Genomic DNA, 86,625 nt, shown 5'->3' with positions numbered 1-86,625 from the left:
CGTGGCCAGTTTTGGTGCCAATGCACCAGCTACCGCACCGGTCATGTCGCCGGTGATTAAGCCATTGATGATATTAATCGCCATGTCGATGCCTTGACGGGTATTACTTCCCATCGCTGACATGCCTTCATTCATCGCTTTGTCGTAGGCTTCTTTATATATTTCTTGTTGTTCTTTGTCGGTTAACGGTTTATCGGATTTTTGTCTTTTGTCTTCTACCGCTTTTTTCGCCTCTTCTGTCGCTTTAATGCGGTCTATGGTGTTGAGCATGGTGAGTGTTTCACCACTAATTTCACTCACTAACCGGGTTTGGTCTATTTTGCTTTGTTCTTTTTCTTTATCAAAGATATGCTTAAGTTCATTACTGGCATGCTCAGTATCCCGACTTAACTCATTGATATCCTGCTTTTGTTCATTCTCATTGCGGATGATGATGGTGCCTTGGGACACCGCTGAATGCGTTATCGATTGTTCATTGTCTTTTTTATTATAACCGGCTGGCATTGATGGCATGCCAATGGTGCTGACGCCAACACTGCTGCTACTGACTTTATAATCCGCTTTATTTTCGATATCAGTAAAGCTAATTGTGCCCGTATCAAGTTTGTTTTTACCGGTATCTTCGGCTTCCGATGCAATCACCGCCCCTTTTAAGTCAGTATTATTACCAACTTTAATATCATACCCACCTTTACCTGCAAATATGCCTGACTGGTCTGTAACACTTTTCCAGTTGCTGTCCATTTTGGAGGTAGAATTAGCCGCATTAATACTGCTTGTACCGCCAAGTGAAAAACTGCCACCTACTGAGCTTGAGCTGTTTTTCATATGATATTCATCACTATCTTGTTGTGAGGTAATATTCAGGTCATGACCAATATCAGCAACAACGCTGTCGCCTTTTATCTGGCCAGCATTAATATTGGCATCATTGCCTGTTATCATCGTTAGCTTATTGCCGGCTTCTATAACACTTTCTGTCCAGTCTGTTCCATTCCCTTTTTCTCGAGATTTACTTTGACTGCCGCTGGCTGATATATTAAATCCATTCTTTTGACCACCAAAGTTATACCCGACACTTACCGAACCACTGCTACTTTTTTCTTTAGTATCGGTTTTAAACGTGTTTTCTTGGCCGATAATATTAATATCATGATTAGCGTTAATGGTTGCATTACGACCTGCTTGTACTTGACTGCCAATGACATTTATATCACCACTATTGCTTTCACCATTGCCTGTTGCAATGATAGAGACATCACGCCCCGCTGCAACCGATGAGCTAACCACGGTATGTTGTTCTTGATTAACCGTACGTTTGGTTTTTTCACTGCCAAGGCTAATATTAATGCCCACCGAAGCCTCAGGCACACCATCTTGTAAATTTGCTCCTGTTTCTAACGCCGCATTACCCGCTTGTAAGCCCGCTTTAATTTCCATTAATGCTTTGGTTTTATCATTGGTTTGCTCTTTGGCTTGTTGTAGTGTTTGAGTTGCGTTGTATATGTTACTGGCTGTACCCGAAACAGCAACGGTCACCCCTGTTTTTTGATATTTATACTCTTCTTTATGGGTAGTTTTAGCATCTAACGCTTCAATATTGACATTTTCACCTTGCATTTTAATATTTTGCTTAGCAATAATATCACTGCCTTCAACGTTAATATTTTTGCCCGCATGAATATTAACACTGCCGTCGGTACTGCCAACGACACTACCGACATAAGCTTGTTCGGTATCGGTTTGTTTTAGTGACTCTTTCTCTTTACCAATGGTAACACCAATACCACCACTGCTCATTAACCCTGATTTTTTCTTTTTTGTTTCTTCTTTTCGGTAATATGACTCTTCTGCGGCATTAACCGTAATATCTTTATCGGCATAGAGATTGACATCATGGGTACCAACTACCTGACTACCGGTTACGGTTAAATTATTGCCAGCACTAATAGTCACACTATCACCACTGAGCATACTCCCTTTTTGAGTCGTGTTATCAATTACGGTGTGTGATGTACTTGTGGTTTTGTTTAAAAAACCTTTTGATTTAGTTTTATGAAATTCATCTAAAAAGGCGGTTTCGGTTGAAGAGCCTATTTCAATATCATTGTCTGCAATTAAATTTAATCGATTCCCCGCTTCAATATCGACTGTTTTGGCATTGATGTTATTACCTGCAATAATATTTACATTATTGGCCGCACTTATTCCGGTGCCAACCACGCTTTTTTCATCTGTAATGCGATAATCTTTTTTTCTTCGGTAATCAAATTTTTCTTCAATGTCAGCTGTGGTAAATTGGACATCATGGCCCGCTTGTAACCAGGTTGTGCCTTGTTCGCCACTGTTAATTATCCAGCCAGCCTGGGATTTAATGTCATGTCCTGCATCGATTATTATATTGCCGTCATTTACCTGAATAATGCTGGTTTTATCAATATTGGTCAGTGAATTTCTTGCTTTTGTTTGGGTTCTTGTGCTGGATAATAAATTAATATCATTATCTGCTGATAAGTAAACTAATTTATCCCCCACCAACTTACCATAATTGGTAATATCATTTTCAGCCGTTACCCCAACTTTATTACCGTAAATAGATCCGGTATTGTTGACATTGTATCCATTTAATAAAACATTTTCTTTTGCCTGTATTAAACCTTTATTGTCAAGCTGTTCACCTTTTATAAATACATTTTCGCCTGAAATAAGTGCACCATCTGTACCTAGCTGTGTTCGATTAACAATATAGACTTGTGGAACCAACACATCGATGTTTTCACCATCAACGGTAATGGTTTTTTTCATTAACAAGATCATATCGGTGGTTATGGCTCTCATCTGCTCTGCCGATAGTTCAACACCCGGTACAATTCCATATTGATTTGCAAAACTTATCCCTGCATCCATTAATGCCTGATATTGTTCAAGATCTGAACGATAACCCTGAAGATAGCGATTACCTGTTAAGCCAATAATCTGCTCACGAATAAGTTGCTGTTCGTAATAACCATCACCTAATCGTTTTTGGATTGAGTTTGGATCCACTTTTAAGCGATTAAGCATATAGTCAGAACTCAGCCACTTTTTACGTTGTGTAAAACGTGGATCGGTTTCAACGATATAACTTGGATTATATTTATTGACAATCCATAAACTATTATCAGGCAGGGTAATAGTTGGATCATATGTACTAATAGTTTTGATTGGAGCCATTATGCTATCAGCTTGAGCGGATTCTGGCTCTTTGATTGGTGTTTTATCCGCTGTATTGTTGTTTATATGATCAGTAATAATATCTTGTAAATTATTATCAGGTTTTTGACTGATAGCCGTTACATTATCAAATTTATTTGTAGGTACTGCAATATTCGATATTTTGTCAACTTTCTTATCATTCGGGGTTAGTTTAATATCAGTATTGTGTATTGGTTGTACAGGCTTTGTAGCGACCTCTTTAATGTCATTGTTCACTGTAATTGGCGTCGGGGTATTTTCTACCTTAACTGTTTCACGCGGTACCTCTTTTAATTCAGTTTGTTCAAAGATTTTATGATCTAAAATATTAGAATTTAAACTATCATCATTGAATATTTCATCAGGTTTATCATAAGGGGTAGAGGTGGCTCTATAATCTTTTGTGTCATTTTTCCAATGCTCTATTTTATTGCCCGAATACACATATTTTGAAATAGTTTCTTGTGAATAGTTATTTAATTGTTGCACATTAATATTAACGGTTTTACCGGCTACAATTTTACTATCCTGATTATTTAATATTTGTCCCTTAATGACTATATTATTTGCAGCAGTGATTTTACCGGGATCTGTTTCTAGTACTACAGTGCGATATTTTGTTTTAATGATTTTGTAATGCCAAGAATTTGTACTTGTATAACCATCTTTTTTAATTTGGATTCGTGATAAAGCACCAGTCGGTCTTAAGTACTCGGGAATGTCTTTCCATAAATACCAACAGCCCTTATCGTGCTTCTCACAACCGTATGATTGAGGCCTTTTTCCTCTGAAGTATTTACTTCTGATACGATATAAAATCTCATCAGGTGAATATTTTTCAAGTCTACCACCAGCGATAAAATACTCCTCCATTTCTGGAGCTTCATCACTTTTGCGCATTTCGGTTATGATATGATCATTAATGTTATTAATTGCATTAGCATTAATATATAAATCGCCATGAGACTCAATATTTGCCGAGTGATTGTTGATGACATCTGCATTACCTGTCACATTTAAATTCTCATCAAGATCACCACCAATAATAAAATTGCCTAAGCTGAGTAACTGAGCGTGAGTATAATTATTTAAAGTGTTAACGCCTAAATGAAAATTTTGCCGAGCAGCAATCACCGGTGCCACACCATTTTGTGCACGATTATTAAGTATTGAAGCTTTTATTGCTAAATTATCAGCATATATTCGCCCACTTTCTAAGTTATCTAATACATTGGTGCGAATGACTGTTGTGTCACCATTAATTAAACCATAATTATTAATGGTTTGATGATTGAGTGCTAAATAGCCAGCGCTAATTTCTGATTGTTTTTCGTTAATTAATTGCTTACTTTCTAATGAAATTTGTCGGCCAGCAGTCATTTTATTTTTATTAATAATGTCTTTTTGCGTACGAATAGACAGATGACCATTGGTGGTTATTTCATTTTCATTAATAAAACTTTCATCTAAATCGAGCGATAACTCATTTTGACTTTTAATTACACCATCACCATGAAATGATTGTGTTTTTAAATAAATACTATCAGCAAGTAAATTTGCTTTACTATTGTCAAAATCTTTTGCGTTAATAATAAGGTAATGACTAGCATTTAATTTTGCGAATTGATTATTTAAATGGTCACTTTCAAGCATAATATTTTCTGCTAAATAATCTGATTGCTGATTATCCATACTTTGTGCTTTTATGCTTATGAGCCCATTAGTTTTTAATGTAGCTGCTTGATTATATAAATTTACGGCTTCTAATAAAATACCATTATTAGATAACAAGTTAGCATAGCTGTTATTGATATTATTTGATGCTTTAAGATTAATCAAGCCATTAGCTGTCATGCTGGCAGCGCTATTATCGATATTATTGGCAGCATTTAAAATAATATCTTGTTCTGAATCCATTTTAGCTTGCTGATTATTGATTGTTGTCGCATCAATATTAACCGAAGCTTTTGCTTGTAATTCACTATTTTGGTTATTGAATTGATTGGCTTTAATAGTAAGTGATTTTTCACTAACTAATTTAGCATATTGATTCATCAAGTCTTGTGCATTAATCGCTAAATCGCCTTTTGTAAATAATTTCGCCTGTTGATTATTCAGCGTACCTGCATCAATTGTTATTCCTTTTAGCCCCGATAATAGTAATGCCGATTGATTATCAAATTGGTTGGCTTTTAAGGTTATTTGCGCTTGTGATTGTATTGTCGCATTATTATTCTTAAGATTATCACTGATTACTGTAATTGCTTTTTCGGCAACTAAAATGGCATCACTATTGTCAAATTCTGGACTATTAATCGTAATTGAATCATCAGATTTTAGTACCGCTTCTTTATTGGTAAGGTAATGACTATTTATGTTGATAGATTGATTGCTAAATAATTTTGAGGCAGTATTATCAACGTTTTCACTCGTGATGTTGATATTTCCTTTACTACTTAACATCGCTTTTCGATTATCTAATTGCTTTGTATTGATAGTCAGTGATTGCCCACTCCCCATTTGGCTGCCGGCATTATCAATTTGTTCACTATTAATAATCATATCTTGATTAGCAACCCATTTCGCATTGCTATTTTTAAGAGTATGTGCATTAACGTTAATTTTACCTTGAGCACCGAGTTCTGTTGATTCAGTATTAAGCTTATCAGCATAAATATTGATATCATTATCACTCATTAACGTTGCATTATTATCAATCAATTCTGTTGTTGAAATGTCAAGGTTGCCAACACTATTTATTGATGATTCAGAACTCGTAATTGTGCCAGATTTCACACCTAAATATTGCAACGACGTTAGTACTGCTTTTTTGATATTTAATGCCTGTTGATTATCAATATTTAGATTACCTTTGCTTGTCATTTTAGCTTGATTAAGCGATGCAATTTGGCTTTTTAGCGTAAAATTACCTTCTGTAACATATTCTGCAGTGTCACTTATTAACTGCTTAGTATCAATATTGATATCACCTTTACTGGAAAGTTTAGCTTGGTTAAGTGACAAGTTTTGGCTGTTTAAATCTAAATTGCCTCCACTTACATACTGAGCATTATCACTTGCTAGCTCATTAGTTTTAATATTAATAGCTTGCTTAGCTTTAATTTCACTGTTTTGATTATTGACACTAGTAGCCGTTAGTTCAATCTTATCATTAGATAAAATAACGCTATGTTCATTATTAACATCGGTGGCATGAATATTAATAAATTGGTCTGCCCAAAATTTTGCATTAGTGTTAATAAAATTGTCTGTTGTAACATCAATAGCACCATCAGTAATCAATGTCGCATTAGCATTTTTTAGTGCATTATCTGCATTAATTTTAATGCCAGATTTAGTTTGTATTTGCGCCGAAGTATTGTCTATATCTTTAGCATTAATAACTAAACCACCACCAGATAATATTATTGCATCGCTATTATCAAGTTGCTCTGTTTCGATATTTAATTGCCCGGATTGTAGCGTTGTTTTTTTATTATTAATTTGCTGCGCGGTTAAACTAATTGTTCCCTCGCTGCTCCATTTGGCGTTTTGATTATTCAGTTGAGTAGTCTGCACTTTCATGCCACTTTTCGCATACATGGCCGAATTAGCGCTTTCAATTTGTTCTGCGTCAATCGTTAATTTTTGATTAGTAACTAGCTGAGCGGCGTTAAACGCTGCAAATTGTTTTGCATCAATCGTTAACTCTTTTTCTGCTTTTATCGTTGCATTATTGGCTTGGAGAGTTGTTGCATTAAATTGAATTTGGCCAGTTGATAATATTTCAGCATTATTATAAGTTTGTTGTTTTCCTATAATTGCTATGTCACCTTTAGCACCAACATTTGCTTTAGTTAAGTCAATATTCTGACTGTTAATTTGCATGTACTTTTGAGAATATAGATTTGCAGCGTTCGCAACAAGTTGTTCAGTTGCCGTCAAAGTGATTGCTTGATCTGACTGTATAACACTATTGTTACTTAATAATTTAGTCGTACGAAGGGTTAAATTTCCACCAGCAAAAAGTTCTGCCTCATCATTAACCATCTCTTGTGTATCAATATTTAATTGATCTTGCGATAACATTATGCTCGTTTTGTTATCAAACAATTTTGTTGCAAGAATATTAATATTGCTACCACTTTGCCATTTTGCATTCTGGTTATATAAGCTATTGCCTGAAAATGTTAAAGATTGACCAATTAATGTTGAGTTATTGTTATTTAATTGATTAAATTGATAATTTATTGTTCCAGTTGCTTTTTGTTGACTTGATTGATTATTAATAGAGTCAGATTTAACTGTAATATTTTTACCTGCTAACCATAGTGAACTACCACTTTGTAATTCGTGACTATCAACATTAAAATCACCCAACACATTTAGCTGGGAATTATTTAGCTGTAAATAATGACTGTTTAAAGATAAAGATTGTTCAGTGATTAATTGAAGGAAATCGGCGAAATAATTATTGGATTTAATATTAATCGCTTTTTTTGCCTGTATATTGGCTTGATTAGTGAATAAATTTTGAGCGCCAATATTGAGCTCTTGCTCAGTAATAAGCTGAAGTTTATTAGCATTGATTTGATCTGCAGATAAAGAAATAGCACCTTTAGCACTTAAATTCGCATTTTGCATTGCAATATCTGCTGCGTGCATAGTAATTTTTTGATTTGTTGCGAGTTTAGAATCGTTACCTTTAATATCATTAGCAGTAAAAGTTATGTCGCTTTCTGATATTAATTGGCTATTTTCATTAATAATTGAACCACTGGAGAATGTGATTCCTTTTTTAGTGATAATCGTTGAATTAGATGTATCTATGCTGTTTGAATTAATTACATCAAGTTGCTGTTCTGTTTGCAGCTGTGCAGCTTTAAGTGAAAGGCTGTTGCCAAACAATTCAATATGATTAGCATATGTTTGGCTATTATCGAGATTTAAAGCTTCTTTTGCGTTTAATAAAAGTTTTTCACTTGCGCTATTTTTACCATTAAAATTAATATTATTGGCTGATGCAAGAATAGTTCCCGGATTAGTTAGTTTTCCTTGATCGTTGACACCAGACACAACACGACTATTTTTACTACTATTTATTTTGTTTGCGTCAAGTGTAATATTATTTTGAGCAATTAAAGAGCCATCATTAACAATAGTTTGTTCACTTTTTAATTTAATATTTTGTTTGCTGTAAATTTGATTCTGGTTATTAATATCTTGCACACTATTGATATTAATACTTTGTTGAGCCTGAATTGCGCCTTGATTGGTGATTTTACCATCGGCACTGATAACGATACTGCCGGCACTGGCACCCAGTTCACCAGCATTATGCACACCCACCCCTTTTTCGGTACCAATCATACGAATACTATTAGCATACATTCCACCAAGCTGTGAAACATCAATCGAAACTTCCGGTTTATTGTCAGTAGCGTTATCTAGTGGGGTGATAGTTTGTGTATCGTAACTGACCTGATTACGACCGGTGATTACATTCGCTTCATTGGCCCATATTGCCGAGTTAATCGATACCGTACGTGCTATCAAATCAGTATAGTTTTGCCCGGAACTGTCAAGCCCTTTACCGGTTACGGTAATGTGTCCTTGTTCAACCTGGTAACCATTTATTTCACCATTATTGATAATCGGTTTACCGGTAGTGAGTGTCCCTCGACTGGCATTAATAAAACCACAACCATTACAGGTGATGCCGGAAGGGTTAGCAATAATAACCTCCGCTTTTTGACCGGCAACTTCAATCACCCCGTTTAATTGGCTGGGATTACGTGAATTGACTTCGTTTAATATGATTTTTGCCGGCCCGGTTTTATTTAATAGTTCATTACCTTGTACATAACCCGCAATTTGTGTTTGGCTGATTTTACTGCTGTTATTTAATATCGCACCTTGCTGTGATACATCAAATTGTTTGTATTTGTTATGCGATACCCCTTTATTGTTCGGGGTTTGAATGTTGACTTGTGTCACGCCATTCGCCGTTGATATCACTATCGGTTGTTGGTTGCGGCCAGCTTGGTTATCCGCCACTATTTGACTGCCATAAACCGGCGAAGTCAGCGTGACAAAACCCAGCGAAATAGATACGAATAAGCTTATCGGTTTGAGCGTTGCAAAAATAGATTCAATCGCTGTTTGTTGCGTATCTGTGGTGGTTTTTGCCTGACCATTTGCTGTTTTCGAAATGTCAGCAACCACCATTTGCATATTACGTTTTTTGTTAAAAATTACTCGGTATAAGCGCTTATTCATAATCTATTCCTATCCCTTATCTTTAGCTTTAGCTTTATTTTTATTTTTTATGTTTTTTATTTATTCGCTGTTAGTTATACACATAACACAACATACATCTTGTTATTCAACCTAATAATTCCACATCACACTAAAACCTAATGCCAGCGGATTGGTTTGAAAGCCTTTCGGTTTGCGAATTGGCATGCCAGCAAACAGGTCATAGTAAAAACCATAATTGTTTCCCCGTACTCCTAATACACCGCCGGTTAAATGTCGCCCTAGCAGATACTCACTTTTACCACCCGATACTTCACCGGTATCAAGACCTAAATAGGTTTCATGATTAAAGGGAGCTTGCCAGGCCAATTCATTACGAAGATACCAGCCGCGGTCTGCTCTTAATGTGAGCTCACCATCAAAGCCCCGAACACTCCAGCGCCCACCAATAGAAAACTGGTCCGGTGAAGTTAAGTGTGAGCCACGCGTATATTGTCCCTGATAATCTAAACGATAACGAAAGTGCTGTTCACCTAAGGTGAAAGGGACATTGGTAGAAAAGTTAACTAAGAAAATATCTGACAAGGCGCTGCCATTGTCTTCCGGGTTGTACTCCTCTGGTGCTTTTTTTGCATTAAACCAACGAACCCCTTTTTGGTAAGTGACGCCGGCATCAATAGTAATATTGTCAATGTAATGCCGGTGAGCAATGCCCAATTGCCAGCTTGTGGTTTTTCGTTGTTGGATTTCAATCTCGGTATTATCAACATAGTTATGTGACTGACGTAACATTAGGCCATAACTTAATGTGGTTTTTTGTGACTCATTTCGATGCAGCACATAACTCAGTTGTATATTGGCATTGCGGCTGCGACCACTGTACTGGTAATCCTGATTTTGACCTGCCACATTTTGATGATATTTATTGCCTGACAAAGATGCACTTAACGACCAGTAACCAAACGGGACTGAATAAGACAGTAAATAGTTGCGTGAGCCATATTTACCTTTTCCATTAATATCATGCCCACCTGAGGCATAAAAGGAATCACTTAGCGATAAGGGATTATCTAAGTAAAATGTCACCCCGCCTTGGTCTCGTCCTGTTGTCTTGGTCCCTGAATCATCAACTGACAACCCCAGTCGCCACATCTTGCTTTGTTTGCGGCTAATAACAATATCGCTTTCGCCCGGTTTATCACCCGGCACTAACTTCATTTGAGCACTCACTGTCGGTAATCGTTGTAAATTTTCAAGTCCTTGCTCTATATCCCGTAAATTCAGAAGATGATTTTCGCGTGCTGGCATGGCTGTATAAAGCTGGGCATAGTTATCACTATCATCACTGTAATAAATATGCCGGGTTTTACCTTCAACCAATAATAGTTGCAACTTACCACTTGCCAAATCTTGTTCTGGCGCCACCACTCGCGTGGTGATATAACCATAGCTAATCAGTCTGTCTTGTATTGCTTTCATCAATAAATTAACACCTTGCGAGCCTAAGCAGTGGTGCTCAGCTTGTTTAGCCAATTTATTTAAGGGAATAAACCAGGGTAATTTATCCCGCTCAAGTAACTGCACTTGATTGATAACAAAACATAATGATTCAGTAGGAAAATTAAGTTCACCTGTGTGGGTTGAGGGCGGTAATAAACGGATATCGGGAGTGGCGGGCGTCAATGTTTCTTGTAAAGCTTTGTCGCGCTCTTGTTGATGAATAAGCTGCTCATCACTAATAACTTTTATCGGTGGCGGCTCGGCGAATAATAAACAAGACGGCGAAATAGTAATGACAGCCGTTAATACAAAATTTTTTACGGAGAAAGACATAATCACAACGCTACAAAATAGACACATAAAACCATGTCGGCCATACTAATGAGTAATAACCGATATGTATACACAGGTTGTAAATTCGGTGTAAATGTTTGTGATTTTACTGTAAGTTTTATGTAAATATTAATAAGTTGATTGAGATATAACGTCCTGAATTTAAATCAAACCAATAAATAAAAAGTTAAATACTGCGTTTGTTATTGGCGTTGAAAATGGGATTGTTAATCGAAATAAAAATGCTTTTCGTTGTTAACTTTTGGATTTTATATCACATCCCTCCTCACATTTTCTGCTAGCATTAAAATTTGTGATTTTTAATATTTTATTTATCAAACCTAACATATTCTGGCAATAAAGCGGCAAAACCTTTATACTATGCCGTCATTATGGGTATCACTCTATAGAGTTTTACTAAAATACTCCGTTCTTTAACATCATCAATTGGAAAAAAATTTATGCATCCGATGCTTAATATTGCTATTCGTGCTGCTCGTAAAGCAGGTAATGTTGCCATTAAGGCTTATGAAAACCCAAGTTCAATCGAAATTGATACTAAAGGTGCTAACGATTTTGCCACTAATGCAGATCGTGCTGCTGAATCACTTATTATTGAAACAATCAAAAAAGCGTATCCTGATCATACCATTATCGCTGAAGAAAGTGGTTTAGCTAAAGGTAGTGATGCCGATACGCAGTGGATAATTGACCCAATTGATGGTACGACCAATTTTATTAAAAATATCCCACATTTTGCGGTTTCTATTGCAGCTCGAGTTAAAGGCAAAACAGAAATTGCCGTTGTATACAATCCTATGAGTAACGAGCTGTTTACCGCAGCGCGAGGTAAAGGTGCACAGCTTAATGGTTATCGTATTCGTGTTAGCAATGCTAAAGACCTTGAGAGTAGTGTGCTCGCAACGGCATTCCCATTTAAAGTTAAACAATACAGCGATAGTTATTTTGCGGTATTGCAAAAATTATTTGTAAGATGTGGTGATTTTCGTCGTAGTGGGTCTGCCGCGTTAGATTTAGCTTATGTAGCAGCGGGTCGTTTGGATGGCTTTTTTGAAATTGGTTTAAAACCTTGGGATATCGCCGCAGGCGAGTTAATTTTACGTGAAGCAGGTGGCGTTATCACCGATTTTGCTGGTGGCAATAATTATATGGTATCGGGCAATATTGTGGCGGGTAATCCTCGTGTGGTCAAAGATTTGTTAGTTTCGACTCAAAACGATTGGCCAGAAAATTTGCGTAATTAATTATACTTTCTTTATTTGAAATGCAGGGTTGTATCCTTGCATTTTTTTTATATTAGTCATCAACTACAAAAAGTCATTTTCGTTATTTTGCGTCATCTAATGACGTCATTGAGCAATTAACGTGTAAACCTTGATTGTTTAAATAGTCACTACCCCATATATACATTGATTCAAGTACTGGTTTAATGCTTTTGCCGAAGTTTGTTAAAGAATATTCAACTTTAGGTGGTACCACTGGAAAAACTTGTCGATGAATTAAGCCATTAGATTCAAGTTCGCGTAGTTGTTGGGTTAGCATTTTAGCTGTAGCTGTAGGGATTTCTTTACGTAACTCAGAAAATCTTAAGGTAGTTTTAGCCATAAGTTTCCATAATATGAGCGATTTATATTTACCACCAATCATATTGATGGTGGCATCAACAGGGCAATAGGTTATTGTTTGTTGTTTGTTTCCACAGCAGCTTTTATTGATGGATTTATTTTTCACTTAATTATCTTGATAGTATCTTTTTAGGTAGTATATATCAAAAAAGTGCATTCTTGTTAAAAGGATAATTAATACTACAATATGTACCACACCAAAAATTAAGGGATGTGTTAAATGAAAACTGTCGAATACCATTTTTTTGTTGAGGATATGAGCTGTGCATCATGCGTTAGTCGAGTTGAAAAGGCACTGAGAAAGATTGATGGTGTCATTGATGTTAGTGTTAATCTTGCGACTGAAAAAGCAACTGTTAATGCAAATTCGAATGTTAAATTAGACACGTTGATGTCAGCTGTGGACAATGCCGGTTATCATGCGGTAAAAATTACTGATCAACAAATGCACCATAAAGATGTTGATAAGCAAGCTTCACTTTGGCCTATTGTTTTGTCTATTATCTTGTCTGTACCTTTTGTTATCCCTATGTTACTTGAACCGTTTGACATTAATTTGATGCTACCTGCTTGGTTGCAATTTATTCTTGCTTCGATTGTGCAATTTGGACTAGGTGGTAAGTTTTATCGCAGTGGGTTTAATGCGTTAAAAGCATTGACTGGTAATATGGATTTATTAGTCGCGATTGGTACCAGTGCCGCTTATGGCTTGTCGTTATATCAGCTTATTAATGGTCATTATGATCACCTATATTTTGAATCATCAGTGGTGATTATTACCTTAATTTTGATTGGTAAGTGGTTAGAGCAGAGAGCTAAGCATCAAACAACCCAAGCAATTGAAGCACTTTCAGCTTTACGACCAGAGATGGCATTAGTCAGGCAAGGTAATCAAGAAGTGAATGTACCGATCGACCAGGTAAAAGTAAATGATATTGTGGTGATTAAACCCGGTGAACGTATTGCTGTTGATGGTATTGTCATTGAAGGTTCATCAAGTAGTGATGAGTCGATGTTAACAGGGGAAAGCTTTCCTGTAACTAAATCCGTTAATGATGTTGTTACTGGGGGGACAATTAATGGTGAAGGGTTGCTGATAGTGAAAACCACCGCAATCCAAGCTGACTCAATGCTTTCAAAAATTATAAATATGGTTGAATCAGCCCAAGCTAAAAAAGCACCAATTCAGCGAATTGTAGATCGTATCAGTGCGATTTTTGTACCGGTGATTTTGGTTATTGCATTGGTGACCTTGCTGTTTTGGGGAATAGTTTATCATGATTGGCAACAAGCCTTGCTTCACGCTGTTGCAGTATTGGTTATTGCGTGTCCATGTGCTTTAGGATTGGCAACACCTACTGCGATTATGGTGGGAACGGGAACGGCGGCTCGTCAGGGGATTTTAATTAAAGATGCCGAAGCGTTAGAAACGCTGCACAATATTAATACGATCGCATTTGATAAAACCGGTACGTTAACAGTAGGTAAACCTGAATTAGTGGAAATTGATGTTGTCGGTACTGAAACACCTGAGCAAATTTTATCAATTGCGGCATCAATGCAAGCCGGAAGCGAGCATCCTTTAGCTAAAGCGATGTTATCTAAAGCTAAACACGATAATTATGCACAAAATATTACCTCAGTAGCCGGTTCAGGGATTATGGCAACGATTGACAATACCGAATACTATTTAGGTAGTTTACGCTGGATGAAATCATTAAATGCCTATTTTGTGAATATGGATGATAAAATCAATGAACTTACCGGTAAAGGTTACACTATTTCATTTTTGGCTAAACAACAATCAGAAAATCAGGTCGTGATTTTGGCTTTATTTGGTTTTTCTGATGTCATTAAACCTGAAGCCAAAAATGCAATTGAAGCATTACATCAATTGCATGTTACCAGTGTTATGTTAACTGGCGATAATCAGCAGGCGGCTAATTATGTCGGGCAGCAATTAAGTTTAGATAAAGTGATTGCTGAAGTTTTACCGCAAGATAAAGCAAACTATATTTATCAATTACAGAAAGAGAGCCATAGTGAGCATAATAATTTAGTTGCCATGGTCGGCGATGGTATTAATGATGCCCCTGCATTGGCAGCCGCAGATATTGGTATTGCTATGGGAACCGGTACCGATGTTGCTATGCATACGGCGAGTATTACATTAATGCGTGGTAATTTATATCTTATTGCTGATGCCATTGATATTTCGCGTCGAACATATAATAAGATTAAACAAAATCTTTTTTGGGCGTTTTTCTATAATTTAATTGGCATTCCCTTAGCTGCTTTAGGATTTTTAAATCCTATGATTGCAGGTGCTGCCATGGCTTTGAGTAGCGTTAGTGTGGTAACAAATGCATTATTGCTTAAACGTTGGAAAGCGAGAGCCGATAACCAATAACGGTCGTTGAATTAAGGCGGCCGTTTATGCCGCCTTATTGGGTCTTATTGCAATAGGTTTATTCGTTAAGGAATTATCATTTAGGTCAAACTAAAATGGATTTGCGATCCTTTTCCTTGTTCAGTAATAAATACGCCGACAGCGCAAATTATTTGTTCATTATAATAAACTAAAGGAATGCGGGTACGCATCCAAGGTGGGATATGGTGCTCTTGCCATAATTTCTTGATTGCCCTTGAACCCTGACGATTGACAATTTTTAGCTGTCCTTGTGCATGAAAGCGTACAGTTACATCTTCGTCGGCACGAGGTAAGCGGCAATTTAAGTTGTGCTTATTATTAACGTGTAATTCACCAATATGATCAGGTAAGACTAACGATGACGATAAATCCCATTTAAGCACGTGTTGTTCAATATTTTGATATAGTGGCAATAGGTAGAGTTGATTTTGGTAACGGCGGATTTGTTTATTATGCAAAATAAATTGTGGATTGGCATCGTCTTTCGCTTGCGCAACAGTTTGCCAAATTAATGTGAGCTGTTTTTGGCTTGGCATGATGACTTGTTGGTGCCGAAGCCACATTCGTAAAATAGCATTGCGTTTATATTCGCTATAATCAAACAGGGGTTTTAAGCGTAGCTGACCTTGAACGGTGATCACTTGTTGATAATCGGACAGTAATAGCTCGTTAATTAAGGCTTCTTGTTGTTGACATAATTCGGCACTTCGAGCGACCATTTGCGGAAAATGTGGCCAACGTTGATTGATGATTGGTAAAACATTTAAACGTAAAAAATTGCGATCGTAATGGTCATCTTGATTACTTTCATCTTCTATCCAAGTTAGCTGATTTTGATTCGCATAAGTTTCTATCTGTTTACGTGATATCGATAATAATGGACGAAGATGTTGTCCATTTTCGATGGGCATAGCAGAGAGTCCAGCAGGACCACTACCTCGCTTTAAGGCCAATAAAAAAGTTTCGCACTGATCATCAAGATGTTGGGCAGTGCAGAGTTTTTCATTAGTTTTTAAATTCTGATAAATTGCTTGATAGCGGGCCTCTCTAGCTTGTTCTTCGATATTACTGTTCATATCATCAAGCTTAACTTTTTCAATAATTATAGGTACTTGCCATATTTGGCATTGTTGTGCGCAGTGGTTTGCCCAGTTATCGGCATTATGACTTAAACCATGATGAATATAAATAGCCCTAATTTGTAAGTTGGGTAAAAGCTGTTTTTTCAACATTACCAATACATGCAGTAACACCGTCGAATCGACGCCACCACTGAAAGCCACGAGTAGTGCATTACTGCCTTTTAAATGATGTAAAACGGTTTGTTTTATTACGTCATCAAGCATTGGGTTGTGTGCATTATTCATATTACAGTTAATTATATTAAGCTTGTTAGCGCAGTAGTTTTGATTTTATCAAGTTTTATTCTATCTAAACCGGCAGCTAAATCGGCAATTAAATCATCAGGATCTTCAAGACCAATATGCAGACGAATTAATGTTCCAGTAAAGTCGACACCTGATACCGGTCTAATTTTTGCTAATTCTTCAGGTTGGTTTGCTAAAATTAATGATTCAAATCCTCCCCATGAATACGCCATGGTAAAATGGTTTAAATTATCCAAAAAATCAGCTAATTGTATGTCGGTTAAGTGGTCTTTAAGAACAAACGAAAATAAACCACTTGCACCACTAAAATCACGTTTAAAAAATTCATGTCCTTTACAACTTTCAAGTGCAGGGTGATTAACAGTTGCCACTTTTGGGTGACCAGCAAGCCATTTAGCAACTTTTAAGCCGTTTTCATGATGTTGTTTGAGTCTAACTGCTAAGGTACGTAATCCACGCGCCGCCATATAGGCCGTATCGGCATCGCACATTTGTCCCATTAAATAAGAACGTTCTCGTAATCTATCCCAACATCTATCATTGGCAACAGCAGTTCCTAACATACCATCTGAGTGTCCAATAAGATATTTGGTACCTGATTGAATTGAGATATCGATACCATGTTCTAATGCTTTAAATAATATCCCAGCACCCCATGTATTATCTATCATAATGATGATTTCAGGATTAACACTTCGAATGGCCTTAACAATTGCCGGTATGTCTTGAACTTCCATAGTGATTGAACTTGGTGACTCTAAAAATACCACTTTGGTATTAGGTTTGATATGGTTGGTAATATAACGGCCAATTAAAGGTGAAAAGTAATCAGTTTCAACCCCCATATCTTTTAAAATATGTTCACAAAATTCTTGGGTTGGCTCATAACTTGCTTCGGATACTAAGATATGATCCCCAGTTTTGACAAAAGCTAGAATCGAATTAGCAATGGCAGCAGCGCCGCAAGGGTAAAGATAGCAACCAGCTCCACCTTCAATTTCAATCATAGCATCTTGCAGAGCAAAGTGGGTTAATGTGCCACGTCGTCCATAAAATAGTGCACCATTTGTACGATTTTCTGCTGCTTCTTTTTTGGCTGCAAGAGTATCAAAAACTAATGAAGAGGCTCGTTGAATAACGGAATTCACTGCACCTTGGGTATAGCGTTGTTTTCGTCCTGCATGAACTAATTTTGTTGGTAATGACATAATCAATCCTAGGTTAGGGATAAATTTTAATAACAGTTAGCATAGCATGCTGTTAAAATAGTAAAAAATAATTTTTATGAATAGTTGTTTTCTGATAATGCTAATAACTCAACTGGCTAACCTAAATCATGCAATAATCGATTTTTCGTTATTACCTGAGCAAATTGTTGATTACGCAAATAAATTGCATGGTCAACGCAAAAGGCAATTTTTAGTTTGTCGTTCAATCTTAGCGCAGTTACTCAAACAACATTATAGTGTTGATATTTTACCCGAAATGGTCATTGGTGATAATAGTCGGCCCCGTTTTTTAGATTGCTCGTTTCCTGATTTTAATATTAGTCATAGTGGGGACTGGGTTGCTGTAGCGGTTGCATTATCAGGAAAGGTGGGTGTTGATATTGAGGTAGACAGGCCGCGAAAAAATTACCTCAATGTCGCTAAACATTTTTTTACTGATGATGAGTACCAATGGATGATTAACCAAAAGGATACATTATTGGCCTTTTGGCAGCTTTGGACGTTGAAAGAATCGGCATTAAAACTTTATGCTAAAGGCGTTTGGCAAATAAAATCAGTCAATGTTAATGTAGAAAATCACTCTATTTGTGCCCCTTTTGGACAGCATTTCTATTTTCATTATCAACAGCTGTCAGGTATTCATCTTGCGGTTAATTGTGATAATCCTATTACCAATATTGTTGTAAAATCCTAATTATCATAATCTGTTACCCTTTTAGGGTAACAGTTATTACAAATATTTTATTATTCGTTTGTGGTGAGTAATCCTGACTCACTTAAGGTTTTATTAAAGTCTTTATCCATAAAGAATAAGTCACGTTTATTTTCGCCTACTAATTCAAGTTTATCAACAATGGTTTTAAATAGCTTTTCTTCTTCATGCTGTTCTGATACATACCATTGTAAAAAATTGAAAGTTGAAAAATCTTTTTGAGTAAGGGCATAATCGACCAGTGAGTTGATTGCTTTGGTAATGGTTAATTCATGCTGATAGGCTGCTTTAAATACATCGAGTAACGATTTATATTTTGCTTCTGGTGCATCAATTTTTCCAATTAATGCAAGTGAACCACAATCTAAAACATAATCAAACAAACGTTCCATATGTTTGCGCTCTTCACCGGCATGATCTCGTAAAAATTTTCCAAAAGAGGGAAAATTTTGGTCATCACACCAAGCACTCATTTGTAAATAAAGATTTGAAGAATAAAATTCTAGATTCAGTTGGTCATTAAGTTTTTTGACCATTTGTGTTGTTAACATCTGACTTTCCTCTCATTGCTATTTTATTATTCCACGTTTTTTAAACGTGGTTATTATATAAACATTAGCGAATTAGCTAGTTGGTTTAAATTGATTAAACTAAATAAATTTGTTGTAGGTTTTTTTTGTTCTTTTCGTCTAATTGGTACTCTTTGGCTAACCAATTGTCGATGGTTTGATAACGCTGTTTAATTTCATTTATCGCGGCAGTTAAGAACTCTTTTTTGGCAGAAAATATGATTTTGTACTTGTCTAATTCTTCCTGCGTAAATTTATTTTTATATTGATTAAGTGTTTCTTCACGAAAAGTTTGTAAGCATTGTTCCGTAAATAGATAGTCTTGCATGACATCTTCTTCACTCACGCCTAACGCAAAAAGTGTTAGCGCGACACCAATGCCGGTTCTATCTTTACCAACTGCACAGTGCTGAACTAATGGTTTACCATTAGCGTTAAGTAAAAGTGAGATTAATTGTTGATAAGCCTGATTATTAAACGGAAGTAACTGATAAAGTTTTATCATAAAATCAAATGGTGAATATTTTTTTAAAATAAAGATATCATCATAATCACTAGTTAAACTTGCAGTAATTTCGTTACTTAATGGATTAGCTGGGACATTAATATATTGAGTATTAGCCCATAAATTATCGGGACAGCGATCGATTTCATGCTGATCACGATAATCTAAAATATGATGAAGCTTTAATTGGTTAGATAAAATGTCTTTTTCATCTTCAGTTAAGCGAGAAAAGTCACCAGCACGGTATAACAACCCCGATCGAATTTGACGTCCGTCGATTGTCTTGATTCCACCTAAATCACGAAAATTGATACTGTTTTTGATAGGGATAACTGATGTCATTGCCGCTCCTTATTTATTCTTAACTTCGCTTGCTATATTAACATGTTTCTGATTAGAATTAAGTCAATGTTTTGTCGTTTGATAATCAATGAGGTTTTTAATATGTCGATGTTATCTATTTTTCTTTCAAATGAACCTGCTAAAGCGCAGTGGGGCAAAGATGCCTTACTCAGTTTTTCTGATGATGCTATAACAATACACTATAAGTCGGAACATCGCTTAGGCGCAATTCAGCGAGCCGGTCGCAAATTGGATAACCAAGGCATTAAAGCGGTGAAATTGAGTGGTGAAGGTTGGGATTTAGAAGCGTCTTGGCATTTTTGGTTAGGTTACCGTAATGCCAAAAAAAACAATAAAGTGACGTGGGCAAAACTCAATAGCAAAGAAAAAGCAGAACTTAAATATCGTTTGGATATTATTGATTGGTGCCGTGATATTGTTAATCAACAAGCCGAAACCTTAAGCCCTTTTGAATTAGCAACACAAAGTGCAAAATTAATTAGTGCATATTCATCTGATGTGACTTATAAAATTATTTCAGGCGAAGCCTTAAAAGAACAAGATTATATGGGAATTTATACTGTTGGCAAAGGTTCAGATAGACCAGCCGCATTGCTTGAACTTGATTATAATCCGAGCAAAGATCCTAAAGCACCGATTATTGCTTGTTTAGTAGGTAAAGGTATTACCTTTGATTCTGGTGGTTATAGTTTAAAACCAAGCAGTTTTATGGAGTCAATGCGTGCTGATATGGGCGGAGCTGCACTGGTGAGTGGCGCGTTAGCATTAGCGATAGCTCGTGGGGTGCAACACCGTATTAAGCTTTATTTATGTTGTGCAGATAATTTAGTCAGTGGTAATGCGTTTAAATTAGGCGATATTATTCATTATCGTAATGGCAAAACAGTTGAGGTTGATAACACAGATGCGGAAGGACGCTTAGTGTTAGCTGATGGATTAATTTGCGCAGATAATGATAAACCACACTATATTATTGATTGTGCCACGCTAACAGGCGCTGCAAAAATTGCGGTAGGTAATGATTATCAGTCATTGTTATCATTCGATGATTCATTTGCTAATCGGCTAATTGACAGTGCGACTACTGAGCACGAAGCATTTTGGCGATTACCGTTAGCTGAGTTTCATCGTTCACAATTTCCATCATCCTTTGCGGATATGGCTAACTCTGGCTTACCTAATACCGCAGGTGCTAGCACTGCAGCGGCATTTTTATCGCATTTTATAAAAAATTATAAACAAAATTGGTTACATATTGACTGCTCAGCCACATTTCGTAAAAGTGCAACATCCTTATGGGCAACAGGGGCAACCGGAGTCGGTGTTCGCGCTATAGCGCATTTATTAAGTCAACTTAACTAGGATTGAAAAAAACCACTGTAGAAGTGGTTTTTTATATTTTAGATATCTAACGTGGATAAATTACTTGTCTTCAATCACAATTGCTTTTTTAATATAAATGGGTTCAACAGGAACATTTTGGTGAGGTCCCATACGTTTAGTTGGTACCGCGGCAATTTTATCAACCACATCCATTCCTTTAATTACTTTACCAAATACTGCATAACCATATTTTTCTGGTGATTGATAATTAAGAAAATCATTATTTACTAGGTTAATAAAAAATTGGCTGGTTGCACTGTTGATTTCACTGGTTCTTGCCATTGCAATAGTGCCACGATCATTTTTTAGACCATTATTTGCTTCATTTTGAATTGGAGTAGTATTATCTTTGAATTTTAATTGATCATCTGCGCCCCCACCTTGGATCATAAATCCAGGGATAACACGGTGGAAAGTTAGATTTTCATAAAATCCGCTTTTGACATAATCAATAAAATTTTTGCTAGAAATAGGCGCATGTTCGCTGTCTAATTCAATTTCGATATCACCCATACTGGTTTGTAATAGTACTTTTGTATCAGCATAAGCAAAAGTAGAGGCTATTGTTAACAATAATGAAACAAATAACATTTTGATTTTATTCATATATTAAATTCCTTATCCAATTTAGTTGGCAGATTATACCGAATATTAAACTATTTTAAATGACAAATATGTAAAATAAGATAAAAATTTGAGTTTTAGCTCACAATGATACTTTTCTATATCTCATATCTTATTTGAAGTTGTTATCTTTAATGAACTATTAGCATTACCCAAATAAAAGTAATTAAATAGAAACATTTAAATGCCACATTTATTTTGTTGAATTTTATTTCGAAATAGAATGAGAACTTATGCGTTGTATTTTATGTGATATGCCATTAGCTTTAAGCCATCATGGCATTTGTTGTCAATGTGTGAACAATTTACCTAAGTTAAATAAAGTGTGTCAGCAATGCTGCTTACCACACTCTTTATTTACTGAGATCTGTTACCGTTGTCGAGACAATAAACCTCAGTATGATAAACTTATAGCAGTGAGTGATTATATTAATCCATTAAAAAAACTCATTCACCAGTTAAAGTTTTATCATAGAACTGAATTTGCTTTAGCATTAGCTAGATTGATGTTTTTAGCATGGTATCAACAACGAGAAGCACAGGGGTTAATGAAACCCGATTTAATAACATGTGTTCCATTACATCATTTACGATATTGGTCTCGTGGTTATAATCAAGCCGAATTATTGGCCAACCCCATTGCTAAGTGGTTAGGTCGTGATTTTTATCCGCATTTATTATGTCGTAAACAGCGAGCTTTAGATCAAAAAACACTTTCATTGCAACAACGAATTGATAATGTTGATACCCTCTATTTTTGTCGCGAAGATCTCACTAATCAATCTGTTATGCTGATAGATGATATAGTCACTACCGCCAATACTATTAATGTTATTAGTCAACAATTAAAAAACTGCGGTGCAATAAGTGTTCAAGTCATTTGTTTGTGTCGCACAGTATTGTAAAATCATAAACAATCCCTATAATAACCAACAGAGTTAGTCAACTATTATAATCAGTGATGCTCATAATTATTCATTGAATAACCGGCATCAAAGTGAGGGGTTTATGTCTATTATTACCATTTCTGAAGCAGCTCAACAGCATTTTAAAAAATTGCTTGCTAATCAAGCGGATGGAACACAAATTCGGGTGTTTGTTATCAATCCTGGTACCGCAACAGCGGAATGTGGCGTGTCATATTGTCCCGCTGATACTGTTGAAGAGAGTGACATTGAAGAAAAGCAAGATGGTTTTTCAGTTTATATTGATGAGATCAGTGCTCCATTTTTGGAAGAGACAGTGATTGATTATGTAACCGACGAACTTGGCTCACAATTAACATTAAAAGCACCAAACTCAAAAATGAAAAAAGTGGCAGATGATGCACCGTTAATCGAGCGTGTTAATTATCTGATTCAAGCTCAAGTTAATCCGCAACTTGCTAGCCATGGTGGTCATGTGAGCTTGGTTGAGTTGACAGAAGATAATTATGCCATATTACAATTTGGTGGAGGTTGTAATGGTTGTTCGATGGTAGATTATACCTTAAAAGAAGGAATCGAGAAGCAGCTACTTGCCGAATTCCCAGAATTAGCGGGGGTGAAAGATATTACTGAACATCAAGCCGGAAGCCACTCTTATTGTTAAAATAATTTCTAATTTAATCTTGCTTATTGCTAAGATTAAGTCATAATCAAATGCTATTTGCCAGTTCACTTTATGATGGGGTTTTATGAATCAAGTTAGTATTATTTCAGATCTTATCGTTTGGATTGAGAAAAATCTGGAGCAGCCATTATCTATTGATAATGTATCGCAAAAATCAGGTTATTCTAAGTGGCATTTACAACGAATGTTTAAAGAAGTAACTGGTCAAGTGCTTGGTACTTATATTCGTCATCGAAGGTTAACTTATGCTGCACTTTCTTTACGAATGACCAGTAAACCGATATTAGATATTGCAATGCAATATCGGTTTGATTCCCAACAAACCTTTACCCGTTCATTTAAGAAACAATTTAATGAAACTCCGGCAAGTTATAGGCGTAGTGAGTATTGGGATCCAACAGGATTAACGCCAGCTATTGAACTCAATAAGACGCGATTGTCACTGCCTGAACCAACATTTGTCACTATGCCTAAACAGACTTTTTGGGGAATTACTTATAAAAATAACTGTAATTTAAGTAAATTATTAGATGAAGAGATTAAATTAAGAGTGCAATTTTTTCATAATTATTTAACGCGTTATGCTAATAAAAATGAAGCGTTGCCAGAAAGAATTTATGCATTTAATCGAATACTAAAAAGTAAAGATAATGCCAATGAGCAAGAACTTTTTTATACTATTGCATTAGAACACAATAATAACCTTGAACATATTGAACAATTTGTAAGTGAAGGTGGATTGTATCTTTGTTTTAAATATTTCGGACCGCCAGAAAATTTTAAAGATTTTATTTCGCAAGTCCACTTGGCTGCTATGCCAGCATTAAAAGTTCGTTTACGTTCAGGGTGTTTAATTGAAATTCATCATAATTTGCATGATGATTCGGTTAAATCAGTCAAAAATCTTCAACGTATTGAATGTGATTATTGTGTGCCTGTCATTACAGAAAATGAAATTCGCCAAAAAAATGGTGGATAAAATTGTTTCATTCCCTTTTTTACTAGTCATTTAATAAGTTTTGTTCTAACCAATATTTAAATTCAGGTGAAGCTTCTTTTAGACTATTTGAACCACGAGTGACAGTGGCAATACCAATGCCAAGCTGTTCTTTTAATTGACGCTGATTAATTGAACCATCTAACAAAGCATGGACAATTTTTACTCGGGTAATTAACGCATCTCGTTCATCGGCGGTTAATAGGAGTTTTAATATATCAAGCGAATAGCCATCATTAAATGCTTGATGTAATATTTCAACGGTTTGTTGCCATTCTTTATTTTTCATCTTGTTCGTCATTAATATTGTTGGTTAAATTCAATTGTAGTTAAAATCCCTACGTTTTCTTGCTTTAAAATGGTTTTGTAAATGTAATCATAAGTTAATACATTTTTCACGTAATTACGGGTTTCGGTAAAAGGGATACTATCAATAAATGAGACAGCATCAAGTTTACCGCCACTTTTATTAAGCCATTTTTTTACACGATTAGGACCGGCATTATAAGCACTAGAGGATAAAATACGATTATTATTATTTTGTAGATATACGCTATTTAGATAGTAAGTTCCAAGTTGTATATTGATTTCGGGATCAAATAATTGAGCAGGGGAGTTATAGGTTACATAACCCATTTTTTTAGCTGTATCTTTAGCTGTAGCCGGCATAAGTTGCATTAAACCACTTGCACCGACGGGAGATTGTATTGTGGTATCAAGTGCGCTTTCTTGGCGCGAGATAGCTAATGCGTAAGAAAGCGGTATAACTTTGTCTTTTAATGCATTGTTATATAAGTTTTGATACATAATTGGGAGCCTTTCTGTCCAATTATCCCATAGTTTTCCTGAGATTGTTGCTTGGATACTGAGATCGCCCCATCCTTTTTGGTAAGCGTATCTGGCTAACTGTAAATAATCATTATTAGGTTGATTCCTTAATACATATCGCCATTCACGATTTGATTCTGATATCATGCCTAAAAAACGCAATTCATTAATTCTTTTAATAAATGCTTGAGTGTCATATTGAGTATTTAATTTGCTACGTTCAGCTGCTGAAAGGTCTTGCGATAAATTGACAAGTATATAAGGTTGATTAAGTGTTTGTGCACTAATCATACCGTAAAAGCCTCGATTATTGCTTAATGTTTGTAAAATGGTATGGGCTTGTTCACGTTGATTATTGTTAAGTAGCACGCGTGCTTGCCAATATTGCCAATCGTCTTTCAATTGATCTTTTGGATCAAGCTGTGTTAACCAATAAGCAATATCTTTAAAATCGTTGTTATCAATCGCGACACGGATACGTTTTTCAACTAATGGCGTGTCATGTGTTTTGGCAATAAAATTATCACGCCACTCAATTTGTTGCTGTGTTGCTGAATCATTAAAGAAACGATCAGCCAAGCTTTTTTGTAGAACAATTTGCTCTTCTTCAGTTAATGCTTGTTGCTCAATAAGTTTTGGTAAAATTGCTTCGGCCAAATTCATATCAGCTTTCGCTAAACGTGCAAAGGAAGCAAGAACAATTTTTTTAGTAAATTTACTCGCTGTGATATTTTTTGAAAATTCACTTAATTTTTGTGGATTATCAAATAGAGCAAGTAAATGACTTTTTGTGGTTTGATAACTATTATCCAGTGTGTTCGCTAAATATCGTGCCAGTTTTATGTTGTTGGACTCAAGGGCGAGTTCAATGCGTAATAATATCATATTTCCGGTCTGTTTACCGGTTTGTGACCATGCATTAATTAGCGAGTCACAGGCTGAAGGCAGTTCTTTGCCTGTCATCCATAATGATTCAACTTCATTGTAAATCGACTCATTATTACTATTTTGTTGTAATTGGGCATAGAGATTTCGGCAATTTGCTGCAGGAGACCCATCTTGTGGAAAATTGACAATCGTGTCCCAATCTTGGCGATTCGTCAATTCTGTCAGGTAAGCTTGTATCAATGAAGAAGTTAACGGAAAATCATTATATTGCGTGATGAAATTTCTGACTAATTCTGGTGAAACAACTTTAATATTACTTTGCAAAAATTGTACAGCAGCATAAGGATAAAGGGGATAAGTTTTTAACTCGTTTAGCAAAGCTTGTTGTTCTTCAAAACTTAATGATTGATAAGAATTGGTCCATTTTTGATAGCTAGCGCGCAAGTTAGTCTGAGCATTGCTTGCAAAAGTGCTATTGGCTATTAGTAAAGTTATCAATAAAAAAGAACGCAATACTAAACTCATCCTTTAACTCCGGTAGCAAATTAGCTTATTAGATTAGCATATTTTAGCGTTATTCGTCGATAAGCAACGTATATTTAATTCCTAGTAAAATAGTCAACTAAATACTTGACTAAACTAAAAGGATATATACAATACATCCAAAATATAAAGAGGAGATGATCAATGAAATTGACTTCAAAGGGGCGATATGCGGTAACAGCAATGTTGGATGTAGCACTACATTCAAGCTCTGGTCCGGTTTCACTTGCTGATATTTCAGAACGTCAGGAAATCTCATTATCTTATCTTGAACAATTGTTTGCGCGTTTACGTAAAAATGGCTTAGTACTAAGTGTTAGAGGACCAGGTGGTGGTTACGTGCTAAGTCGAAGTATGGATCAAATTGCAATTAGTTCGATTGTTAAAGCTGTAGATGAAACAGTTCACGCCACAAAATGCCACGGCCAAAATGGCTGTCAAGGTGGTGTTAGATGTTTAACTCATAGTTTATGGAATGATTTAAGTGAACGCATTGATGACTTTTTAACAAGCATTACACTAAGTGAATTAGTGAATAATAAGGAAGTTAAAGCGGTAGCAGACCGTCAAAGTCACATACAGCAAGTTAGGATTAACTAATAAATATATAATACAGAATTTGTAATTGGGAGTAATAAATGAAACTACCTATTTATATGGATTATGCAGCGACAACGCCGGTTGATCCTAGAGTAGCTGAAAAAATGATGCAATATCTAACACTCGACGGTATATTTGGTAATCCGGCATCTCGATCTCATAAATTTGGATGGCAGGCCGAAGAAGCGGTAGATATTGCTAGAAACCAAATTGCTGATCTAATTGGTGCAGATTCACGAGAAATTGTGTTTACCTCTGGCGCTACAGAAGCCGATAATTTAGCTATTAAAGGGGCTGCCCATTTTAATCAAGCCAAAGGTAAACATATCATTACCTGTAAAACTGAACATAAAGCCGTACTTGATACCTGCCGTCAACTTGAACGAGAAGGCTATGAAGTGACTTATTTGGCCCCTGAATCTAATGGAATATTGGATTTAGATAAGCTTGCAGCTGCAATGCGTAGTGATACAACTGTTGTATCAATTATGCACGTTAATAATGAAACAGGCGTGGTTCAAGATATCGAAAAAATCGGTGAAATGTGCCGTGAAAGAGGCATTGTATTTCATGTTGATGCAACGCAAAGTGTCGGTAAATTACCGATTGATTTAACAAAGTTAAAAGTGGATCTTATGTCATTTTCTGGACATAAAATTTATGGTCCTAAAGGCATTGGTGGGCTTTATGTAAGACGTAAACCTCGTGTTCGTATCGAAGCACAAATGCATGGTGGTGGTCATGAACGTGGTATGCGCTCAGGCACGTTACCTGTGCATCAAATTGTTGGGATGGGCGAAGCCTATCGCATAGCCAAAGAAGAAATGGCTACTGAAATGCCGCGACTATTAGCACTTAAAAACCGCCTATGGAATGGTTTAAAAGATATTGAAGAGGTTTACTTAAATGGTTCGTTAGAGCACAGTGCACCCAATATCTTAAATGTTAGCTTTGCTTATATTGAAGGCGAATCATTGATGATGGCTTTAAAAGATTTAGCTGTTTCATCTGGCTCTGCTTGTACTTCAGCTAGTTTAGAACCTTCATATGTTTTGCGTGCATTAGGATTAAATGATGAACTGGCTCATAGTTCAATCCGTTTTTCATTAGGCCGTTTTAGCACTGAAGAAGAAGTGGATTATGTAATTAAACTAATCAAAAATTCTATTGGCAAATTGAGAGATTTATCGCCACTTTGGGAAATGTTTAAAGATGGCGTTGATCTAACAAAAATTAAGTGGTCAGCCCATTAAAATTAGGAGCAAATTATGGCATATAGTGAAAAAGTCGTTGATCATTATGAAAACCCACGCAATGTTGGCTCTTTCGATCAAAATGATCCTAATGTTGGTAGTGGTATGGTTGGTGCGCCAGCGTGTGGCGATGTAATGCGATTACAAATCAAAGTGAATGATGCTGGTATTATTGAAGATGCTAAATTCAAAACTTATGGTTGTGGTAGTGCAATAGCATCCAGCTCTTTAGTCACCGAATGGATTAAAGGTAAATCGTTAGATGAAGCGCAGGCGATTAAAAATACTGATATCGCAAAAGAGCTTGCATTGCCACCTGTTAAAATTCACTGTTCAATTTTAGCCGAAGATGCAATTAAAGCCGCAATTGATGACTATAAAACTAAGAAAGGGCAAGGTTAATGGCAATCACATTAACAACAAGTGCAGCAAATCGAGTTCAATCCTTTTTGGCTAATCGCGGAAAAGGTGTTGGGCTTAGGTTAGGTGTAAAAACATCCGGTTGTTCAGGTATGGCTTATGTCTTGGAATTTGCTGATGTGATTAATGACGATGATAGCGTTTTTGAAGATAAAAATGTCAAAGTGATCGTAGATAAAAAAAGTTTAGTTTATATTGATGGGACAGAGCTTGATTTTGTCAAAGAGGGTCTAAACGAAGGCTTTAAATTCAATAATCCTAATTCTAAGAATGAATGCGGTTGTGGCGAAAGCTTTAATGTCTAGTTGGAGCTATCATTATGGATAATTACTTTGAGTTATTTCAGTTACCTGTACAGTTGCCGGTTGATTCAAAACAGTTAGCGCTTCATTATCAACAGTTGCAAAGACAATATCACCCAGATAATTTTGCGACCGCAAATGACAGTGAAAAATCGGCTGTTGTACAAAAATCGGCTAAAATTAATGATGGTTATCAAATATTAAAAAATCCGATCAAAGCGGCTGAATATTTTTTATCGTTACAAGGTTTTGATATTGCAGCAGAACAGAGCATTATTCATGATGCCGATTTTTTAATGGAACAATTTTCTTTGCGTGAAAGGCTTGATGACATTGAAAATCAAGCTAATTTTACCTTGTTAGATGATTTTCATGCAGAAATTATTGAACGTGAAAAAACAGTTTATAATCAATTATTAGCGCTCATTTCTAAACAAGATTGGCAAACTGCAGTTAATCAACTCTATAAAATCCGTTATCTCACTAGATTGATTGAACAAATCGAGAAGTTACAAGAAAAGCAATTTGCTTTATAATTTTAAGATTAGTCGCACGTCAACAGAGATAGATTAAATGGTATTATTACAGATCAGCGAACCAGGACAAACACCAGAACCCCATCAACGTCGTGTGGCGGTAGGCATTGATCTTGGTACTACAAATTCACTCGTCGCAACAGTTCGTAGTGGACAATCCGAAGTATTACCTGATTTAGACGGTAATGCTTTATTGCCATCAGTTGTTCATTATGGCATCGATCATGATGATAATCCAATTATTACCGTTGGAAAGAATGCTAAAGATAATGCTGCCAATGATCCCAAAAATACAGTAAGTTCTGTTAAAAGATTAATGGGCAGAAGTTTATCCGATATTCAATTTTCTCATTTTCCCTACGCATTTTCACAAACTGAAAATGGCGTACCTTTATTAAATCTACCCAATGGCCAAGTTAATCCGATTCAAGTTTCAGCCGAAATTTTAATTGCTTTAGCCAATAGAGCAAAACAGACATTACAAAGTGAAATTGATGGCGCTGTGATTACCGTTCCGGCCTATTTTGATGATGCTCAGCGGCAAGCAACCAAAGATGCTGCAAAGTTAGCTGGATTGCATGTACTTCGTCTTTTGAATGAACCAACCGCCGCCGCGATTGCTTATGGTTTAGATTCAGGTAAAGAAGGTGTGATTGCGGTTTATGATTTAGGTGGTGGTACGTTTGATATTTCTATCTTGCGCTTACATAAAGGGGTGTTTGAAGTATTAGCAACGGGCGGTGATTCCGCACTTGGTGGTGATGATTTTGACCGATTACTTGCAGATTATTTAAAAAAACAAGTCGGTCTAGAAAATAACACTGATCCCCATATCAACCAAAAAATTATCGATGAAGCGGTTAAAATCAAAATTGCACTGAGCCAGCAAGATTCAGTTTTAGCTAATATAGAAGGTCAATCTTTAACTATAACGCGTGAGCAATTTGAAACGTTAATTGAACCGTTAGTCAAACGCACATTGGCGGTTTGTCGCCGTGCACTAAAAGATGCTCAGACTGATGTAAGTGATATCGTTGACGTTGTGATGGTCGGTGGTTCTACTCGCGTACCGTTAGTTCGTGAACTTGTCGGCGATTATTTTAAAACTGAACCACTAACTTCGATTGACCCAGATAAAGTTGTTGCTATTGGTGCAGCAATACAGGCGGATATACTCGTTGGCAATAAGTCAGATTCCGACATGTTATTGCTTGATGTTATTCCCTTGTCTTTAGGGATAGAAACAATGGGTGAATTGGTTGAAAAAATTATTCCACGTAATAGCACCATTCCTTGTGCGAGGGCGCAAGAATTCACAACCTTTAAAGACGGACAAACGGCGATGATGATTCATGTTTTACAAGGTGAACGTGAAACTGTTGCTGATTGCCGATCACTTGCAAGATTTACGTTAAGGGGTATTCCTCCTATGCCAGCAGGTGGAGCGCATATTCGAGTTACCTTTCAAGTCGATGCAGATGGTTTATTAAGTGTTACTGCAAAAGAGAAATCAACAGGTGTTGAAGCGGCGATTCAAGTTAAGCCATCTTATGGTCTAACAGATAAAGAAATCGCGTCCATGATTCAAGATTCTATTAGCTATGCACAGCAAGATAAACAAGCAAGGATGCTCGCAGAACAAAAAGTTGAAGCCGCAAGAGTACTTGAGAGTTTGCAAAGTGCATTAGATAAGGATGCCGATTTATTAAGTGAAAATGAACTGGACCAGATTTTAGCAGCTAAGCATCAATTACAAGCAGTAACTGAATTAGATGACAGTTATGCTATTGAAAAACAAATAAAAGTTGTTGATAAAGTAACACAGGAGTTTGCTGCTAAGCGAATGGATAGATCAATTCGTCATGCTTTAACTGGTCATAAAGTTGATGATATTTAACTAACGAGATTATTATGCCAAAAATTACTTTTTTACCTAATGCCGATCTTTGTCCTGATGGATTAACTGTCGAAGCAGAAGAAGGCGAATCTATTCTAGAAGTTGCTTTACGTAATGATATAGAAATTGAGCATGCTTGTGAAATGTCTTGTGCTTGTTCAACTTGCCACTGTATTGTTCGAAAAGGATTTGATTCACTCGAAGAAAGCGATGAACAAGAAGACGATATGTTAGACAAAGCTTGGGGTGTTGAGCCGCATAGTCGCTTAAGTTGCCAAGCTCGAGTGACCGATGAAGATCTTGAGGTTGAAATCCCAAGATATAGTCTTAACCACGCTAAAGAAGATCATTAATCAGTCGCCTTTATGGCGACGCCTATTTACTTATTATTTGAGATTTTAATTTTTTCTATTTCCCTTTGATTTTGATATCTTTTTGATTATTGTCACATTTTTCTTATCAATAATAATACTTTACTATTAACTTGATTATCGTTTTGATATAGTTGATTTATAGACATGTGCTGAAAAACAAACAGGTGTTTATGAATCATAGAGAAAAGCAAATCTTAACAATTATCCGTAATAATCCGCTTATCCAACAACATACAATAGCTGACATGTTAGGTATCACTCGTTCGAGTGTTGCAGGTTATATTATGACGCTGACTCAAAAAGGCTATATAAAAGGAAAAGGTTATATTCTATCGGAAAATAATCATATTGTGGTGGTTGGTTCGAGCAATATGGATGTGACTGGATATTCAGACAAGAAATTAGTTTATGGTGATTCAAATCCAGGCAAAATTGCTTGTACACCTGGTGGTGTCGGTCGTAATATTGCTGAAAATTTAGCATTATTGGGACAAGATACTCATCTGGTCTCAATGATCGGTGATGATTTTTATGGTATGCAATTGATTGAGCACACGCGAAAAGCTGGCGTTAATATGGATCATTGCCACGTTGTAAAAGGTGATAGTACTTCAACTTATCTTTCCTTATTAGATGAAGCAGGTGAAATGATTCTAGCTATCAACGACATGGACATTATTGATAAGTTAACGCCAAGTTTATTAAATGAGTCAAAACAATTGATTCAACATGCAAAATTATTAATTATTGACTGTAATTTACAATCAGAGGCTTTGGCTTGGTTATTCAGTAACGCAGGTTCAGTTCCTATCTTTGTTGATACCGTTTCGGCTTTTAAATCGCATAAAATAAAAGATTGGTTATCACATATTCATACTTTAAAACCTAACCGCCTTGAAGCTGAAATGTTAAGTGGCATAAAAATTAATAGCGATAAAGACATACCAGCTGTTATTGATTGGTTCCATAAACAAGGCGTGCAGCGTATAGCGATCAGTACGGGTGCTGAAGGTGTTTATTACAGCGAAATCAATGGTGAGCAGGGTTGGTCTGCCTCTATTCCTACAACAATTATTAGCGTTACAGGTGCAGGTGATGCGATGATTGCTGGTCTTGCTCATGGCTATTTGGATAATATGAGTTTTTATCAAAGTGTGAGATTTGCTCAAGCGTGCTCATCTTTAACGTTATCATCTGAATTTACCAATAATCCAAATCTATCTATTAATTGTGTTAAAAATATATTGGAGTCTGTTTCATGAATAATGTATCTACCTATAATCAATATCTCGATATTTCGCCAGAAGTTAAACAAGCGCTTGAAAATAATCAACCCGTTGTTGCTTTAGAATCGACCATTATTTCACATGGTATGCCTTATCCGCAAAATGTGGAAACCGCATTAAAAGTGGAAGAAATTGTCAGAAAAAATGGTGCAATTCCTGCAACAATTGCGGTAATTAACGGTCGTTTAAAAGCTGGGTTATCCAAAGAAGAGATCACCATTCTTGGTAAAGAAGGGTTAAATGTAACAAAAGTGAGTCGTCGTGATTTACCGGTTGTTGTTGCCAATAAACAAAATGGTGCGACAACCGTTGCGGCCACAATGATTATTGCTGAATTAGCGGGTATTCGAGTTTTTGCAACCGGCGGGCTTGGTGGCGTTCATCGCGGTGCTGAGCATACCTTTGATATTTCAGCCGATCTTCAAGAACTCGCTAATACCAGTGTCGCTGTAGTTTGTGCTGGTGCTAAATCAATTTTAGATTTAGGTCTAACAATGGAATACCTTGAAACATATGGGGTACCTGTGGTTGGTTATCAAACAGAAAAACTGCCGTCGTTCTTTAGCCGAACTAGTCCGTTTGATGTTAGCGTAAAACTAGATAGCGCTAAACAAATTGCCGACATGATTAAAGTTAAATGGGATTTAGGTTTAAAGGGTGGCGTTGTGGTTGCAAATCCTATTCCTGAACAATATGCAATGGATGAGCAAATTATTTCCGTTGCGATTGAAAAAGCGTTACAAGAATCGGTTGAGAAAGGGATTAAAGGTAAAGAAACTACGCCATTCTTGTTAGCCAAAGTGGTAGAAATAACAGGCGGTGATAGTTTAGAAGCCAATATCAATCTCGTCTTTAATAATGCTAAATTAGCATCAGAAATAGCAGTAAATTATTGCCATATTAAATAATTACTATTAAATTTTTAGTCTAAGGGAAGGATTGCTATATTTATTTAATGCACTTCCTTTAGGTATTATCGCTTTAGTACCTGTAGCGCTAAAAATATTTGTTTGATTTGTTAAAGTCATTATCCTCACTCTTTATTAATTACTCCTTGCATTAGTTAATTATTTACGTATAATTGACGCACTTTGTTTGTTGAATTTTTGATAAGCAAATGCGTATGAAGATATAATCCTTATTTAATAATATTGAATTATATCAACAATACTCCCGATTTGGGGGTTACGAAAAAGAACGGATTACACTCTCCTGTCAATCGAAACAGGGTAAGAGGAGTAGTCTTTTGTTATAACTTTTAAATAGTGGAGCTCTGGTCTCATGTCGAACCAAAGAATCCGTATCCGGTTAAAAGCGTTTGATCATCGTTTGATAGATCAATCAACTGCTGAAATTGTAGAAACTGCGAAGCGCACAGGCGCACAAGTTCGTGGTCCTATTCCATTACCGACACGCAAAGAGCGTTTTACCGTATTGATTTCTCCGCACGTTAATAAAGACGCGCGTGATCAATATGAGATTCGCACTCACAAACGTCTAGTTGATATTGTTGAGCCAACTGAAAAAACAGTTGATGCTTTAATGCGTCTAGATCTTGCTGCCGGTGTTGATGTGCAGATCAGTTTAGGTTAATCCTAGGCTGAATGATTGAGAGGTCGAAACAATGATTGGTTTAATCGGTCGTAAAGTAGGAATGACACGAATCTTCACCGAAGAGGGTGTTTCTATTCCTGTCACCGTAGTTGAAGTTCAAAGTAACCGCATTACTCAAGTAAAAACGCTTGAAAATGATGGTTATCAAGCTATTCAGGTTACTACTGGCAGCAAAAAAGCAAGCCGTGTAAACAAACCTGAAGCAGGTCATTTCGCTAAGGCTGGCGTTGAAGCTGGTCGTGGTCTATGGGAATTCCGTTTTGAAGAAGGCGAATTTGCTGTAGGTCAAAGTATTAACGTTGATATTTTCACAGACGTTAAAAAAGTTGATGTTACTGGTACATCTAAAGGTAAAGGTTTTGCTGGCGTAACTAAACGTTGGAATTTCCGTACTCAAGATGCAACCCATGGTAACTCTTTGGCACACCGTGGTCATGGCTCAATTGGTCAAAACCAAACTCCAGGTAAAGTGTTCAAAGGTCGTAAAATGGCAGGTCACCTAGGTAATGAACGTGTAACTGTTCAAAACTTAGATATTGTACGTGTTGATGCAGAGCGTAACCTTTTATTAATTAAAGGTGCGGTTCCTGGCGCAATCAATAGTGACGTAATTGTTAAACCAGCAATCAAGGCTTAACGTCGAGGAGATAGAGATGGAATTAGTAGTAAAAGACGCGCAAGCGCTTTCTGTTTCCGAAACTACCTTCGGACGTGAGTTTAATGAAGCGTTAGTTCATCAAGTAGTTGTTGCTTATGCATCTGCTGCTCGTCAAGGCTCTCGCGCACAAAAAACTCGTGCAGAAATCGCTGGTTCAGGCAAAAAACCATGGCGTCAAAAAGGCACAGGTCGTGCTCGTTCAGGTTCTATTAAGAGCCCAATCTGGCGTAGTGGTGGTGTAACATTTGCAGCAAAACCACAAGATCATAGCCAAAAAGTTAACCGTAAAATGTATCGTGGTGCATTAAAGAGTATTTTCTCTGAATTAGTGCGTCAAGAACGTTTAGTTGTGGTTGAAACATTTACTGTTGAAGCACCTAAGACTAAATTATTAACTCAGAAATTAAATGATATGAATCTTAATGATGTTCTAATCATTACCTCTGACGTTGATGAAAATCTTTTCTTAGCAGCACGTAACTTGCATAAAGTTGATGTGCGTGATGTGGCAGGTATTGATCCAGTTAGTTTGATTGCATTTGACAAAGTGGTTATCACTGTTGATGCCGTTAAACAAGTAGAGGAGATGTTAGCATGATTCGTGAAGAGCGTCTGCTTAAAGTCCTGCGAGCACCACATGTTTCTGAAAAAGCATCTATTTCAATGGAAAAAACAAATACATTAGTATTGAAAGTTGCTAAAGATGCTACTAAGAGAGAGATTAAAGCCGCAGTTGAACAACTATTTGAAGTTAAAGTAGATGACGTAAATACGCTTGTTGTTAAAGGCAAAGTAAAACGTCGTGGTCAACAAATCGGTCGCCGTAGCGACTGGAAAAAAGCTTACGTTACTTTAGCAGAAGGTCAAAACTTAGACCTTGCTGGCGTCGCTGAGTAATTCGGAGGAGTAAGAACAATGGCAGTTGTTAAGTGTAAACCTACATCTCCGGGTCGTCGCCACGTTGTTAAAGTGGTTAACCCAGAGTTGCATAAAGGTAAGCCTTATGCACCGTTGCTTGATTCAAAAAGCAAAACTGGTGGTCGCAATAATAATGGTCGTATCACTACCCGTCATATCGGTGGTGGTCATAAACAACATTATCGTATTGTCGACTTTAAGCGTAATAAAGATGGTATTCCAGCAGTTGTTGAACGTTTGGAATATGATCCGAACCGTAGTGCAAATATTGCATTGGTTCTATATAAAGACGGTGAACGTCGTTATATTTTAGCGCCTAAAGGCTTAAAAGCAGGTGATCAGATCCAATCTGGTGTTGATGCATCAATTAAAACAGGTAACTGTTTACCAATGCGCAATATTCCAGTCGGTTCTACCGTGCATAATATTGAAATGAAACCAGGCAAAGGCGGACAACTTGCTCGCTCTGCTGGTAGTTATGTTCAAATCGTTGCGCGTGATGGTGCTTATGTAACATTACGTCTACGTTCAGGTGAAATGCGTAAAGTATTATCTGATTGCCGCGCCACTATTGGTGAAGTGGGTAACTCAGAACATATGCTTCGCGTACTAGGTAAAGCGGGTGCTTCGCGTTGGCGCGGTGTTCGTCCTACTGTTCGTGGTACAGCAATGAACCCGGTAGACCATCCACATGGTGGTGGTGAAGGTCGTAACTTTGGTAAACATCCTGTGTCTCCATGGGGTCAAAAAGCCAAAGGATTGAAAACGCGTAGCAACAAACGTACTGATAAGTATATTGTTCGCCGTCGCAATAAGAAATAATTAATATAGAGGATTAGCTATGCCACGTTCTCTCAAGAAGGGTCCTTTTATTGACCTACACTTGCTGAAGAAGGTAGAGAAAGCGGTGGAAAGCGGGGACAAGAAACCAATTCGTACTTGGTCCCGTCGTTCAACGATCTTTCCTAACATGATCGGTTTGACCATCGCTGTCCATAATGGTCGTCAGCACGTTCCAGTTTATGTTTCCGACGAAATGGTTGGTCATAAATTGGGTGAATTCGCGCCGACTCGTACTTATCGCGGCCACGCGGCTGATAAGAAAGCTAAGAAGAAATAAGTAGGAGAAAGAGATGGAAACAATTGCAAAGTACCGCCACGCTCGTTCTTCTGCACAAAAAGTTCGCTTAGTTGCAGATCTTGTTCGCGGTAAGAAAGTGTCTCAGGCACTGGATATTTTAACGTACACCAATAAAAAAGCGGCTGTACTGGTTAAAAAAGTATTAGAGTCTGCTATTGCTAATGCAGAGCATAACGATGGTGCTGATATTGATGATCTGAAAGTTGCGAAAATTTTCGTAGACGAAGGCCCAACCATGAAGCGTATTATGCCTCGTGCAAAAGGTCGTGCAGATCGAATTTTGAAGCGTACGAGTCACATCACCGTGATCGTCTCTGATCGCTAGGCTGGAGAATAGCAATGGGTCAAAAAGTAAATCCAAATGGTATCCGACTAGGCATCGTCAAGCCTTGGACATCTACATGGTATTCGGGTACAAAGACATTCGCTGATAATTTAGAAAGTGATTTTAGAGTGCGTGAATTCTTAAATAAAGAATTAGCACAAGCATCAATCTCTAAGATTGTAATCGACCGTTCAGCAGAAACTAACGTTCGCATTACTATTCACACTGCTCGTCCGGGTATTGTGATTGGTAAAAAAGGCGAGGACGTTGAAAAATTACGTAATGCCGTAGCTTCTATTGTCAATAAATATAAAGACAAGAAAGAGAAACGTGATGTTGCAGTACAAATTAATATAGCTGAAGTTCGTAAACCTGAACTTGACGCTAAATTAGTTGCTGACAGTATTACTTCTCAGTTAGAACGCCGTGTTATGTTCCGTCGTGCAATGAAACGTGCGGTACAAAACGCAATGAAAGCGGGTGCTAAGGGTATCAAAGTTGAAGTAAGTGGTCGTTTAGGCGGCGCTGAAATCGCACGTAGTGAATGGTATCGTGAAGGTCGTGTGCCTCTACATACTCTTCGTGCTGATATCGATTATGGTACATCTGAAGCATTAACTACCTATGGTATTATTGGTGTTAAAGTGTGGATCTTCAAAGGTGAGATCCTTGGTGGTATGGCTGCCGTTGAACAAGCAGAAAAACAACCTGCTGCTCAACCGAAAAAGCAGCGCAAAGGCCGAAAACAATAAGGAGCGTCGCTGATGTTACAACCAAAGCGTACAAAATTCCGTAAAGTGCACAAGGGCCGCAATCGTGGTCTTGCTGTAAGTACTGACGTTAGTTTCGGTACATTCGGTCTTAAGGCTGTGGGTCGTGGTCGTTTGACTGCGCGCCAGATCGAAGCAGCACGTCGTGCTATGACTCGTGCAGTTAAGCGTCAAGGTAAAATCTGGATTCGAGTTTTCCCTGATAAACCAATTACTGAAAAACCACTTGAAGTGCGTATGGGTAAAGGTAAGGGTAACGTTGAATACTGGGTTGCACAGATTCAACCAGGTAAAGTCCTTTATGAAATGGACGGAGTACCGGAAGAAGTTGCTCGTGAAGCATTTGCGTTGGCAGCTGCAAAACTGCCAATTAAAACCACCTTTGTGATTAAGACGGTGATGTAAATGAAAGCAAAAGAGCTACGCGAAAAAAGCGTTGAAGAGTTAAATACTGAACTTCTTAATTTATTACGTGAGCAATTTAACTTACGTATGCAATTAGCTGGGGGTCAGTTAACACAAACTCATGTGTTAAAACAAGTGCGTCGTAATATTGCACGAGTTAAAACATTATTAACTGAGAAGGCGGGTGCGTAATATGACTACTGAAGTAAAAATTCGTACTCAGCAAGGTCGTGTTATTAGCGACAAAATGGATAAATCTATTACTGTAGCTATTGAACGTAAAGTGAAGCATCCGTTATATGGTAAGTTCATTAAACGTACGACTAAATTGCATGTACATGATGAAAACAATGAGTGTGGTATTGGTGATACTGTAGAAATTAAAGAGTGTCGTCCATTATCAAAAACCAAATCTTGGACTCTTGTTCGAATCGTAGAAAAAGCAGTTAGTTAATCTAATCGATTAAAAACTGTACATAATATAATAAACGGCTCATCGGCCGTTTATTTTATGCTATCCATTTTATTTGAGTGGTGTTATACTATGCGCCCTCACATATGTGGGTTTTTGGTTGTCTATTCTTATCCATGGTAGTTGAGGTGGATGAAGGTAGATTAGACAATAATTTATTTATACGGAGCATTAAAATGATCCAAGAACAGACTAGGCTAGATGTTGCCGATAACTCTGGCGCACGTAGTGTAATGTGTATCAAGGTTCTCGGTGGATCGCACCGTCGTTATGCAGCGGTTGGTGATATCATCAAAGTTACCATTAAAGAAGCAATTCCACGTGGTAAAGTAAAGAAAGGTGATGTACTTAAAGCTGTGGTTGTGCGCACTAGAAAAGGTGTTCGTCGTCCTGATGGATCTGTCATTCGTTTCGATCGCAATGCGTGTGTTATTTTAAATAATAACAGTGAGCAACCGATTGGTACGCGTATTTTTGGACCGGTCACTCGTGAACTTCGTTCTGAGAAGTTTATGAAGATCATTTCATTAGCACCAGAAGTACTGTAAGGAGCGGGTAATGGCAGCGAAAATCCGTCGAGAAGATGAAGTTATCGTGTTAACCGGTAAAGATAAAGGTAAACGCGGTAAAGTAAAAAGCGTTTTGTCTACAGGCAAAGTGATTGTTGAAGGTATCAATTTGGTGAAAAAACACCAAAAACCAGTACCTGCATTAAATCAAGATGGTGGAATTGTTGAGAAAGAAGCAGCTATTAATGTTTCTAACGTAGCAATTTTTAACCCAGCTACAGGCAAAGCAGATCGCGTAGGCTTTCGTTTTGAAGACGGTAAAAAAGTCCGTTTTTATAAGTCTACTAATGAATTAATCAATTAAGTAATTTGGAGTGTACGATGGCGAAACTGCATGATTACTACAAAGCACAGGTAGTAAATAAACTGCAAGACCAGTTTGGCTACAAATCTGTCATGCAAGTCCCTCGGATCGAAAAGATCACCTTGAATATGGGTGTGGGTGAAGCAATTACTGATAAGAAATTATTAGATAATGCGGTTGCTGACTTAGCAGCAATCAGTGGTCAAAAACCACTTGTCACTAAAGCACGCAAATCAGTTGCTGGTTTTAAAATCCGTCAAGGGTATCCTATTGGTTGTAAAGTCACTTTACGTGGCGAACGTATGTGGGAATTTTTTGAACGTCTAGTTTATATTGCTCTTCCTCGTACTCGAGATTTTCGTGGTTTAAGCGCAAAATCTTTTGATGGTCGTGGCAATTATAGCATGGGTATTCGAGAACAAATCGTTTTCCCTGAAATCGATTATGATAAAGTTGATCGTGTTCGTGGTTTAGATATTACTATCACAACAAGTGCACAATCAGATGAAGAAGGCCGAGCTTTATTATCTGCCTTTAACTTCCCATTTCGTAAGTAAGGTAGGGCATAATGGCTAAACAATCAATGATTGAACGCGATAAGAAACGCGTAAAGCTAGCAGAAAGATATTTTGCGAAGCGTCAAGAATTAAAAGCGATTATCTCTGATCTTAATGCATCAGATGAAGATCGTTGGAATGCAGTGCTTAAATTGCAAACGCTTCCTCGTGATTCTAGTCCATCACGTCAACGTCGTCGTTGTCGTCAAACCGGTCGTCCTCATGGCGTCCTTCGTAAGTTTGGTTTAAGCCGTATTAAGGTCCGTGAGTCAGCCATGCGTGGTGAGATTCCAGGTCTTAAAAAGGCAAGTTGGTAATCAGGGGAGTGTTATAGATGAGCATGCAAGATCCTATAGCAGATATGTTGACCCGCATTCGTAACGGTCAAGCTGCGAATAAAGTTGCAGTCACCATGCCTTCCTCTAAGCTAAAAGTGGCAATTGCCAATGTGCTAAAAGAAGAAGGTTATATCGGGGACTATAAAGTAGTTGGTGACACTAAACCAGAATTGGAAATCACTTTAAAATATTTCCAAGGTAAGGCTGTTGTAGAAAGTATTAAACGTGTTAGCCGTCCAGGTCTACGTATTTATAAACGTAAAGACGAATTGCCAAAAGTAATGGCAGGACTAGGTATCGCAGTTGTTTCTACTTCTAAAGGTGTTATGACTGATCGAGCAGCACGCCAAGCAGGTCTTGGTGGTGAAATTATCTGCTACGTAGCGTAAGGGAGAAAAAAATGTCTCGTGTTGCAAAAGCACCTGTCGTTGTTCCTGCTGGCGTAGAGGTAAAACTCAATGGTCAGGTAATTACGATTAAAGGTAAAAATGGCGAGTTATCTCGCACAATAAATAATGCTGTTGTTATTAATCAAGAAGAAGGTCAAATTAAATTTGCCCCTCGTGACGGCTTTGCGAATGCTTGGGCTCAAGCAGGTACAGCGCGCGCATTGATTAACTCAATGGTTATTGGTGTTACTGAAGGTTTTACTAAAAAACTTCAGCTAGTTGGTGTCGGTTATCGTGCACAAGTTAAAGGTAATGCAATTGGTCTATCTCTTGGATATTCACATCCAATTGAACATCAATTACCTGCAGGTGTGACGGCTGAATGTCCTTCTCAAACTGAAATCGTACTAAAAAGTGCTGATAAACAGTTAATCGGACAAGTAGCAGCAGATATCCGTGCTTATCGTCGTCCTGAACCTTATAAAGGTAAAGGTGTTCGTTACGCAGATGAAGTTGTGCGTACTAAAGAAGCTAAGAAAAAGTAAGGTAACACTATGGATAAGAAATCAGCTCGTATCCGTCGTGCAACTAAAGCGCGTCGTAAGATGCATGAACTACTTGCAACTCGCTTAGTGGTTCACCGTACTCCGCGTCATATTTATGCGCAGATTATCGCACCAAACGGATCAGAAGTACTGGCAGCCGCTTCTACATTAGAAAAAGCTATCAGTGAAAGTTTAAAATACACTGGAAACAAAGATGCAGCAGCAGCAGTTGGTAAAGCAATTGCAGAGCGTGCACTAGCGAAAGATATCAAAGAAGTTTCTTTTGATCGTTCAGGTTTCCAATATCATGGTCGAGTTCAGGCGCTAGCAGATGCTGCTCGCGAAGCTGGCCTACAGTTCTAAGGTAGGAGTTAAAGATGTCAAACATCGAAAAACAAGCTGGTGAACTGCAGGAAAAATTAATCGCAGTTAACCGAGTTTCTAAAACCGTAAAAGGTGGTCGTATTTTTAGTTTTTCTGCACTAACTGTTGTTGGTGACGGTAATGGCCGCGTAGGTTTTGGATATGGTAAAGCACGTGAAGTGCCAGCAGCAATCCAAAAAGCAATGGAAAAAGCACGTCGTAATATGATTAATGTTGCATTAAATAACGATACTTTACAGCATCCGGTTAAAGGTGCTCACACAGGTTCTCGTGTTTATATGCAACCTGCATCAGAAGGTACTGGTATTATCGCCGGTGGTGCAATGCGTGCTGTATTAGAAGTTGCTGGTGTTCGTAACGTTCTAGCTAAAGCATATGGTTCTACAAACCCTATTAACGTGGTTCGTGCAACGATTGATGGCTTAGAAAATATGAAATCACCTGAAATGGTTGCTGCTAAGCGTGGTAAAACCGTCGAAGAAATTTTGGGGTAATTAGCCATGGCAAAGACAATTAAAATTACACAAACTCGTAGTTCTATTGGTCGTCTACCGAAGCATAAAGCAACGTTAGTAGGTTTAGGATTACGTCGTATTGGTCATACTGTTGAGCGTGAGGATACTCCTGCGATTCGCGGTATGGTAAACCAAGTTTATTACATGGTTAAAGTAGAGGAGTAATAGTAATGCGTTTAAATACTTTATCTCCTGCTGAAGGTTCAAAGCATGCACCAAAACGTCTAGGTCGAGGAATCGGTTCTGGATTAGGTAAAACGGGTACTCGTGGTATCAAAGGTCAAAAATCTCGTTCAGGTGGCGGCGTTCGTCGTGGCTTTGAAGGTGGTCAAATGCCTTTATATCGTCGTTTACCAAAATTTGGTTTTACCTCACGTAAAGCTATGGTAACAGCGCAAGTTCGTCTTTCAGATTTAATGAAAGTTGAAGGTGATGTTGTTGACTTAAATAGCTTAAAAGTTGCAAATGTGATTAATTCACAAATCGAATATGCTAAAATCATGTTATCTGGTGAAGTAACTAAACCAGTTACCGTTCGTGGTATTCGAGTAACGAAAGGTGCTAAAGCTGCAATTGAAGCTGCTGGCGGAAAAATTGAGGAATAATTAGAAAGATGGCAAAGCAACCAGGATTAGATTTTCAAAGTACTCGAGGCGGTAGTGGTGAGCTTAAAAGACGTTTAATATTTGTGCTTTTAGCGCTTATTGTTTTTCGTCTTGGTTCTTATATTCCGGTTCCTGGTATTGATACTAAAGCGTTATCGGACTTACTAGCACAAGCATCATCTAATGGTATTGTCGGTATGTTCAATATGTTCTCTGGTGGTGCTTTAAGCCGTGCTTCAATTTTTGCATTAGGGATAATGCCGTATATTTCTGCATCGATTATCGTACAGTTATTAACAGCTATTAGCCCTAAACTCGCAGAATTGAAGAAAGAAGGTGAATCAGGTCGTAAAAAAATTAGCCAATATACTCGTTATGGCACACTTGCTTTAGCGATTATACAGGCAGTTGGTATTGCGACTGGCTTACCGAATATTCCTGGTTATGGTCATGTTGTGATTAATCCAGGATTTTCTTTCTATTTTATTGCATCGGTTAGCTTAGTTACTGGCACTATGTTTCTTATGTGGTTGGGTGAACAGATCACGGAACGCGGTGTAGGTAATGGTATTTCAATCATTATCTTTGCGGGTATTGTGGCAGGTCTTCCCCATGCAATATATGAAACAATTGAACAAGCTCGTTCTGGTTCATTGCATCCAATTTTATTACTAGTAGTCGCCGCATTAGTAGTTGGTGTGACTTATTTTGTTGTGTTTGTTGAACGTGGTCAACGACGTATTGTCGTCAACTATGCGCAGCGTCAGCAAGGTCGTCGTGTGTATGCCGCACAAAGTACACACCTTCCATTAAAAATTAATATGGCAGGTGTAATTCCTGCAATATTTGCTTCAACAATCGTTATGTTACCATCTATGATGGCTTCTTGGTTTCAAGGAGATGGTGAAGGTTGGAGATATATTATTGTTCTTATAGGCCAATATTTTTCTCATGATCAACCGTTATACATAATCTTTTTTGCAGCTGCGATTATTTTCTTCTGTTTCTTCTATACCGCGTTGGTTTTCAACCCAAGAGAGACAGCAGATCAGTTAAAAAAATCTGGGGCATTTATTCCAGGTATCCGTCCAGGTGAACAAACATCGAAGTATATTGACAAGGTAATGACACGGTTAACGCTAATTGGCGCTATCTACATTACTTTTGTATGTTTGGTACCAATGTTTATGACAAGCGCAATGAAAGTTCCTGTCCAATTTGGTGGGACCTCTTTATTAATTGTGGTTGTTGTGATCATGGATTTTATGGCACAAGTACAGACTTTAATGATGCCAAATCGTTATGAGTCAGTGTTAAAGAAAGCGAACCTTAAAGGCTATGGCCGATAAGTTAGCCAGAAGTTACGGAGAAAAAAATGAAAGTTCGTGCTTCAGTCAAGAAATTATGCAGAAATTGTAAAATCATCAAACGCAATGGCATCGTTCGTGTTATTTGCATTGAAGGTAAGCATAAACAACGTCAAGGTTAATTTTATTTAACTGTAAAGTTGAACTTTTGCATATTTTACTTGCCAAAGTATAGTAAAGCTGGCTAGAATAGCCAGCCTAAATTTATTTGTAAACTTGCTGTTTGAGTATCCTGAAAACGGGCTTTTCAGTATAGTAAGTTTACTAACATTAACAATAAAGGAGTGCATAGTGGCCCGTATAGCAGGCATTAACATTCCTGATCAACAACATGCCGTAATTGCGTTACAAGCAATTTATGGAATCGGTAATACTCGCGCTAAGACAATTTGTGCTGAAGCCGGTATTCCTGAACATGTAAAGATCAGAGAACTATCTGAAGATCAGATTGAAAAGTTACGTGAACAAGTCGCTAAATTTACTGTTGAAGGTGATTTACGTCGTGAAGTAACTATGAGTATCAAGCGTTTATTAGACCTTGGTTGTTATCGTGGCATGCGTCACCGTCGTGGACTTCCTGTTCGTGGTCAACGCACTAAGACTAACGCTCGTACCCGTAAGGGCCCGCGTAAGCCAATCAAGAAATAATTGAGGTGATAATAAATGGCAAAGACACCTGTTCGTACACGTAAACGTGTTAAAAAACAAGTTTCTGATGGTGTAGCTCATATTCATGCATCATTTAACAATACAATCGTAACTATTACCGATCGTCAAGGTAATGCGTTGGGTTGGGCAACCGCTGGTGGTTCTGGTTTCCGTGGCTCTCGTAAGTCAACTCCGTTTGCAGCTCAAGTGGCCGCAGAACGTTGTGCAGAAGCCGTAAAAGACTACGGAATTAAGAATCTAGAAGTTATGGTAAAAGGACCTGGTCCTGGTCGTGAGTCAACAATTCGTGCATTAAATGCTGCGGGTTATCGTATCACTAACATTACTGATGTTACTCCGATCCCTCATAACGGTTGTCGTCCACCAAAGAAACGTCGTGTTTAATTATTTATTAAACATCGAATGTTTATAGGATTATTGGAGAAATAAAATGGCAAGATATTTGGGACCAAAGCTCAAATTAAGTCGTCGTGAAGGTACTGATTTATTCCTTAAATCTGGTGTCCGAGCGGTTGACAGTAAATGTAAGTTAGAACAAGCGCCTGGACAACATGGTGCGCGTAAACCGCGTTTATCCGATTATGGTGTTCAGTTACGTGAAAAACAAAAAGTTAGACGTATTTATGGAATTTTAGAACGTCAATTCCGTAATTACTATAAAAATGCTGCGCGTATTAAAGGCAATACTGGTGAAAACCTACTTGGTCTTTTAGAACGTCGTTTAGATAACGTTGTTTATCGTATGGGATTTGGTGCAACTCGTGCTGAAGCTCGTCAGTTAGTTAGTCATAAAGCTGTTCTTGTTAATGGTCACGTTGTGAACATTGCGTCTTATCAAGTTTCGCCTGAAGATGTGATTAGTGTTCGTGAAAAATCAAAAAAACAAGCACGTATTAAAGCCGCTTTAGAGTTAGCTGAACAACGTGAAAAACCAACATGGTTAGAAGTTGATGCTAGCAAAATGGAAGGTGTGTTCAAACGCTTACCAGAACGTTCAGATTTATCTGCTGACATCAACGAACATTTGATCGTCGAACTTTACTCTAAGTAAAGTTTAGCACTTAAGAGAGGACATAATGCAGGGTTCTGTAACAGAGTTTTTAAAACCTCACCTAGTTGATGTTGTTCAATACAGCCCAACTCATGCAAAAGTGACTTTAGAGCCACTTGAGCGTGGTTTTGGACATACTTTAGGTAATGCACTACGCCGCATTTTATTATCATCTATGCCGGGATATGCAGTGACCGAAGTTGAAATTGACGGTGTTCTGCATGAGTATAGTACTAAAGAAGGCGTTCAAGAAGATGTGCTTGATATTCTGCTTAATTTGAAAAAATTAGCAGTACGTGTACATACTAAAGATGATGTTATGCTGACTTTAAATAAATCAGGTATTGGTGCAGTTACTGCATCGGATATCACTCATGATGGTGATGTTGAAATTGTTAATCCTGATTTAGTAATTTGTCATCTTACTGATGCCAATGCTTCAATTAGTATGCGTATTCGTGTACAACGAGGACGTGGTTATGTCCCTGCTTCTGCTCGCGTTAAGTCAGAAGATGAAGAGCGACCAATTGGTCGTCTATTAGTTGATGCTTGTTATAGCCCAGTTGAGCGCATTGCATATTCTGTTGATGCTGCTCGTGTGGAACAGCGTACTGATTTGGATAAATTAGTTATCGATATGGAAACCAATGGTACCATTGATCCAGAAGAATCTATTCGTCGCGCATCAACTATTTTGGCTGAACAACTTGAAGCTTTCGTTGATTTACGTGATGTACGTCAACCTGAAGTTAAAGAAGATAAACCGGAATTTGATCCGATTCTTCTACGTCCAGTAGATGATCTCGAATTAACTGTTCGGTCTGCTAATTGCTTAAAAGCAGAAGCAGTTCATTATATTGGTGATTTAGTACAACGTACCGAAGTTGAGCTACTTAAAACCCCTAATCTTGGTAAGAAATCACTTACTGAAATTAAGGATGTGCTCGCTTCTCGTGGTTTATCTTTAGGCATGCGTCTTGAGAACTGGCCACCAGCAAGTATTGTTGAAGACTAAGATAAAATTTATATAAGAAGGATAAAGTTATGCGCCATCGTAAAAGTGGTCGTCAACTGAACCGAAATAGCAGCCATCGTCAAGCAATGTTTCGTAACATGACTAGTTCACTTGTTGAACATGAAATCATCAAAACTACATTGCCTAAAGCAAAAGAGTTGCGTCGTGTTGTTGAACCGTTAATTACGCTAGCCAAAAGCGATAGCGTAGCTAATCGCCGTTTGGCTTTTGCTCGTATCCGTGATAAAGATACAGTGAAAAAATTATTTTCAGATTTAGGTCCACGTTTTGCTACCCGTCCTGGTGGTTATGTACGTATTTTAAAATGTGGTTTCCGCGATGGAGATAATGCACCAATGGCTTATATTGAATTAGTTGATCGCCCTGCAGTAGAAGCAGAAGCAGCAGCTGAATAAAAAATTTAACTCATTGAGAACTAAAACCGGCAATTAAGCCGGTTTTTTTTATTGAGCTGAATTTAGATCTTATACCTTAATTTTTGATAAATAAACTTGATGAGTTTAGACAACCATTATCGTAATGATTGCTTTGATATTTTCTTAAACAAATAATTGGAATGAATTGTTTATTATTTTCAATATTTTGTCTGACATATAGTTGTTATATTTTTAGCTATACTAAAGCCGTTGATACTCCAATTAATTTCACATAATTGAAATATATTAAGTTTACTATCTGTTTTGTTGATTAATTTTAATTGTTCTTAAATAAAAATAGATTAATCTCAAGCTCGTTTAATAATGTGGGGGTGGTGTTTCTTCTGCTAAACTGGCAATATTAGATGATTGATTTGCCTGTATTTTTTGTGATAAAAGTGTTAATTGCTCTTTTAGTTTGCTAATATCTGCTTGCAGATGCATGACCATCTGATTGAGTTCTTCAATGGTCATATCTTGAAATGCTACTTTGGTTTCTAATAATTCTAATCGTTGGTTCATAAGATCTTTAATAAGAGTCTGTAGGTAAAGGTACATTGTAAGTAAAAATGGCTATTAAATCCATCCTCGCTCAGCAAATGACACATATTCTCCTTTTCCTATCACAAGATGATCAAGAATCCGAATATCAATCAACTCACAAACTTGTTCAATCTTTTTAGTTAGTATGCGATCGGCTTGACTTGGCTCTGCAATACCAGAAGGATGATTATGCGCTAAAATTAATGCAGCAGCATTATACTGTAATGCCTGTCTAGCAATTTCGCGTGGATGAACTTCTACACAGTTATAAGTACCAGTAAACATTTCTTCTGCTGTAATTACATGATTTTGGTTATCTAAAAAAATCACCATAAAAATTTCACGATCTTTGTTTGCTAATCGACTCGCTAAATAATGATGGGTTAAAGAAGGTGAAGTAAGGGAATTTTCTTTCATTATTTTAACTTTGAGATAGCGATGTGATAGTTCGACAACTGCCTTTAGTTGTGTGTATTTAGCGGTACCTAAACCATGTTTTTTACAAAAATCACTGTGACTAGCATTAATTAAATTATAAAAAGAACCAAATTCATTTAATAATTTTTGTGATAATTCTAAAACAGGTATATTTCGCGTACCTGTACGTAAAAATAAGGCGAGCAATTCAGCATCACTTAATGTTTCAACCCCAAAACGTAATAGTTTTTCACGAGGCATTAATGTTGCAGAGGATGAGGACATAATTAATAATTTATTCCGAAATAAGAATAAATTATTGATAAAAATAAGGAAGCATAAAGACCTAATTTAAAATATTGGGAAATTAATCACAAAATACATGAATACTTTACGAGAAAAAAGCGCCAATAGGCGCTTTTGTAATGAATTTTGTTCGGTGAATTAATGACAACCACAGCCACCATGACCACCGCCACAGCAACCTGTATCTTCATCTTCATCATCGTGGCCACCACAACCGCAACTACCATGTCCATGGTCGTGCCCGTGTGCACCGTGAATGTGTCCATGAGCTATCTCTTCTTCTGTTGCTTCACGAACAGCTAATACTTCAACATTAAATTTTAGATCTTGTCCTGCTAGCATATGATTACCATCAATAGTAACGGTATCACCATCAATAGCTGTGATTTCAACCGGTAGCGAGCCATGATCGGTATCAGCAAAAAAACGCATACCAACTTCTAATTCATCAACGCCTACAAAAACGTCACGCGGTACGTTTTGTACTAATGCATCGTTAAAATCACCATATGGGTTAACTAATTCAACATCAAATTTATCACCAACTTGATGGCCTTCTAAAGCATTTTCAAGGTCTTGTAATAAGTTTCCTGCACCTTGTAAATATTCAAGTGGTGCAGCCGCTGTTGCTTCATCAACTAAAACCCCATCTTTTGTTCTAACTTGATAAGCTAAACTAACCACCGTATTTTTTGCTATTTTCATATTTTCTCCAACAAACTTGTATTGCGCAAATTGGCATAGATTTTAACGGAAAAAACTCCATCTGTATGCTATTTTCTTAAGTTTATTACAAATTACCATGTTTAATTAAGATGAAACTAAATAAGGTTTTTATAAAAAATTAATTTATCAAAATTTACGTTATTGCTAAATTGGTTATTTTATATGGCTTTGTAAAAATTTTATTTACCTTAACTGTATATGACAGTAAATTATAGTGTATTAGGGAATAATGATTAGAATTTGTAGACTTAAATCATAAGTTTGCAATAAGTTAAATTAATGATATAGAAAATAACGGGTAGGTATCACAATGTTAAATGTTAATGAATATTTTGATGGTAAAGTTAAATCAATTAGTTTTGAAAATGCTTCAGCTGGTTCTGCTTCTGTTGGTGTAATGTTACCAGGCGAATATATTTTTAGTACTATCAATCCTGAAGAAATGACAGTTATAACGGGTTCGCTTAAGGTGTTACTACCTACAGCCGATGATTGGCAAGTTTTCCAAGCAGGACAAGTTTTTCATGTTGCTGGTGAAAGCAAATTTGATGTTCAGGTTGTTGAGGCGACAGCTTATCTTTGTCGTTATTTAGCAAATTAATAAAGCTATTTTAATTTATCATGGCTTTAAGATAATTAAACGTTAATTAATGCCTAAAACGATACTCCCACCTATAAGGTGGGAGTATTTTAGCGTTTTTACAACTGAATCGATAACTTATTTAAGTTCTAACTCATTCATCGCTGCGATGCTAAAGCCACCATCAACATGGATGACTTCACCGGTAATGCCTGACGATAAATTTGAACATAAGAATGCTGCAGAATTACCTACATCTTCAATGGTTACTGTACGACGAATAGGGGTTACTGATTCACAATGTGATAACATCTTTTTGAAATCTTTAATGCCTGATGCAGCTAAAGTACGAATAGGGCCTGCAGAAATGGCATTAACGCGTATACCTTCAGGTCCCATTGCATTTGCCATATAACGTACATTTGCTTCTAAAGATGCTTTAGCAAGACCCATAACATTATAATTAGGGATTGCTCGTTCAGCACCAAGATAAGAAAGCGTAACTAATCCTGAATTTGGATTTAGCATAGAACGACATGCTTTAGCCATCGCAACAAAGCTATAAGAGCTAATATCATGCGCAATGGCAAAACCTTCACGTGTTACGGCGTTAACATAATCACCATCTAATTGATCACCAGGAGCGAAGGCAATTGCATGTACAAAACCATCGAATTTATCCCAAGTTTTAGCTAGCTCTGTAAATAATGTTGTGATGCTTTCATCATGTGCGACATCACAAGGTAAAACGATTTTAGAATTAAAATCAGCAGCAAACTCTTCAACACGGCCTTTTAATTTTTCGTTTTGATAAGTAAAAGCTAATTCTGCGCCTTCACGGTGCATCGCTTTTGCAATACCGTAAGCAATAGAACGATTACTTGCAACGCCGGTAACCAGTATGCGTTTACCTGTTAAAAATCCCATAAATTGTTCCTCTAATATTTTTTACTCTATATTTTAGAATGTTGATGATTATATGTTGATATAGTTAACTTCGCTACTATAAATTTATTTTTCCTTATTTAAACGTCATTTTATTTCTAAAAAGTAAGTTGTTTATTAGGTTAATACTTGACTATAATAATCAACTATTATACAGCATTGTTGGTACTTTATGATGAAAGATAGAGATTTAGTTTGCTATAAAACGTTACCTATTTGGGATGCAAAAACTTTACCCGATTTGTTTCGTGAAAAACATAATACACAACTAGGTACTTGGGCAAAATTAAACATTATAAAAGGTTATGTCAATTTTCATATGTTAACCGAGCAGGGCGATGTCATATCTCAATATGTTTTTGATGTTGAGCATCAGCCTCCATTTATTGAGCCTCAGCAATGGCATCGAATAGCTCAAGTTTCAGATGATCTGAAGTGCCAGTTGGCTTTTTATTGCCAACCAGAGGATTATACCCAAAAAAAATATCAAATGACTAAAACCCATTCTGACGTTTTGGACGCTTGTCAAATCATTCAGGCCGGAAAAGCGTTAGATTTAGGTTGTGGTTCAGGCCGTAATTCACTCTATCTACAGCTACTTGGTTTTGATGTTGATGCCGTTGATAAGTCAGAAATGAGTATTAGTAATTTACAAGAAATTATTGCAAACGATCATTTATCGCATATCAATGCATCTATTTATGATATTAACCAAGCCAATTTAAAAGGCAATTACGATTTAATTATATCAACTGTTGTGATGATGTTTTTACAACCAGATAGAATTCCCGATATTATTCATAATATGCAAAGTATAACTAAAACGGGCGGTTATAATTTAATTGTTTGCGCTATGTCAACTGATGATTTTCCTTGCACTGTAGGATTTTCGTTTACGTTTAAAGAGAATGAGCTACTTAATTATTATCAAAATTGGGATATTCTAAAATACAATGAAGATGTTGGCGAACTGCATAAAACGGATATCCATGGCAACCGAATAAAGCTCCGCTTTGCCACGCTGTTAGCCAAAAAACGATAATATTACAGGAACTTATCCTGTAATATCTTTTTAAACTATTTTCCCAGTATCTTACCTACTTCAAACCATGCTTTGCGAGAGTTCAATAGATCTTGAGCAGACATCGGTTTTTTACCAGCAGGTTGTAAAAGTGTCATATTTAATGCGCCATCACTTGTTGCAATACATATTCCTTTTTTATCCGCTTGTAAAATAGTGCCAACAGGTTGGTTGTGGGATGTTTTTATCACTTCTGCTTGCCATACCTTTACGGGCTCGCCATTAACGTCAAAATAACTCACAGGCCAAGGATTAAAGGCGCGAACGCAACGTTCAAGTTGTTGTGCCGATAGATTCCAATCAAGTTTAGCTTCTTGTTTAGATAATTTTTCAGCGTAAGTAACCTGTGATGGATCTTGTTTTTCGGGTTGGATTTTTCCTTCGATAATTAGTGTTAAGGTATCAAGTAGTCCTTGTGGGCCTAATTGTGCCAGCTTGTTATATAACGTTGCACTGGTATCAGAAGGTTCAATTGGGCAGGTGAGTTTATATAACATATCACCCGTATCAAGCCCGGCATCCATTTGCATAATCGTAATACCAGTTAAAGTATCACCCGCCCAACAAGCGCGTTGAATAGGGGCGGCGCCACGCCATCTTGGTAATAATGAACCATGCACATTTAAGCAACCTAGTTTAGGCATATCAAGCACAGCTTGCGGTAAAATAAGACCATATGCCACCACAATCATAATGTCGGCATTGAGTTCAGCAATGATTTTTTGATTTTCTTCAGTTTTAAGTGTAGCTGGTTGATAAACAGGAAGATGATTTTCGATGGCTAATTGTTTAACCGGACTTGCAGTTAATTTATTACCACGTCCAGCTGGGCGATCGGGCTGAGTAAAAACAGCTATCACATTATGTTTCGCTTCGATTAAAGCTTGTAGGTGTTTGGCTGCAAAATCAGGGGTACCTGCAAAAATAATGTTTAATGGCTTGATATTTTGTGGCATGTATCTTTATCCATACTCAGAAATTAATGAGTGGCATTATAACTGAAATTTTCTTGAGAATCTTTAAACAGAAAGGCGCTTAATTGATAATTAGCGCCTTTGCTTCAAGAAAGAGAATAAGTAAAAATTTTATAAAGGTAGATTTCGTTTAATCATACATTCTTTAAAAACTTCAAAAACTTTTTGATTTAATTTCTTACCGTATTTATAGTAAATACCATAATTAAAAAATGTCCAAAAAACACTGTCTTTATATTTTTTGGTCATATTATAACGGCGCATCAATGTGGCATCACTCATTTTGCCAGATTCAACTTGTTTTATAGTTCTATAACATTGAAACTTAGCCAGTAATCCGATAAAAGTCAGTAAACCGATAATAATCGCGGCTGCAACCGCTAGAGCTAAAATAGTTTGTAGAAAATTCATCATTTTTTAATTCTCCTATTCATTAATTTCGTCAAGTATGTATTAATATTATCATTTGTCAATCATTATAGCCGTTAAGCTTTAAAACGGGAAGAATATTGGCACTAAAGCAATATCAACCGCCATCACTAAAAAGGTTAATGGTACGCCAACTTTAACAAAATCACTAAAACTATACCCCCCAGGCGCAACTACCATCGTTTTAACTGGCGAAGAAACGGGTGTGATAAACGACGCAGAGGTTGCGATGGCAACAGTCATAGCGAATGGATAAGGGGAATAACCAAATTTTAAGGCTAAATCAATCGCAATTGGCGCGATTAATATGGCGGTCGCTGTATTAGAAATAAATAATCCGACAATTGAACATAATAAAAAAACAAAGGTAAGTACCATATATGGACCAAAAGATCGTAAATGGACTTCAAGCCAAGCCGAAATGAGTGATATACCACCAGTTTTATTTAGTGCTAATGCAAAAGGCATCATCCCTATAATTAAAATTAATGTTGGCCAGTGTATCGACTTGTAGGCATTAGTCATATCAATGCACTTTGTTGCGCCCATTAATAAACAGGCAATAAGTGCTGCAACAACATTTGGCACAATACCGGTTACCATTAATATAATCATGATAGCTAAATTAATTAAGGCAGCATAAGCTTGTGAGCTTGCTGGAGCAATGTCATCGATATCGGAAGGATAATCGAGTACTACAAAATCACTGGTACGGGTTTGTAGTTTTTGAATTGATCCCCAATCTCCACAGACTAACAGGGTATCACTCATTTCTAATCGTTCTTGGAATAAGTTATTAGTTTCAACAGGAGCATGATTACGCCAAATACCGATTACGGTCAAAAAATATTTACTACGAAAATCGATTTCATTAAGTGTTTTACCACATAAGCTTGATTCCGGTAATAAGGCAACTTCAGCCATACCGACCTCTTTAACTTGTTCTGAAAAATATTCACCACGCAATACCTTAGGTTCAAGATTATTGGTATTTAGAAAAGTACGATAGTCAGCTTCGGAGTGTGACATATCAAGCAGTAATATATCGTTTTCTCTAAATTCAGTTGAACCATTGACGGGAATAAGAACCTTTTGGAATTTACGCCAACGTTCAATACCAATAACATTTACGCCATGTTCACTACGCAAGTGTAGGCCATCGATGGTTCGACCAACAAAAGGTGAACCCGCTAAAATTTGCGCACGATGTGCTCGACCAATTAATTTATAGTCACGAATCAAATCCGTAATTCGTCGTCTTTGCGGTTGAATTGTTGTTGGCGCAAGCTGATCCGCGGTAAGCAACCAGTTACGAGTTAATACACAGTAAATAAGACCAACAAACAATACGCCTAAACCTATTGGCGTAATTGAGAAAAAACCAAACTCAGTTAATTTAAAATGGCTAAGTTCACTATTTACGACTAAATTTGGTGCAGTTGCAACTAAAGTCATCATACCGCTAATAAGAGCGGCAATACAAAGTGGCATCATCAATTTTTTGACATGAATACCCGTATGATTGGCAATACTGATAGCAACCGGAATAAAAATTGCAACTACGCCAGTAGAACTCATTATTGAACCGAGTAGAGCAGAGCCCAGCATAATATAAATGATGATACGAATATCGTTCTTACCCGCTATTTTTAGGATATATTCACTCATTTTAAACGATATACCGGTTCTAACTAGGCTTTCACCAATGATAAATAATAATGCAATAAGAACGATATTGGGATCGCTAAATCCGGCTAATGCTTCAGATGGTGTTAATATACCTGTAATGGTAATAGCGGTAATTGTCAGTATCGCTATTATGTCCATTCTCAATTTACTAAACGAAAATAGTAAAATTGCGATCAATAACAATATACAAATAATTAATAATGGAAAATATTGGGATAAATAATCAGGTAACAGAGCAGAAATTGATGATATTAACCCATGCTCAGATGACAATTGTTTCACAAAAGCAACTCTATGAAGTAAATACTATGTTAAACATAATACATTGATTTATTGTAATAGGGAATATTGCCGAGTAAAGTTATCTTAAAATTGACCACTTTATTATTACATTTTTAACATTTTCTGCTGTTTTTTTTATAACCTATTCGCATTATGGCAAAGTAGGTGTAATTTATGCATCTAAAAGTGGAATAAAACAATAAAAGTTTTTAGGAGAAACTATGTCATCAAAAAAATCAGTAGCACAAATTATAGTCGATGTTTTAGGTGAAGCCGGTGTTAAACATTGTTATGGGATTGTGGGCGATACATTAAACCAAATTACATCTGCCATTAAAAAAAGTGATATTGAGTGGGTGCACGTTCGTCATGAGGAAGTGGGGGCTTTTGCCGCAGGCGCTGAAGCTTATCTAACTGATCAAATAACCGCATGTGCAGGTTCATGTGGACCTGGAAGCTTACACTTTATTAATGGTATTTACGAAGCGCAACGTAATAAAGTACCAGTTATTTTATTAGCAAGCCAATTGGTTACTTCACAAAGAGGAACCGATTTTCCACAAGAAGTTGATTTTCCTTCTGTTTATAAAAATTGTTCGGTATTTTGTCAGGAAATAAATGATCCAACACAAGCAAGACAAATAACCACAGCGGCAGTTCAAGCTGCGATTAATCAACGAGGCGTAGCTGTTTTAGTCATTCCTTATAATATTAGTTTAGAAAAAGTAGAAGATAATAGTGGTCATAAAATTTACCATCCTAAACCAATTATTCATCCTTCTAACGAAGAACTTAATCAAATTGCCGATATATTAAATAAAAATCATAAGATAGCAATCTTTGCCGGACAAGGCGCCCATGAGGCTCATGATGAATTAATTGGTCTTGCAGAAAAACTAAAAGCGCCAATTGTGCATACATCAAGAGCCAAAGATTTTGTTGAATATGATAACCCATATAATGTGGGTATGACTGGTATGTTTGGGGTTGAATCTGGTTCGACCGCAATCAAAGATTGTGACGTACTACTTATGTTAGGTGCTGATTTTGCTTGGTCACAATTTTACCCAAATAAAGCAATCATTATCCAAGTTGACATTGATGCTACGCATCTTGGACGACGTCATCCTGTGAGTGTGGGCGTTGTTGGTAGTACTAAACCAACAATTACAGCTTTACTGCCATTAATTAACGAAAAGCAAGAGACAGCTTTCTTAGTCAAATGTCGTGAGCTATACACCAAGTCAATGAATAAATTGAATAAAAAATCAATGCCTTCAAAAGCAACCATTCATCCTCAATATTTAACTGAATTAGTGGATAAATATGCAACAGATGATGCGGTTCTTTGTGCTGATGTTGGATCCGCTATGGTTTGGGCATGTAGACATTTTAATACTAATGGTAAAAGACGCACTGTAATTAGTTTAAAACATGGCACAATGGCAAATGCGATGCCTCAAGCGTTAGGTGTACAAAAGGCATTTCCTAATCGCCAAGTCATTACACTGTCTGGTGACGGTGGTATTAGTATGTTGATGGGTGATTTATTAACCACTATTCAAGAAAAATTACCAATAAAAATTATCGTACTTAACAATGGTTCACTTAATTTTGTTGAATTAGAGCAGAAAGTAGAAGGATTAGTTGATCATTACACCGACCTACAAAACCCTAATTTTGCTAAAGTTGCTGAATCTATGGGATTGTTTGCAATAAGTGTAGAAGACTCTGATCTGCTAGAAGCAGCAATGCAATCATTTTTATCACACCCAGGCCCTGCATTGTTAGATGTGAAAACCAGCTCAAATGAGCTTGTTATGCCACCTGAAATCCAAGCGTCACAAGTGATGGGCATGGCGCTTTATAGTGTAAAAGCCTCATTGCACGGCAAAATGGGAGATGTAGTTGATTTGTTAGTGGATAATTTCATTAAAAAATAATTCATGCTAAGTCGCCTAATGATGTATCATGAAGTTTAAGATAAAGGCTAATTACATGATATATTGAGATTTCTGCCGCAACATGCGGCAGAAAATTGAATTAAAAGCTCACCGCCCCTTGTTCTGCTGAAGTTAAATTTTCCCGAATAACCGAAAAAAGCTCACGGCCATAGCCATAATGAGAATCATGTAAATCAAATGCATAAGGTTGACGCTTAGCGAGTTCAGCTTCATCTACAAGTAAAGTGATTTCACCCGTTTGACCATTAACTCGAATAATATCTCCCTCTTTCACTTTACTTAACAATCCTCCTTCGTAAGCTTCTGGCGTCACATGAATTGCTGCTGGTACTTTGCCTGATGCACCAGATAATCGACCATCCGTTAATAACGCAACTTTGTACCCACGATCTTGTAAAACACCGAGTGGTGTAATCAGTTTATGTAATTCAGGCATACCAATTGCTTTAGGTCCTTGATAACGAACAACAACAACACAATCTTTATCTAACTTACCTGCTTTATAATCTGCATCTAAATCATATTGACTATTAAATATTACTGCTGGTGCTTCAATTATTTGATGCTCTTTAGCGATAGCTGAGGTTTTCATAATAGCTCGCCCTAAATTACCAGACATGACTTTTAAGCCGCCATGTGAATCAAATGGTTTTTTAATTGAAGCGATAACATTTTCGTCGAGTGATTTTTTTGGACCTTCGCGGAAAATTAATTTACCATTTTCTAAAATAGGCTCTTTGGTATAGTGGCTAAGACCTCGTCCAACAACAGTTTCAACATCTTCGTGTAATAGACCACCTTCAAGCAATTCTCTAACAAGTAGTGATGTTCCTCCGGCAGCCTGAAAATAATTAATATCAGCAGGGCCATTTGGATAAATTCGACATAAGAGCGGAACAACTGTTGAAAGATCCGAAATATCATCCCAATTAACGATAATTCCAGCAGCCTTAGCCATAGCAACAATATGCATAGTTAGATTGGTTGAGCCACCTGTCGCGAGTAATGCCACTAAACCATTTACAATTACTTTTTCATCAACCATTCTACCAACAGGCATATAATTACCTGATTGATTTGTGAGGCGGGTAATTTGTTGAGCGGCTGCATTAGTTAACTCGAAGCGTAATGCTGTTTCTGGATGGACAAATGCGGCTCCCGGTAAATGTAATCCCATAAGTTCAATGACCATTTGGTTACTATTTGCTGTGCCATAAAAAGTACACGTTCCGCTGGTATGGTATGACGCTGATTCAGATTCTAATAAATCTTCGCGGGAGGCTTTTCCTTCTGAATAAAGTTGACGTATACGAACTTTTTCTTTATTTGGTAAACCTGAAGGCATAGGACCGGCTGGTATAAAAATAGCCGGTAAGTGCCCAAAAGTGAGCGCACCGATAAATAATCCTGGTACAATTTTATCACATATACCAAGATATAAAGCGCCATCAAACATATTGTGTGACAAACCAATAGCAACTGACATAGCAATGATATCTCGACTCATTAACGAAAGTTCCATCCCCGGCTCACCTTGTGTAACGCCATCACACATAGCAGGTACGCCGCCAGCCATTTGACCAACAGCACCTAGTTTATGCAGCACTTTTCGTATCTGTTCTGGATAAAATTCATAAGGTTTGTGCGCTGATAACATATCGTTATAAGCACTAATAATACCAATATTACTTTTTAATATATTTTTTAAGTCATTTTTATCATCAATACAACAAGCGGCAAAACCATGTGCTAAATTACTGCAAGGCAGATTGGCTCGATTGACTTTTTTCGACATGGCATGTTCTATTTTTTGTAAATAAGCTTCACGCGAAGCTTTTGAACGCGCTTTAATACGCTGTGTAACTGCTTGAACTGTTGGATTCACATTAACCTCTTAATTTTTATTGTTATATTCTTTTAATTTTTTTATGTTAAAAGCAGTGGCAAATTGAACGGATGACGTTTTCAGTATCGTTGATAACCCCTGCTAATGGCTGTTCGATATTGATGGTATAAACCTCTTTTTCATCAGGCGTCGGCTCTTCTAAGGTATCAAATTGTGATTGCAACATATTGGCTTTTTGATAATGCCCTTCACGTTTTGCTAACCGTTCAGCAATAACATCAAAACTGCCTTTTAAGTATATAAAGTGAACATTTTCATTCTCACCCCGAATAATATCTCGATAGCGTTTTTTTAACGATGAACAAATTATGATCGAAATATTATTAACATTACTCATTGCAAATGCTGCATTACTGATTAAATGGAGCCAAGGCATACGATCATCATCATTTAATGGGATACCATTACGCATTTTTATGATGTTTTCTTTAGAGTGTAAAAAATCGCCATCAAGAAAAGCAGCATCAAGGTCATAAGCCACTTGCTTTGCGACTGCTGATTTTCCGCAACCAGATACTCCCATAAAAACAAAAACTTGTTTATTTTTTTTAGTCATTGTTTATCCTTATTATTTCTTTGTTACGGGTAACATTTTGTCACATTAATCTTTTTTTGCAATAGATAAAACATTTTTTTGTGATCGTGATCAGATTTTATCTCTTGCTATCTCAATTAGATGGAGATGATTTATTTCTCTTTATTTGAAAAAAATAGATTTCGATCACAAAACTTATTATTGCTATTTGCTTTTATATTCGAAAGAAAATAATCTTTCGATATAGCTTTTGTTTTCGAAATAATATAAATCAAGTATGGAGATTAATTATGAAAAAATGCCGGCTTCTTTTCGAAGACAACCTTGTTTTTAAAAATCAATTAGAAGCATTAACCTATATCAGTGAGCAATTACAACAAAAAGCAATTGTTAAAAAAAGTCATTTGCAAGCACTTATCGCAAGAGAAAATGCCTTTCCAACCGGCATTGCATTTGATAATTATGCTGTTGCGATTCCTCACTGTGAAGCTGAACATGCCAATACCCCTGCTATTTTTATTTTGCGAACAGGCTCACCGGTTGCTTTCAATCGGGCTGATGATGATAGTTTAGTTGATGTCTCGCTAATTATTTCGTTAGTTGTTACCTCCCCAGCAGATCAATTAGCGCTTTTAAAAGCCTTATTTACTAATTTGCAAAATGAAGAATTTTATCAGTTTCTTCTAAATGCATCGCAAGAACAAATTGCGACGCATTTTGAAAATGTAATATTTCATCAATGAGTTACAGGAGTTTTTATGAAAAAAAAGATTATTGTTGCCTGTGGTGGTGCTGTTGCAACTTCGACATTAGCCGCGGAAGAAATAAAAGAACTATGCAATGAAAATAATATTCAACTTGATCTTATTCAATGTCGTATAAACGAAATAAACACGTTTATTGATGATGTCGACTTAATTTGTACTACAGCAAAGATGGATCAACAGTTTGGTGATATTCCTATTGTACATGGCATGCCTTTTGTTTCTGGTGTGGGTATCGATCAACTCAAACAAAAAATCTTATCTATTTTAAAAGGATAAATCTATGTTTACTGAAATTATGCAGTATATTTTGGATCTAGGTCCATCAGTAATGTTACCTATTGTCATTATCCTATTTTCGTTAGCATTAAGAATGAAATTGGGTGATTCATTAAAAGCTGGAATCCATATAGGTATTGGTTTTGTCGGTATTGGATTGGTTGTTGGTTTATTAACTAGTTCTGTCGGACCTGCGGCGCAAGCAATGGCGGAACGGTTTGATATTAGTCTTAGTATTGTTGATGTTGGATGGCCAGGTGCAGCGCCAATGACTTGGGCCTCACAAATTGCCTTAGTAGCCATTCCTATCGCCATTGTCGTCAATATAGTTATGTTAATTTTAAAATTAACACGTGTGGTGAATGTTGATATTTGGAATATCTGGCACATGACATTTACAGGCGCACTTGTTTATATCGCGACTGGATCTTATTGGTTAGGAATTCTAGGTGTTATTGTGCATGCCATTATTGCTTATAAATTAGGTGATTGGTTTGCTAACGATACAAAAGATTTTTTTGAGTTAGATGGAATTGCCGTGCCTCATGGTACCTCAGCATATTGTGGTCCGATAGCTGTGTTTGTTGATACAGTAATTGAAAAAATCCCTTTCATTAACAAAATTAATTTTAATGCTGTTGATATGCAAAAACGGTTTGGCGCATTTGGCGAACCGGTTACAGTTGGTTTATTTATGGGGATATTGTTAGGATTACTTGCAGGTTATGGCGTCAAACAAACATTACAACTGGCGATTCAAACCGCGGCAGTCATGTTATTAATGCCAAGAGTGATTAAACCCATCATGGATGGATTAACCCCCATTTCTAAACAAGCACGTAAACATTTACAGTCAAAATTTGGAGGGCAAGACTTTTTGATTGGTTTAGATCCTGCCTTATTACTAGGCCACTCAACAGTCGTATCTGCCAGTTTAATTTTTATTCCATTAAGTATTTTTATTGCCATCGTTCTTCCCGGTAATGAGGTATTACCTTTTGGTGATTTAGCAACAATTGGCTTTTTTATTGCGATGGGCGTTGCAATACATCAAGGTAATTTATTCAGAATTATTATTTCAGGTTCAATAATAATTGCTATTACGCTTTGGATTGCCACACAGATGGTGCCATTAACAACGCAATTAGCTATAAACGCCGGCACAATTGTGGCAGGTAATGGTATTGCAGTTGGCGCAATGGATCAAGGTGGTTCGCCTATTACCTATATCATGGTTCAGTTAGTTAATTTAAAACAACCTATTGGTTTTGCAGTTATTGGTATCTTTTATTTGTTCTGCCTGTATTTAACCTGGAAACGCGCACAAAAATATAAACTATTGCAACAGCAAGCAATAGCAAAAGAACATATTAATCAATAGATTATACATTGTACTTTAAAGCAAATTAACTGGCTTTGACTATGAGCGATAAGTAAAAGCAATACATTAACAAAATGTGATGACTAAAGTAAGGAAATTAAAATGAAAACGGTTATTGTCAATGAAGGCGGAACTTTAGCTGTACAACATGTTGAAGTACCTAAAATAACCTCGCAAAATCAAATTTTAGTAAAAGTGGCTTATTGTGGTTTATGCGGTTCTGATATCCCAAGAATCTTTCATCATGCTGCACATTTTTATCCAATTACACTGGGTCATGAGTTTAGTGGTACCGTAGTTGAAAAAGGCGAGGCGGTCACAGGCTTTGCGATTGGTGATTTGATCTCTTGTGTGCCTTTATTGCCTTGTTTTAAATGTGATGAATGCCAAAAACATTATTATTCACTGTGTAAAAACTATACCTTTGTCGGATCAAGAATGGCGGGTGGATTTGCTCAATATATAGTATTAGATCAAAAAAACGCTTTTAAATTGCCCAAAGGGGTAAATGCACTGGAAGGCGCTTTTTTTGAACCAATGACAGTGGGTATGCATGCACTATTATTGGCGAAAGGATGCCAAGATAAAAATTTAGTGATTGTCGGTGGTGGCACAATAGGGTTACTTTCCCTGTTATGTGCCAAAGCGATGGGGGCTAAATCGATAACGGTTGTTGATATCAACGATGAGCGTTTAAAACTAGCTCAAAAATTAGGCGCTGATGCTGTCTATAATTCTAAAGATTTATCCGCGCAAGATATTCATCAAGCTCTGTCATCATGCCGTTTTGAGCAAATTGTTTTAGAAACCGCAGGATCGCCTATTACGGTTAAATTAGCTATCGAAATTGCCGGTCCTAGAGCTAAGGTCTGTTTGATTGGCACATTGCATAATGATCTTACCTTGCCAGAAAAAACATTTGGTTTGATTTTAAGGAAGGAGCTTGCAATCTTAGGTAGTTGGATGAACTATTCCGATCCTTGGCCTGGTAAAGAGTGGCAACTGGTGAGCCAATTTTTTGTAGACGGCAAAATTAAGCTTGATGATCTCATTGCTGTGATTGGTGATTTTGATACCTTTATTCATGAAGTAAGTAGTTTGAATGGACAACCCATGAATGGCAAAATTTTATTAAATTGTCGTTAGAATTTTAAATTAATTCCACCATGAAAAAGAGCGCTTATCTTTTGATTTTGTTTGTTATACACTGCTGAAAAATTTTCGAAAAAGGAAATAATATGAATGCAAGTGAAAGACGTCAACAGATATTAGAGCTTATTAATATGAAAGGTACTTTATTGGTGAGTGATTTATCTCAGCAATATGAGGTTTCCGAAGTCACGATTCGAACTGATCTCAGATTGCTAGAAAAACAAGGCGTACTAATTCGTTTTCATGGTGGAGCAACTAAAATCGTTGATAATGGAGAAATAAAATCGTTTAAAGAGTTACAATTAGAAGAGCGCTATCAGCGATTTATAGAAGCAAAAAAACGTATTGCAATTGAAGCAGTTAAACATGTTAAAGAAGGTGATACTATTATTTTAGATAGCGGTAGTACAACTATGTTAATAGCTGAAGAGCTGGTAAAACTAAAACATATTACAGTGATTACCAATAGTCTAACGTCAGCATTTATCTTATCAGATAATAGTGACATCATGTTGTTTATGTGTGGTGGTACGCTTAGACACAAAACACGTTCTTTTCATGGAAAAATTGCAGAGCAATCATTAGCCGGCATTTCAGCAGATATTTTGTTTGTTGGCGCAGACGGGATTGATGCTGAAAGAGGAATAACAACGTTTAATGAAGGTTATACTATTAGTAGCGTTATGGCTAAAGCTGCAAAACATGTGATTGCGGTTTTAGATTCATCAAAGTTTGGGCGTAATGGTATCAATGTTGTGTTACCAATGAGCCAGCTTGATACGATTATTACTGATATTGATGTTAACAGTCGATGTAAACAAGAATTTGAAGCAAAAGGTGTTGGTTTTATAACTGTATAAAATACAAGTATGATGGGATTCCGATGGAATGCAGTTTATAAAAAATCATCAATTTCAGCTTATCTAATTTAAGCAAAGACTAATACTGTTACAAACTTTTTTCTTACATCATATTAACCAGATTAAGTAAGTTGAATATTTCTCATAAACAATAGTAGAACATCATTTGTGTAGGAAAAAACATGATATTAACCATTACGATGAACCCTTCGGTGGATATCTCTTATCCACTGGCAAAATTTAACATTAATGATATTAATCGAGTAAAAGACGTCAGAAAAACAGCCGGAGGAAAGGGACTGAATGTAACTCGGGGGATTAAATATTCGGGGATAGATGTATTAGCTTCGGGTATTGTTGGTGGCACTACGGGTGAATATATTCAAAAAAAATTGACTGAAAATGATATCAAATATGATTTTTATATTACAAAGCAGGAATCAAGAAATTGTATAGCGATTTTACATGAGGGGAATCAAACTGAAATTCTTGAATCAGGTCCTGTATTAACTGAACAAGATGTGATTCATTTTTTCAATCATTATCAGACACTATTAAGTCAGGCCAAAGTAATCACAATTTCTGGATCGTTGCCCCAAGGTTTTCCTGTTAATTTTTATGTTCAACTTATTGAAAAAGCAAATAAAAACAATATTCCCGTTTTACTTGATTCATCTGGCAACATGTTGCATGAGGTGTTAATCTCCCAAAATAAACCTTATTTGATTAAACCCAATAAGAGTGAACTACAACAAATTCTACAAGTTAATATTGATGAACAAAATATTGATTCACTGATTTCAGCGGTCAATCATCCTTTGTTGGATAACATCGCTTTTGTCATTGTATCATTAGGTAAAAATGGCGCCTTTGCTCGTTGTCATGGGCAATATTATCGAGTAACAATTCCTAGAATTAATGTGGTTAATCCTGTTGGTTCTGGAGATGTAACTTTAGCTGGGCTGGCTGTTGGTATTCACCAAAATGAACCGGTAGAGGTGATGCTTAAACGAGCTATGACGATGGGCATGTTAAATACGATGGAGTCACAAACTGGTTTTGTCAATATGCAAAACTATGATGGCTATTTTCAGCAAGTTGTTGTCCAACAAGTAATGGATAAATAATGATTGAAAAGGCGGGGCTATTTAACTCATTTAATCTTAACAAATACTAAAAAGCACAATAAATAAAGTTAGGAGATAACGACTTTTGATATTTATCACTTGTTAACTAATTCAATGGTTAGTTCATGTGGCTATCTAGTCGCAACCTTTTGTAATACTTGCGACAATATCAGCAGCTTATTGTTGTGTTGAGATTGAATGTTTAATGAGTCTCTATACAGGTGTGGCAAAAAGTGATTGATTGACGTTATTTGCGTTAAACGGAAATCAGTTAATGTAAAAATCGATAGAACAGTAAATTCAATGTAGTCGTACAGGAAAATTATAATATGCAAGCTAAAGGACTTCTTTTTGATTTAGATGGGACATTAGTTAACTCGTTATCAGCAGTTGAGCGTTGTTGGTTAAAATTTGCCAAGCGTCATCATCTAAATCATGATTATGTGTTGACTTCGATTCATGGGCGTAAAGCGATTGACAATATAAAGCTTTTTTTACCGGATAAACCTAATGAAGAGATAAAACAGGAGTTTAACTGGATGGAGCAATTAGAATCACAAGACTTAGATGGCATAGGTGAAATACCTGGTGCAAGTAAATTTTTACAGTTGTTATCATCGCAAAATATACCTTGGGGCATTGTGACTTCTGGCACTAAAATTGTTGCTGAATCTCGATTCAACCTGCTTGGCGTAGCTAAACCACCCGTTTTCATCACGGGTGAAATGGTTGCAAATACTAAACCTGCTCCGGACGGTTACTTGCAAGGCGCAAAAGCACTTGGGTTACTTGCTGAGCAATGTATTGTTTTTGAAGATTCGACTGCAGGAATACAATCTGCTTTTAATGCTAAATGCCAAGTTATTGGTGTTAATTTACTGAATTGTGCTCAGGCAAACGTTGCATTGAACATTAATAGTTTTGATGAATTAATCATTAAAAAAGTTATGCCAACTGATATTGTGATTTCAAAAATTAATGCTGAATAACCTTAGATGAATATAATGGATAGTAAGCATAAAACGCATTTAACAGTTTTTGCTTACTATTAATAAATAACACTATTTGCTGATATCATCCATCACTTGTTTGAAGGTGTTGAATGAGCAAAGTCCCATTGCATTTGCTGGGCATTTTGTCATGTTTAAGGTGACTTTTTGTGGTGGATTATCACGATTCAATGGTGATAAGTTGCGAATTTGATCTGTAGATTGATAAAAATACTCAATTTTAATAAATTTTTCACCACTATTGTTGTTTCGCCATTTTTCAAATACCACTTTGCCTCCAATAGGTGTTGTTTCAAACTGGTTTGGTAAGTTATAAGGTTGAATCTGCATTGTTGAAAATAAAGAAGCTACATTGGAGTCATGCCCTACTAAAAAAGTAAACTTTATAGTTGAGTCATTTTCAGTGAATGCTTGATTAATGTAATTAACTAAATTTGCAGCGACGTGTTTTGCCACAACAGGTGAGCCAAACAGAACCTTATTATAATCTTCTTTAATGGCAACAAGCTGTTTAAATTGCTGCTCATTTTTTATTTTGCCCCAAGCTACTTTTGCTAAAGGTACTCCTTCATAGTATTGTAATATAAAGGCATCGGCAATGGATGTTCCTGTTCGTAGTGGTCCAGTAATACCAGGTTCTTTACCTTTTTCGATGATCAATTGTGTTGGTAAAGCAATAAAGTCACATTGTTTGTTGTTTAAACAATCTTTTGATTTTGGATAATTGATGACATTAGCCATATCTCGATAGGCTTTATTTAGCTTTTTATTTAACCCGTCAATACCATTAGAATCTGCATTTTGATTAATTGAATTAATCGCAGCTTGTTTAAATTCAGGACTATCATCTCGAATAACAGGGAAAAACAGTGGATCCATTGTACCGAGTTTTTCTTTATGAATAATAGGCACTATGCAGCCAGGAAAAGCACCAACCGCAAAATATTGTCCGGTCGCAATTGTTCGTTGAAGGCTGTTGGTATAAATGTAAACATCTTTTTCAGTTGGGCAACTATCGGCATTTAATAATTTATTATCCACAAGCCATTGGCTAAAATAGTGACCAAAATATGTTTCTAACACACCGCCGCGTATTGTCAAATAACTCGCTGGCGTATCCCATTGTGGCCATTGGTTTGGCGTGACTTTCCCTAGTGTACTTGTTGGACTGGCTAATGGTGCACGTAAACCATGACGGCTAAATACGACCACTTGTTCTAAAGTATAATCATCCAGCGTATCTGTTGCATATGTTGAAAATGACAACAATGCTGTTAAACCTAATATTCCTTTAAATAGGATTTGTTTCATATGACCTCCTTTTATGTCATTTAAAAACGAGAGTTATAACATTGTCATACTCTTTTGGTTATAGCATAAAACTATCCTTTAGGTGTGGTTTAGTGATCATAATCATGCTTTGTTCAGCATTTAGCAAAAATAATGATCATCATATTCATCTGATTTATATACCACTTTACCATTAACAATAGTTGCAACTAGTTCATTTTGCTTATTAAGTAAGACTAAATTAGCTAATTTATTGATGGAAATACTACCTAAATCTTCATCAATACCTAATGCTTTTGCTGGGTAATAGCTAGCATGTAGCCATGCTTGTTCAAAACAAATATCTGTAAATTTAGCAAAATTGTTAACAGCACGATCTAGCGTTAATACACTTCCAGCAAGACTTCCTTCATCGGTGCGTACAACATTATCTTGCATATGTACGACTAATTTGCCTAATTGATAATCTCCATTAGGCATACCGGTTGCTCGCATAGCATCAGTGATGAGTAATAAATTTTTACCACAACATTTGTGAGCAATGGCAACAGCTGCGGGATGTACATGATGACCATCAACAATGATTTCTGCTTGGCAATTATCAATGCTGAGTGCTGCTCCAACAACACCGGGATTACGATGCTGTAGACCTGACATCCCATTATAACAATGTACTACGCCACTTGCGCCGGCCAACAGTGCCGCTTTAGTGGTTGAATAGTCTGCATTAGTATGTCCTAGCATGACACGAATTTTTTGGCTAGATAGCCATTTGATTATCGCTATCGATTCAGGATATTCAGGTGCTAAAGCGATGCACTTTAATGTTCCTTCTGCAAGTTTTAACCATTTTTCAATGAGTGATTGATTGGGTGCATGTAGAAGCTCTTGTGGGTGTGCGCCTTTATGTGTTGGGGTAAAAAAAGGTCCTTCTAGATATGACCCAAGTAAGGTCGCTCCAGATACCCCTTGTTTAATACTATTTTTTACCTGTCGTAAAGCTGCTTCAATTTTTTCATGACTTTCCGTTACCGTCGTTGCTAAAAAAGCACCTACGCCACGCTGTGCTAGAAAACGACTCATGGTATCAAGAGCGGTATGCGTTGCATCCATCGTATCTGCACCCATTACGCCATGAATATGGGTATCAATTAATGCTGGTAATACCTTAATCTCATTGATACTCGGTTTATCACTAAGCTCAATATTGGTGATTCTATCTTTTTCAATAGTGATAATGGCATTTTCTAACCAACCTATAGGCGTTAAAACTTGTTTTGCATGAATTTGCTTAGATGCCATCTGAACATTCCTTCTCATAAGTTGATTTTTTTTGTTGTTCATGCCATAAACTACTGATACTTTTATCGGCATTTTCAACAATTTTTAAACGTAAGGTTTGCAAATCCAATTCATCGCGTTGTAACAATATTTCTAATAATAGCGGCATATTAATACCACTAATAACCTCTATTTTCTCAAACTCGAAGCTAAGCGTAGCCGATAGTTTAAAAGGAGAGCCACCAACAATGTCGGTCAAAAAAATGACGCCTTCACCGTTATCGTTTGATTTTAATGATGCTTTGAGCTGTTGTTCAAGTTGTTCACTACTCATCCCATCAGGAAAATCAACTGCGCTAAATTGTATTTGCTCGCCAATAATTTGTGTTGCTGCCTGAAAAAGGCCGGTAGCAAAGCTACCGTGACCGGTTAATATCACACCTATCATAATTTGTCCTTTATAAAAAACCAACTAATTTACCTAAAACACCAATTACTACAGTTAAACCAATTAATTTAACCGGTGAAAAGTTACGTTTCATGAGTGAATAAACCATTAATGTAAATCCTAACGGTAATAGATTGGGCATTAATTTATCCAGTACATCGGTTTGTAGTGCAATATGTGCCTGTCCTGCATTAATTTCTAGCGGTGTGGCTAAATGTACATACGAGGCAACTAAAGCACCAATAACGGTCATGCCTACTATTGATGCAGCATGCGAAATACGTTTAGTGTGAGTTTTTAATAATGGTAAAGTGCTGATACCAGCCCGATAACCGTAGTGAGCAAGGCCAAAACGTAATCCAAAGTGTACTACGTTAAACATCAATAGAAAGATAATCGGTCCAAATAAGCTACCTTCTAATGCTAATGATGCCCCAATTCCTGCACAAATAGGTAACAGTGTTAGCCAGAATAATGCGTCACCTATACCGCCTAAAGGCCCCATTAATGCAACTTTAACTGCTCGGATGGTTGAAATATTTTCTTTGCCTTTTTCCATGGCTAATACCAGTCCAGACAAGAATGTCGCGTCAAAAGGGTGGACATTAATAAATTCCATATGCATATGCATTGAATTTTTTAGATCATCTTTATTTTTATGAATTTTTCGTAATGCAGGTAAAATTGTAAATAGCCAGCCGCCCGCTTGCATACGTTCATAATTGAATGAAGCTTGTAATGCAAGTGATCGAAATGCCATACGATTGATATCACTTTTCGTTAAGGTGATATTTTGGCTTTGATCACTGTAGGTATCGGTCGATACTTTGCTGGTAGCTAACGCTTGTTCCATACGCTTTTCTGCTTTTTGTGCCATTTGGCTTTCACTATCGTTATTAAATCCCATCTTCCACCTCCATTGAGCCGGCTGGCTTGTTACTTTGATTGTTATCACGGCTATAATTAAAGAAATCGATCATTGCAATAGCGAGTGCGCCTAATGCAATTGCCAAAATAGGTAATTTTAAAAAGGTCACGCCAAGAAAACCGAGAATAAAATAAGCAATATAAGTTTTTTTCATCATAATTTTCATTAACATGGCAAAGCCAATTGCAGGCATCATACCACCGGCAATACTTAACCCATCAAGTAACCATTGTGGTGATTTTTTGACTAACTCAGTAGCCGCATCTGCACCAAAATAGATAGGTAAAAATGCGACAATAAAATAGAAACAAAATAATATAATCATTCCTAAGTAGTTGACCCATTCAATACCTTTGAAGTTGAGTTGATCGACAAATTTGTCGCATTTATGCATCATTGGTGAGTAGATAGTAAATAAAATAGTAATGCAACCTTGTACCGCGATAGCAAATGGTACAGCAATTCCAATCGCTACTTTAGGATCGGCATGAGTTAAAACGGCAAATGTGGTACCAATTACACCACCAATGACCACATTTGGTGGTTGTGCACCGGCTAACGGTACCATCCCCATCCAGACCAATTCCAATGAACCGCCAACATATAAACCAGTTGTGACATCACCCAAAATTAGACCGACTAAAGGACCAATAACAACCGGTCTATGTAAATGCGTGAGTCCATCAAACAGATCAACGCCAGCAATACCTGCTAATAGCCCAATTAATAACGCATCGATTAACATATAGTGCTCCCTGTTATTAACAAAAGTTGAGTAAATCTGAAATTTTTTCACCGGACTCATCGGGCACTCGGCGAATTTCGCAAGTTACACCCAATTGGTAAAGTTCTTTAAATGCGGCAATATCACTTTCGTCAACCGATACCGTTTTATGTATCTGTTTTTTCCCTTCTGAAAAATGCATATTACCGACATTGACAAATTTGATAGGTACGCCACCTTTTACTAGCGTAAGAACATCTTGTGGTGTTTTACAAACAATAAAAATTTTTTGACGATCGGCGGCTTTGCCGATGATGTCGATCGTTTTTTGCAAAGTAAAATAACGCGTTTGAATACCTTCAGCGATAACCATATCCATAAGGTTTTGTTGGACTGGATCTTGTGCAGCACTGTCATTGGCAACTAATAATAAATTAGCACCAAGTGCATTTACCCAAGTGACTCCGACTTGACCATGAACTAAACGATTATCTATGCGTGTCATTAGAATATTTGGCGTACCCATACTGATTCCCTCCCTAGTGGTTTGATATTAAATAATTACCGTTTAGACTCGATTAAATGGATAAATAGTCACACCTTTTACAACCCTGTTTACTTCGCCAGTAGGACATGGATTATCGGGTGTTAAGCCACAGCTTAATGATTTTTCAAAAGCGAGCATTTGGGCAAAAATAAGATAAGGGAAGAGTAGCCAACAATCAGCCAGATCACTATCAATCGATAATACATTTGCGGTGTTATTGTTTTTGCCACACAGGGCTAGAACATCGGTAGCGATATGATCGTGAACTAACTCATTAAATAAATCGTTATCATATTTGTGTATATAGGCATCATTCGAACATAAACAAATAACTAGACTTTGTTTATCTACCATAAATTTAGGACCATGGCGAAGCCCAAGTATTGAGTCAAAACGGCTGGCTATTTTGCCGGCAGTGAGTTCTAAAATTTTTAATGCTGATTCTTGAGCAAGTCCGGTAAAACAGCTGCTACCAACATAGATCACTCGTTGATGTGATTTTGCCGCTAATTGTTTAGTTATATTCTGCCAATTTATCAATTTTTGTTCTGCTATATCAGCAATTTTATTAACAGCATCGATAGTTGTTTGGTTATCAAAATTACCAAAAATCAGTAATGTTGCTAGCATCATACTGCTAATACTCGATGTCATAGCAAAGCTTAAATCATTGGTACCTTCTGGCATAATGAGCTCAAAAATTCGTTTGCTATTGTTGGCTTTAGCTGCATATTGGGTTAAAGCACTATTAGGATTACAAGTTATAAAAAGGTGATAACAATCTGCCACTAATTGATCAGCAAGTTGAACTGTTGCCACACTTTCAGGACTGTTTCCTGAACGCGCAAAGGATATGATTAAGGTTTTTTTATTAGGGCGTAGGTATTGTAGTGGATCTGCGACAATTTCGGTTGTGCCATAGGCAAAAAAGTTGCGGTGGGTATGTTCACGAAGCCAAGGGGCAAGTGCAACACCACCAAAAGCAGATGAACCAGCGCCAGTTAAAATGATATCTGAATTGGCATCAGCCAGTATAGGTTGCAAAAATTGTTGTAGTTCAGGTTGTTTTTGCTGAATTAGTTCAAGAACTTCGCGCCAAATTTGTGGTTGTTGCCAAATTTCTTTAGCGGTATGTTGTGCATTACGTTGTGTTAACCAATCTAGTGAATAATTAAAGTATTGTTGCATAATAAGAACCCTGTTTAGTGATTAATTTGTTTTGATAAAAATAAAGTCGTTTATGAATCTGCAATAACGACATTGATGCCTAATGTATGTAATTGCGTTAAGTAGTCTTTTGGAATTTTTGAATCAGTAATTAGCGTATTAATACAATTGATCTTTTCGATCATACAAAAACTTTTACGACCAAATTTGGTCGAATCGGTAATAGCAATAATGTCGCTTGATACTTGACACATTATTCGATTAACAACAGCTTCAGCAAAATTAGGTGTTGTTATCCCCGCATTTAAGTCAAATCCATCAACGCCTAAAAAGAGCTTATTGAAGTGAAACATTTTTAGTTGCTCTTCAACAGTAGGACCTGAAATCGAGTAGGCTTTTTTTCTAATATTGCCACCAGCAATAATCACATCAATATCAGTATTGGTTGATAAGTCGTAAGCAATATTGATAGCGTTGGTAAAAACAATTAGGTTTTGTTTTTTATACAAATATGGCACCATAGCGGCTGTTGTTGAGCCAGAATCAAGGATAATACGATCGCCATCTTGTACTAGCTCAGCAGCTTTTTGGGCTATTTTATTTTTTATGTTTGAGTTGATGCGGCTTTTATCTAACAGGGGTTTATCAAAGGCAAAAGCCTTATTTAATATAGCACCACCATAACAGCGTAACACGCAGCCTTTATCTTCTAAATGACGTAAATCATTACGAATAGTCACTGTTGATACTTTAAATAATTTACTCAACTTATTAACCGAAACTGTATTTTGGTTATCAAGTAAATGAATTATTTTTTCTCGGCGTTGCAGTGTGGTCATCATTTCATCATTCATAACATGTTCATTCACATTGCTTTCATTAAGTTATTAAATTTAAACACACGAAAGACAATGAAAATGATAGATAAGTCACAAAATGCTTTTATGTAAATAACAGTAAATATTGCTTTCTTTTTTAAATTAAACGAAAGGCGTTAAAAAATAGGAGAAAGCAAAAAATAGAATATTATTAGTAAATTTAGGCTGTTAGATAATTGTTGATAAGAGGTAAAAGAAAACAATTTGACCTATTTACAATATAGTCTATTTCGATTAGCGGAGTGATCTTGATCACAAGTTTTATCTTTTCATATAAATATGAATGTTTTTAAGTGCGTGTATTTGTGGTTATTTAGATTGTGGATTGTTTATGCAAAACTATTTTGTTATTACAAATATTGTATCTGGGTTAAAAGGATAATGCGGTGACTTTATTTTTTATATCTATAAGGGACTTTTTTTGATTTCAAATTGTAAACACTTGATGTTTAGGGTTTTTATCGTTTTAGTAATAATTTTAAAGAGATATTTGATGCAGGAGCTTTAACATTCCTACGTAACATTAAGGACACATTGTCTGTAACCCTCCTTTATGTATTATCCCGAATTATAAAGTAATACTAAATGTTTTTATACTTAAACACATAAGGTTCCTTAAAATTTCTGTCAGAAATTTATTTTGCAATTTTCTAGTTTTTGATGCAATTGGTTCATTGACCGTTTTATTGAAGCGATTATGTTTGAATCTTATTAATTAAATCAATAAAATCACATGACATTACGAAAAATAAGTGATTTAGGGAAGAAGATGAAAAAGTTAATTATTGCATTGTTAATTATCAGCTTTCTTGCTGGTTGCTCAACTACTCCGACTTTATTGAGTGAAGCTAAGTATGCCCCAAAAGAGAGAATTCTAGGATTTGACAATAGAGTCGATAATTATGCCAATTTGGTATTAATAAGAGATAAAGGCTTTGTCGGTAGTGGCTGTTATATTAATGTATTCATTAATGGTAACGAGGCAGCAAAGCTAGAAACAAAAGAGTATGTTTCATTGTATGCACCTAGTGGAAACATTTTAGTTGGCGCATCAATACAAGGAAAGGGATTGTGTAGTTTCAATGCACCTCGTCGTGAACGTGAATTTACCCTTAACAATGGTGAAAGAAAAGTGTTCCGTTTGTTTATAGATCAAAATGGCAATACAGATATCTTGCCAACGACTATATATTAATATGTTGACCAGAATATAGTACAAAAAGCATTTTATTATTGTCGTATTTGAATTGAGATTTAAGAGGGGACAGATTATCCCCTTTTGGGTTAACACGTTATCACCAAAATTAACAATATTTAAATTACAAAGAATAAACAGTACCCAATTTTGTAAAAACGTTAAGAAAATAAATGCGTTTCAGTATAAAATTTTAGTGTATTTTAACTAATAATCTTTTATCTGGTTTACATTTTCAATACCTGTTTTCTTTCTAACATGATTAATCACCATCATGACGACAAAAGCAATAATGGTTAGATAGATAATAAACATGCCATATGTTGCTAACATATCAATTAAAGAACGTCCTCGCATGGCAAAATCTCGGAAAAAGCGAAAAAGCCACACTAAAGGAAAGGCATGACTGATATAATAAGCCCATATTGGCATGATACCTACGGCCATGGTTGATCCTCCCATGATAAACCCAGGTGGTACCAAAAAGATCATACGACTAGCACCTTCACCTGGGTTGTTGGTGTTCCAAGATAGCAATAAACCTAACCAGCCAAAAGCAAGTCCTGTCATAAAAATACTCGGCACAAAAGCAAAATAATTACCATCAAAGCGTAATTGTCCAAATATTACTAATATAGCCGTAATTAAAGTTAGCCCTGTTGTATAAAATAGTGCATAAGGTACTGTTCTTGCCAATAATGGCATAAAACCTCGTTCTAACACCGTTTGCCACATGCCTGTTACTTTTAGGCGACCTATGATCATTAACGATGTTAAACCATAAGTTAAAGAAGAAAAAAAGTAGACAAAATAAATAATGGTCGATATGGTTGAAGAACTTGCTGGGTTAAACATATAACGTGTTTTGATTTGCATTGGTGATAATGCAGCCTCAGTGCCTTCACGACCTAATCCTAACGCAGAAACACGACTAACACTTAGCTCAGCACCTGATTCAGGTATATATTCATTCAGGCTTTGTAACACTTTAGCATTTTGCGCGTCATTGGTGTCATCAGCAAAATAACCTAAACGAACGGTCTGATCGCCTTTTTTTAAACTTTTTTCTAAGCCTTTAGGAATATATAACACCCCCAAATTACGATCGTGTGACACTAGGGTAATCGGATTAACCGGCGATCTTATCACTTCAGCAACTTGGATATAAGGTGAAGTGTTCACTTTACTAATTAATTCAGTAGAATATTTTGAACCATCAAGATCAATTACCGCAATTTTACCTTCAAACACGGCTCCATGACTAAGAACGAGCGAAAAAATGAGTGCAACAATTGCCGCTAAACCGATCGCTACTTTATAATAAGGTATAAAGTGACCGGACAGCATAGCATCAAGCTCTTCAAGCATAGATTTAATCATGTTTTGCATTATCGATCGACCTCTAATGTCATACCCGTTAATAAGTGTGGGATAGGATCAACATAAATTCTAACTTGATAAGATGTTAAGTCGGCTTGTCCTCTTTCTCGAGTCATGCGTAAATCAGCAAAAGATGGCGCCGCAGTCGCAAATCTAACCTTGCCTTTAACTGTTTTATCAAGCGCAATTACATTAGCACTTACGCTAGTACCTGGTTGGAAATCGTTAACCATCTTTTCATTGACATAAATATCAACATATTGACGATCAGTTTCTAACAGCACTGCTGGTGCGCCAGTAGGAACTAATTCCCCTTCTTCATACATCAGTTTTAAGACTTTTCCATCTTCTGGCGCGGTAAGGGTTAATCGTTGATAATTGATCTCAAGTTGTTTTAATTCTGCTTGTGATTGTGCTAATTGTGCACGCAATTGTGCTAATTGATTTTGACGATTTTCAATATTATGACGCGCATTAATAATCGATTGTAAAGTCATGCCGGTAGCATTTTTAGTTTGAGCAAATTGTTTTATTTGATCTGGTGTTGCACCGACCATTAATGTAGCTAATTGACTTTGTAATTGGATAACACTCATCTTAGTTGAAATATAAGTATTACGCGTACTATCTAATTGCGATTGTGATGCACCACCCGTTTTACGAAGTTGGGTGTGGCGATCATATTCTGTATTTGCAAAATCTCTTGCTGAAATTGCCGCATCAATATTAGCTTGTGTTGATTCAATATTTCGCCACGTTGATACTTCTGATAGGTTAGTTTCATCTTCAGCAATTTTTATTGCGGCCTGTTCTTGATTAATTGCCGCTTCTTGACCTGCTATTATTGCTTTAAGTTGATCAATAGCAAGCTGTGTATCGGTGTCTTCCAGTACCATTAATACATCACCTTTTTTCACATGTTGTGATTCTTGGACGGTACGTTTTAACAATTTACCACTAACATTTTGGAAAGCGACATTAATTTCATCAGCAGTGAGTACACCTGATTTAATGCTTTTGGCAACCGATACAGCGTCGTTTCGAGAACCAAAATAAATTAATGTTGATCCTAATAAAAGCAGTAGTAAAAATATAACGGGGATTTTAATATTTTTTGGCATATTCATTATAGCTTATTTTCCATTTATTTAGTCAGCTAAGTATTAAGATAAAGTAATATGACTTTAAGGTAATAAAGTCGTTTATTTTCGTAATAATTTACGTAACATCTGTATTAAAGATTCTTGTTCTTGGCTATCTAAAACTTGAGCAAAAGCTCGGATAGCTTTGAGATGATTGGGTAATGCGTTATGAATAAGTTTAACGCCAGCATCAGTTAAAGCGATCAGACGTGTACGGCCATCTTCTCCACTTTTGCTCATCGATATTAAAGGGCTTGATGCTGCAAGCATTCGCTTGACCATAATTGAAACGGTTGCCGGTGTTACGCCTATTCGCAATGCTAAATCGCTGGCATTAGTTTCGCCTTCAGAATAGAGCGACATTAATAATGCAAACTTGCCTTCAGATACACCATAATCTTTGGTTAACTGTGCATAAATATTTGCTCGAATTAAATCGGCTGTGGTGATCAAACTTAATACTAGATCCACACCCGAAACGTCAACAACATCATCATTAAATCTTTGTGCTCGTGCTAAAGTTTCACGAGATGGTAGCATTCTAGAATTGTAATTCAATTATCATTACTCAATTTATTTAGTCGGCTAATTATACAAATTTCATTACAATTATCAATTAATTTTTTACACGCTTTTTAGTGTCAAATATTAGCAAGTTTTGTTAAATAATTAGATTTTACGGATAAGATCTAACCGCAAGTATGTGCTTACTCCACTCCACATAATCCTTTAGTTAGGATTATGTGGATTTTAAGTAAAACATTTTGCAGTTAAAATCTAAATTATTGTGTTCGTTTGTGTATCGATTGATGGCAATTCCCTCTATTTGTTCAGAGGGTTTATGGTTTTAAACAACGCTTATAAATCAAGTTGGCGTATCCACATCATCCCAATCAGCATTTTCAAAATTGGTTAACCAGTTTAATGCGTAATGGCGTTCATAAATCACACCGCCGTTAATTGATGCAGGAAGCGCCTTATCCTCACGCCCGTATTCTCTTGTTAACCAATGTAAACGATAATGTAAATCTAAAGCATCCAATATTTCACTCACTGGTCTTAAATTGACAGACTGATTTGGTTGTAGGTTAAAGTTCAGTGCTTGATTAACTAAATCAGATGAATCACATACAGTATCAGCAAAAGGTAACTGAGATTGCCACTCAATTGCCCATTGTAAAGCTAATAAAGCTTCATATCGCCAAGACTTATTGATTACATCTTTTTGTTCTGGTTGTTTACTGTGGATAAACGCTTGTTCATTATTAGATAGTGCAGCATAACCTATCGGGCAACGCTGTTTAAACTCATCAGGATCGATGGGATCGTTTTCATAAAAGCCTTCTGCTTGAATGCCACATATCATCAAAGCTAAAGCTCGATGGGCTATCTCGTCAGGCGATCTTAATACTACTTCAGATTCAGCAACGACAGGCGGTAAACTGGTGGGAACGTTTATACCAAGTTCTTTTAAATATTGTTCTGTTTTTGCTTTACGTTGTTTTGCATCTAAAGGATAAGGCATGATGGCATTTTTATCAAACTTACCATAAGGATCTTGCAACACATCGCCGTCAGGGTTACGAATAGTATTGTCATATAGATAAATAATTACGTTAGCTCGCCAGCCCCAATCGGTGAACTGATCAAATTTATCTTCGTCAATTTCAATACTAAACAGATGCCGTACTCTTTGTATATGACGATATAAGGCATAACGACGAGAATTCATCTCCCCGTCTCCTGCGTTCATAACAAAACCGATAAAATCATCAAGGTGTTCGGGAAGTTCAGATGATTCTAAGCTTAGTTGATTAAGTAGTTTACACGGAAAATCAATAGCAGGTGGATTGGTGAGGGTTGAGTAAGCAGTAATTAATGTAGACATTTTAAACTGACCTTATCTTAAATTTCATGTATGAAGTATAAAATTTATCATAATAAAAATAAGTTTTTTATCAAGTAATTAATTAGTTTATATTAATTAATAAAAGGGAACATTTTATTTATGCATCGAGGTTAAGTCATACTTGGCTTTTTTATTGAATTTACTGTTTACAATATAAACAACCTTCTATTATTTTTCTGACAGTTTAATAACAAATATCTTAATATCATCTAATTGATGATACGGCATTTTATTTAATGTCATTGTGGTTAAAATTTGATGGCTTTTCAGTTTAATTAATCACGGATTAAGCTTATCAGTAAATATACGGCATATTCTTGTTATCTGATTAGAGTAAGTAAAAAAGTGAAACTAAGCTATTTCACTTGAAAACCAAGAGCGGTTATAATTGATACACGACAGCGTAGCTTTATTTTTACCGCGTTAAGACTCAATAGTATTTGATAATAAATATCGTAAAAAGAAATAATCATTTATCGTTATTCTAAGTTGAAAAGTGTATGCCTCTGATCTTTTTTGTAACTTTTTGCGATCTTTTAGAAATCAGAGCTTGCAACAAGGATAAATTTTGCGTAAAATTCACGCCCTATAAGATTAATCAATGCAGACATATATTTTAAATCAAGTAATCGTCTGCTTTTTATTGCGGAGTTAAGTATGTACGCAGTTTTCCAAAGTGGTGGTAAGCAACACCGAGTTAGCGAAGGACAAGTCGTTCGCTTGGAAAAAATTGAAGTCGAAACCGGCGCAGAAGTTGTTTTCGATAAAGTTTTAATGGTAGCAAATGGTGAAGACATCAAAGTTGGTGCTCCGTTTGTTGAAGGTGCAACAATTAAAGCAGAAATTGTTGAACACGGTCGTGGTGACAAAGTGAAAATTGTTAAATTCCGTCGTCGTAAACACTATCGTAAACAACAAGGTCACCGTCAGTGGTTCACTGATGTGAAGATCACTGCAATCGCTTAATAGGAGTATCGAACAATGGCACATAAGAAGGCTGGTGGTTCATCACGTAACGGTCGTGATTCCCAAAGTAAACGTTTAGGTGTTAAACGTTATGGTAGTCAAGAAGTTCTTGCTGGTAATATTTTAGTTCGTCAGCGTGGAACTCAATTTCACCCAGGTACTAATGTAGGTTGTGGTCGTGACCATACCTTATTTGCTTTAATTGACGGACAAGTAAAGTTCGAAGTTAAAGGTCCTAAAAACCGTCGGTATGTTAGTGTCGTTGCTAATAGCTAATTAGAAACGGTTTAAAAAAATTATAGAAGCCTCACAGTTATTGTGGGGCTTTTTTCATTTCTTAAATTTTATATAATATTATCTATTATGATAAAACAGCAAAATGTAAAATTAGGTTTTGCATTAGCCATGTTAACTGCGGTTATGTGGGGCATAGTGCCAATTGCAATGAAATATGCATTAGTCGTTGTTGATCCATTGACTTTAGCATGGTCTCGGCTAGGGATGTCTGCGATTGGAATTACGATATGGCTCGCTTATAAAAAGCAATTTCCTAATTTAATTATGTTTAAAAAACGTCGCCGTTTTATCTTATTAATGATTGCTGGGTTTGGTTTGCTCGGTAATTTTGCGTTATTTGCTAGCGCTGTTCAATATCTATCGGCGACAACTGCGCAAGTTGTTGGCCAAACCGGTATTGTAATATTTATGATAGCAAGTGCTTTCATCTTTAAAGAAAGATTAAGACCAACTCAAATTATTGGTATTTTGGTATTGTTAACTGGTTTAGTACTATTTTTTAATAAAAATATTGTTGACCTTTTTTCTAATATGTCTACTTATGGTATTGGTGTTTGGCTGGGCTTGCTTGCATCTGTTTCGTGGGCCAGTTATGCTCTTGCGCAAAAGGTATTATTACGTAAATTGCGCGCAGAACAATTACTTTGGTTAATTTATCTAATTTGTACTGTATTTTTATGGCCACTTGCTTCGCCAAGTAAAATTGCTCATGCTGATGCAACACAATTATTTGCTATTATTTTTTGTGGTTTAAATACCATTATCGCTTATGGCGCATTAGTGATGGCTATGGAGCGTTGGCAAGCTGCTCAAGTTAGTGCTATAACAACACTCACACCGTTGTTTTCATTGATCTTCTCAGATTTATTTGCATTAATTTGGCCAGAAAAGTTTGCCATGCAATATTTAAATATTTTAGGTTATATTGGCGCAATATCGGTTGTTGCCGGGGCGATGTTTGCAACAATTGGGCACCATATTTGGCAACCAAGAAAAGGTTTGCTGATTAACCGAAAAAAAGAGGAAAATTTATGAAATTTGTTGATGAAGCTACAATTCGAGTTGAAGCCGGAGATGGTGGCAATGGTTGTGTAGGTTTTCGTCGGGAAAAATATATACCTAAAGGTGGTCCAGATGGTGGTGATGGTGGTGACGGTGGTGATGTATTTTTTGTTGCCGATGAAAACTTGAACACCTTGGTTGATTTTCAGTTTGAAAAAAATTATCGAGCTGAACGGGGGCAAAATGGGCAAGGTTCTGATTGTACGGGTAAACGTGGTAAAGATATTACCGTTAAAGTGCCAGTTGGGACACGAATTACCGATAAATATACTGGTGAAATCATTGGTGATTTAACTCATCATCAACAAAAAGTCTTAGTTGCCAAAGGTGGCTTTCATGGCTTAGGAAATGCTCGTTTCAAATCGTCAGTTAACCGCGCACCAAGACAGAAAACCGATGGTACACCAGGTGAAAAGCGGGATGTTTTATTAGAGTTATTATTACTTGCTGATGTGGGGATGCTTGGTTTACCTAATGCGGGTAAATCAACGTTTATTCGTTCAGTATCAGCAGCTAAGCCTAAAGTTGCAGATTATCCTTTTACAACATTAGTACCGAGTTTAGGTGTGGTTAGAATGGATAACGAACAAAGCTTTGTGGTTGCTGATATCCCTGGATTGATTGAAGGTGCTGCTGAAGGGGCAGGGCTGGGAATTCGCTTTTTAAAACATCTTGAACGATGTAGGGTATTAGTCCATTTAGTTGATATTGCACCGATTGATGGTTCCGATCCTGTTGAAAATGCAAAAGTGATCATTCAAGAACTCCATCAATATAGTGAAAAACTAGCCACTAAACCACGTTGGTTAGTGTTTAATAAAATGGACGTATTAGGTGAAGAAGAAAGCGCTAAACGAGCAGCCGAAATCGCGAAAGCACTTAATTGGGATGATAAATATTATTTGATTTCTGCGGTCAATCATGAAGGTGTAAAATCTTTGTGTTGGGATCTGATGGAATATATGAATGCTCACCCACGAGAAATTGAACAAGAAGAAAACTCACCCGAAAAAGTTGAATTTATGTGGGATGATTATCATCAACAAGCTATGGACGATGCTTTTGATGACGATGATGATTTTGACGACTGGGATGAAAGTGATGAGGAAGGCGTGGAATTTATTTACCAAAAATAGATGTTGATATGCATTTTTTATTCTTTACAAAATTTAATTTCTTATAAAAAAGCAGGGTTATGGTCTGCTTTTTTAACTGTTTTTTCTAAATATTCTTTATTGTCAAAATTAAAAACCATTGAGTTTGAAAGTTTTTTTACCCTTTTTTTGAAAAAAGTCAAAAATAATGCTTGATTTTAGTAATGAGAATTATTATCATTAATTTGTACTTTGTTAGAGCGTCGCAAGACTTCTGAAAAAGTATGACATTGCTCACATTGCTTCCAATGTTTGCCAGCCTAGCACTAACTAAGCTGGCTTTTTTCATTTATCACTAAGCTAAATCTTTTTTTGTATAATTAATAAGCCACTTATTATTGTGCGCTATTGCATTTATTCCATTAACCAACAAAGCCAAATTTTAAAATAATGTATTAAATTCTCATACACTATTTAGAAATATCATGCATAAATATTGTGACATCGTTAAATAGAGATCAAAAAATTTAATATAATAATAAATAATGCTATTTTTAATTAGACCTAAGTCTATATACTTTTTAGGGTATGAGTATTATTAGTTTTATAAAAATAGCGTTGAATCAACATATACAACCATTTTGCTCAATTCAAATAATTGTTGGGATAGAATTAGCAATATCTATTGATTAATTATATCAAATAAAATCAATAATGCTGCACTGCCGCCAAATTCTTTGGGGGCTTGATGAAAACAGATTATATGTGGATGCTGAGCTAACCACATTGGCGTTTGTTTTTTTAAAATATTCTTACCATGACCATACATAATACAAGCACAGTGTGCACCTTCTTTTAAGCAAGCTGCGATAAGGGCTGCTATTTCCTTTTTTGCCTCTTGTTGGGTTAAACCATGTAAATCTAAAAAAAATTCGGGATCGTAAAAACCTCGTCGTAATTTCTTGAGTTCAAAAGGATCGGCATTTTCTCGTATATAACGAATTGGGTCATCTTGTAATAGTGGTTGATAGGTGTCAGAAAAATAGAACTCAGCATGACCTTTTTCATGCTGAAGTTTTTGTGTTTCCATTATTTTTTGTGACCGTTTTTGCGGTTGATGAATGACAGTATCTTGTTTTAATTTTTTAGTATGACCAATACTACTTTTAAATAAGTTTATATCTTCGTCATCCAATGTATATTTATTTGTCATTGATTATCACTCAGGGTAGATTTTTTCTTTAAATTCACATAAATCTTCAATAACACAAGACCCACATCTTGGTTTTCTAGCAATACAAGTATATCGACCATGTAAAATTAGCCAGTGATGGCAGTTTAGTTTGTACGCTTTAGGTACAACTTTTAGCAATTTTTCCTCGACTTGCTCTACATTTTTGCCAGGGGCAAAACCAGTCCGGTTACATACCCGAAAAATATGGGTATCAACTGCAATTGTAGGCCAACCAAAAGCTGTGTTAAGTACTACATTAGCGGTTTTCCTACCAACCCCAGGCAGTTCAATTAATGAATCAAAATTTTCTGGCACTTGACCTTGGTATTTATTGACTAATATCTGGCAAGTTTTAATAATATTTTCGGCTTTACTATTATATAAACCGATGGTGCGGATATAACTTTTCAACTTATCAACACCCAGTGCTAATATTTGCTCGGCTGTGTTAGCAACAGCAAATAGCGGTTTAGTTGCTTTATTAACACTAACGTCAGTTGCTTGAGCAGATAATACAACAGCAATAAGTAATTCAAAGGGTGTTTGATATACTAGTTCTGTTGTGGGATCTTTAATATGTTCTTTCAGTCTTTCTAGAATCTGAATTCGAGTTGATTGTTTCACAAACTAATTATAATCAAAAATAGTGGTTTATTGGGCTAACATTATATACTTTATTTGGACTTTATCGGTAAGTTAAATTGCGTTATTTAAAATAAATATAAGCAATACTATATGACTATTAGCCAATATTATAATGTTTATAACGGTTTGCTATTGATCTTTTGTTGATTCAAATACCTAAATAGCCTGCTTTTTAGCATCGTCTTTTTATGATAAGCTACCCCACTATTTCAATTTCATAATACAAGGTTTTTTATAAAAATGTCGTTACCAATGATTGTCACCTTTAGTGTGTACATTTTAGGGATGATTGCGATCGGTTTTTTTGCGTTTCGTGCAACGCAAAACTTTGGTGATTATATTCTCGGTGGGCGTCGTATCGGTAGTGTTGTGACAGCACTTTCAGCCGGTGCTTCTGATATGAGTGGCTGGTTGTTAATGGGGCTTCCCGGTGCCGTTTTTTTATTCGGTATTTCTCAGAGTTGGATTGCTATTGGTTTGATAATCGGTGCTTATCTAAATTGGTTACTAATTGCTGGCAGGTTACGAGTTTTTACCGAAATTAACCATAATTCTTTGACATTACCGGACTATTTTGCCCGACGATTTGATGATAAGAGCTCTTTACTGCGTATTATTTCGGCAGTAATTATTCTAATCTTTTTTACTATTTATTGTGCTTCAGGTGTCGTTGCTGGCGCAAAATTATTCGAAAGTACATTTGGTATGAGCTATGGTTGGGCAATGTTAG

At 36.5% G+C, this 86,625-nt stretch carries 93 protein-coding genes (1 of these 93 cut by a window edge); 60 read left to right on the top strand and 33 right to left on the bottom strand.

What is annotated here, in order from left to right; genetic code table 11:
• Together A9G03_RS02785 and A9G03_RS02780 are read right to left on the bottom strand one after the other, a co-directional pair.
• Positions 1-9,513 (bottom strand): hemagglutinin repeat-containing protein (locus A9G03_RS02785; RefSeq protein ID WP_065798346.1); only part of this gene is annotated, 9,513 nt, incomplete at its 3' end.
• A gap of 111 nt (positions 9,514-9,624) precedes the next feature.
• Positions 9,625-11,325, bottom strand: a complete 1,701-nt coding sequence (locus tag A9G03_RS02780; RefSeq protein WP_082209386.1) for a ShlB/FhaC/HecB family hemolysin secretion/activation protein — start codon at positions 11,323-11,325, stop codon at positions 9,625-9,627.
• Positions 11,326-11,786: 461 nt separating this feature from the next.
• On the opposite strand from A9G03_RS02780, the gene suhB reads away from it, so the two are divergent.
• A complete protein-coding gene (suhB, locus tag A9G03_RS02775; RefSeq protein ID WP_065798345.1) occupies positions 11,787-12,590 on the top strand; it encodes an inositol-1-monophosphatase in 804 nt (267 codons plus the stop codon).
• An 82-nt stretch (positions 12,591-12,672) separates the two neighbouring features.
• On the opposite strand, the gene A9G03_RS02770 is transcribed toward suhB, so the two are convergent.
• Positions 12,673-12,993, bottom strand: a complete 321-nt coding sequence (locus A9G03_RS02770; RefSeq protein ID WP_081297534.1) for a winged helix-turn-helix transcriptional regulator — start codon at positions 12,991-12,993, stop codon at positions 12,673-12,675.
• Positions 12,994-13,191: 198 nt separating this feature from the next.
• Between A9G03_RS02770 and A9G03_RS02765 the strand changes: the two genes are divergently transcribed.
• The gene (locus A9G03_RS02765; RefSeq protein WP_065798344.1) at positions 13,192-15,381 is read left to right on the top strand and encodes a heavy metal translocating P-type ATPase; all 2,190 of its coding nucleotides are present in this window, start codon (positions 13,192-13,194) and stop codon (positions 15,379-15,381) included.
• Between the two features lie 80 nt (positions 15,382-15,461).
• On the opposite strand, the gene tilS is transcribed toward A9G03_RS02765, so the two are convergent.
• Positions 15,462-16,748 carry a tRNA lysidine(34) synthetase TilS gene (gene tilS / locus A9G03_RS02760; RefSeq protein ID WP_065798351.1) on the bottom strand — a complete coding sequence of 429 codons (1,287 nt, stop codon included), beginning with the start codon at positions 16,746-16,748 and terminating at the stop codon, positions 15,462-15,464.
• Positions 16,749-16,780: 32 nt separating this feature from the next.
• Positions 16,781-17,998, bottom strand: a complete 1,218-nt coding sequence (gene metC, locus A9G03_RS02755) for a cystathionine beta-lyase (RefSeq protein ID WP_065798343.1) — start codon at positions 17,996-17,998, stop codon at positions 16,781-16,783.
• A 76-nt stretch (positions 17,999-18,074) separates the two neighbouring features.
• Here metC and A9G03_RS02750 point away from each other — a divergent pair, with 76 nt between their 5' ends.
• Positions 18,075-18,713, top strand: a complete 639-nt coding sequence (locus tag A9G03_RS02750) for a 4'-phosphopantetheinyl transferase family protein (RefSeq protein WP_082209385.1) — start codon at positions 18,075-18,077, stop codon at positions 18,711-18,713.
• Positions 18,714-18,763: 50 nt separating this feature from the next.
• Here the strand turns inward: A9G03_RS02750 and ftnA are convergent, their stop codons facing one another.
• A complete protein-coding gene (gene ftnA, locus A9G03_RS02745) occupies positions 18,764-19,282 on the bottom strand; it encodes a non-heme ferritin (RefSeq protein WP_065634437.1) in 519 nt (172 codons plus the stop codon).
• Positions 19,283-19,376: 94 nt separating this feature from the next.
• Positions 19,377-20,147 carry a tyrosine-protein phosphatase gene (locus A9G03_RS02740; RefSeq protein ID WP_065798341.1) on the bottom strand — a complete coding sequence of 257 codons (771 nt, stop codon included), beginning with the start codon at positions 20,145-20,147 and terminating at the stop codon, positions 19,377-19,379.
• 102 nt (positions 20,148-20,249) lie between these two features.
• Here A9G03_RS02740 and pepB point away from each other — a divergent pair, with 102 nt between their 5' ends.
• Positions 20,250-21,530, top strand: a complete 1,281-nt coding sequence (gene pepB, locus A9G03_RS02735) for an aminopeptidase PepB (protein WP_065634439.1) — start codon at positions 20,250-20,252, stop codon at positions 21,528-21,530.
• A 60-nt stretch (positions 21,531-21,590) separates the two neighbouring features.
• Here pepB and A9G03_RS02730 read toward each other — a convergent pair whose 3' ends face one another.
• Positions 21,591-22,157, bottom strand: a complete 567-nt coding sequence (locus tag A9G03_RS02730) for a peptidylprolyl isomerase (RefSeq protein WP_065634440.1) — start codon at positions 22,155-22,157, stop codon at positions 21,591-21,593.
• A gap of 251 nt (positions 22,158-22,408) precedes the next feature.
• Between A9G03_RS02730 and A9G03_RS02725 the strand changes: the two genes are divergently transcribed.
• The 3 genes from A9G03_RS02725 to robA all read left to right on the top strand — a co-directional run bounded on the left by A9G03_RS02725 (position 22,409) and on the right by robA (position 24,765).
• Complete coding sequence (locus A9G03_RS02725; RefSeq protein WP_065798340.1) at positions 22,409-23,080, top strand: phosphoribosyltransferase family protein; 672 nt, start codon at positions 22,409-22,411, stop codon at positions 23,078-23,080.
• Positions 23,081-23,189: 109 nt separating this feature from the next.
• Positions 23,190-23,765: a Fe-S biogenesis protein NfuA gene (gene nfuA / locus A9G03_RS02720; RefSeq protein WP_065634541.1), complete on the top strand. Its 576-nt coding sequence runs from the start codon at positions 23,190-23,192 to the stop codon at positions 23,763-23,765.
• 85 nt (positions 23,766-23,850) lie between these two features.
• Complete coding sequence (robA, locus tag A9G03_RS02715; RefSeq protein WP_065634442.1) at positions 23,851-24,765, top strand: MDR efflux pump AcrAB transcriptional activator RobA; 915 nt, start codon at positions 23,851-23,853, stop codon at positions 24,763-24,765.
• Between the two features lie 22 nt (positions 24,766-24,787).
• Here the strand turns inward: robA and trpR are convergent, their stop codons facing one another.
• Together trpR and sltY are read right to left on the bottom strand one after the other, a co-directional pair.
• Complete coding sequence (gene trpR, locus A9G03_RS02710) at positions 24,788-25,072, bottom strand: trp operon repressor (RefSeq protein WP_218056877.1); 285 nt, start codon at positions 25,070-25,072, stop codon at positions 24,788-24,790.
• An 11-nt stretch (positions 25,073-25,083) separates the two neighbouring features.
• Positions 25,084-27,024, bottom strand: a complete 1,941-nt coding sequence (gene sltY, locus A9G03_RS02705; RefSeq protein WP_065798339.1) for a murein transglycosylase — start codon at positions 27,022-27,024, stop codon at positions 25,084-25,086.
• 162 nt (positions 27,025-27,186) lie between these two features.
• Here sltY and iscR point away from each other — a divergent pair, with 162 nt between their 5' ends.
• The 37 genes from iscR to rplQ all read left to right on the top strand — a co-directional run bounded on the left by iscR (position 27,187) and on the right by rplQ (position 48,737).
• Positions 27,187-27,642: a Fe-S cluster assembly transcriptional regulator IscR gene (iscR, locus tag A9G03_RS02700; protein ID WP_065634445.1), complete on the top strand. Its 456-nt coding sequence runs from the start codon at positions 27,187-27,189 to the stop codon at positions 27,640-27,642.
• A 38-nt stretch (positions 27,643-27,680) separates the two neighbouring features.
• Entirely contained in the window at positions 27,681-28,895 is a 1,215-nt protein-coding gene (locus tag A9G03_RS02695) for an IscS subfamily cysteine desulfurase (protein WP_065634446.1), read from the top strand.
• Positions 28,896-28,910: 15 nt separating this feature from the next.
• Positions 28,911-29,297, top strand: coding sequence for a Fe-S cluster assembly scaffold IscU (iscU, locus tag A9G03_RS02690; protein WP_065634447.1), 387 nt, complete (start codon positions 28,911-28,913; stop codon positions 29,295-29,297).
• Complete coding sequence (gene iscA, locus A9G03_RS02685; RefSeq protein ID WP_065634448.1) at positions 29,297-29,620, top strand: iron-sulfur cluster assembly protein IscA; 324 nt, start codon at positions 29,297-29,299, stop codon at positions 29,618-29,620. Before iscU ends, iscA begins: the two co-directional genes overlap by 1 nt.
• A 14-nt stretch (positions 29,621-29,634) precedes the next feature.
• Positions 29,635-30,153 carry a Fe-S protein assembly co-chaperone HscB gene (gene hscB / locus A9G03_RS02680; RefSeq protein WP_065634449.1) on the top strand — a complete coding sequence of 173 codons (519 nt, stop codon included), beginning with the start codon at positions 29,635-29,637 and terminating at the stop codon, positions 30,151-30,153.
• 37 nt (positions 30,154-30,190) lie between these two features.
• Positions 30,191-32,050 carry a Fe-S protein assembly chaperone HscA gene (hscA, locus tag A9G03_RS02675; RefSeq protein WP_065798338.1) on the top strand — a complete coding sequence of 620 codons (1,860 nt, stop codon included), beginning with the start codon at positions 30,191-30,193 and terminating at the stop codon, positions 32,048-32,050.
• Positions 32,051-32,064: 14 nt separating this feature from the next.
• Entirely contained in the window at positions 32,065-32,403 is a 339-nt protein-coding gene (gene fdx, locus A9G03_RS02670; protein ID WP_065634451.1) for an ISC system 2Fe-2S type ferredoxin, read from the top strand.
• A 191-nt stretch (positions 32,404-32,594) separates the two neighbouring features.
• Positions 32,595-33,686: a PfkB family carbohydrate kinase gene (locus A9G03_RS02665; protein ID WP_065634452.1), complete on the top strand. Its 1,092-nt coding sequence runs from the start codon at positions 32,595-32,597 to the stop codon at positions 33,684-33,686.
• Positions 33,683-34,618 carry a pseudouridine-5'-phosphate glycosidase gene (locus A9G03_RS02660; protein ID WP_065634453.1) on the top strand — a complete coding sequence of 312 codons (936 nt, stop codon included), beginning with the start codon at positions 33,683-33,685 and terminating at the stop codon, positions 34,616-34,618. Before A9G03_RS02665 ends, A9G03_RS02660 begins: the two co-directional genes overlap by 4 nt.
• Positions 34,619-34,991: 373 nt before the next feature.
• The gene (gene rpsJ / locus A9G03_RS02655) at positions 34,992-35,303 is read left to right on the top strand and encodes a 30S ribosomal protein S10 (protein WP_006120582.1); all 312 of its coding nucleotides are present in this window, start codon (positions 34,992-34,994) and stop codon (positions 35,301-35,303) included.
• A 31-nt stretch (positions 35,304-35,334) separates the two neighbouring features.
• Positions 35,335-35,961, top strand: coding sequence for a 50S ribosomal protein L3 (gene rplC / locus A9G03_RS02650; protein WP_065634454.1), 627 nt, complete (start codon positions 35,335-35,337; stop codon positions 35,959-35,961).
• A 16-nt stretch (positions 35,962-35,977) separates the two neighbouring features.
• A complete protein-coding gene (rplD, locus tag A9G03_RS02645) occupies positions 35,978-36,580 on the top strand; it encodes a 50S ribosomal protein L4 (RefSeq protein WP_025314384.1) in 603 nt (200 codons plus the stop codon).
• Positions 36,577-36,879: a 50S ribosomal protein L23 gene (rplW, locus tag A9G03_RS02640; protein ID WP_034885052.1), complete on the top strand. Its 303-nt coding sequence runs from the start codon at positions 36,577-36,579 to the stop codon at positions 36,877-36,879. The genes rplD and rplW overlap by 4 nt, the downstream gene beginning before the upstream one ends.
• 18 nt (positions 36,880-36,897) lie before the next feature.
• Positions 36,898-37,722 carry a 50S ribosomal protein L2 gene (gene rplB / locus A9G03_RS02635; RefSeq protein WP_065562943.1) on the top strand — a complete coding sequence of 275 codons (825 nt, stop codon included), beginning with the start codon at positions 36,898-36,900 and terminating at the stop codon, positions 37,720-37,722.
• Between the two features lie 19 nt (positions 37,723-37,741).
• On the top strand, positions 37,742-38,020 hold the full coding sequence (gene rpsS / locus A9G03_RS02630) for a 30S ribosomal protein S19 (protein ID WP_024496505.1): 279 nt from the start codon (positions 37,742-37,744) through the stop codon (positions 38,018-38,020).
• Positions 38,021-38,033: 13 nt separating this feature from the next.
• Positions 38,034-38,366 (top strand): 50S ribosomal protein L22, encoded by a 333-nt coding sequence (gene rplV, locus A9G03_RS02625; RefSeq protein ID WP_034884235.1) that lies wholly within the window; start codon positions 38,034-38,036, stop codon positions 38,364-38,366.
• Positions 38,367-38,380: 14 nt separating this feature from the next.
• Positions 38,381-39,118 carry a 30S ribosomal protein S3 gene (gene rpsC / locus A9G03_RS02620; RefSeq protein ID WP_065634455.1) on the top strand — a complete coding sequence of 246 codons (738 nt, stop codon included), beginning with the start codon at positions 38,381-38,383 and terminating at the stop codon, positions 39,116-39,118.
• A gap of 12 nt (positions 39,119-39,130) precedes the next feature.
• Positions 39,131-39,541: a 50S ribosomal protein L16 gene (gene rplP, locus A9G03_RS02615; protein WP_025314389.1), complete on the top strand. Its 411-nt coding sequence runs from the start codon at positions 39,131-39,133 to the stop codon at positions 39,539-39,541.
• Positions 39,542-39,733, top strand: coding sequence for a 50S ribosomal protein L29 (gene rpmC / locus A9G03_RS02610; protein ID WP_065634456.1), 192 nt, complete (start codon positions 39,542-39,544; stop codon positions 39,731-39,733).
• A 1-nt stretch (position 39,734) separates the two neighbouring features.
• The gene (gene rpsQ / locus A9G03_RS02605; RefSeq protein ID WP_025314391.1) at positions 39,735-39,995 is read left to right on the top strand and encodes a 30S ribosomal protein S17; all 261 of its coding nucleotides are present in this window, start codon (positions 39,735-39,737) and stop codon (positions 39,993-39,995) included.
• Positions 39,996-40,189: 194 nt separating this feature from the next.
• On the top strand, positions 40,190-40,561 hold the full coding sequence (rplN, locus tag A9G03_RS02600; protein WP_025314392.1) for a 50S ribosomal protein L14: 372 nt from the start codon (positions 40,190-40,192) through the stop codon (positions 40,559-40,561).
• A gap of 10 nt (positions 40,562-40,571) precedes the next feature.
• A complete protein-coding gene (rplX, locus tag A9G03_RS02595; RefSeq protein WP_065634457.1) occupies positions 40,572-40,886 on the top strand; it encodes a 50S ribosomal protein L24 in 315 nt (104 codons plus the stop codon).
• Positions 40,887-40,903: 17 nt separating this feature from the next.
• A complete protein-coding gene (gene rplE / locus A9G03_RS02590) occupies positions 40,904-41,443 on the top strand; it encodes a 50S ribosomal protein L5 (protein ID WP_065634458.1) in 540 nt (179 codons plus the stop codon).
• Positions 41,444-41,454: 11 nt separating this feature from the next.
• Positions 41,455-41,760 carry a 30S ribosomal protein S14 gene (gene rpsN / locus A9G03_RS02585; protein WP_065634459.1) on the top strand — a complete coding sequence of 102 codons (306 nt, stop codon included), beginning with the start codon at positions 41,455-41,457 and terminating at the stop codon, positions 41,758-41,760.
• Positions 41,761-41,777: 17 nt separating this feature from the next.
• The gene (gene rpsH / locus A9G03_RS02580; protein WP_034902370.1) at positions 41,778-42,170 is read left to right on the top strand and encodes a 30S ribosomal protein S8; all 393 of its coding nucleotides are present in this window, start codon (positions 41,778-41,780) and stop codon (positions 42,168-42,170) included.
• A gap of 11 nt (positions 42,171-42,181) precedes the next feature.
• Complete coding sequence (gene rplF, locus A9G03_RS02575; protein ID WP_065634460.1) at positions 42,182-42,715, top strand: 50S ribosomal protein L6; 534 nt, start codon at positions 42,182-42,184, stop codon at positions 42,713-42,715.
• Positions 42,716-42,724: 9 nt separating this feature from the next.
• Positions 42,725-43,078: a 50S ribosomal protein L18 gene (gene rplR, locus A9G03_RS02570; protein WP_025314398.1), complete on the top strand. Its 354-nt coding sequence runs from the start codon at positions 42,725-42,727 to the stop codon at positions 43,076-43,078.
• A gap of 14 nt (positions 43,079-43,092) precedes the next feature.
• Complete coding sequence (gene rpsE, locus A9G03_RS02565) at positions 43,093-43,593, top strand: 30S ribosomal protein S5 (protein WP_025314399.1); 501 nt, start codon at positions 43,093-43,095, stop codon at positions 43,591-43,593.
• A 6-nt stretch (positions 43,594-43,599) separates the two neighbouring features.
• Positions 43,600-43,779: a 50S ribosomal protein L30 gene (rpmD, locus tag A9G03_RS02560; protein WP_025314400.1), complete on the top strand. Its 180-nt coding sequence runs from the start codon at positions 43,600-43,602 to the stop codon at positions 43,777-43,779.
• Positions 43,780-43,784: 5 nt separating this feature from the next.
• Positions 43,785-44,219 (top strand): 50S ribosomal protein L15, encoded by a 435-nt coding sequence (gene rplO / locus A9G03_RS02555; RefSeq protein ID WP_065634461.1) that lies wholly within the window; start codon positions 43,785-43,787, stop codon positions 44,217-44,219.
• 8 nt (positions 44,220-44,227) lie between these two features.
• Complete coding sequence (gene secY / locus A9G03_RS02550; RefSeq protein ID WP_065634462.1) at positions 44,228-45,568, top strand: preprotein translocase subunit SecY; 1,341 nt, start codon at positions 44,228-44,230, stop codon at positions 45,566-45,568.
• A 26-nt stretch (positions 45,569-45,594) separates the two neighbouring features.
• Positions 45,595-45,708, top strand: a complete 114-nt coding sequence (gene rpmJ, locus A9G03_RS02545; RefSeq protein WP_034884218.1) for a 50S ribosomal protein L36 — start codon at positions 45,595-45,597, stop codon at positions 45,706-45,708.
• 169 nt (positions 45,709-45,877) lie between these two features.
• The gene (gene rpsM, locus A9G03_RS02540) at positions 45,878-46,234 is read left to right on the top strand and encodes a 30S ribosomal protein S13 (protein ID WP_025314404.1); all 357 of its coding nucleotides are present in this window, start codon (positions 45,878-45,880) and stop codon (positions 46,232-46,234) included.
• A gap of 15 nt (positions 46,235-46,249) precedes the next feature.
• Positions 46,250-46,639, top strand: coding sequence for a 30S ribosomal protein S11 (rpsK, locus tag A9G03_RS02535; protein ID WP_034948028.1), 390 nt, complete (start codon positions 46,250-46,252; stop codon positions 46,637-46,639).
• Positions 46,640-46,685: 46 nt separating this feature from the next.
• Positions 46,686-47,306, top strand: coding sequence for a 30S ribosomal protein S4 (gene rpsD / locus A9G03_RS02530; protein ID WP_065558591.1), 621 nt, complete (start codon positions 46,686-46,688; stop codon positions 47,304-47,306).
• 25 nt (positions 47,307-47,331) lie between these two features.
• The gene (locus tag A9G03_RS02525) at positions 47,332-48,321 is read left to right on the top strand and encodes a DNA-directed RNA polymerase subunit alpha (protein WP_065634463.1); all 990 of its coding nucleotides are present in this window, start codon (positions 47,332-47,334) and stop codon (positions 48,319-48,321) included.
• A 29-nt stretch (positions 48,322-48,350) separates the two neighbouring features.
• Positions 48,351-48,737 (top strand): 50S ribosomal protein L17, encoded by a 387-nt coding sequence (gene rplQ, locus A9G03_RS02520; RefSeq protein WP_034884211.1) that lies wholly within the window; start codon positions 48,351-48,353, stop codon positions 48,735-48,737.
• Positions 48,738-49,076: 339 nt separating this feature from the next.
• On the opposite strand, the gene A9G03_RS02515 is transcribed toward rplQ, so the two are convergent.
• The 3 genes from A9G03_RS02515 to slyD form a co-directional block, all read right to left on the bottom strand.
• Positions 49,077-49,280, bottom strand: a complete 204-nt coding sequence (locus tag A9G03_RS02515; RefSeq protein ID WP_218056878.1) for a SlyX family protein — start codon at positions 49,278-49,280, stop codon at positions 49,077-49,079.
• Positions 49,281-49,334: 54 nt separating this feature from the next.
• Positions 49,335-50,003: a RadC family protein gene (gene radC / locus A9G03_RS02510; protein ID WP_065798336.1), complete on the bottom strand. Its 669-nt coding sequence runs from the start codon at positions 50,001-50,003 to the stop codon at positions 49,335-49,337.
• 159 nt (positions 50,004-50,162) lie between these two features.
• Complete coding sequence (gene slyD / locus A9G03_RS02505; protein ID WP_065798335.1) at positions 50,163-50,729, bottom strand: peptidylprolyl isomerase; 567 nt, start codon at positions 50,727-50,729, stop codon at positions 50,163-50,165.
• Between the two features lie 331 nt (positions 50,730-51,060).
• On the opposite strand from slyD, the gene ppnP reads away from it, so the two are divergent.
• On the top strand, positions 51,061-51,351 hold the full coding sequence (ppnP, locus tag A9G03_RS02500; RefSeq protein ID WP_065634467.1) for a pyrimidine/purine nucleoside phosphorylase: 291 nt from the start codon (positions 51,061-51,063) through the stop codon (positions 51,349-51,351).
• A 117-nt stretch (positions 51,352-51,468) separates the two neighbouring features.
• Here the strand turns inward: ppnP and fabI are convergent, their stop codons facing one another.
• Positions 51,469-52,257, bottom strand: a complete 789-nt coding sequence (gene fabI, locus A9G03_RS02495) for an enoyl-ACP reductase FabI (protein WP_065634468.1) — start codon at positions 52,255-52,257, stop codon at positions 51,469-51,471.
• A gap of 190 nt (positions 52,258-52,447) precedes the next feature.
• Here fabI and tehB point away from each other — a divergent pair, with 190 nt between their 5' ends.
• Positions 52,448-53,317, top strand: a complete 870-nt coding sequence (gene tehB, locus A9G03_RS02490; RefSeq protein ID WP_143425809.1) for an SAM-dependent methyltransferase TehB — start codon at positions 52,448-52,450, stop codon at positions 53,315-53,317.
• A gap of 35 nt (positions 53,318-53,352) precedes the next feature.
• On the opposite strand, the gene fmt is transcribed toward tehB, so the two are convergent.
• The 3 genes from fmt to A9G03_RS02475 all read right to left on the bottom strand — a co-directional run bounded on the left by fmt (position 53,353) and on the right by A9G03_RS02475 (position 56,640).
• On the bottom strand, positions 53,353-54,312 hold the full coding sequence (fmt, locus tag A9G03_RS02485; RefSeq protein WP_065798333.1) for a methionyl-tRNA formyltransferase: 960 nt from the start codon (positions 54,310-54,312) through the stop codon (positions 53,353-53,355).
• A 129-nt stretch (positions 54,313-54,441) separates the two neighbouring features.
• Positions 54,442-54,744: a hypothetical protein gene (locus A9G03_RS02480; protein WP_065634471.1), complete on the bottom strand. Its 303-nt coding sequence runs from the start codon at positions 54,742-54,744 to the stop codon at positions 54,442-54,444.
• 78 nt (positions 54,745-54,822) lie between these two features.
• Positions 54,823-56,640 carry an SLC13 family permease gene (locus A9G03_RS02475; RefSeq protein WP_369126357.1) on the bottom strand — a complete coding sequence of 606 codons (1,818 nt, stop codon included), beginning with the start codon at positions 56,638-56,640 and terminating at the stop codon, positions 54,823-54,825.
• Positions 56,641-56,951: 311 nt separating this feature from the next.
• On the opposite strand from A9G03_RS02475, the gene A9G03_RS02470 reads away from it, so the two are divergent.
• Positions 56,952-58,673 carry a thiamine pyrophosphate-dependent enzyme gene (locus A9G03_RS02470; protein ID WP_065634472.1) on the top strand — a complete coding sequence of 574 codons (1,722 nt, stop codon included), beginning with the start codon at positions 56,952-56,954 and terminating at the stop codon, positions 58,671-58,673.
• Positions 58,674-58,773: 100 nt separating this feature from the next.
• On the opposite strand, the gene edd is transcribed toward A9G03_RS02470, so the two are convergent.
• Complete coding sequence (edd, locus tag A9G03_RS02465) at positions 58,774-60,579, bottom strand: phosphogluconate dehydratase (RefSeq protein WP_065798332.1); 1,806 nt, start codon at positions 60,577-60,579, stop codon at positions 58,774-58,776.
• Between the two features lie 46 nt (positions 60,580-60,625).
• The gene (locus A9G03_RS02460) at positions 60,626-61,156 is read right to left on the bottom strand and encodes a gluconokinase, GntK/IdnK-type (protein WP_065634474.1); all 531 of its coding nucleotides are present in this window, start codon (positions 61,154-61,156) and stop codon (positions 60,626-60,628) included.
• 269 nt (positions 61,157-61,425) lie between these two features.
• On the opposite strand from A9G03_RS02460, the gene gatA reads away from it, so the two are divergent.
• The 7 genes from gatA to A9G03_RS02425 all read left to right on the top strand — a co-directional run bounded on the left by gatA (position 61,426) and on the right by A9G03_RS02425 (position 67,687).
• Positions 61,426-61,878 carry a PTS galactitol transporter subunit IIA gene (gatA, locus tag A9G03_RS02455; protein WP_065798331.1) on the top strand — a complete coding sequence of 151 codons (453 nt, stop codon included), beginning with the start codon at positions 61,426-61,428 and terminating at the stop codon, positions 61,876-61,878.
• A 15-nt stretch (positions 61,879-61,893) separates the two neighbouring features.
• The gene (gene gatB, locus A9G03_RS02450; RefSeq protein ID WP_065634476.1) at positions 61,894-62,178 is read left to right on the top strand and encodes a PTS galactitol transporter subunit IIB; all 285 of its coding nucleotides are present in this window, start codon (positions 61,894-61,896) and stop codon (positions 62,176-62,178) included.
• A 4-nt stretch (positions 62,179-62,182) separates the two neighbouring features.
• The gene (locus A9G03_RS02445) at positions 62,183-63,559 is read left to right on the top strand and encodes a PTS galactitol transporter subunit IIC (protein ID WP_065634477.1); all 1,377 of its coding nucleotides are present in this window, start codon (positions 62,183-62,185) and stop codon (positions 63,557-63,559) included.
• A gap of 102 nt (positions 63,560-63,661) precedes the next feature.
• Positions 63,662-64,705 carry an alcohol dehydrogenase catalytic domain-containing protein gene (locus A9G03_RS02440; RefSeq protein WP_065798330.1) on the top strand — a complete coding sequence of 348 codons (1,044 nt, stop codon included), beginning with the start codon at positions 63,662-63,664 and terminating at the stop codon, positions 64,703-64,705.
• A 92-nt stretch (positions 64,706-64,797) separates the two neighbouring features.
• On the top strand, positions 64,798-65,571 hold the full coding sequence (locus A9G03_RS02435) for a DeoR/GlpR family DNA-binding transcription regulator (RefSeq protein ID WP_065634479.1): 774 nt from the start codon (positions 64,798-64,800) through the stop codon (positions 65,569-65,571).
• Positions 65,572-65,753: 182 nt separating this feature from the next.
• On the top strand, positions 65,754-66,698 hold the full coding sequence (locus A9G03_RS02430) for a hexose kinase (RefSeq protein WP_065798329.1): 945 nt from the start codon (positions 65,754-65,756) through the stop codon (positions 66,696-66,698).
• Positions 66,699-67,027: 329 nt separating this feature from the next.
• Entirely contained in the window at positions 67,028-67,687 is a 660-nt protein-coding gene (locus tag A9G03_RS02425; RefSeq protein WP_065798328.1) for an HAD-IA family hydrolase, read from the top strand.
• Positions 67,688-67,759: 72 nt separating this feature from the next.
• Here the strand turns inward: A9G03_RS02425 and agp are convergent, their stop codons facing one another.
• The 8 genes from agp to agaR form a co-directional block, all read right to left on the bottom strand.
• A complete protein-coding gene (gene agp, locus A9G03_RS02420) occupies positions 67,760-69,019 on the bottom strand; it encodes a bifunctional glucose-1-phosphatase/inositol phosphatase (RefSeq protein WP_065798327.1) in 1,260 nt (419 codons plus the stop codon).
• 120 nt (positions 69,020-69,139) lie between these two features.
• Positions 69,140-70,300: an N-acetylglucosamine-6-phosphate deacetylase gene (nagA, locus tag A9G03_RS02415; RefSeq protein WP_065798326.1), complete on the bottom strand. Its 1,161-nt coding sequence runs from the start codon at positions 70,298-70,300 to the stop codon at positions 69,140-69,142.
• Positions 70,290-70,727, bottom strand: coding sequence for a PTS galactosamine/N-acetylgalactosamine transporter subunit IIA (gene agaF, locus A9G03_RS02410; protein WP_065634543.1), 438 nt, complete (start codon positions 70,725-70,727; stop codon positions 70,290-70,292). The genes nagA and agaF overlap by 11 nt, the downstream gene beginning before the upstream one ends.
• A gap of 10 nt (positions 70,728-70,737) precedes the next feature.
• On the bottom strand, positions 70,738-71,634 hold the full coding sequence (locus tag A9G03_RS02405; protein ID WP_065634484.1) for a PTS system mannose/fructose/sorbose family transporter subunit IID: 897 nt from the start codon (positions 71,632-71,634) through the stop codon (positions 70,738-70,740).
• Positions 71,624-72,400: a PTS N-acetylgalactosamine transporter subunit IIC gene (gene agaW / locus A9G03_RS02400; protein ID WP_065634485.1), complete on the bottom strand. Its 777-nt coding sequence runs from the start codon at positions 72,398-72,400 to the stop codon at positions 71,624-71,626. The genes A9G03_RS02405 and agaW overlap by 11 nt, the downstream gene beginning before the upstream one ends.
• 16 nt (positions 72,401-72,416) lie before the next feature.
• On the bottom strand, positions 72,417-72,905 hold the full coding sequence (agaV, locus tag A9G03_RS02395; RefSeq protein ID WP_065798325.1) for a PTS N-acetylgalactosamine transporter subunit IIB: 489 nt from the start codon (positions 72,903-72,905) through the stop codon (positions 72,417-72,419).
• Positions 72,906-72,947: 42 nt separating this feature from the next.
• A complete protein-coding gene (locus A9G03_RS02390; protein ID WP_065798324.1) occupies positions 72,948-74,114 on the bottom strand; it encodes an SIS domain-containing protein in 1,167 nt (388 codons plus the stop codon).
• Positions 74,115-74,164: 50 nt separating this feature from the next.
• A complete protein-coding gene (agaR, locus tag A9G03_RS02385) occupies positions 74,165-74,935 on the bottom strand; it encodes a transcriptional repressor AgaR (RefSeq protein WP_065634544.1) in 771 nt (256 codons plus the stop codon).
• Positions 74,936-75,740: 805 nt separating this feature from the next.
• Here agaR and A9G03_RS12645 point away from each other — a divergent pair.
• A complete protein-coding gene (locus A9G03_RS12645; protein ID WP_065634488.1) occupies positions 75,741-76,166 on the top strand; it encodes a hypothetical protein in 426 nt (141 codons plus the stop codon).
• 207 nt (positions 76,167-76,373) lie between these two features.
• Here the strand turns inward: A9G03_RS12645 and A9G03_RS02375 are convergent, their stop codons facing one another.
• The 4 genes from A9G03_RS02375 to A9G03_RS02360 all read right to left on the bottom strand — a co-directional run bounded on the left by A9G03_RS02375 (position 76,374) and on the right by A9G03_RS02360 (position 80,576).
• Positions 76,374-77,555, bottom strand: a complete 1,182-nt coding sequence (locus A9G03_RS02375; protein ID WP_065634489.1) for an ABC transporter permease — start codon at positions 77,553-77,555, stop codon at positions 76,374-76,376.
• On the bottom strand, positions 77,555-78,673 hold the full coding sequence (locus tag A9G03_RS02370) for an HlyD family secretion protein (protein WP_065798323.1): 1,119 nt from the start codon (positions 78,671-78,673) through the stop codon (positions 77,555-77,557). The genes A9G03_RS02375 and A9G03_RS02370 overlap by 1 nt, the downstream gene beginning before the upstream one ends.
• A gap of 75 nt (positions 78,674-78,748) precedes the next feature.
• Complete coding sequence (locus A9G03_RS02365; RefSeq protein ID WP_081297529.1) at positions 78,749-79,246, bottom strand: MarR family winged helix-turn-helix transcriptional regulator; 498 nt, start codon at positions 79,244-79,246, stop codon at positions 78,749-78,751.
• Between the two features lie 307 nt (positions 79,247-79,553).
• Positions 79,554-80,576, bottom strand: coding sequence for a DUF4272 domain-containing protein (locus A9G03_RS02360; protein ID WP_065798322.1), 1,023 nt, complete (start codon positions 80,574-80,576; stop codon positions 79,554-79,556).
• A 678-nt stretch (positions 80,577-81,254) separates the two neighbouring features.
• Here A9G03_RS02360 and rplU point away from each other — a divergent pair.
• The 4 genes from rplU to cgtA all read left to right on the top strand — a co-directional run bounded on the left by rplU (position 81,255) and on the right by cgtA (position 84,058).
• The gene (gene rplU / locus A9G03_RS02355; RefSeq protein ID WP_025314436.1) at positions 81,255-81,563 is read left to right on the top strand and encodes a 50S ribosomal protein L21; all 309 of its coding nucleotides are present in this window, start codon (positions 81,255-81,257) and stop codon (positions 81,561-81,563) included.
• Between the two features lie 15 nt (positions 81,564-81,578).
• Entirely contained in the window at positions 81,579-81,839 is a 261-nt protein-coding gene (gene rpmA, locus A9G03_RS02350) for a 50S ribosomal protein L27 (protein ID WP_034915250.1), read from the top strand.
• Positions 81,840-81,926: 87 nt separating this feature from the next.
• Positions 81,927-82,895 carry a DMT family transporter gene (locus A9G03_RS02345; RefSeq protein WP_065798350.1) on the top strand — a complete coding sequence of 323 codons (969 nt, stop codon included), beginning with the start codon at positions 81,927-81,929 and terminating at the stop codon, positions 82,893-82,895.
• Complete coding sequence (cgtA, locus tag A9G03_RS02340; RefSeq protein ID WP_065634493.1) at positions 82,892-84,058, top strand: Obg family GTPase CgtA; 1,167 nt, start codon at positions 82,892-82,894, stop codon at positions 84,056-84,058. Before A9G03_RS02345 ends, cgtA begins: the two co-directional genes overlap by 4 nt.
• Before the next feature lie 640 nt (positions 84,059-84,698).
• On the opposite strand, the gene smrB is transcribed toward cgtA, so the two are convergent.
• Together smrB and nth are read right to left on the bottom strand one after the other, a co-directional pair.
• The gene (gene smrB, locus A9G03_RS02335) at positions 84,699-85,229 is read right to left on the bottom strand and encodes an endonuclease SmrB (RefSeq protein ID WP_065634494.1); all 531 of its coding nucleotides are present in this window, start codon (positions 85,227-85,229) and stop codon (positions 84,699-84,701) included.
• A gap of 6 nt (positions 85,230-85,235) precedes the next feature.
• On the bottom strand, positions 85,236-85,874 hold the full coding sequence (gene nth / locus A9G03_RS02330) for an endonuclease III (protein WP_065634495.1): 639 nt from the start codon (positions 85,872-85,874) through the stop codon (positions 85,236-85,238).
• A 255-nt stretch (positions 85,875-86,129) separates the two neighbouring features.
• On the opposite strand from nth, the gene putP reads away from it, so the two are divergent.
• Positions 86,130-86,625 carry the beginning of a sodium/proline symporter PutP gene (gene putP / locus A9G03_RS02325; RefSeq protein WP_065634496.1) on the top strand. It continues 998 nt past the right edge of the window, so 496 of the gene's 1,494 nt are visible here — the first part of the coding sequence; the start codon lies at positions 86,130-86,132; its stop codon lies off the right edge, out of view.

Origin of the sequence: Gilliamella sp. wkB171, from assembly GCF_001693755.1 — a bacterium.
Taxonomy (GTDB): domain Bacteria; phylum Pseudomonadota; class Gammaproteobacteria; order Enterobacterales; family Orbaceae; genus Gilliamella; species Gilliamella apicola_F.
Note: the sequence above shows the minus strand (reverse complement) of the source record. Positions and strands in the feature narration are given on the sequence as shown.

Excerpts from the sequence above, each read along its gene's own strand:
- A9G03_RS02780 (WP_082209386.1), bottom strand. The coding sequence starts at position 11,325 with ATGTCTTTCTCCGTAAAAAATTTTGTATTAACGGCTGTCATTACTATT.
- suhB (WP_065798345.1), top strand. The coding sequence starts at position 11,787 with ATGCATCCGATGCTTAATATTGCTATTCGTGCTGCTCGTAAAGCAGGT.
- A9G03_RS02770 (WP_081297534.1), bottom strand. The coding sequence starts at position 12,993 with ATGATTGGTGGTAAATATAAATCGCTCATATTATGGAAACTTATGGCT.
- A9G03_RS02765 (WP_065798344.1), top strand. The coding sequence starts at position 13,192 with ATGAAAACTGTCGAATACCATTTTTTTGTTGAGGATATGAGCTGTGCA.
- tilS (WP_065798351.1), bottom strand. The coding sequence starts at position 16,748 with ATGCTTGATGACGTAATAAAACAAACCGTTTTACATCATTTAAAAGGC.
- metC (WP_065798343.1), bottom strand. The coding sequence starts at position 17,998 with ATGTCATTACCAACAAAATTAGTTCATGCAGGACGAAAACAACGCTAT.
- A9G03_RS02750 (WP_082209385.1), top strand. The coding sequence starts at position 18,075 with ATGAATAGTTGTTTTCTGATAATGCTAATAACTCAACTGGCTAACCTA.
- ftnA (WP_065634437.1), bottom strand. The coding sequence starts at position 19,282 with ATGTTAACAACACAAATGGTCAAAAAACTTAATGACCAACTGAATCTA.
- A9G03_RS02740 (WP_065798341.1), bottom strand. The coding sequence starts at position 20,147 with ATGACATCAGTTATCCCTATCAAAAACAGTATCAATTTTCGTGATTTA.
- pepB (WP_065634439.1), top strand. The coding sequence starts at position 20,250 with ATGTCGATGTTATCTATTTTTCTTTCAAATGAACCTGCTAAAGCGCAG.
- A9G03_RS02730 (WP_065634440.1), bottom strand. The coding sequence starts at position 22,157 with ATGAATAAAATCAAAATGTTATTTGTTTCATTATTGTTAACAATAGCC.
- A9G03_RS02725 (WP_065798340.1), top strand. The coding sequence starts at position 22,409 with ATGCGTTGTATTTTATGTGATATGCCATTAGCTTTAAGCCATCATGGC.
- robA (WP_065634442.1), top strand. The coding sequence starts at position 23,851 with ATGAATCAAGTTAGTATTATTTCAGATCTTATCGTTTGGATTGAGAAA.
- trpR (WP_218056877.1), bottom strand. The coding sequence starts at position 25,072 with ATGAAAAATAAAGAATGGCAACAAACCGTTGAAATATTACATCAAGCA.
- sltY (WP_065798339.1), bottom strand. The coding sequence starts at position 27,024 with ATGAGTTTAGTATTGCGTTCTTTTTTATTGATAACTTTACTAATAGCC.
- iscR (WP_065634445.1), top strand. The coding sequence starts at position 27,187 with ATGAAATTGACTTCAAAGGGGCGATATGCGGTAACAGCAATGTTGGAT.
- A9G03_RS02695 (WP_065634446.1), top strand. The coding sequence starts at position 27,681 with ATGAAACTACCTATTTATATGGATTATGCAGCGACAACGCCGGTTGAT.
- iscU (WP_065634447.1), top strand. The coding sequence starts at position 28,911 with ATGGCATATAGTGAAAAAGTCGTTGATCATTATGAAAACCCACGCAAT.
- iscA (WP_065634448.1), top strand. The coding sequence starts at position 29,297 with ATGGCAATCACATTAACAACAAGTGCAGCAAATCGAGTTCAATCCTTT.
- hscB (WP_065634449.1), top strand. The coding sequence starts at position 29,635 with ATGGATAATTACTTTGAGTTATTTCAGTTACCTGTACAGTTGCCGGTT.
- hscA (WP_065798338.1), top strand. The coding sequence starts at position 30,191 with ATGGTATTATTACAGATCAGCGAACCAGGACAAACACCAGAACCCCAT.
- fdx (WP_065634451.1), top strand. The coding sequence starts at position 32,065 with ATGCCAAAAATTACTTTTTTACCTAATGCCGATCTTTGTCCTGATGGA.
- A9G03_RS02665 (WP_065634452.1), top strand. The coding sequence starts at position 32,595 with ATGAATCATAGAGAAAAGCAAATCTTAACAATTATCCGTAATAATCCG.
- A9G03_RS02660 (WP_065634453.1), top strand. The coding sequence starts at position 33,683 with ATGAATAATGTATCTACCTATAATCAATATCTCGATATTTCGCCAGAA.
- rpsJ (WP_006120582.1), top strand. The coding sequence starts at position 34,992 with ATGTCGAACCAAAGAATCCGTATCCGGTTAAAAGCGTTTGATCATCGT.
- rplC (WP_065634454.1), top strand. The coding sequence starts at position 35,335 with ATGATTGGTTTAATCGGTCGTAAAGTAGGAATGACACGAATCTTCACC.
- rplD (WP_025314384.1), top strand. The coding sequence starts at position 35,978 with ATGGAATTAGTAGTAAAAGACGCGCAAGCGCTTTCTGTTTCCGAAACT.
- rplW (WP_034885052.1), top strand. The coding sequence starts at position 36,577 with ATGATTCGTGAAGAGCGTCTGCTTAAAGTCCTGCGAGCACCACATGTT.
- rplB (WP_065562943.1), top strand. The coding sequence starts at position 36,898 with ATGGCAGTTGTTAAGTGTAAACCTACATCTCCGGGTCGTCGCCACGTT.
- rpsS (WP_024496505.1), top strand. The coding sequence starts at position 37,742 with ATGCCACGTTCTCTCAAGAAGGGTCCTTTTATTGACCTACACTTGCTG.
- rplV (WP_034884235.1), top strand. The coding sequence starts at position 38,034 with ATGGAAACAATTGCAAAGTACCGCCACGCTCGTTCTTCTGCACAAAAA.
- rpsC (WP_065634455.1), top strand. The coding sequence starts at position 38,381 with ATGGGTCAAAAAGTAAATCCAAATGGTATCCGACTAGGCATCGTCAAG.
- rplP (WP_025314389.1), top strand. The coding sequence starts at position 39,131 with ATGTTACAACCAAAGCGTACAAAATTCCGTAAAGTGCACAAGGGCCGC.
- rpmC (WP_065634456.1), top strand. The coding sequence starts at position 39,542 with ATGAAAGCAAAAGAGCTACGCGAAAAAAGCGTTGAAGAGTTAAATACT.
- rpsQ (WP_025314391.1), top strand. The coding sequence starts at position 39,735 with ATGACTACTGAAGTAAAAATTCGTACTCAGCAAGGTCGTGTTATTAGC.
- rplN (WP_025314392.1), top strand. The coding sequence starts at position 40,190 with ATGATCCAAGAACAGACTAGGCTAGATGTTGCCGATAACTCTGGCGCA.
- rplX (WP_065634457.1), top strand. The coding sequence starts at position 40,572 with ATGGCAGCGAAAATCCGTCGAGAAGATGAAGTTATCGTGTTAACCGGT.
- rplE (WP_065634458.1), top strand. The coding sequence starts at position 40,904 with ATGGCGAAACTGCATGATTACTACAAAGCACAGGTAGTAAATAAACTG.
- rpsN (WP_065634459.1), top strand. The coding sequence starts at position 41,455 with ATGGCTAAACAATCAATGATTGAACGCGATAAGAAACGCGTAAAGCTA.
- rpsH (WP_034902370.1), top strand. The coding sequence starts at position 41,778 with ATGAGCATGCAAGATCCTATAGCAGATATGTTGACCCGCATTCGTAAC.
- rplF (WP_065634460.1), top strand. The coding sequence starts at position 42,182 with ATGTCTCGTGTTGCAAAAGCACCTGTCGTTGTTCCTGCTGGCGTAGAG.
- rplR (WP_025314398.1), top strand. The coding sequence starts at position 42,725 with ATGGATAAGAAATCAGCTCGTATCCGTCGTGCAACTAAAGCGCGTCGT.
- rpsE (WP_025314399.1), top strand. The coding sequence starts at position 43,093 with ATGTCAAACATCGAAAAACAAGCTGGTGAACTGCAGGAAAAATTAATC.
- rpmD (WP_025314400.1), top strand. The coding sequence starts at position 43,600 with ATGGCAAAGACAATTAAAATTACACAAACTCGTAGTTCTATTGGTCGT.
- rplO (WP_065634461.1), top strand. The coding sequence starts at position 43,785 with ATGCGTTTAAATACTTTATCTCCTGCTGAAGGTTCAAAGCATGCACCA.
- secY (WP_065634462.1), top strand. The coding sequence starts at position 44,228 with ATGGCAAAGCAACCAGGATTAGATTTTCAAAGTACTCGAGGCGGTAGT.
- rpmJ (WP_034884218.1), top strand. The coding sequence starts at position 45,595 with ATGAAAGTTCGTGCTTCAGTCAAGAAATTATGCAGAAATTGTAAAATC.
- rpsK (WP_034948028.1), top strand. The coding sequence starts at position 46,250 with ATGGCAAAGACACCTGTTCGTACACGTAAACGTGTTAAAAAACAAGTT.
- rpsD (WP_065558591.1), top strand. The coding sequence starts at position 46,686 with ATGGCAAGATATTTGGGACCAAAGCTCAAATTAAGTCGTCGTGAAGGT.
- A9G03_RS02525 (WP_065634463.1), top strand. The coding sequence starts at position 47,332 with ATGCAGGGTTCTGTAACAGAGTTTTTAAAACCTCACCTAGTTGATGTT.
- rplQ (WP_034884211.1), top strand. The coding sequence starts at position 48,351 with ATGCGCCATCGTAAAAGTGGTCGTCAACTGAACCGAAATAGCAGCCAT.
- A9G03_RS02515 (WP_218056878.1), bottom strand. The coding sequence starts at position 49,280 with ATGAACCAACGATTAGAATTATTAGAAACCAAAGTAGCATTTCAAGAT.
- radC (WP_065798336.1), bottom strand. The coding sequence starts at position 50,003 with ATGTCCTCATCCTCTGCAACATTAATGCCTCGTGAAAAACTATTACGT.
- slyD (WP_065798335.1), bottom strand. The coding sequence starts at position 50,729 with ATGAAAATAGCAAAAAATACGGTGGTTAGTTTAGCTTATCAAGTTAGA.
- ppnP (WP_065634467.1), top strand. The coding sequence starts at position 51,061 with ATGTTAAATGTTAATGAATATTTTGATGGTAAAGTTAAATCAATTAGT.
- fabI (WP_065634468.1), bottom strand. The coding sequence starts at position 52,257 with ATGGGATTTTTAACAGGTAAACGCATACTGGTTACCGGCGTTGCAAGT.
- tehB (WP_143425809.1), top strand. The coding sequence starts at position 52,448 with ATGATGAAAGATAGAGATTTAGTTTGCTATAAAACGTTACCTATTTGG.
- fmt (WP_065798333.1), bottom strand. The coding sequence starts at position 54,312 with ATGCCACAAAATATCAAGCCATTAAACATTATTTTTGCAGGTACCCCT.
- A9G03_RS02480 (WP_065634471.1), bottom strand. The coding sequence starts at position 54,744 with ATGATGAATTTTCTACAAACTATTTTAGCTCTAGCGGTTGCAGCCGCG.
- A9G03_RS02470 (WP_065634472.1), top strand. The coding sequence starts at position 56,952 with ATGTCATCAAAAAAATCAGTAGCACAAATTATAGTCGATGTTTTAGGT.
- A9G03_RS02460 (WP_065634474.1), bottom strand. The coding sequence starts at position 61,156 with ATGACTAAAAAAAATAAACAAGTTTTTGTTTTTATGGGAGTATCTGGT.
- gatA (WP_065798331.1), top strand. The coding sequence starts at position 61,426 with ATGAAAAAATGCCGGCTTCTTTTCGAAGACAACCTTGTTTTTAAAAAT.
- gatB (WP_065634476.1), top strand. The coding sequence starts at position 61,894 with ATGAAAAAAAAGATTATTGTTGCCTGTGGTGGTGCTGTTGCAACTTCG.
- A9G03_RS02445 (WP_065634477.1), top strand. The coding sequence starts at position 62,183 with ATGTTTACTGAAATTATGCAGTATATTTTGGATCTAGGTCCATCAGTA.
- A9G03_RS02440 (WP_065798330.1), top strand. The coding sequence starts at position 63,662 with ATGAAAACGGTTATTGTCAATGAAGGCGGAACTTTAGCTGTACAACAT.
- A9G03_RS02435 (WP_065634479.1), top strand. The coding sequence starts at position 64,798 with ATGAATGCAAGTGAAAGACGTCAACAGATATTAGAGCTTATTAATATG.
- A9G03_RS02430 (WP_065798329.1), top strand. The coding sequence starts at position 65,754 with ATGATATTAACCATTACGATGAACCCTTCGGTGGATATCTCTTATCCA.
- A9G03_RS02425 (WP_065798328.1), top strand. The coding sequence starts at position 67,028 with ATGCAAGCTAAAGGACTTCTTTTTGATTTAGATGGGACATTAGTTAAC.
- agp (WP_065798327.1), bottom strand. The coding sequence starts at position 69,019 with ATGAAACAAATCCTATTTAAAGGAATATTAGGTTTAACAGCATTGTTG.
- nagA (WP_065798326.1), bottom strand. The coding sequence starts at position 70,300 with ATGGCATCTAAGCAAATTCATGCAAAACAAGTTTTAACGCCTATAGGT.
- agaF (WP_065634543.1), bottom strand. The coding sequence starts at position 70,727 with ATGATAGGTGTGATATTAACCGGTCACGGTAGCTTTGCTACCGGCCTT.
- A9G03_RS02405 (WP_065634484.1), bottom strand. The coding sequence starts at position 71,634 with ATGGGATTTAATAACGATAGTGAAAGCCAAATGGCACAAAAAGCAGAA.
- agaW (WP_065634485.1), bottom strand. The coding sequence starts at position 72,400 with ATGTTAATCGATGCGTTATTAATTGGGCTATTAGCAGGTATTGCTGGC.
- agaV (WP_065798325.1), bottom strand. The coding sequence starts at position 72,905 with ATGGGTACGCCAAATATTCTAATGACACGCATAGATAATCGTTTAGTT.
- A9G03_RS02390 (WP_065798324.1), bottom strand. The coding sequence starts at position 74,114 with ATGCAACAATACTTTAATTATTCACTAGATTGGTTAACACAACGTAAT.
- agaR (WP_065634544.1), bottom strand. The coding sequence starts at position 74,935 with ATGATGACCACACTGCAACGCCGAGAAAAAATAATTCATTTACTTGAT.
- A9G03_RS12645 (WP_065634488.1), top strand. The coding sequence starts at position 75,741 with ATGAAAAAGTTAATTATTGCATTGTTAATTATCAGCTTTCTTGCTGGT.
- A9G03_RS02375 (WP_065634489.1), bottom strand. The coding sequence starts at position 77,555 with ATGCAAAACATGATTAAATCTATGCTTGAAGAGCTTGATGCTATGCTG.
- A9G03_RS02370 (WP_065798323.1), bottom strand. The coding sequence starts at position 78,673 with ATGAATATGCCAAAAAATATTAAAATCCCCGTTATATTTTTACTACTG.
- A9G03_RS02360 (WP_065798322.1), bottom strand. The coding sequence starts at position 80,576 with ATGTCTACATTAATTACTGCTTACTCAACCCTCACCAATCCACCTGCT.
- rplU (WP_025314436.1), top strand. The coding sequence starts at position 81,255 with ATGTACGCAGTTTTCCAAAGTGGTGGTAAGCAACACCGAGTTAGCGAA.
- rpmA (WP_034915250.1), top strand. The coding sequence starts at position 81,579 with ATGGCACATAAGAAGGCTGGTGGTTCATCACGTAACGGTCGTGATTCC.
- A9G03_RS02345 (WP_065798350.1), top strand. The coding sequence starts at position 81,927 with ATGATAAAACAGCAAAATGTAAAATTAGGTTTTGCATTAGCCATGTTA.
- cgtA (WP_065634493.1), top strand. The coding sequence starts at position 82,892 with ATGAAATTTGTTGATGAAGCTACAATTCGAGTTGAAGCCGGAGATGGT.
- smrB (WP_065634494.1), bottom strand. The coding sequence starts at position 85,229 with ATGACAAATAAATATACATTGGATGACGAAGATATAAACTTATTTAAA.